Origin of the sequence: Halarchaeum grantii (assembly GCF_014647455.2) — an archaeon.
In the GTDB taxonomy this organism is placed as follows: domain Archaea; phylum Halobacteriota; class Halobacteria; order Halobacteriales; family Halobacteriaceae; genus Halarchaeum; species Halarchaeum grantii.
The window spans coordinates 547,879-657,702 of sequence record NZ_BMPF01000001.1 but is presented as its reverse complement, the minus strand read 5'-3'; the positions used below and the strand labels follow the sequence as shown (position 1 = coordinate 657,702).

Annotated in this window: 121 protein-coding genes (2 of these 121 cut by a window edge); 77 read left to right on the top strand and 44 right to left on the bottom strand. The window is 69.5% G+C overall.

Features of this window, described 5'->3' with window-relative positions:
- On the bottom strand, positions 1-230 hold the 5' portion of the coding sequence (locus IEY12_RS03460; RefSeq protein WP_188878876.1) for a restriction endonuclease. The gene continues 901 nt to the left of window position 1, outside the view; the window shows 230 of its 1,131 coding nt (coding positions 1-230); it begins with the start codon at positions 228-230; the stop codon falls past the left edge of the window.
- A 269-nt stretch (positions 231-499) separates the two neighbouring features.
- Between IEY12_RS03460 and IEY12_RS03455 the strand changes: the two genes are divergently transcribed.
- Positions 500-760 (top strand): DUF7692 domain-containing protein, encoded by a 261-nt coding sequence (locus IEY12_RS03455; RefSeq protein WP_188880374.1) that lies wholly within the window; start codon positions 500-502, stop codon positions 758-760.
- 20 nt (positions 761-780) lie between these two features.
- Here the strand turns inward: IEY12_RS03455 and IEY12_RS03450 are convergent, their stop codons facing one another.
- From IEY12_RS03450 to IEY12_RS03395, 12 genes are all read right to left on the bottom strand, one after another.
- Positions 781-1,608 carry a hypothetical protein gene (locus tag IEY12_RS03450; RefSeq protein ID WP_193718046.1) on the bottom strand — a complete coding sequence of 276 codons (828 nt, stop codon included), beginning with the start codon at positions 1,606-1,608 and terminating at the stop codon, positions 781-783.
- Between the two features lie 58 nt (positions 1,609-1,666).
- Positions 1,667-2,062: a PD-(D/E)XK family putative nuclease gene (locus IEY12_RS03445; protein WP_188878872.1), complete on the bottom strand. Its 396-nt coding sequence runs from the start codon at positions 2,060-2,062 to the stop codon at positions 1,667-1,669.
- A gap of 185 nt (positions 2,063-2,247) precedes the next feature.
- Entirely contained in the window at positions 2,248-3,420 is a 1,173-nt protein-coding gene (locus tag IEY12_RS03440; RefSeq protein ID WP_229870896.1) for an ATP-binding protein, read from the bottom strand.
- Positions 3,413-4,201, bottom strand: coding sequence for a hypothetical protein (locus tag IEY12_RS03435; RefSeq protein ID WP_188878859.1), 789 nt, complete (start codon positions 4,199-4,201; stop codon positions 3,413-3,415). The genes IEY12_RS03440 and IEY12_RS03435 overlap by 8 nt, the downstream gene beginning before the upstream one ends.
- Positions 4,202-4,203: 2 nt before the next feature.
- Positions 4,204-4,743, bottom strand: a complete 540-nt coding sequence (locus tag IEY12_RS03430; RefSeq protein ID WP_188878851.1) for a DUF8063 family protein — start codon at positions 4,741-4,743, stop codon at positions 4,204-4,206.
- 62 nt (positions 4,744-4,805) lie between these two features.
- A complete protein-coding gene (locus IEY12_RS03425) occupies positions 4,806-5,024 on the bottom strand; it encodes a hypothetical protein (protein WP_188878845.1) in 219 nt (72 codons plus the stop codon).
- Between the two features lie 2 nt (positions 5,025-5,026).
- Positions 5,027-6,481, bottom strand: a complete 1,455-nt coding sequence (locus IEY12_RS03420; protein ID WP_188878837.1) for an Env/VP5 family phage fusion protein — start codon at positions 6,479-6,481, stop codon at positions 5,027-5,029.
- Between the two features lie 74 nt (positions 6,482-6,555).
- On the bottom strand, positions 6,556-6,789 hold the full coding sequence (locus tag IEY12_RS03415) for a hypothetical protein (protein ID WP_188878832.1): 234 nt from the start codon (positions 6,787-6,789) through the stop codon (positions 6,556-6,558).
- 109 nt (positions 6,790-6,898) lie between these two features.
- Positions 6,899-7,303, bottom strand: a complete 405-nt coding sequence (locus tag IEY12_RS03410; protein ID WP_188878830.1) for a DUF8023 family protein — start codon at positions 7,301-7,303, stop codon at positions 6,899-6,901.
- Positions 7,304-7,365: 62 nt separating this feature from the next.
- A complete protein-coding gene (locus IEY12_RS03405) occupies positions 7,366-7,866 on the bottom strand; it encodes a hypothetical protein (RefSeq protein WP_188878828.1) in 501 nt (166 codons plus the stop codon).
- Positions 7,867-7,913: 47 nt separating this feature from the next.
- A complete protein-coding gene (locus tag IEY12_RS03400) occupies positions 7,914-8,240 on the bottom strand; it encodes a hypothetical protein (RefSeq protein WP_188878826.1) in 327 nt (108 codons plus the stop codon).
- A 3-nt stretch (positions 8,241-8,243) separates the two neighbouring features.
- Positions 8,244-8,573, bottom strand: a complete 330-nt coding sequence (locus tag IEY12_RS03395; protein ID WP_188878823.1) for a phage repressor protein — start codon at positions 8,571-8,573, stop codon at positions 8,244-8,246.
- A 188-nt stretch (positions 8,574-8,761) separates the two neighbouring features.
- Between IEY12_RS03395 and IEY12_RS03390 the strand changes: the two genes are divergently transcribed.
- The 5 genes from IEY12_RS03390 (at position 8,762) to IEY12_RS03375 (ending at position 12,285) form a co-directional block, all read left to right on the top strand.
- Positions 8,762-8,938, top strand: coding sequence for a hypothetical protein (locus tag IEY12_RS03390; RefSeq protein ID WP_188878821.1), 177 nt, complete (start codon positions 8,762-8,764; stop codon positions 8,936-8,938).
- Positions 8,935-9,150 carry a hypothetical protein gene (locus IEY12_RS03385; RefSeq protein WP_188878819.1) on the top strand — a complete coding sequence of 72 codons (216 nt, stop codon included), beginning with the start codon at positions 8,935-8,937 and terminating at the stop codon, positions 9,148-9,150. The genes IEY12_RS03390 and IEY12_RS03385 overlap by 4 nt, the downstream gene beginning before the upstream one ends.
- Entirely contained in the window at positions 9,147-9,269 is a 123-nt protein-coding gene (locus IEY12_RS15825; RefSeq protein WP_268245994.1) for a hypothetical protein, read from the top strand. The genes IEY12_RS03385 and IEY12_RS15825 overlap by 4 nt, the downstream gene beginning before the upstream one ends.
- Positions 9,266-10,363: a tyrosine-type recombinase/integrase gene (locus IEY12_RS03380; protein WP_229870891.1), complete on the top strand. Its 1,098-nt coding sequence runs from the start codon at positions 9,266-9,268 to the stop codon at positions 10,361-10,363. Before IEY12_RS15825 ends, IEY12_RS03380 begins: the two co-directional genes overlap by 4 nt.
- Before the next feature lie 704 nt (positions 10,364-11,067).
- Positions 11,068-12,285, top strand: coding sequence for an MFS transporter (locus IEY12_RS03375; RefSeq protein WP_229870889.1), 1,218 nt, complete (start codon positions 11,068-11,070; stop codon positions 12,283-12,285).
- Positions 12,286-12,295: 10 nt separating this feature from the next.
- Here the strand turns inward: IEY12_RS03375 and ilvD are convergent, their stop codons facing one another.
- On the bottom strand, positions 12,296-14,062 hold the full coding sequence (ilvD, locus tag IEY12_RS03370) for a dihydroxy-acid dehydratase (protein WP_188878817.1): 1,767 nt from the start codon (positions 14,060-14,062) through the stop codon (positions 12,296-12,298).
- Positions 14,063-14,170: 108 nt separating this feature from the next.
- On the opposite strand from ilvD, the gene IEY12_RS03365 reads away from it, so the two are divergent.
- The 6 genes from IEY12_RS03365 (at position 14,171) to IEY12_RS03340 (ending at position 18,946) form a co-directional block, all read left to right on the top strand.
- Positions 14,171-15,109, top strand: coding sequence for a glycosyltransferase (locus tag IEY12_RS03365; RefSeq protein ID WP_188878814.1), 939 nt, complete (start codon positions 14,171-14,173; stop codon positions 15,107-15,109).
- A gap of 105 nt (positions 15,110-15,214) precedes the next feature.
- A complete protein-coding gene (locus IEY12_RS03360) occupies positions 15,215-16,186 on the top strand; it encodes a beta-ribofuranosylaminobenzene 5'-phosphate synthase family protein (RefSeq protein ID WP_188878812.1) in 972 nt (323 codons plus the stop codon).
- A gap of 54 nt (positions 16,187-16,240) precedes the next feature.
- Positions 16,241-17,077, top strand: coding sequence for an RAD55 family ATPase (locus IEY12_RS03355; protein WP_188878810.1), 837 nt, complete (start codon positions 16,241-16,243; stop codon positions 17,075-17,077).
- A 79-nt stretch (positions 17,078-17,156) separates the two neighbouring features.
- On the top strand, positions 17,157-17,699 hold the full coding sequence (locus IEY12_RS03350; RefSeq protein ID WP_188878808.1) for a DUF8135 domain-containing protein: 543 nt from the start codon (positions 17,157-17,159) through the stop codon (positions 17,697-17,699).
- A 62-nt stretch (positions 17,700-17,761) separates the two neighbouring features.
- Complete coding sequence (locus IEY12_RS03345; protein ID WP_123075506.1) at positions 17,762-18,082, top strand: transcription factor S; 321 nt, start codon at positions 17,762-17,764, stop codon at positions 18,080-18,082.
- Positions 18,083-18,544: 462 nt separating this feature from the next.
- Entirely contained in the window at positions 18,545-18,946 is a 402-nt protein-coding gene (locus IEY12_RS03340; protein ID WP_188878805.1) for a hypothetical protein, read from the top strand.
- 306 nt (positions 18,947-19,252) lie between these two features.
- Here IEY12_RS03340 and pdxS read toward each other — a convergent pair whose 3' ends face one another.
- Positions 19,253-20,158 (bottom strand): pyridoxal 5'-phosphate synthase lyase subunit PdxS, encoded by a 906-nt coding sequence (gene pdxS, locus IEY12_RS03335; RefSeq protein WP_123075510.1) that lies wholly within the window; start codon positions 20,156-20,158, stop codon positions 19,253-19,255.
- Between the two features lie 182 nt (positions 20,159-20,340).
- Here pdxS and IEY12_RS03330 point away from each other — a divergent pair, with 182 nt between their 5' ends.
- From IEY12_RS03330 to IEY12_RS03320, 3 genes are read left to right on the top strand one after another with little or no spacing between them, the layout of a single operon-like run.
- Positions 20,341-21,078, top strand: a complete 738-nt coding sequence (locus tag IEY12_RS03330; RefSeq protein WP_188878803.1) for a DUF1405 domain-containing protein — start codon at positions 20,341-20,343, stop codon at positions 21,076-21,078.
- A 33-nt stretch (positions 21,079-21,111) separates the two neighbouring features.
- Positions 21,112-22,152: an enolase-like domain-containing protein gene (locus IEY12_RS03325; protein ID WP_188878801.1), complete on the top strand. Its 1,041-nt coding sequence runs from the start codon at positions 21,112-21,114 to the stop codon at positions 22,150-22,152.
- Between the two features lie 31 nt (positions 22,153-22,183).
- Positions 22,184-22,387, top strand: coding sequence for a hypothetical protein (locus tag IEY12_RS03320; protein WP_188878796.1), 204 nt, complete (start codon positions 22,184-22,186; stop codon positions 22,385-22,387).
- Here the strand turns inward: IEY12_RS03320 and IEY12_RS03315 are convergent, their stop codons facing one another.
- Positions 22,388-23,281, bottom strand: coding sequence for an HFX_2341 family transcriptional regulator (locus IEY12_RS03315; protein WP_188878793.1), 894 nt, complete (start codon positions 23,279-23,281; stop codon positions 22,388-22,390).
- Positions 23,282-23,409: 128 nt separating this feature from the next.
- Between IEY12_RS03315 and IEY12_RS03310 the strand changes: the two genes are divergently transcribed.
- The 3 genes from IEY12_RS03310 (at position 23,410) to IEY12_RS03300 (ending at position 27,442) form a co-directional block, all read left to right on the top strand.
- Entirely contained in the window at positions 23,410-24,828 is a 1,419-nt protein-coding gene (locus tag IEY12_RS03310) for an MFS transporter (RefSeq protein ID WP_188878791.1), read from the top strand.
- Positions 24,829-24,890: 62 nt separating this feature from the next.
- Positions 24,891-26,204, top strand: coding sequence for a DNA primase DnaG (gene dnaG, locus IEY12_RS03305; RefSeq protein ID WP_188878789.1), 1,314 nt, complete (start codon positions 24,891-24,893; stop codon positions 26,202-26,204).
- 80 nt (positions 26,205-26,284) lie between these two features.
- A complete protein-coding gene (locus tag IEY12_RS03300; RefSeq protein WP_229870887.1) occupies positions 26,285-27,442 on the top strand; it encodes a sensor histidine kinase in 1,158 nt (385 codons plus the stop codon).
- A 4-nt stretch (positions 27,443-27,446) separates the two neighbouring features.
- Here the strand turns inward: IEY12_RS03300 and IEY12_RS03295 are convergent, their stop codons facing one another.
- On the bottom strand, positions 27,447-28,742 hold the full coding sequence (locus IEY12_RS03295; protein ID WP_188878787.1) for a DUF92 domain-containing protein: 1,296 nt from the start codon (positions 28,740-28,742) through the stop codon (positions 27,447-27,449).
- Between the two features lie 92 nt (positions 28,743-28,834).
- Here IEY12_RS03295 and IEY12_RS03290 point away from each other — a divergent pair, with 92 nt between their 5' ends.
- Positions 28,835-29,443 carry an undecaprenyl diphosphate synthase family protein gene (locus IEY12_RS03290; RefSeq protein WP_188878785.1) on the top strand — a complete coding sequence of 203 codons (609 nt, stop codon included), beginning with the start codon at positions 28,835-28,837 and terminating at the stop codon, positions 29,441-29,443.
- A 119-nt stretch (positions 29,444-29,562) separates the two neighbouring features.
- Here IEY12_RS03290 and uppS read toward each other — a convergent pair whose 3' ends face one another.
- Together uppS and IEY12_RS03280 are read right to left on the bottom strand one after the other, a co-directional pair.
- Complete coding sequence (gene uppS / locus IEY12_RS03285) at positions 29,563-30,483, bottom strand: polyprenyl diphosphate synthase (protein WP_188878782.1); 921 nt, start codon at positions 30,481-30,483, stop codon at positions 29,563-29,565.
- A 129-nt stretch (positions 30,484-30,612) separates the two neighbouring features.
- Positions 30,613-31,032, bottom strand: a complete 420-nt coding sequence (locus IEY12_RS03280; RefSeq protein ID WP_188878780.1) for a DUF5778 family protein — start codon at positions 31,030-31,032, stop codon at positions 30,613-30,615.
- A gap of 219 nt (positions 31,033-31,251) precedes the next feature.
- Between IEY12_RS03280 and ahbB the strand changes: the two genes are divergently transcribed.
- The 6 genes from ahbB to IEY12_RS03250 all read left to right on the top strand — a co-directional run bounded on the left by ahbB (position 31,252) and on the right by IEY12_RS03250 (position 35,851).
- Positions 31,252-32,334, top strand: coding sequence for a siroheme decarboxylase subunit beta (ahbB, locus tag IEY12_RS03275; protein WP_188878777.1), 1,083 nt, complete (start codon positions 31,252-31,254; stop codon positions 32,332-32,334).
- Positions 32,331-33,050 (top strand): precorrin-2 dehydrogenase/sirohydrochlorin ferrochelatase family protein, encoded by a 720-nt coding sequence (locus IEY12_RS03270; protein WP_188878775.1) that lies wholly within the window; start codon positions 32,331-32,333, stop codon positions 33,048-33,050. The genes ahbB and IEY12_RS03270 overlap by 4 nt, the downstream gene beginning before the upstream one ends.
- Entirely contained in the window at positions 33,047-34,369 is a 1,323-nt protein-coding gene (gene hemA / locus IEY12_RS03265; RefSeq protein ID WP_188878773.1) for a glutamyl-tRNA reductase, read from the top strand. Before IEY12_RS03270 ends, hemA begins: the two co-directional genes overlap by 4 nt.
- A 51-nt stretch (positions 34,370-34,420) precedes the next feature.
- Entirely contained in the window at positions 34,421-34,696 is a 276-nt protein-coding gene (locus IEY12_RS03260; RefSeq protein WP_188878764.1) for a 4a-hydroxytetrahydrobiopterin dehydratase, read from the top strand.
- Positions 34,697-35,080, top strand: a complete 384-nt coding sequence (lwrS, locus tag IEY12_RS03255; protein ID WP_188878761.1) for an LWR-salt protein — start codon at positions 34,697-34,699, stop codon at positions 35,078-35,080. It begins immediately after the preceding gene.
- A gap of 120 nt (positions 35,081-35,200) precedes the next feature.
- Complete coding sequence (locus IEY12_RS03250) at positions 35,201-35,851, top strand: HAD family hydrolase (protein WP_188878758.1); 651 nt, start codon at positions 35,201-35,203, stop codon at positions 35,849-35,851.
- A 64-nt stretch (positions 35,852-35,915) separates the two neighbouring features.
- Here the strand turns inward: IEY12_RS03250 and IEY12_RS03245 are convergent, their stop codons facing one another.
- The 3 genes from IEY12_RS03245 to IEY12_RS03235 are packed head-to-tail and all read right to left on the bottom strand — an operon-like array spanning position 35,916 to position 39,150.
- Entirely contained in the window at positions 35,916-37,775 is a 1,860-nt protein-coding gene (locus IEY12_RS03245; RefSeq protein WP_188878755.1) for a molybdopterin biosynthesis protein, read from the bottom strand.
- Positions 37,772-37,933, bottom strand: coding sequence for a hypothetical protein (locus tag IEY12_RS03240; RefSeq protein ID WP_188878753.1), 162 nt, complete (start codon positions 37,931-37,933; stop codon positions 37,772-37,774). Before IEY12_RS03240 ends, IEY12_RS03245 begins: the two co-directional genes overlap by 4 nt.
- Positions 37,930-39,150: a molybdopterin molybdotransferase MoeA gene (locus IEY12_RS03235; RefSeq protein ID WP_188878746.1), complete on the bottom strand. Its 1,221-nt coding sequence runs from the start codon at positions 39,148-39,150 to the stop codon at positions 37,930-37,932. Before IEY12_RS03235 ends, IEY12_RS03240 begins: the two co-directional genes overlap by 4 nt.
- A 156-nt stretch (positions 39,151-39,306) precedes the next feature.
- Here IEY12_RS03235 and IEY12_RS03230 point away from each other — a divergent pair, with 156 nt between their 5' ends.
- The 10 genes from IEY12_RS03230 (at position 39,307) to IEY12_RS03185 (ending at position 47,911) form a co-directional block, all read left to right on the top strand.
- The gene (locus IEY12_RS03230; RefSeq protein ID WP_188878744.1) at positions 39,307-40,080 is read left to right on the top strand and encodes a hypothetical protein; all 774 of its coding nucleotides are present in this window, start codon (positions 39,307-39,309) and stop codon (positions 40,078-40,080) included.
- Positions 40,081-40,086: 6 nt separating this feature from the next.
- Entirely contained in the window at positions 40,087-40,437 is a 351-nt protein-coding gene (locus IEY12_RS03225) for a hypothetical protein (RefSeq protein ID WP_188878742.1), read from the top strand.
- 48 nt (positions 40,438-40,485) lie between these two features.
- A complete protein-coding gene (locus IEY12_RS03220; RefSeq protein WP_188878740.1) occupies positions 40,486-40,833 on the top strand; it encodes an Hsp20/alpha crystallin family protein in 348 nt (115 codons plus the stop codon).
- A gap of 3 nt (positions 40,834-40,836) precedes the next feature.
- The gene (locus IEY12_RS03215; RefSeq protein ID WP_188878736.1) at positions 40,837-42,486 is read left to right on the top strand and encodes an ABC1 kinase family protein; all 1,650 of its coding nucleotides are present in this window, start codon (positions 40,837-40,839) and stop codon (positions 42,484-42,486) included.
- Positions 42,487-42,633: 147 nt separating this feature from the next.
- Entirely contained in the window at positions 42,634-43,014 is a 381-nt protein-coding gene (locus tag IEY12_RS03210) for a translation initiation factor IF-5A (RefSeq protein ID WP_188878734.1), read from the top strand.
- Between the two features lie 4 nt (positions 43,015-43,018).
- A complete protein-coding gene (gene speB, locus IEY12_RS03205; RefSeq protein ID WP_188878732.1) occupies positions 43,019-43,840 on the top strand; it encodes an agmatinase in 822 nt (273 codons plus the stop codon).
- A 180-nt stretch (positions 43,841-44,020) separates the two neighbouring features.
- Positions 44,021-44,785 carry a Nif3-like dinuclear metal center hexameric protein gene (locus tag IEY12_RS03200; protein ID WP_188878719.1) on the top strand — a complete coding sequence of 255 codons (765 nt, stop codon included), beginning with the start codon at positions 44,021-44,023 and terminating at the stop codon, positions 44,783-44,785.
- A 47-nt stretch (positions 44,786-44,832) separates the two neighbouring features.
- On the top strand, positions 44,833-45,879 hold the full coding sequence (locus IEY12_RS03195; protein WP_188878709.1) for a deoxyhypusine synthase: 1,047 nt from the start codon (positions 44,833-44,835) through the stop codon (positions 45,877-45,879).
- A 235-nt stretch (positions 45,880-46,114) separates the two neighbouring features.
- Positions 46,115-46,309: a cold-shock protein gene (locus IEY12_RS03190; RefSeq protein WP_123075564.1), complete on the top strand. Its 195-nt coding sequence runs from the start codon at positions 46,115-46,117 to the stop codon at positions 46,307-46,309.
- 237 nt (positions 46,310-46,546) lie between these two features.
- Positions 46,547-47,911 carry an FAD-dependent oxidoreductase gene (locus IEY12_RS03185; protein WP_188878708.1) on the top strand — a complete coding sequence of 455 codons (1,365 nt, stop codon included), beginning with the start codon at positions 46,547-46,549 and terminating at the stop codon, positions 47,909-47,911.
- A gap of 3 nt (positions 47,912-47,914) precedes the next feature.
- Here IEY12_RS03185 and IEY12_RS03180 read toward each other — a convergent pair whose 3' ends face one another.
- The gene (locus IEY12_RS03180; RefSeq protein ID WP_188878706.1) at positions 47,915-49,147 is read right to left on the bottom strand and encodes an ornithine cyclodeaminase, nickel-pincer nucleotide-dependent; all 1,233 of its coding nucleotides are present in this window, start codon (positions 49,145-49,147) and stop codon (positions 47,915-47,917) included.
- A 251-nt stretch (positions 49,148-49,398) separates the two neighbouring features.
- On the opposite strand from IEY12_RS03180, the gene IEY12_RS03175 reads away from it, so the two are divergent.
- The 4 genes from IEY12_RS03175 (at position 49,399) to IEY12_RS03160 (ending at position 53,522) form a co-directional block, all read left to right on the top strand.
- A complete protein-coding gene (locus tag IEY12_RS03175) occupies positions 49,399-50,460 on the top strand; it encodes a hypothetical protein (RefSeq protein WP_188878701.1) in 1,062 nt (353 codons plus the stop codon).
- Positions 50,461-51,031: 571 nt separating this feature from the next.
- The gene (locus tag IEY12_RS03170; protein WP_188878699.1) at positions 51,032-51,283 is read left to right on the top strand and encodes a hypothetical protein; all 252 of its coding nucleotides are present in this window, start codon (positions 51,032-51,034) and stop codon (positions 51,281-51,283) included.
- Entirely contained in the window at positions 51,280-51,753 is a 474-nt protein-coding gene (locus IEY12_RS03165; RefSeq protein ID WP_188878696.1) for a PIN domain-containing protein, read from the top strand. The genes IEY12_RS03170 and IEY12_RS03165 overlap by 4 nt, the downstream gene beginning before the upstream one ends.
- A gap of 122 nt (positions 51,754-51,875) precedes the next feature.
- Positions 51,876-53,522 (top strand): receiver/sensor box histidine kinase, encoded by a 1,647-nt coding sequence (locus IEY12_RS03160; RefSeq protein WP_188878690.1) that lies wholly within the window; start codon positions 51,876-51,878, stop codon positions 53,520-53,522.
- On the opposite strand, the gene IEY12_RS03155 is transcribed toward IEY12_RS03160, so the two are convergent.
- Positions 53,502-54,710 (bottom strand): MFS transporter, encoded by a 1,209-nt coding sequence (locus tag IEY12_RS03155; RefSeq protein WP_229870884.1) that lies wholly within the window; start codon positions 54,708-54,710, stop codon positions 53,502-53,504. The genes IEY12_RS03160 and IEY12_RS03155 overlap by 21 nt on opposite strands.
- A gap of 71 nt (positions 54,711-54,781) precedes the next feature.
- Positions 54,782-55,222: a pyridoxamine 5'-phosphate oxidase family protein gene (locus tag IEY12_RS03150; RefSeq protein ID WP_188878684.1), complete on the bottom strand. Its 441-nt coding sequence runs from the start codon at positions 55,220-55,222 to the stop codon at positions 54,782-54,784.
- 244 nt (positions 55,223-55,466) lie between these two features.
- On the opposite strand from IEY12_RS03150, the gene hpt reads away from it, so the two are divergent.
- A complete protein-coding gene (gene hpt, locus IEY12_RS03145) occupies positions 55,467-56,015 on the top strand; it encodes a hypoxanthine/guanine phosphoribosyltransferase (protein WP_123075610.1) in 549 nt (182 codons plus the stop codon).
- Between the two features lie 91 nt (positions 56,016-56,106).
- Positions 56,107-57,504, top strand: a complete 1,398-nt coding sequence (locus tag IEY12_RS03140) for a uracil-xanthine permease family protein (protein WP_123075612.1) — start codon at positions 56,107-56,109, stop codon at positions 57,502-57,504.
- A 79-nt stretch (positions 57,505-57,583) separates the two neighbouring features.
- On the opposite strand, the gene IEY12_RS03135 is transcribed toward IEY12_RS03140, so the two are convergent.
- Positions 57,584-58,327 carry a sugar phosphate isomerase/epimerase family protein gene (locus IEY12_RS03135; RefSeq protein ID WP_188878680.1) on the bottom strand — a complete coding sequence of 248 codons (744 nt, stop codon included), beginning with the start codon at positions 58,325-58,327 and terminating at the stop codon, positions 57,584-57,586.
- A gap of 102 nt (positions 58,328-58,429) precedes the next feature.
- Here IEY12_RS03135 and IEY12_RS03130 point away from each other — a divergent pair, with 102 nt between their 5' ends.
- The 4 genes from IEY12_RS03130 to IEY12_RS03115 all read left to right on the top strand — a co-directional run bounded on the left by IEY12_RS03130 (position 58,430) and on the right by IEY12_RS03115 (position 60,544).
- A complete protein-coding gene (locus tag IEY12_RS03130; protein WP_188878677.1) occupies positions 58,430-59,038 on the top strand; it encodes a translation initiation factor IF-2 subunit beta in 609 nt (202 codons plus the stop codon).
- A gap of 199 nt (positions 59,039-59,237) precedes the next feature.
- Complete coding sequence (locus IEY12_RS03125) at positions 59,238-59,558, top strand: hypothetical protein (protein ID WP_188878676.1); 321 nt, start codon at positions 59,238-59,240, stop codon at positions 59,556-59,558.
- A gap of 44 nt (positions 59,559-59,602) precedes the next feature.
- Positions 59,603-59,950, top strand: a complete 348-nt coding sequence (locus tag IEY12_RS03120; RefSeq protein ID WP_188878674.1) for a DUF5518 domain-containing protein — start codon at positions 59,603-59,605, stop codon at positions 59,948-59,950.
- 120 nt (positions 59,951-60,070) lie between these two features.
- Complete coding sequence (locus tag IEY12_RS03115; RefSeq protein WP_188878671.1) at positions 60,071-60,544, top strand: NUDIX domain-containing protein; 474 nt, start codon at positions 60,071-60,073, stop codon at positions 60,542-60,544.
- A 132-nt stretch (positions 60,545-60,676) separates the two neighbouring features.
- On the opposite strand, the gene IEY12_RS03110 is transcribed toward IEY12_RS03115, so the two are convergent.
- Together IEY12_RS03110 and IEY12_RS03105 are read right to left on the bottom strand one after the other, a co-directional pair.
- Positions 60,677-61,861: a redox-regulated ATPase YchF gene (locus tag IEY12_RS03110; protein ID WP_188878668.1), complete on the bottom strand. Its 1,185-nt coding sequence runs from the start codon at positions 61,859-61,861 to the stop codon at positions 60,677-60,679.
- Positions 61,862-61,931: 70 nt separating this feature from the next.
- Positions 61,932-62,696: an aldo/keto reductase gene (locus tag IEY12_RS03105; protein WP_188878665.1), complete on the bottom strand. Its 765-nt coding sequence runs from the start codon at positions 62,694-62,696 to the stop codon at positions 61,932-61,934.
- Between the two features lie 115 nt (positions 62,697-62,811).
- On the opposite strand from IEY12_RS03105, the gene IEY12_RS03100 reads away from it, so the two are divergent.
- From IEY12_RS03100 to IEY12_RS03085, 4 genes are all read left to right on the top strand, one after another.
- Positions 62,812-63,189, top strand: a complete 378-nt coding sequence (locus tag IEY12_RS03100) for a cupin domain-containing protein (protein ID WP_188878664.1) — start codon at positions 62,812-62,814, stop codon at positions 63,187-63,189.
- Positions 63,190-63,392: 203 nt separating this feature from the next.
- Positions 63,393-64,241 (top strand): rhodanese-like domain-containing protein, encoded by an 849-nt coding sequence (locus IEY12_RS03095; RefSeq protein ID WP_188878662.1) that lies wholly within the window; start codon positions 63,393-63,395, stop codon positions 64,239-64,241.
- A 174-nt stretch (positions 64,242-64,415) separates the two neighbouring features.
- Positions 64,416-65,333, top strand: coding sequence for a sodium:calcium antiporter (locus tag IEY12_RS03090; protein ID WP_188878660.1), 918 nt, complete (start codon positions 64,416-64,418; stop codon positions 65,331-65,333).
- A 43-nt stretch (positions 65,334-65,376) separates the two neighbouring features.
- Positions 65,377-66,708 carry a GTPase gene (locus tag IEY12_RS03085; protein WP_188878658.1) on the top strand — a complete coding sequence of 444 codons (1,332 nt, stop codon included), beginning with the start codon at positions 65,377-65,379 and terminating at the stop codon, positions 66,706-66,708.
- 90 nt (positions 66,709-66,798) lie between these two features.
- Here IEY12_RS03085 and IEY12_RS03080 read toward each other — a convergent pair whose 3' ends face one another.
- Positions 66,799-67,488, bottom strand: coding sequence for a YqjF family protein (locus tag IEY12_RS03080; RefSeq protein ID WP_188878654.1), 690 nt, complete (start codon positions 67,486-67,488; stop codon positions 66,799-66,801).
- 91 nt (positions 67,489-67,579) lie between these two features.
- On the opposite strand from IEY12_RS03080, the gene IEY12_RS03075 reads away from it, so the two are divergent.
- From IEY12_RS03075 to IEY12_RS03040, 8 genes are all read left to right on the top strand, one after another.
- A complete protein-coding gene (locus IEY12_RS03075; protein WP_188878641.1) occupies positions 67,580-68,446 on the top strand; it encodes a ZIP family metal transporter in 867 nt (288 codons plus the stop codon).
- 272 nt (positions 68,447-68,718) lie between these two features.
- The gene (locus tag IEY12_RS03070) at positions 68,719-69,921 is read left to right on the top strand and encodes a LeuA family protein (protein ID WP_229870881.1); all 1,203 of its coding nucleotides are present in this window, start codon (positions 68,719-68,721) and stop codon (positions 69,919-69,921) included.
- A 235-nt stretch (positions 69,922-70,156) separates the two neighbouring features.
- Positions 70,157-71,887 (top strand): biosynthetic-type acetolactate synthase large subunit, encoded by a 1,731-nt coding sequence (gene ilvB / locus IEY12_RS03065; RefSeq protein ID WP_188878635.1) that lies wholly within the window; start codon positions 70,157-70,159, stop codon positions 71,885-71,887.
- Positions 71,888-71,924: 37 nt separating this feature from the next.
- Positions 71,925-72,536, top strand: coding sequence for an acetolactate synthase small subunit (gene ilvN / locus IEY12_RS03060; protein ID WP_188878628.1), 612 nt, complete (start codon positions 71,925-71,927; stop codon positions 72,534-72,536).
- Positions 72,529-73,584, top strand: a complete 1,056-nt coding sequence (ilvC, locus tag IEY12_RS03055; RefSeq protein ID WP_188877974.1) for a ketol-acid reductoisomerase — start codon at positions 72,529-72,531, stop codon at positions 73,582-73,584. Before ilvN ends, ilvC begins: the two co-directional genes overlap by 8 nt.
- A gap of 33 nt (positions 73,585-73,617) precedes the next feature.
- Positions 73,618-75,039 carry a 3-isopropylmalate dehydratase large subunit gene (gene leuC / locus IEY12_RS03050; protein ID WP_188878619.1) on the top strand — a complete coding sequence of 474 codons (1,422 nt, stop codon included), beginning with the start codon at positions 73,618-73,620 and terminating at the stop codon, positions 75,037-75,039.
- A complete protein-coding gene (gene leuD, locus IEY12_RS03045; RefSeq protein ID WP_188878616.1) occupies positions 75,036-75,686 on the top strand; it encodes a 3-isopropylmalate dehydratase small subunit in 651 nt (216 codons plus the stop codon). The genes leuC and leuD overlap by 4 nt, the downstream gene beginning before the upstream one ends.
- A complete protein-coding gene (locus IEY12_RS03040) occupies positions 75,679-76,647 on the top strand; it encodes an isocitrate/isopropylmalate dehydrogenase family protein (RefSeq protein ID WP_188878614.1) in 969 nt (322 codons plus the stop codon). Before leuD ends, IEY12_RS03040 begins: the two co-directional genes overlap by 8 nt.
- Positions 76,648-76,743: 96 nt before the next feature.
- Here the strand turns inward: IEY12_RS03040 and IEY12_RS03035 are convergent, their stop codons facing one another.
- A complete protein-coding gene (locus tag IEY12_RS03035) occupies positions 76,744-77,625 on the bottom strand; it encodes a homoserine kinase (protein ID WP_188878604.1) in 882 nt (293 codons plus the stop codon).
- 104 nt (positions 77,626-77,729) lie between these two features.
- Here IEY12_RS03035 and IEY12_RS03030 point away from each other — a divergent pair, with 104 nt between their 5' ends.
- Together IEY12_RS03030 and IEY12_RS03025 are read left to right on the top strand one after the other, a co-directional pair.
- Positions 77,730-79,046 carry an NAD(P)/FAD-dependent oxidoreductase gene (locus IEY12_RS03030; protein WP_188878602.1) on the top strand — a complete coding sequence of 439 codons (1,317 nt, stop codon included), beginning with the start codon at positions 77,730-77,732 and terminating at the stop codon, positions 79,044-79,046.
- Positions 79,046-79,708, top strand: coding sequence for an MBL fold metallo-hydrolase (locus IEY12_RS03025; protein ID WP_188878601.1), 663 nt, complete (start codon positions 79,046-79,048; stop codon positions 79,706-79,708). Before IEY12_RS03030 ends, IEY12_RS03025 begins: the two co-directional genes overlap by 1 nt.
- A 7-nt stretch (positions 79,709-79,715) precedes the next feature.
- Here IEY12_RS03025 and IEY12_RS03020 read toward each other — a convergent pair whose 3' ends face one another.
- Complete coding sequence (locus IEY12_RS03020; RefSeq protein WP_188878599.1) at positions 79,716-80,291, bottom strand: DUF6149 family protein; 576 nt, start codon at positions 80,289-80,291, stop codon at positions 79,716-79,718.
- A gap of 128 nt (positions 80,292-80,419) precedes the next feature.
- On the opposite strand from IEY12_RS03020, the gene IEY12_RS03015 reads away from it, so the two are divergent.
- The 7 genes from IEY12_RS03015 to IEY12_RS02985 all read left to right on the top strand — a co-directional run bounded on the left by IEY12_RS03015 (position 80,420) and on the right by IEY12_RS02985 (position 87,584).
- Positions 80,420-81,664, top strand: coding sequence for an NAD(P)/FAD-dependent oxidoreductase (locus IEY12_RS03015; protein ID WP_188878597.1), 1,245 nt, complete (start codon positions 80,420-80,422; stop codon positions 81,662-81,664).
- Positions 81,665-81,917: 253 nt separating this feature from the next.
- Positions 81,918-82,331, top strand: coding sequence for a DUF7124 domain-containing protein (locus tag IEY12_RS03010; protein ID WP_188880340.1), 414 nt, complete (start codon positions 81,918-81,920; stop codon positions 82,329-82,331).
- Between the two features lie 2 nt (positions 82,332-82,333).
- Positions 82,334-82,891, top strand: a complete 558-nt coding sequence (locus IEY12_RS03005) for a DUF5815 family protein (RefSeq protein WP_188878595.1) — start codon at positions 82,334-82,336, stop codon at positions 82,889-82,891.
- Positions 82,892-83,065: 174 nt separating this feature from the next.
- Positions 83,066-86,314: a carbamoyl-phosphate synthase large subunit gene (carB, locus tag IEY12_RS03000; RefSeq protein WP_188878587.1), complete on the top strand. Its 3,249-nt coding sequence runs from the start codon at positions 83,066-83,068 to the stop codon at positions 86,312-86,314.
- 70 nt (positions 86,315-86,384) lie between these two features.
- Positions 86,385-86,699, top strand: a complete 315-nt coding sequence (locus IEY12_RS02995; RefSeq protein WP_188878580.1) for a hypothetical protein — start codon at positions 86,385-86,387, stop codon at positions 86,697-86,699.
- Entirely contained in the window at positions 86,696-87,052 is a 357-nt protein-coding gene (locus tag IEY12_RS02990) for a hypothetical protein (protein WP_188878572.1), read from the top strand. Before IEY12_RS02995 ends, IEY12_RS02990 begins: the two co-directional genes overlap by 4 nt.
- Positions 87,042-87,584: a DUF7504 family protein gene (locus IEY12_RS02985; protein WP_188878564.1), complete on the top strand. Its 543-nt coding sequence runs from the start codon at positions 87,042-87,044 to the stop codon at positions 87,582-87,584. The genes IEY12_RS02990 and IEY12_RS02985 overlap by 11 nt, the downstream gene beginning before the upstream one ends.
- Here IEY12_RS02985 and carA read toward each other — a convergent pair.
- Positions 87,581-88,639, bottom strand: a complete 1,059-nt coding sequence (gene carA, locus IEY12_RS02980; protein ID WP_188878561.1) for a glutamine-hydrolyzing carbamoyl-phosphate synthase small subunit — start codon at positions 88,637-88,639, stop codon at positions 87,581-87,583. The two genes, IEY12_RS02985 and carA, sit on opposite strands and share 4 nt — an antisense overlap.
- A gap of 97 nt (positions 88,640-88,736) precedes the next feature.
- Between carA and IEY12_RS02975 the strand changes: the two genes are divergently transcribed.
- On the top strand, positions 88,737-89,147 hold the full coding sequence (locus tag IEY12_RS02975; RefSeq protein WP_123075676.1) for an Lrp/AsnC family transcriptional regulator: 411 nt from the start codon (positions 88,737-88,739) through the stop codon (positions 89,145-89,147).
- 6 nt (positions 89,148-89,153) lie between these two features.
- Here the strand turns inward: IEY12_RS02975 and IEY12_RS02970 are convergent, their stop codons facing one another.
- From IEY12_RS02970 to IEY12_RS02955, 4 genes are all read right to left on the bottom strand, one after another.
- Entirely contained in the window at positions 89,154-91,100 is a 1,947-nt protein-coding gene (locus tag IEY12_RS02970; protein WP_188878554.1) for a PAS domain S-box protein, read from the bottom strand.
- Positions 91,101-91,181: 81 nt separating this feature from the next.
- Positions 91,182-92,648: a replication factor C large subunit gene (locus IEY12_RS02965; RefSeq protein WP_188878549.1), complete on the bottom strand. Its 1,467-nt coding sequence runs from the start codon at positions 92,646-92,648 to the stop codon at positions 91,182-91,184.
- A gap of 43 nt (positions 92,649-92,691) precedes the next feature.
- On the bottom strand, positions 92,692-93,153 hold the full coding sequence (locus IEY12_RS02960) for a universal stress protein (RefSeq protein WP_188878546.1): 462 nt from the start codon (positions 93,151-93,153) through the stop codon (positions 92,692-92,694).
- A gap of 42 nt (positions 93,154-93,195) precedes the next feature.
- The gene (locus IEY12_RS02955; protein WP_188878544.1) at positions 93,196-94,200 is read right to left on the bottom strand and encodes a PQQ-like beta-propeller repeat protein; all 1,005 of its coding nucleotides are present in this window, start codon (positions 94,198-94,200) and stop codon (positions 93,196-93,198) included.
- Positions 94,201-94,299: 99 nt separating this feature from the next.
- Here IEY12_RS02955 and IEY12_RS02950 point away from each other — a divergent pair, with 99 nt between their 5' ends.
- Positions 94,300-94,869, top strand: coding sequence for a DUF7978 family protein (locus IEY12_RS02950; protein ID WP_188878541.1), 570 nt, complete (start codon positions 94,300-94,302; stop codon positions 94,867-94,869).
- Between the two features lie 87 nt (positions 94,870-94,956).
- The gene (locus IEY12_RS02945) at positions 94,957-95,667 is read left to right on the top strand and encodes a helix-turn-helix domain-containing protein (RefSeq protein ID WP_188878533.1); all 711 of its coding nucleotides are present in this window, start codon (positions 94,957-94,959) and stop codon (positions 95,665-95,667) included.
- Positions 95,668-95,785: 118 nt separating this feature from the next.
- Here the strand turns inward: IEY12_RS02945 and hmgB are convergent, their stop codons facing one another.
- From hmgB to IEY12_RS02915, 6 genes are all read right to left on the bottom strand, one after another.
- Complete coding sequence (hmgB, locus tag IEY12_RS02940) at positions 95,786-97,123, bottom strand: hydroxymethylglutaryl-CoA synthase (RefSeq protein WP_188878531.1); 1,338 nt, start codon at positions 97,121-97,123, stop codon at positions 95,786-95,788.
- 68 nt (positions 97,124-97,191) lie between these two features.
- Positions 97,192-98,829: an Ig-like domain-containing protein gene (locus IEY12_RS02935; protein ID WP_188878529.1), complete on the bottom strand. Its 1,638-nt coding sequence runs from the start codon at positions 98,827-98,829 to the stop codon at positions 97,192-97,194.
- A gap of 55 nt (positions 98,830-98,884) precedes the next feature.
- On the bottom strand, positions 98,885-99,466 hold the full coding sequence (locus IEY12_RS02930) for a DUF2150 family protein (RefSeq protein ID WP_188878527.1): 582 nt from the start codon (positions 99,464-99,466) through the stop codon (positions 98,885-98,887).
- An 86-nt stretch (positions 99,467-99,552) separates the two neighbouring features.
- Entirely contained in the window at positions 99,553-100,398 is an 846-nt protein-coding gene (locus tag IEY12_RS02925; protein ID WP_188878525.1) for a TatD family hydrolase, read from the bottom strand.
- Positions 100,399-100,455: 57 nt separating this feature from the next.
- Positions 100,456-100,914, bottom strand: a complete 459-nt coding sequence (locus IEY12_RS02920; protein WP_188878523.1) for an NYN domain-containing protein — start codon at positions 100,912-100,914, stop codon at positions 100,456-100,458.
- A gap of 72 nt (positions 100,915-100,986) precedes the next feature.
- Positions 100,987-101,703 carry an ArsR/SmtB family transcription factor gene (locus tag IEY12_RS02915; RefSeq protein ID WP_188880339.1) on the bottom strand — a complete coding sequence of 239 codons (717 nt, stop codon included), beginning with the start codon at positions 101,701-101,703 and terminating at the stop codon, positions 100,987-100,989.
- A 154-nt stretch (positions 101,704-101,857) separates the two neighbouring features.
- Here IEY12_RS02915 and gcvT point away from each other — a divergent pair, with 154 nt between their 5' ends.
- The 6 genes from gcvT (at position 101,858) to IEY12_RS02885 (ending at position 108,679) form a co-directional block, all read left to right on the top strand.
- The gene (gene gcvT / locus IEY12_RS02910; protein ID WP_188878521.1) at positions 101,858-102,955 is read left to right on the top strand and encodes a glycine cleavage system aminomethyltransferase GcvT; all 1,098 of its coding nucleotides are present in this window, start codon (positions 101,858-101,860) and stop codon (positions 102,953-102,955) included.
- Positions 102,952-103,329, top strand: a complete 378-nt coding sequence (gene gcvH, locus IEY12_RS02905; protein ID WP_188878519.1) for a glycine cleavage system protein GcvH — start codon at positions 102,952-102,954, stop codon at positions 103,327-103,329. The genes gcvT and gcvH overlap by 4 nt, the downstream gene beginning before the upstream one ends.
- 284 nt (positions 103,330-103,613) lie before the next feature.
- Positions 103,614-104,933, top strand: coding sequence for an aminomethyl-transferring glycine dehydrogenase subunit GcvPA (gcvPA, locus tag IEY12_RS02900; protein WP_188878516.1), 1,320 nt, complete (start codon positions 103,614-103,616; stop codon positions 104,931-104,933).
- Positions 104,933-106,366: an aminomethyl-transferring glycine dehydrogenase subunit GcvPB gene (gene gcvPB / locus IEY12_RS02895; protein WP_188878513.1), complete on the top strand. Its 1,434-nt coding sequence runs from the start codon at positions 104,933-104,935 to the stop codon at positions 106,364-106,366. Before gcvPA ends, gcvPB begins: the two co-directional genes overlap by 1 nt.
- A gap of 68 nt (positions 106,367-106,434) precedes the next feature.
- On the top strand, positions 106,435-108,102 hold the full coding sequence (locus IEY12_RS02890) for a hypothetical protein (RefSeq protein WP_188878511.1): 1,668 nt from the start codon (positions 106,435-106,437) through the stop codon (positions 108,100-108,102).
- Positions 108,103-108,295: 193 nt separating this feature from the next.
- On the top strand, positions 108,296-108,679 hold the full coding sequence (locus IEY12_RS02885) for a DoxX family protein (protein WP_188878504.1): 384 nt from the start codon (positions 108,296-108,298) through the stop codon (positions 108,677-108,679).
- Between the two features lie 14 nt (positions 108,680-108,693).
- Here IEY12_RS02885 and IEY12_RS02880 read toward each other — a convergent pair whose 3' ends face one another.
- Positions 108,694-108,861: a DUF7838 family putative zinc beta-ribbon protein gene (locus IEY12_RS02880; RefSeq protein ID WP_176969822.1), complete on the bottom strand. Its 168-nt coding sequence runs from the start codon at positions 108,859-108,861 to the stop codon at positions 108,694-108,696.
- A gap of 96 nt (positions 108,862-108,957) precedes the next feature.
- Between IEY12_RS02880 and IEY12_RS02875 the strand changes: the two genes are divergently transcribed.
- Both IEY12_RS02875 and IEY12_RS02870 read left to right on the top strand, forming a co-directional pair.
- On the top strand, positions 108,958-109,206 hold the full coding sequence (locus IEY12_RS02875; protein WP_188878499.1) for a glutaredoxin family protein: 249 nt from the start codon (positions 108,958-108,960) through the stop codon (positions 109,204-109,206).
- Complete coding sequence (locus IEY12_RS02870; RefSeq protein ID WP_188878490.1) at positions 109,203-109,736, top strand: cob(I)yrinic acid a,c-diamide adenosyltransferase; 534 nt, start codon at positions 109,203-109,205, stop codon at positions 109,734-109,736. The genes IEY12_RS02875 and IEY12_RS02870 overlap by 4 nt, the downstream gene beginning before the upstream one ends.
- Here the strand turns inward: IEY12_RS02870 and IEY12_RS02865 are convergent.
- Positions 109,730-109,824 carry the 3' portion of an adenine deaminase C-terminal domain-containing protein gene (locus IEY12_RS02865; RefSeq protein WP_229870877.1) on the bottom strand. 1,717 nt of this gene lie beyond the right edge of the window, so only the last 95 of its 1,812 coding nucleotides appear in the window; the start codon falls outside the window, past its right edge; it ends in the stop codon at positions 109,730-109,732. The genes IEY12_RS02870 and IEY12_RS02865 overlap by 7 nt on opposite strands.

The window sequence follows — 109,824 nt, the reverse complement described above, 5'->3', positions numbered from 1 at the left end:
GGTGATGTGACGTCTTGCTTGATGGCGGCATTTACCCAGCGGACGAAGCCAGAGTCGCGCTCGGGTTCGTAAGTAACATCAAAAAACAACTTATCTCTGTCATACCCTAGTGACTCGATTAGACCTGGTATCGCCCGGTTAAAGTCTGGCTGGCTACGGCTAGAACCACTTCTATCTGTGATTTCAGCGATTTCATCAAAATGCTCCCGCAGTTCTTCTGCCGACGCCATGACTGTTATTCACTACTCACAACTCACTTCTCATGAAACTATCTCTCACATTGATTCTCCCCACGGACTCACGCGTCCGGAATCCCGTTCTTCCGAATATGCACACGAGCCCTGCGTGTTCGGCGGTGATCGTGTGCACGACGACCCGGGTTACGGGCAGCTTCTCGCGGCACCACCCCGCGAGCGGTACCGAGGCCCAGCGCACTACTTATACTCAGAACGTTCGAGTCACCGCAGATATCTAGGTTCTGCGCGTCGTGTGTACGAGCATGCGAATCCGAACGGACGGCGACTACGCACACCGCAAGGACGTCATTGAGGACGCCGCCGACTTCTGGGGAGTGAACAAGACCGACGCCGTCGTGAAATCGTGCGACCTCGCTGGCCGTCTGGTGCCGCAGTTAGAGAATGCGCTCGCCGAGGCCGACATCCCACCGAGTGAAGCTGAGAAGATCGCCGAAAAGGTAAGCATTCGAAATATTAACGTCGAATTTCAACGGGCGACAGCTTCAGTCTGTGAAACGGAGTAAATGGGCTATTGTACTCCAAATTAGCCTGTATATCCTTCTGGAACGAAACGCTCCATTAGAAATCCAACCGGGAATGGATTTCCCGTCTCATAGCCTAGATGCCCGACCAGTTCTAATGTGCTGAATACCATATCAGAGGCCAATTGTTCGCTCTCTGCTAATTGGTTTGAATCGAGAAAGAGACGGCCATCCAATTGATGAACCAAGACGTTTCTTATCTGACTCAATCGATGTATCTCCCCTGCAGTCTCATCACTTAGAACACCTGAGTAGCGGAGTAACTGACAGCGCTGGTCATGGGATAAGCTACTATTAACCCATTTCGTGGTGGATTCTCGCTCACCCTCCGCTGGACCAATCAATTCTTGAACAACTAACCTCTCGCAGTGCCCCTTAAGCAATTCCTCAGATAATGTGTAGAAAGCGAGGAGATCATTACCGCCGTCTACTGAGATGTCCAACCTAGAGTGGTTCTCCTCCTCTACACCGAAATATTCCAATATCCCTAGTCCCTCCACATCCGGATTGTTGATAGCGAGAACGTCTATCGCGGTCCTTAGAAGAGAAATGTGTCCAGAAAGCACAGACAAATCACTAGAATAGCAAATCTCTAGCTCACTTTGCCGTGCCAGTTTGCAGAGGTAGTCCATCATATCAAACTGATTTATCAGAAGTGATCCTTGACCATCAACTGTATCAGAAATGTTCATCCCATCGAGACGGCCCTCTCTATATCCTTCTTCTAGTGACTCAATTAACTCATCGGCAAGTTCGTAGAGCTCTAAGACTGTTTCCTCGTCATTTTGGCTCTCTTTGCCAATCTGTTTCTTTGTGATGAATTGGTCCATAGGCATCTGTCTCTTGAGTAACTGTATCCGATAGTAAATAGTCCCTCCGCCGGGATCTCTATATAACCTCCTGAGGCGCAATTTTAGTGTGGTCGTGCTCGTCGCCGTCCTCGCTCGCGCCGTACCACGCGGAGACGGGGAGGCGCGCGGCCGGGAGTGCCCGGTAGCGAAGGACGCGAATCCCGCGCCCGACGCGGCGGTAGACGGCGAAGCCGTACCAGCCACCGGCGTCGAGGAGCTGGTCGTGAGCGTGCTCGCGGACACGGAAGCGACCGGGCCGACCACTCGCGGTTTCGACGACCGCCGCCTTCAGCTCCCACGGCGTCCCATCCGCGTCGATGGCGTCCCGCCAGTAGGTGTGGACGCCGTCGCGTTGGAGACGCCATTTCTCGGCCATCCGTTTCTCGGCGAGCGTCCCATACCGGTTCGCGCGCTTCGAGTTTTTCGAGCCCATCGCTTATTCTGTCCTTATAGAAGCCACGCGTTCGCGTCGCGCGCGTCTTATATATAAACCGGGCCGGCCGCCGAGCGCGTGGGGTGGTGGCTCGCGTCGCTCGCCAGAGTGACGCGACACGTGGCAGGACCCCACTATAGTAAAGGGGGGACGGCGGACGTGGACAGGTGGACACCACGACGCCATCATGCGATTATGGCATCTACGGTGTCCACCCAATCAGCCTTTTCGCCGCCGTCGTCGATGTCGTCGAGCCAGTTCCCGACGGTAGACTTCCCATACGGCACGTACTCGGCGATTTGGCGGGTGGACAGACCGGCATTCCGGCACGTGACCATCGTCCATGCCGCGACCTGTTTCACGTCGGTTTCATCGAGGCCAGAACCGTCATCTTCGGCTTCCTCGTTCTGCCAGTACCAATCGGTCTCCTCCTTGTCGTCGTAGCGCCAGTCGGTCGGCGGGATACCCTCGACCTCGAAGCGTTTGCCCTTCGGTCGTCCGTTGACGATGCGGTCGTAGACGACGGCCTTCTTCTTCGAGGTCTTCTTGATGACGAGGCCGAGCCGTGTCAGGAGCGGGTGGATGGATGCCTCGTCGTGGGCGATGACGATGAGCGCGCCGCCGAACTTGCGAACCTTGAAGACGAGTGGGCCCATGTACTTGCGGGTGAGTTGGCCGGCTTTCCCGCTCCCGCCGGCGTGCGAGGAGAGTTCATCGAGGAGGCCGAGCTTCGGGGTCTGTTCGTTCCGCGTCGGGTTGCCTTCGTGGCGGAGCCACTCTTTGAACTCGGGGAAGCCACCGGTCCAGCCGTCGCGTTCGTTCCCCTTCTTGTCGGTCCAGCCGGTCGTTTCGCGGAGTGTGCGGACGTTACTGGCGACGAGCGTCCCGGGATTGTCGTCGACGAAGCGCTGGGCGAGCATGCACGCGAAGTTCGTCTTGCCAGCGCCGGGCTCGCCGATGATGACGAGGATGGGCGCGGGACCGTTGATGAGTTGGTCGATCTTTCCGATGGCCTTCATTCCGCTCACGTCGGCGCGCTGGTCCTGCTGGCCGGTGAGGTGCTTGAGCGTCTGCATATCGCCGTCGGCGAGTGCCTCACGGTGGCGTTCGGTCGCGGAGACGGCGGCGATTCGGCGGACTTCCTCGAGCTGCTCGGCGCGGCCAGGAAGGACATCGGGGCGCTCGGCGGTGGTGGGGTCGTAGACGTTCTGGAGGACGGCGAGATAGCGGTCAACCAGTTGGTCTTCGACGATGGCGCTGTTCGGATGGGCGAGTGGGTCGCGGATGCCGTAGCCGTCGAGGTGCTCGCGGGACTGCGCGGGCGTGTAGAGGTCTTGGGTAGCGTTTTCGTCACTCATGGTCGGGGGTTTCGTCGGTGTCGTCGGTGTCGGCTTCGGCGGTGTCGATGTAGTCGTCGATCTCGGGGAGATCGTCGAGGTCGGCGAGTTCGTCGACGTCCTCGGTGGCGTCCTCCCAAGCGTCCTTGGTGGCGTCGGCGTCGAGCATCTGGCCGCGCTCACGGGCTTCGGCGCTCGCGTTCACCGTCGCTTCTTGGACGTCGGCGGCCATCTTGCTCGTACGGTCGCGGGCGCGGGAGAGCGCGCGGTGGCGGTCGAGAAGGTCGTTGTAGATGTCCTCGACGTAGTTCTCCCAGGTGAACATGCGGTCGTCGTTGACGGCCGGGAGCGGCGTGCCCTCGACGAACAGCGTCCCGGTATCCTCATCCCAGTCGAATTCGCGGACTTGCCACGCGGCGCCGCCGTTGATGGGTGTGGGCGTCCACCGGCCGATTTCCTTCTCGCTCCATAGCTCGGGCGGGACGTAGAACTTCTCCTGTGCCGGACCGTCGTTCGTGGCGTGATTCTCGGCGTTGCAGAGGTAGACGGTGACCTGACGGCGGCGACGAAGCCACCGGGCGAGCGCGTAGGCGCTCGGAATTGTGATTGGAGTGAGGACGAGACTGCCACCGATGAGCGACCAGCCCCACGCGGGCACATCGACGCCGCCGGCGGTGAAGAGCCACGCGGTAGCGCCGATGGCGGCGAGTGCGATCGCGAGGACGAACGCGAAGAGGAGGGGACTCTTGGAGGCGAGGAAGGTGAGACGGTCGCGCCAGTCCTGGAAGGTCGCGCGCACCATCGTTAGGCGACCTCCGGCTCCTCGGTGCCACGGCGGAGCGTCCACCAGCCGATGCCGAAGCAGGAGGCGAGCGCGACACCGGCGCCGCCGAGCCAGCCGACTTCGGAGCCGCCAGTGAGCCACGGCCCCGTGTTGTCGTCGGAGTAGATCGTCGGACACGACCCGCTCGCGATGCAGGCGCCAGTCGTCACGGAGACAGAGGCGGCCCCATCGACGCGGTCAGCCGGGAGGGAGACGGTCGTGGTGTCGCCGCGTTGGAGAACGACCTGCCGGTAGGCGGCCTGTGCGACCCGTCCGTTCGCTTCTGCGGAGGCAGCGAGGGTGACGCTCTTGTACTGTGAGGCGCGGAGGGTGACGTTCATCCGCCCGTCTTCGTACTCCCAGCCGGTGACGGAGAGGACGCCGTCGACGGCGACGGGATGGCCGCCGTCGGCGACCGGCGTCGCGGTCGTGGAGTTGTTCCCGGCTGCGCTCGCGACGCCGGCGCCGCCGACCGCGACGGTCGCGACGAGGAGCACAGCGAGGAGGGTACGACGATTCATAGAGAGCCGCCCGCCGGAGTCGAACCGGCGCGGGTGCCGACCACGGGACGGCTACCGGTGGGTTAGACCGGATTAAGGGCGTTCGCGAGTTCGTCGATGAACCACTGCACGGCGCCCTCGACGGTCGAGACGACGGCGTCAAGCAGGCCGCCGAGCGTCTGCACGACAGCGTCGCTGAGGATGGCGCCGATGTCGAACCAGCCGGTGTACATCCCGAGAGCCGCCGCGCCGAGACCGACCGCGACGAGCGCGAGCACGATGGAGAGAAGCGGCCGGGCCATCGTCAGTCCCTCTGCAAGACGATGACGATACCAAGCGCGAGTACAGCCAGGCCGCCGACGACCGCGATAGAGCCGCCGCCCCCGCCACCGGAGCCGGAGCCACCACCGCCGCCGGCCGCCTGCCGTGCTTCGGCCTGCGCGATGAGTCGCTGAGTGTCGTTGATTTGCTCGAGGAGTGTGGTGACGTTCGTCGTCTGATACTGCGCCCGCGTGGCGTTCACCGAGTTGAGAGAGCCGCCGTTCTGGTTAGAGATCGCGCCGACGCGGAACTCCCCAGTGAGGTGGACCGTCTCGCCGGTGGTGGTGGCGAGGAGCGCCGAGTCGTCGAGCGGCGGGGCGCTCCCGTTATAGGTGGTGTTGGCGGTCCACGTGCCGTTTGGCACCTGCGGTGCGAGGAGGAGGCCGTGATACTGCCGGTTCTCGTAGTAGACGGTCATGGTGCCCGTGCCGTTCAGGTTCGGTGTCGCGAGGCCGAGTTGGGCGAGCGCGGCGACCGAGTCGTAGAGCGACCCGGAGTCGGCGGCCTGCGTCCCCAGGTTGAACATCCGGGTTTCGGTTGAGAGGACCTGCGAGGCGTTCAGGCGGCCGTCCTCGATGGCCGGATAGGTGTTGTTGGCGTAAGTGGAGAACTCGCCTTTCAGGTCCGACGCGAGGGCGCTGTATCTGTTCCACGTCGTCGAGTACGCCGTCGTGTTGAAGTACGTGAACTGGTTGATGTCGGAGCCGCTCGGCGAGTTCACGACGATTCTGGTGTATTTACCTTGGCTACTCGGGACCCCGTCAGAGCCGTCGATCGAGCGAACGACGGTCGGGTACTTGATGGGGTTGCTGCCGCCGGAGTCGTACTGGTCGACACCCCCGAAGCTGTAGAGGGCCGTCGTGGAGCCGTTCAGGTAGGTGACGTTCGTGGTGAGGTTCCACTTGGGCGGGCCAGTCTGGGGCGAGTAGGCGTCACTCACCGGGTCGCCGAGCGGCCGAATCGTCACGAGATCGTCGGCAACGCCAGATTCGTTGACGGCGCGCTGATGGAGGGCGTAGGCGGCGTGCGCCTGCACCTCCCAGTGCTGTGCGAGGGTCATCTGGCGCTGAGTGTAGTAGTCCTCGATGGCACGCATGGCCTTCTCGCGAGCGACCTCCTTGACCGAGCCGTTCTGGATAGCCTTGTAGTAGGCAATCTCAGCGCGACTCCACGCGGCGTGTCGGGTGTCGTTGGCGTAGTTAGCGCCTTGCGCGAGGAACTGGTCGTCAGCGGCGGCCTGTGCACTTGCGGCCTGATAGAGTTGGAGTGCAGTCTGGTTGTCCTCGGCGTTTGTGACGGCTTCGACGTCGTCAGTGGTCGAGCCGGCCAAGCAGCCGGAGGCGGCAGCGATGCCGCCCGCAGGGTTCCCGGTCGCGTAAGCGACGATTGCGGAGAGCGGAGAGCACTCCCCGGAGTCGGAGTCAGTCGCACCGGCCACGGGCGCGGCGACACTCGAGGAAACGAGCAGCACAACGAGTGCGACCGCCGCCAGCCGGCGCGGAAGCGACCGCGTCACAGGCCATCACCCACCTCGGCGGCGGTGAGGCCGCCGATGTCGTGACGGCCGCTGTCCGCGCGGACGTCTTCGTGGGTGGTGCGGCCGTGGTCGGCGCGGACCCAGGCGACGCAGGCGATGGGGAGGAGCGCGACGCCCTCGGGCTCGCCGACGATGGCGACGACGACGAGAAGCACGCCGCTGGCGAGTGCGCCCTCCCACAGCGTCGGGTCCGGGTCGGTGTCGGTCACAGCCCCACCCCCGGAAGCGTGGAGATCGCGACGCCCGCGAGCGTCGCGAGCGACCCAGCGGCGAACATCAGGCGACCGTCGAGTTCGTTGGTGTGGTCGGCCTGCATGGTTAGCCCTCCCAGCTGAGCAGCGGGCCGAACCCGGCCTGAATGATGGCGACGACGAGCGCGATCGCGCCGTAATCGCTGAAGAGCGTTTGAACGGCGGGAACGATGGCGTAGACGGGGACGATGCCGAGCGCGACGACGATAGCGGCAGTATGGTAGATTTCGAGGTCGTCGATATCCCAGTCTCCCGCGAGGAAGTTCGCGACGACGATCCACCCGACGCCAGCGAGCGCGAGGACGGTGGCGTAGGTGACTTCGATGCCGCTTCCCGACCAGAGGATGTCGGTGAAGCTGAAGCCGCCGAAGACGGTGATTCTGAACGAGACAACGCCGATGGCCATCGGCCCGAAGACGGCCACCAGGGCCATGCCGGCGAGGTCGATGGGGTCAATCGAATTGCTTGCCATGCGCCCAGACAGACGTGTTGGGCGCTCTAGAGTCGGTCTAAATCTTCAATAATTTTGTGAGCCTATCGCTCGGCCACCTGCTGGGAGACCGTTTCGGGGAAGTAGTCGCTGAGTTCGTAGGTTTCGGTGAGTTCGTCGCTCGGCGTCCGAATTCGTAGATCTACGTGTCCATCCTCTGTGGTCATCCCGCTCGCCGCGATCAGTAGACCGACGACGAATAGTATCACCCCGAATACGGCTACGACTGCGATGTCTATTCCTCCAATTCGGTCCGCGTACCCGATAAAACCGAATCCTAGCAGTCCAAGGATTCCTCCTACCACGAGCATCCCGTAGTCGGGCTCCTCGTCGGGGTGGCGCTCGACGTGCACGCTCGTGACTGCATCGAGGCTTACCGAGTCCACAATCTGGGGATCCGTGCTTCTGCCTCGTGAGACCCGATAGAAACGCCGCCCCGAAACTGCCGAGGTCGTTGACCTGCTCGTCGTCGCTGCCTGTATCTTCTCCCCCTCGCCCGCGTGTCGTTCTAACGCGTCTTGGTGGGAGTCCGGTAAGTCATCCATCGAACGTGTCTCGATGACGAGCGGTCTTAAGATTCCTGTCCAGTTCGTTAGCCGAGCGTGTAGCAGGGCCGTTCGTGTTTCTGCGGTGGCGGCCCGACGCGTACCGGACCCGGGGCCGGCACGTCGTGTGCGTTCAGTTCGCCGTCAAGATACAGCTGCCCGCTCGTAGTTATCTCGTACATCCGCGAGTGGGGCCATAGCGGACCGATGAGTCCCGCCTCGGAGAGACGTCGACACCGGGCCCAGACGGTGGCACGCGAATCCGTGCCGGTGAACGCAGTCGTCATCGTGTCCGGTGCTGCCCACGAGTGACTTGCGAGGTGTTCGAGGATGCGCTCGTCGAGTTGTACCATCCACGGGGCGGACTGTCGCATCGGCTATCCCTCCTGCTCGCTCGTCTCGCCGTTCGATTCCTCGACCCCGGCGCTTGCTGATTCGCTTCCGTCGTTGATATACTTCCAGTTCTGTGTGTCGAGACGCCCCTCAAGATACGCCTCGCCGTCGTCTGTGAGGACGTAGACGCCGTTCCCGAGGTGATTCAGGAGTCCCTTCTCGGTGAGCGTCTTACAACGGGTGTGGATGTGCGGACGGGAGTAGTGAATCGGTCCCTCTTTCCGCATCTTCTCCGGAGAACCCGATCCGTTCTCCCGGATGTACTCAAGGATGCGGTCGTCTGCGAGTGACATCCAGTCTCCGGAGTGTCTCACACAGCTCTATTAGAAACTATCCGCTGAAATACTACGGATTGGTTGGTGTGCAAACCTCCGTTAGCTATATTTACTCGGAGTTTGTTGTTCCAGGTGCGAAGCCGTCGCTGGTCGAAGATGACTCTTGTTGGTCGATGAAGAGCGGGGCGCGTTGCAGCGCGCCCCGAGGACGGTTTCGAGGCACCACCATGCCCGAAACCACGTACGGGGGCCTTAACGCCCCCATTGTCGGTACGGTATCGCTAGCGATTAAACCCGCCGTCTCGCGGTGCGCGGTCTGCGGCGATGTCGCGGACGGGTACGACGCCGAGTTGGAGCGCGCCGTCTGTCGGCGCTGTGCGGAACTCCGGGAGGGGTCGGTATGATGGCGGACTCGGCGGACCGTGGGTCCTACGAGCGTCGCGCGCCCGACCTACCGCGCCGGTACTCGGTGACTGACGACGCCCGGCCGAAGATCGTTCTCTGCACGCCCGTTGTGGATGCGCTTGACGCCGAGCCGGGCGACGAGGTAGCGGTTCGTCGGAACGACGCCGGTGAAATCGTCATCGAAGCCGCCGACACGGAGGGCGAGCGATGACCGAGACGTGCGTCGAGTGCGACGCCGACACGAAGGTCGTCGCCGGTCCGCTCGGCCCGCTTTGCCGCGACTGTGCGCCCGCCGTCATCGCCGCCTACTACGGGGGTGACGGCAAGTGAGCGACCTCGAAGCTCTCGACCCGCACGAAGCGATGGAGATGTGGCTCGACCACCAGCGGACGAACCGCTCGGAGGCGACGATCCAGTCCTACACGTACCGCGTCGGGATCTTCGTCGAGTGGTGCGAGTCGGAGGGAATCACCGACCTGAACGACCTCACCGGGCGCGACCTCCACCGCTTCGACGCCGAGCGCCGTAGTGAGGGGTTGTCCGTTTCGACGGTGAACAATCAGATGGGCACGCTCCGGCTCTTCCTCCGGTTCTGCGAGACCATCGACGGCGTGCGCGACGGGCTCGCCGAGACCGTCGACCCGCCGAGCGTTCGAAAGGCGGAACGCGCGGATTCCGAGAAGCTCGAACCCGAGCGTGCTCAAACGATCTTCGACCAGCTGCACCGCTTCGAGTACGGGAGCTTCGACCACGCGCTGTTCGCGCTCGCGTGGCACACGGGGATGCGCCTCGGTGGCCTGCGTGCGCTCGACGTCGAAGACTGCTACCTCGAAGCCGACGATCTTGACCGTCTCCCCCAGCGGGTCCCGGTCTCCGATGAAGTCCTCGGCGACGTCGAACCGCCGTTCGTCTGGGTGCCCCATCACGAGGGGACGACGGCGTTGAAGAACCAGCGCGACGGCGAGCGCGCGGTCGCGCTTCTCGACGACTACGCGGACGTGCTACGCGCCTACATCAACGTGAACCGGCCGTCTATCACCGACGAGAACGACCGCCGGCCGCTCTTCTGCACGTCGAAGGGCGACGGGCGAGCGTCGAAGGGGACGCTCCGGCGGCACATCTACAAGATCACCCAGCCGTGTCGCTTCGGTGACTGTCCGCATGGCCGCGACCCCGAGGAGTGCGTCGCTCGCGAGCACGGTCGGGAGTCGCGGTGTCCGAGTGTTCGGAAGCCGCACGCGATTCGGACGGGCGCGATCACGCACCATCTCGACCGTGGGTGGTCGAAGACGGACCTCGGATCGAGGGTGAACGCGACGGCGGACACCATCGACACACACTACGACTGGCCGGACAAGCTCCGGCGGATGCAGTCGCGGCGGTCGCTTCTCGACACGCTCGACGAGGACGGTGATGAGCAATGAGCCGCGATACGCGTCCGCTCGGCCACCTCAACGGTCCCACTTCTCACACTCCTGAACCCGAACACCTCGGGTTTTAGGCGTCCAATCGACGAATTTCCACATAAGTGGAAGTGCATACAACCCCTCTTTCAAGTGGGGTCGTCTCCTGACGTGACGGGTTGAAGCGCTTTTCGGGATGCCTACCGCTGCCTGATGGGCGCCCGGTCGCCGGTTAGAGTACCGCTCCGTTCGCGCCGTGTCCCCGGCCGTGGTTCTCGGTGTCACTCACGGCTGTGATAGATGTGCTTTACTTCGCTGAGGCAGTAATGCCGTCGAACCGGAGACGAGGCTCCGGTTCACTGGCCGCGACCAGTTGTTCCGATGGGTGTCAACTCCCCCCTTGAAGCTGCCATCGTGGCCGGATTTCGACCACTGGGTTCTCTCCCCGCGCGGGGAGACCCGGTGGTCACGCCTCCAGCCGTGGGCGTTCGAGTGCAAGCGGCGGACACGTAATGCAGTTTCGGCTCCTTAGCTGTCCTGTTTTCTCCTTTCTACCGTTAGCCGCGGAAATATCGTCCGTGGCACGCCGGTGACGGCGGCTCGTCCGCGGTGTCGTGGTCCGGTTGTCGTGATGACGGCCGTTTCGCTCGCGGTGTCGCGCGGGCGAGTGGGTCGCGTTCGCCGCAATCCGGCCGGTTAACCGTTCGTCCCCGCATCCCTGTGGTGTGCTCTCGACGTCGCGCACTCGCACGCTTCTCCTCGCGCTCGGCACGCTCGCGTACGCGTCGCTGATGTTCGTCTGGTTCTCGGTGCCGGCGTACTTGGACGCTATCGTCGCGGACTTCGCGCTCTCGAGCACGCAGGCCGGGGTGTTGACGGGCGCGATTCCGCTCACGTACGTGCCGGTCGCGCTCTTCTCGGGCGTGGTGACGGACCGCGTCGGCCCGTATCGCGCCATCGGCGTCGGCGTCCCGCTGTTCGGCGCCGCGCAACTCGGGCGCTCGTTCGCCGAGTCGTTTCCCGTCCTGCTCGCGCTCACGGTCGTGGTGGGGGTCGGCGCGACGACCATCACGTTCGGCCTGCCGAAGCTCGTCTCCGACCTCTACCCGCCGGCTGCGTCCGGAACGCCCTCGTCGGTGTACGTCGTCGGGTCGCTCGCGGGGACGGCGGCGGCGTTCAGCCTCGGGCGCGGCGTGCTCGGCCCGGCGCTCGGCGGGTGGCGCGCGCTCTTCGCCGCGACGGGCGTCGCCGTGCTCGGCTACGCGCTCTGCTGGTGGGCGGTCGTTCGGACGGTCCCGATTGAAACGATCCGGTACGCGGACGACCCGGCGGCCGACGACGCGTCGCTCTCGCTTGCGGCGCTCCGTCGCGACGTCGGGCGCGTGTTCGCGAACCGCTCGATGCGCCTCCTCGTGGTCGTCGGCGTCGTCTACCTGCTCGTCACGCACGGCGTCCAGAACTGGCTGGCGACCGTGCTCCAGTCCCACGGCGTCGCCGCCCCGCTCGCGGCGACGTTCGTCAGCGGGTTCGTCGCCGCGCAAGCCGTCGGCACGCTCGCCGTCCCCGCGCTCTCCGACCGACTGGGTGAGCGCGGCGCGGTCATCGCGGGCTGTCTCGCGTTCTGTGCGCTCGGGACGCTCGCGTTCCTCCCGGCGGGCGTCCCGCTGGCCGGCCTCCTCGCCGGCGCGCTCCTCGTCGGCCTCGGCGCCGGCGGCGTCTCCCCGCTCGTCCGCATGGTCCCCGCCGAACTCGACGGCGTCGGACCCACCCTCACCGGCACGGCGGTCGGCCTCGTCTTCGCGGTCGGCGAACTCGGCGGCTTCCTCGGGCCGTTCCTGATCGGCGCGCTCTACGACCTCACGGGCACGTACGCGACCGGCCTCGCCGTCATCGCGCTCGCGTGCGCTCTCGCCGTCGAGGCGGGACGCCGACTCCCGGCGTAGGGCGCCGTCGCTAGTCGTCGCGCTTGACGGCGGGGTTCGTCACCGCACCGTTGGCGGCGGAGTCGAACATGTCGCCGTACTTGCGGAGGAAGCCGCCCTCGTACTGGATCTCGGGGCGCTCGTAGTCATCGAGGCGCGCTTCGAGTTCCTCCTCGGAGACGTCGACGGACAGTTCGCGCTCGCGGACGTCGACGGTCACCGTATCGCCGTCTTCGAGGGCGGCGATTGGGCCGCCGACGACGGACTCGGGGGCGACGTGCCCGATCATCGGGCCTCGAGTCGCGCCGCTGAAGCGGCCGTCGGTGAGGAGCGCGACGTCGTCCTCGTGGCCTTGGCCGACGACGGCGGCGGTGACGCCGAGCATCTCGCGCATGCCGGGGCCGCCGCGCGGGCCCTCGTTGCGGATGACGATGACGTCGCCGGACTCGATCTCGCCGCCCTGCACGTACGCCATCGCGTCCTCTTCCTTGTCGAAGACGCGCGCAGGGCCCTCGTGGTGGAAGCCCTCCTCGCCCGTCACCTTGAGGACGCCGCCGTCCGGCGCGAGGTTCCCGGTGAGGATCTTGATGGCGCCCTCCTCGCTGTAGGGCTCGTCGACCGTGTAGAGGAAGTCCGCGTCGATGTCCTCGTCGTCCGGGAGGTCGAGCGTCTCGAGCTCCTCGGCGATGGTGTTGCCGGTGACGGTCATCGCGTCGCCGTGGATGTAGCCGCCCTCGAGGAGGCGGCGGATGACGACGGGGACGCCGCCGACCTCGTGGAGGTCCTTCATGACGCGCGAGCCGCCGGGCTGGAGGTTCGCGATCTTCGGCGTGCGCGCGCTGATCTCGTCGAACTCCTCGATAGAGAGGTCGACGCCGGCCTCGGCGGCGAGCGCGAGCACGTGCAGCACGGCGTTCGTCGACCCGCCCATCGCGACCTGCACGGCGATGGCGTTCTCGAAGGACTCCTTCGAGAGGATGTCGCTCGGGCGCCGGTCGTTCTCGACGGCGTCGAGGACGACCTTCCCGGCTTCGCGCGCGACCTCGGTGCGCTCCTCGCTCTCGGCGAGCGGGGAGGCCGACCCGAGCGGGGCGAGGCCGAGCGTCTCGCTGATGGAGGCCATCGTGTTCGCGGTGAACATCCCCCCGCAGGAGCCCGCGCCGGGGCAGGCCTCGTGCTCCATCTCGTAGAGCTCCTCCTCGTCCATGTCGCCGGAGGCGACGCTGCCGACGCCCTCGAAGACGTTCTGGACGGTTATCTCGCGGCCGTCGTGGTGGCCGGGCATGATGGAGCCACCGTAGAGGAACACGCTGGGCAGGTCGGTGCGGATGGCGGCCATCATCATGCCGGGGAGGTTCTTGTCGCAGCCGCCGATGGTGACGAGCGCGTCCATGCGCTCGGCGAAGGAGACGAGTTCGACGGAGTCCGCGATGACTTCCCGACTGATGAGCGAGGCCTTCATCCCCTCCGTCCCCATCGAGATGGCGTCGCTGACGGTGACGGTGCCGAACTCGATGGGCATCCCGCCCTCCTCGTCGATGCCGACGGTCGCGGCGTCCGCGAGGTCGTCGAGGTGGACGTTACACGGCGTGATGTCGGCGGCGGGGTTCGCGACGCCGACCATCGGCGAGGAGAGGTCCTTGTCGTCGTAGCCCATCGCGCGGAACATCGCGCGGTGGGGCGCGCGGTCCGGGCCCTCGGTGACCTCGGTGCTGCGCAGGTCGGGGTCCTTCTCGGGTTTCTCCTCCGGGACGGACGGGGTCGCTTCCTCCGTGGTAGACTCCGGCTTGCCACTCATTACCGGTAGGATGCCGACGCTCGGTCATAAACCCAGCGCGATTTGTGCGACATTCGGGACGCCCGCACGACCGGAAGCTACTCGGGCGTCCCGGCCGCGAGCGCACGTATGCACGTCGCGGTCGCACACTACCCGGAGGGCGCCGGCCACGCCACGCGGATGCTCGCAATCGCGCGCGAACTCGAGGCGCGCGGCGCGTCGGTGTCGCTCGCGGGCGGCGGCCCCGGGAAGCGCTTCGTCGACCTGCTCGGCTACGAGGAGTACGTCCCGACGCCCGTCGACTTCATCGGCGACTACCAGGAGTCGGGCGGACTCTCAGACACGCTCACGGGGAGCGTGCCGGCGAGCGCGTGCCGCGTCCGCGACATCTACCGGTGGCTCCGGCGCGAGGACCCGGACCACCTCCTCACGGACGACATGTTCGCGGCGATGGCGGCGCCGCTCGCGGGCGTCCCGCTCTCCGTCTGCACGCACAACGCGCCCGGCCTCTACGACGACGCCGTCGAGCGCGCGGGCGCGTGGGCGCTCACCGAGTACCAGCTCCGGGCGGCGCGCGAGTTCTACTTCCCGACCGTGTGGCCGCACGGCGACGCGGACCCCGACGGTGTCACCCGTGTCGGGCCGCTCGCGCTCGACGTCGAGGCCCCCGTCGTCGGCGACCCGGACGTCGTCGTCGTCCCATCCACCTACTCGACGGCCCTGAACGAGAGCGTCGAGCGGCTGCGAGCGGACGGCCGCGACGCGACGGTCGTCGGCGGCGACGACTGGGAGCCGGTGGCGTCGATGCTCCCGACGCTCCGGGCGGCCGACCTCGTGCTCTGCCCCGGCTACTCGACGGTGATGGAGGCCGCCGTCGCTGGGACGCCGTGTCTCGTCTACCCGTTCACGTCCGAGCAGCGCGGCGTCGCGCGCCTCGCCTCCCACGCGACCGGCTTCCGGACCGTCACGTCGCCCGACGAGGTGGCGCGCGCCGCCCGCGACCCGCCCGCCGACCCCGTCTACGAGAACGGCGCGGGCCGCGTCGCCGCCGCCGTGCTGTCGCGATAGCGCGCGCTCGACAGCCCCCGACACCGGAGCGTCGCCGCCCGTGCGGCCGCGTCCGGTCTTGCCACCGCCGAAACCACGAACCACCCGGAGGACACAGGTGCGAGTATGACCGTCCGCGTCAGCGCCGGCGCCCGCCTCCACTTCGGCTTCTGTAACCTCTCGCTCGCCACCGACCGTCTCTACGGCAGCCTCGGCGTCGCGCTCGATGACCCCCGCGTCGTCGTCGACGCGGACCCGGCCGACGCGGTGCGCTGTGAGGACGCGGCCGCCCGCGAGGCCGCCGAACGCGCCTGCGACGTCCTCGGCGTCGACGGCGCCGCCGTCGCCGTCCGCGACTCCCTCCCGCGCCACGTCGGCTTCGGGAGCGGCACGCAACTCGCGCTCGCCGTCTACGCCGCCGTCGCGCGCGCCCACGACCGCGACCCCCGCGTCCGCGAGCACGCTCCCGCGCTCGGGCGCGGCGGCCGGAGCGGCGTCGGCGTCGCCGCCTTCGAGTCCGGCGGGTTCGTCCTCGACGCCGGCCATCCGACCGAGCGCTTCACGACCGAGCGCCCCCCGGACGGGTCGTGGACCGTCCCCGGCGTCAGCGCGCGCCACCGCATCCCCGACTCGTGGCGCTTCGTCCTCGCCGTCCCCGACGTCGAACCCGGGAAGTCGGGCGCCGACGAGGACGCGAGCATGCGCGACGTCGTCGAGCGCGCCGACTCCAGTGTCGCCGACCGCATCGCGGGCGTCGTCCTCCGGCGCGTCCTCCCCGGCGTCGTCGACGGCGACCTCGCGGCGTTCGGCGACGGGATCGCCGAGGTCGGCCGCCTCAACGGCCGCTGGTACGCCGACGAACAGGGCGGCGTCTATCGGCCGCCGGCGGGCGCGCTCGTCGAGACGCTGCGCGAGCACGCCGCCGTCGCGGGCGCCGGCCAGTCCTCGTGGGGGCCGGCCGTCTACGCGCTCACCGACGCCGCGCACGCGACCGAGGTGCGCGCCGCCGCGAGCGACGCGCTCGGCGAGGCGGGCACCGGCGGGGACGTCCGCGTCGTCCGCGCGGCGAGCGACGGCGCGCGCGTGAGCGAGGTGTAGAGTCGGGGTGCGTGAGGCACAACTGGTAAGCGAGCGCGCGGAGATGTATCGGGCATGATGCGAATCCCGTTCGGCGTCTCGCGCTTCGACAGCCAGATCGGGGGTGGCGCCCCGGAGGGAAGCGTGGTGTTGCTCGCGGGTAGCGCCGGCGCCGGCGCGCGCGAGTTCCTCTACACGAGCGCCGTCTTCAACGGCCTGCTCCAGAACGACCTCGACCTCTTCGACCTCCACTACGGGAGCCTCTCCCGCGAGGCCGAACCGCCGTCGGAGGTCCACTACGTCTCCTTCTCGTCGAGTCGCGCGGACGTCCGCCGCGAGATCTCCTTCTCGATGGAGGAGGAGATCGTCGACGCCGGCCTCGGCGGCGTCACCTTCCACGACCTCTCCGCCGAGTACTTCCAGCTGAGTCCGGTCCCGCGCGAGTGGTACGTCGACGGGCCGCGCTCGCTCTCCGACCTCGGCGCGCAGGACGAGCGCCGAACCGTCATTCAGGCGTTCGCGGACTACCTCGACGAGCACGCGACCGACAGCCTCGTCGTCGTCGACTCGCTCACCGACCTCCTCGGCGACGAACAGCACGAGCGGCCGTGGTCGGACGTCGTCTACCTCCTGAAGGGCCTCCGGAAGGCCGCCCGCGAGTGGGGCGGCCTCGTCCTCCTTCACCTCTCGCGCGACGCCGTCACCGAGACGGAGTTCGGGGAGCTGATGAGCAGCGTCGACGGCACCATCCAGTTCGGCTGGGAGACCGGCGGCAACGAGCGCGTGCGCTCGATGTTCGTTCAGGAGTTCCGCGGCGTCCTCAGCCAGCTCGAAGAGGAGGACATCGTCCGCTTCGAGACGGAGATTCACGAGGCCGGCTTCGACGTCTCGAACGTCCGGAAGATCCGATGACGCCCCCCCGGCCTTATGGTTCGTCGCGCCGACGTGACGCACGGATGGGACCGCTACGCCACACCGGAGGTCGGTCGCGGTGAGTGACGGCGAGGACGACGCCGCCGACGACGAACCCGCCGGTCCGGACGACCGCGACGAACCCACCGAGCGCGACCGGTCCGCCGGCCCGGACGAGCGTGCGGACGTCGAGACGCCGTCCGGCCGCCCGTCACCGGAGGTGCCCGCGTCGGGCGACGACGCGGCGGAGGGTATCGACGACGCCGACCTCGGTGCCCCCCTCGCGGACGACGCCGACGAACCCGTCGAAGGGAGCCCCTTCGAGGAGATGGACGTCGACGCGGACGCCGTCGAGGCCGCCGACGTCTTCGCGGCCGCCGAAGAGACGGCCGATATGGACGTCGCGCCCGACACCGCCGACGCGTCCGCGTCGGGCGCCGAGGGCGACGTCCGCGTCATCTCCGACCGGACCTGCCACAGCTGCGAGTTCTTCGCGGACCCGCCCGACCTCGCCTGCACGCACGAGGGCACCGAGATCAGACGCGTCGTCGACACCGACCACTACGAGGTCGTGAACTGCCCGATGGTGCTCGACGACGTCGACATCGTCGAGGAGTTCTGACACCGCTTCGACGCCCGCCCGCGAACTCGGGGTTTTTGCGTGCCCACCCGCTAGGCCCACGTATGCAGTTCTGCGACGAATGCGGCTCCATGATGCACGCCACCGACGGCGTGATGGTCTGCTCGAGCTGCGGCCACGAGCAGGGCCGCGACGACGAGCGCGCCGCCGACTTCGTCTCCACCGACGCACAGGACGACAGCGACGTCATCGAGACCACCGAGGACGCCGACGACGAAGGCAAACCCACCGCCGACGTCGTCTGCGAGGAGTGCGAGAACGACGAAGCGTGGTACACCATCAAACAGACCGGCGCCGCCGACGAACCGCCGACGCGCTTCTTCAAGTGCACCGAGTGCGGCCACCGGTGGCGCGACTATAACTAACCATCTTTTTCCGGGTCGGGTGCGCTTCGCGCACCCGTCCCCGCAAAAACATGGGTGAAAAAGGCCGGTCGCCGTAGGCGACCGGTGAATCGCCTCGCTCGGGTCTTCCAGACCGCTCGATCAGCGAACGCTACTCACGTGACATGGTCAACCGGGTGAAGACGTACGACTACGGGGGAGCATCGCCGGAGCTCTGTAAGGGATCAATCTCCATCCCCAGTCGACTCTCGTGCACCAGCCGTTAGGTAGGTCTGCAAACCCACCGCCGAGGGTTCTGCCAGATATCATTGGTGTTCTCGGGAGCGTGCTGAATACAGAGGATGTACTTAGTGACGTATCAGAGATAGCAGTGAACGTCACGATGGACAGTCTGGTCGGTAACGTAGGGTAGAACCAATCTGGATGGCCGGGATTCGGTCACGTCGAGAAGATTCATCTCCTCGTCGTCCGTAACCGCAATCTGTGCCCCAACAGCCCTCCAATATTAAACCATCTCTCGGACTGGTCGTCCAGACGATCTTTGTTCTCGCGGCGGTAATCGCCTTCTCCACCGCGTTTCTGTTTGGTGGGCAGATCCGCTCTCTCGCCCTTGCGGCTGTAGGCGTCCTGCTACTCGTGGGCTTTCTCGTGGTTGGTTACCGTCACGCACGCCGAAGGAAGTCCCTTCACCAGCACGTCGCCTTCTTGGCTGTGTGGTTCGGCGGTGTCGCCTTGGCGAGCCTTCTTGCCCGCGTGGCGAGCAGCCACTTTCCGGAGCCGGGTCCCGACCTCATAGCGGTGGGCGTCATCCTCGGTGCGCTGTGGCTCGGTTCGAGACTCGCCTACGGTGGCGAACTCACCAAAGCGCTGTTTGGGTCAGACTGAGATTTCACGATAGGTGTGTAGGTCGGTCGAGACGGGATCACTCGCATCGTAATCGCTCCGTGCCGTATTCGCGCCCTGTATTCAGCACGCCAGTCCTTTCAACCTCTAAGTAGATTGGTTTTGACGCGATAGAGCGTTCGTCTCTATTTAACGCTCTCTGTGGATCGCATTCGCGCGAACGAGCGGTCCGTCAGGACCCGGTAGTTCGCGCGATTCACCGAGCGCGACGCGCTCGGCCTTTTTCTCCCGTGTTTTTGCGGTACGGGGGTTGCTACGCGACCCCCTGACGGAAAAAGACGGTCGTTCCTAGTTCCCGCGACCCTGCATCTTCTCCTCTTCGGGGAGCGAGACGTTGGCTTCGCCCTTCATGCCGGCGCCGATGTTGGAGGCGATTTCGGCGAGGCGCTCGGGGTCGTCGTGGTTGTTGACGGCGTCGACGATGGCGCGCCCCATCTTCTCGGGGTCCTCGGCGCCGAAGATGCCGGAGCCGACGAAGATGCCGTCGCACTCGTGATACATCATGAGCGCGGCGTCGGCGGGCGTCGCGATGCCGCCGGCGGCGAAGTTGACGACGGGGAGACGCCCCATTTCGGCCGTCTCGTGGACGAGCTCGGCGGGGGCTTCGTTCTCGCGCGCCCACATCTGGCGCTCCTCGTAGTTCATGCCCTCGAGCTTTCGGATGGCGCTCTTGATGGTGCGCTGGTGGTGGACGGCCTGGTTGACGTCGCCGGTGCCGGCCTCGCCCTTCGTGCGGATCATCGCGGCGCCCTCGTCGATTCGCCGGAGAGCCTCACCGAGGTTGCGCGCGCCGCAGACGAACGGCGCGGTGAAGTCGCGCTTGTCGATGTGGTACGTCTCGTCGGCGGGGGTGAGGACTTCGGACTCGTCGATCATGTCCGCGCCCGCGACCTCCATGATTTCGGCCTCCTTCCGGTGACCGATGCGGACCTTCCCCATCACGGGGATGGAGACTTCGTCGATGACCTCCTGGATGCCGCTCGGGTCCGCCATCCGCGCGACGCCGCCGCGCTTGCGGATGTCGGCGGGCACGGCCTCGAGGTGCATGACGGCGACGGCGCCCGCGTCCTCGGCGATTCGGGCCTGCTCTGCGTTCACGACGTCCATGATGACGCCGCCCTTCTGCATGCGTGCGAAGCCGCGCTTGACGAGGTCCGTCCCGCGCTTGAGGTCCTCGATGTCGGTCTCGGTCATGCGTCGCGGTAGCGGCGGGACCGTCAAAGGAATGCCGGTTGCGGTGGCGCCCCCGGTCGGAACGGGCCATCCGTCATCCCCCGTCGCGCGTCGTGCCTCGCCGCCACGGCCCGCCCCGTCGCGTTCCGTCCCGCCGTCGGGGAACGCCAACACCTAAGCGATGCGCGGGCGTCGCCTCGCGCATGTCGTCGCTCCCGTCGTGGCTCCGCCGCCCGCGCGAGACGCTCCCGGACCCGGAGGGCCTCCCGTGGTACGTCGCGCCGCTCCCGACGCGCCTCGAGGACCTCGGGCTCCGCTTCGTCTGGCCGGTCGTCCTCGCGAACGTCCTCGGCACGCTCTTCGGCTTCTGGTACTACGTCCCGCAGTTCTCCGTCGAACCGCTCGCGCTCTGGGCGTTCGTCCCCGACTCGCCGATGGCGACGCTCTTCGTCGGCGCGTCGCTCGCGCTCTGGGCGACCGGTCGCGGGCGCGAGTGGGTGCACGCCCTCGGCTTCTACGGCTGTCTCGTCCTCGGGCTCTGGACGCCGTACACGCTCCTCGTCTTCCGCGACGGCTTCAGCTATCTCCCGTGGTACATGTACGCCTTCCTCTTCTGCTCGCATCTCGCGATGGCCGTCGAGGCGTTCGTCATCCAGCGCTACGCCGACTTCACGGTGCGCGCCGTCGCCGTCGCGTTCGCGTGGTACACCGCCAACCTCGTCCTCGACTACTTCGTCCCGCTCGTCGGCACGCCACACCACACGTTCGTCCCCGCCGAATCCGTCGGCGCGGTCACCGGGACGTTCCTCGGCCAGTCCCTGCTCTCCGGGCCGGTCGTCCACGACCCGGGCGCACACGCCCTCGCGGCGGCGGGCGCGGTGGTGCTCACGCTCCTCGCGACGTTCCTCGCGCTCGCCACCCGCGTCGCGAAGCTACGGTAACGCTTTTTCCGCCGTCACCACCACGGCCAACGTATGGCACTCTACGACGCGCTCGCCGACCTCCCGCTCGAAATCGAGGGGACGGACCGCGAGCGGAACGCGCGAGACACGTCCAGCGGCTTCGAACGCGTCACGACGACGTTCTCCCTCCGGGGGCGCGGCGTCGCCGGGCGCGGCGAGGACGTCATCTACGACGCGGACGCGCACGACGCCCTCGAGACGTCCTTCCCCGACCTCGCGGGCGAGTGGACGTTCGACGGCTTCTCCGCGCATCTCGCGACGCGCGACCTCTTCCCGGACGCCGACCCCGAGCGCGAGGACTTCCGACACTACCGCCGGTGGGCGCTCGAGTCCGCCGCGCTCGACCTCGCGCTCAAGCAGTCGAAGACGTCGCTCGCGGGCGTCCTCGATCGTGAGACGTCGCCCGTCCGCTTCGTCGCCTCCACCCGCCTCCCCGAGGGCGACACCGCGCGCGTCGAGCGTTTTCGCGAACTTGACTCGACGCTCGAGTTCAAACTCGACCCGACCGAGGAGTGGAGCGAGGCGACCTTCCGGACGCTCCGCGAGACCGAGGCCGTCAGAGTGCTCGACCTGAAGGGGTACTACGAGGGGACCGACGTCGACCAGGACCCCGACGTCGACCTCTACGAGCGCGTCTTCGACCTCCCGGGCGCCGTCGTCGAGGACCCCGCGCTGACCGAGGAGACGGAGGCGCTCGTCCGCTCGAACCGGGGGCGCGTCTCCTTCGACGCGCCCGTCACGGGCGTGGCGAGCATCGACGAGTTGCCCTTCGAGCCCGCGTGGCTGAACGTCAAGCCCTCGCGTTTCGGGAGCGTCGAGTCCCTCCTCGAAACCATCGAGTGGGCGGAGGCGAACGGCGTGGAGTGCTACGGCGGCGGCCAGTTCGAACTCGACGTCGGGCGCACGCACGTCCAACTCCTCGCCTCGCTCTTCTACCCGGACGGTCCGAACGACGTCGCACCCCCGATGTACAACGACCCCGAGATTCCCGAGCACCTCCCCGGCAGCCCGCTCTCCGCGCCCGCGAACACCGCCGGCCTCAACTGGGGGTAGGTTTTTTCCGGTGCCCGCCGTCCGACGACCCGTGTCCCCCCTCGACGACGCGAGTGCGCGCCGCGCCCTCCGACGCAACGGCATCCGAACCCTCGTGCTCCTCCTCGCCGTCGCCGTCCTCGCGTACGGCCCGTCGCCGCTCCGCGTGGACGCGACGCGGAGCGAGGTCGTCGTCGCCGTCGCGGCCCTCGTCGCGTTCGGCGTCGCGGCGACGCTGTACGACTACACGCGCTGATTAGTCCTCGTTCTGGTGGGCGCGCACCCAGAGCTCGCCGATGCGCGAGAGGTACGTGCGGTGGGCGTTCCCGTGGGCGTCCTGCTCGACGTACCCCTTCCCGTTCGGGCCGAGTCGGTCGACGTTGTAGATGACCTTCGAGCGGAAGCTATCGGTGTACTCCTCGCCGAGTTCGCCGGCGAGCGTCTTCGCGAGCTCGCTCACGCTCTCGAACTCGCCGTGGTCGCCGAGCGTGTAGAGGATGAGCTCCTCGAAGGGCTTGACGTTCGAGAAGGAGGCGACGGGGAACTCGATGATGTGCCCGCCCTCGAGTTCCTTCGCGCCGATAGTGGTGCCGCGCTCGTCGAACTCGCCGAGGAGCTCGCGCGCGGACCGGGCGCGCTCGGTGGCGGCCTCGGCCTCCACCTCGTCCTCGGCGGCGTCCTCGAGGAGGTCGACGGCTGCGCGGAGCTCCTCGGCGAGTTCGGTCTCGAGGTACTTCTCGGGCGCCGTGTAGTAGGTGTGGACGCGGTCCCGGTCGTCGTCGCGCTCGATGACGACGGAGTCGGCGGCGGTCGCGAACGCGAAGCTCACGGTGCGGGGCATCGAGGAGATGTTCACCCAGACGTCGCCCTCGCCCCGGTCGAGCTCGTCGCTGATGAGGTCGAAGGCCTGCTCGAAGGCGGCGTCGTAGTCGTAGACGTCCGCGACGTCGCGGCGCTCGGTCTCCGCGCCGAGCAGGTTCTCGAAGTCCCGCGAGAGCTTCTCCGCGAGGTTCCGCGAGTACTCGACGTTAGCCTCGCTCCCGACCGCGCCCTCGAGGAGGACGACGCGGTCGACGGAGAGGCGCTCGCGGACGAGCGGGGCGATGAGCCGGTCGTAGTCGAAGCCGACCGGCACGACGTGCGTAGCCATGTTCACGTAGAGGGGTCGAACGACGGATAAGCGTTACCGACCCTTCCCGAAGAGATTTTTTCTTCGATGCGGCAACCCGTTCACCTATCCTCCACTATTATGTGGTCCTGTGTCCCACGACGTTGTACATGACCGAGACGAACGCGACGGGCGTCGCGGGCGCACTCGACCGTATTCCGGTCGGCTCGTTCCACCGGCGCCTGCTCGCCATCTGTGGTACCGCGTGGGCCTTCGACGGCATGGAGGTCATCCTCATCAGCTTCACCCTCCCCGTCCTCCTCGACGCGTGGGCACTCAGCGGCCTCTCCGCGGGCCTCCTCGGTTCCGCGAGCCTCATGGGGATGATCGCCGGCAACTGGGGGTGGGGGTACGTCGCCGACCAGTACGGCCGCAAACCCGCCTTCCAGTGGACCGTCCTCACCTACGCGCTCTTCGCCGGCCTCACCGCGCTCGCCGTCGGTTTTTATAGTGGGTTCGCCCTCCGCTTCCTCACCGGCGTCGGATTGGGGGGTGCGCTCGCCGTCGACACCTCCTACCTCTCCGAGCACCTCCCCACGAACCGCCGGGGCCGGTATCTCGTCTATCTCGACGCCTTCTGGCCGCTCGGCTACGGCTTCGCCGTCGTGCTCGCGTGGTTCTTCCTCTCCTACCTCCCCGGCGGCGGCCTCGTCTCCGTCCCCGTCTTCGGCGCCGTCGAGAGCTGGCGGCTCCTCTTCGTCGCCTCCGCGATTCCCGGCCTCCTCGTCTTCGTCATCCGCTACGGCCTCTCCGAGACGCCGTACTACCTCGCGCGCGTCGGGAAGGTCGAGGCCGCCAACGAGCGCCTGCGCGCCATGGCCGCCGAATCCGGCGGCGACTACACCCCGATCGACCCCGACGACATCGAACCGCACGACTCCGCGAGCGTCCGCGAACTCTTCGCCGACGGCCTCCGTGGCCGCACCGCCACCATCGCGTTCGCGTGGTTCGCCATCAACTTCGGCTACTACGGCGTGTTCATCTGGCTCCCGCAGACGTTCGGCGCGAGCGGCACCGTCCCCGCCCTCTCGTTCGGCGGCATCACCGTCGGCGGGGTGTACAGTTACTTCCTCCTCATCGCCCTCGTGCAGTTCCCCGGCTACGCGAGCGCCGCCTACCTCGTCGAGAAGGTGGGCCGTAAACTCACGCTCGGGACGTATCTGCTCGCCTCCGGCCTCTTCACGTTCGTCTTCGCGAGCGCGATGCCGGGCGCCGGCTTCGGCCTCGGCATCGAGGGCTTCTGGGCGTTCTTCCTCGCCCTGCTCGCCTCCTCCTTCTTCACGCTCGGCGCGTGGGGCGCTATCTACGCCTACACGCCCGAACTCTTCCCGACGCACCTGCGCGCCACCGGCAACGGCTTCGCGGGCGGCGTCGGCAAGATCGCCGCCGTCATCGGTCCCATCCTCGCCGGCGCGCTCGTCCCGGTCGGCTACGTCGCCGCGCTCCTTCCCCTCGCCGTCGCGTTCGCCCTCGGCGGCGTCGTCGTCCTCGCATTCGGCGTCGAGACCATGGGGAAACCGCTTCAGTAGGCGCGCCCCGACAGTTATTTCCGTCGTACGGGCGTATTCTGAACGGACTCCGAGTGGTCCCTATGGAAGACACGGCCAAATACCTCATTCACGCCGACCTCGTCGCCGACGGCATCGTCGAACGCAGCGACGTCGTCGGTGCGCTGTTCGGCCAGACCGAAGGACTGCTCGGCGACGACCTCGACATCCACGCCCTCCAGGACGCCTCGAAGCTCGGCCGCCTCGACGTCACCGTCGAGACCGAGGGCGGGCAGTCCTTCGGGCACGTCACGCTCGCCTCCAGCCTCGACAAGGTGGAAACCGCCGTCCTCGGGGCGGCGCTCGAAGCCATCGAGCGCGTCGGCCCCTGCCGGGCGGACGTCGAAGTCGCACGCATCGAGGACCTCCGCGCCGCCAAACGCCGCGAGGTCACCGAGCGCGCGAAGGAACTCCTCGCGACGTCCTTCGACGAGGGCGCCATCGACAGCGACGACATCCTCGCCGACGTCCGCGAATCCGTCCGCGTCGGCGACGTCACCGAGTACGAGGGCCTCCCCGCCGGCCCGAACGTCGCCTCCAGCGACGCCGTCGTCGTCGTCGAGGGCCGCGCCGACGTCCTCACCCTCCTCAAGTACGGCGTGAAGAACGCCATCGCCGTCGAGGGGACGAACGTCCCCGACGCCGTCGCCGACCTCACCTGCGAGCGCACCACCACCGCGTTCTTCGATGGCGACCGCGGCGGCGACCTCATCCGCCGCGAGCTCGAGCAGGTGGGTGACGTCGACTACGTCGCGTTCGCGCCCGGCGAGAAGTCGGTCGAGGACCTCTCGCGTGCCGAAGTCGACGCCGCGCTCCGCGAGAAGTCCCGCGCCGACGCCAGCCCCGAGGCCGCAGTCGAGGACGCGCACCCCGCCGACGCCGCCGACGCCATCGCCGCCACCGACGGCAGCGCCGTCCCCTCCCCGCCGTCCGCCCCCGAATCCCCCGGCGCGCCCGATACTCTGACGCCAGCCGACGGCGACGCCGAGCATCCGGTCGACGACACCGAGCACGCGACCGCCGCCACCGAGGCCCGCGACGGCGAGACCGACGAGGGTGACGAGGAGGACGGCCCGACGTCCACGCCGGCCGCCGCCGACGCCGTCGCCGGGACGGAGCGCTGTCACCTCTACGGCGCGGGTTTCACCCTCGTCTCCGACGTTCCGGCCGACGACGCCTTCGAGGCGCTCCGCGACGCCGACGAACCCCCCGAGGTCGTCGTCCGCGACGGCCCGGTCACACAGCGCCTCCTCGACGTCGCCGCCCAGCGCGGCACGGGGGCGCTCGTCGGCACCGAACGCTCGGACGTCGTGAAGGAACCCGCGTCCGTCGCCGTCCACCGCTTCGACGACCTCTGAGCGCACGCGGCGTCGCGCCGACGCCTCGACGGTCAGCGATCCCCGAATTTATTGCGTATTAGGCCCATAGCGATACTACTGTGTCAAACCGGGGCGTCCCGTACGCGCTGAGCGGGGTCGGTGTGCTCCTCTGCGCCGTCATGCTCTGTGGGTTCGCCTACTTCCTCTCCCGCGGGACGCTCGACGCCGTAGCGCTCGTCACGCACGCCAGTAGCCTCCCGTTCGCCGCTCTCCTCGCCTACGGGGGGTACTGGCTCTCGCACGGCGACGTCTCGCCCGCTCGCCATCGGCGCGTCGCCCTCTGGGTCGCGGCCGGGGTGGGGTTCTTCGTGGCGCTGTTCGCCGTCATCGCCTTCACCACGCAGAGCGACTGGGTGGCTCGGGTCGTCATCCTCGGCTGGGCCGCCTCCACCGGCGGCGGCACGGGGTTCCTCATCGGCGCCTTCGAGGCGCGCGCCGTCGAGCGCGCCGTCGCCGCCGAGCGCGTTCGCGTCCGCAACGAGGAACTCCGCCGACAGAACGAGCGCCTCGACGACCTCGCGAGCGTCATCTCCCACGACCTCCGCAACCCGCTCACGGTCGCGCGCGGCTACGTCGACCTCCTCCGCGAGGACGGCGACGCGGACGACGAGCGCCTCGCCGCAGTCCAGCGCTCGCTCGACCGGATGGACCGCATCGTCGGGGAGACGCTCACGCTCGCGCGAAGCGGGCGCGTCATCGACGACCCCGAGCCGGTCGACCTCGGGGAGTACGCGCGGCACTGCTGGGCGAACGTCTCCACGGGGAGTGCGACGCTGACCGTCGACACCTCGGCCGTCATCGTCGCCGACCCGGGCCGACTCGAACACCTCCTCGAGAACCTCTTTCGGAACGCCGTCGAGCACGGCTCGACTGGCTCTCCGTCACATACTCCGGAGAACGCGGTCGAGCACGGCGGTTCGGACGTCCACGTTCGCGTCGGCACGCTCGACGGCGGCTTCTACGTCGCGGACGACGGCCGGGGCATCCCGGAGGCGGACCGTGACGACGTCTTCGAGCCCGGCTACACGACCACCGAGGGCGGGAACGGCTTCGGCCTCGCCATCGTCGAGCAGATCGTCGACGCTCACGGCTGGGAGATCCGACTCGCCGAAGCCGACGGTGGCGGCGCGCGCTTCGAGATAACGGGCGTCGAGACGCGCCCGACGCTCGGCACGGCCGTCGCCGAGACCGACGTGACGCTCGCGGGTGCGGGCTGACGCCTCAGAGCGCGGCGAGACCGACGGCGAGCGCGAGCAGGCCGCTCGCGAGCGCGCCCCCGAGCGTCGCGAGGAAGTTCACCGTCTGGTTCCCGACGCCACGCCCCTCGATGGTCGCACCGGCGACGCTGTCGACCGTCATACCGACGACGCCGCCCGCGACGACGAGGAGCGCGCCGAGCGCGGAGAGGCCGAGGAGGGCGAACGCGAGGGCGGCGATGAGCGCCGCGCCGAGGACGCCCGCGAGCTCGCCCTGCCACGTGACCGCGCCGTCCGTCCCGGGTGGCACCTCCTCGAACGTCGTGAGGAGGCGCGGCGGCCCGTAGAGCGTCCCGATCTCCGAGGAGAGCGTGTCCGCGAGCGCGGTCGCGACGCTCCCCGCGAACGCGAAGACGAAGACCCCCGCGTGCACGTCGAGCATCGGGCTCGCGGTGTACCCGAGCAGGGCGAAGAGCGCGGCGAGCGAGTTCCCGAGGACGTTCCCGCTGCCGCGTGCGCCCTCGTTCTCCTCCGCGACGCCGATGTCGGTCTTCTCCTCGTAGCGGAACTTCGTCGAGAGGCCGCCGACGCCGAAGAACGTCACGAGCACCGCGAACCAGCCGTAGCCCCCGAGGACGACCGCGAGGACGCCGAGGAAGACGCCGGTGAGCATCCCGGTGACGGACGCCGCACCGAGCCCGTAGGAGAGGCCGCCGAAGACGACCGTGAGGACGAGCGCGACGCCGATCCGCGCCCACGACGGCGAGACCGCGAGCGCGGTGAACAGCCAGCACAGCAAGGCGACGGTGAGGACGACGTAGGGGTAGTCGCGCTCCGTGAACACCTCGCGCATGAGGGCGGCGAGGAGGCTCGCGCTCGCCGCGATGAACGCCATCGCGGGCGTGACCGCCGCCGCGACCACCACCTGCCCGAGGAACGTCCCGGCGAACGCGAACACGACGAAGCCGACGCTCCCCGCGACCGCTCGCTCGACGTACTCGAGGGCGAAGCGCCGCCCGAAGTCCCCGTAGCCGACCGCGAGCACCGCCGCCGCGAACACGCCCACGGGGAGGTCGAAGGCGGGGACGAGCACGCCGAGGCCCGTCGCGGCGAGCGCGAACCCGAGGAGCGTCCAGAGGCGGTCCTGCACGTCGTCCCACGGATACGCGAAGAGGCGGAACGCCGGCCCGTCCGTGACGACGAACGCGAACGCGGCGACGACGACGAACGGCGCCGCCGTGAACCGACCGAGCAGTGGCGCGGCGAGCGCGAGCGTCGAAACCAGCGCGTACGCGGCGGCCCGACGGAGCGGGAGAGTCACTATCGGCGGGTATCACCGCCGGCGTACTTAACAATCCCGAACGACCGAGCGCGTGCGAGGGGTTTAGGGTCGCTCGGCTCCCCCTGTCGGTCGTGGGCCTCTACGACCGCTACCTCGATTGGGTCGTCCGCCGCGACGACGCCGCCACGCCCGCGCACGTCGCGCTCGTCATCACCGAACGCGACCTGCTCGAGAACGGCGCGTACGACACCCTCGAGCGCTTCCTCGCGCTCGCCTTCGAGCACGGCGCCGAGCGGGTCACGGTCTACGTCAGCGTCCTCGACCGCGCGGTCGTCCCGACGCTCGAACGCGAACTCGCCGCGCTCGACGCGCCCCACCCCATCGCCCTTCGCGGCCCCGGTGACACCGAACGCGCCGACGCGCCCGTGCAGGTCAGCGTCGGCCTCGGCGGCAAACACGAGTTCGCCGAGGCCGTCCGCGCCATCGCCGACGCCGTCGAGGCCGGCGACGCGGACCCCGAGACCGTCGACGAGGCCGCCGTCGAGGAGCACCTCGTCTTCCCCGCCGACCCCGACCTCGTCATCAAGACCGGCGCCGAGCGCCTCAGCGACTTCATGATCTGGCAGTCCGTCTACAGCGAACTCTACTTCACGGACGTCAACTGGCGGGACTTCCGCGCGAGGGACTACCTCCGCGCGCTCCGCGACTATCAGGACCGCCAGCGGCGGTTCGGACGGTGAGCGAGCGCCAGTGAGCGAACCGTCCAAACCCAGCGGGACGTCCGTCCCGCGATGGGTCGGAAGATGAGCGGTAGCGAATCTTCCGAGCGCCGGCGAGCGTGCCGTCCGCCCGACGCGCCCTACTCCGCGCTCGCGCTCTCCTCGCCCTCGACGTCGACGTCCACGCCGTCCGGGACGTACTCGCGGAGGCGCGAGAGGACGGCGCGCGCTTCGCGGACCTCGACGCTCCCGAACGCGCGGACGAGCGCGAGCGCGCGCTCGGCCTTCGCGCGCTGCCACGACGCCTCGCGGGACTCGTAGGTGCGGATGGCGCGCAGGAAGTCGACCTTCGAGAACTCCGGCCAGTAGGGCGTGCAGAAGAAGACGGCGGCCTCGTTGCCGTTCGCGTGCCACGGCAGGAAGTTCGAGGTGCGTTCGTCGCCGCCGGTGCGGACGATGAGGTCGACGTCCCGAACGCGGTCGTCGTGGAGGCGGCGCTCGATCGTCGCGACGTCCACGTCCTCGGCGGAGAGGTCGCCGGACTCGACGGCCCGCGCGACGTCGCGGGCGGCGCCGAGGAGTTCCGCGCGCCCGCCGTACGCGAGCGCGATGTTCAGCGTGAACCCGTCGTAGCTGTCGGTCCGGCGCTCCGCGTAGTCGACCGCGTCGCGGACGCGCTCGGGGAGGCGCGACGTCTCGCCGATGGCGCGGATGCGCACCTCCTGGTCGTGGACGCGCTCGGCGTCCGCGAACTCCGTGAGCTTGCGCTCGAGGAGGTCGAAGAGACGCTCGCGCTCCTCGGGCGGCCGGTCGAAGTTCTCGGTGGAGAACGCGTAGAGAGTGAGCTCCTCGACGCCGAGTTCCGCACACCAGTCGAGGACGTCCTCGGTGGTCTGCGCGCCCGCGCGGTGGCCGTCGCTCGGGTCGTCGCCGCGCTCCCGGGCGTAGCGCCGGTTCCCGTCCTGAATCACGGCGACGTGCTCCGGCGCGCCCGAGAGCTCGTGGCGGAGGACGTGCTCGTAGGCGGCGTCGAACTGCGCCCTGACCCACCCTCGAAGCATACGTGTCGGTTGCGCGCCGGACGCCATGAGCCTTGCCCTCCGCTCGGTCAGCGACGCACGCTAGACTCGCGTCCGCTCACGGGTCGTTCCTCCCCGTTCGCGGCGTTCGCGGTTCCTACGGAACTGCGTTCACTCCCACCCGTCCTCGGTGATCCCGACGACGGACTCGGCGCCGTCGAGTGCTTCGAGGGCCGAAACGACCGTTTCGAGGTCGTCGCCGGCCTCCCAGTAGAGCACGAGGTCGTAGGTCGTCTCGCGCATGAGCTGCTGGCACTCCCAGACGAACTCGTCGCCGTCGACGGTGAGCCCCTGGTGCTGGTTGACGCCGAAGCGCTCGTCGTCGTTCCCGGAGTAGACGTAGGTGTCCGTCGCCTCGATGCCCGCGTGCTCCGCGACGACGTCGCCGGCCTCGAGGGTGAGCTGGTGGAGGAGGCTCTCCTCCTCGCCGTCGAGGTCGGTGTGGACGACCGCGCCGTGAAGCGTGATGTCGCCCGGTTTCAGGAGTTCGACAGTGCGCCGATAGAGGTCCGCGTTCGCCGTCTCCGTCATACTCGCGGAGAGGCGAGTGTGGGCTAAAGGGCTCACGGTCCCGTCCGGCCCTCGCTGGCGCTCGGCCCGGACGAACGAGTGAGCGGGGAGCGTGCGACCCGCGAGCCACGTCTCGCGACGCGCGGCCAACCGATGCAGCCGGAGAGCCCCCGCTCTCCGTGTGTTAAACTAGCACGCCCGAACTCAACCCTTATACTGTGTGAGTCCCCACTACGGGCCATGACCGACGCGGACCTCGACGACACGGACCGCGCCATCGTGAACGCCTTCCAGGGGGGGTTTCCGGTGGTGCAGCGGCCGTTCGAACCGGCCGCCCACGCGCTCCGCTCACAGGGCATCGACGTCGATGCGCCGACGCTCGTCGAGCGCGTTCGTCGCATGGTCGAGGCGGGGACGCTCTCGCGCTTCGGCGCGCTCATCAACGCCGAGGAGATCGGCGGGCACGCGACGCTCGTCGCGATGCACGCGCCCGAAGAGCGCTTCGAGGCGGTCGCGGAGACGGTGAACGCCCACCGGGAGGTCGCGCACAACTACGAGCGCGCGCACCCGCATCTCAACATGTGGTTCGTGGTGTCCGTCGCGGAGCGAGAGCGCGCCCCCGACGTGCTCGACGAGATCGAGGCGGAGACGGGGCAGCCGACCTACGACCTCCCGAAACAGCAGGAGTTCCGCGTCGAGGCGAAGTTCCCCGTCGAGGGCCCGCTCGAGGGCGTCGACATCGACCTCTCGCACCTCGGGCCGAATCCGAGCCCGACGGACGCGACGACGCTGACGCCCGCCCAGCGCGACCTCGTCGTGGAGATTCAGGGCGGTCTCCCGGTCTCGGAGACGCCGTATCGGGACGTCGCCGAGGCCATCGGCGCCGACCCCGAGTGGGTGGTGGAGACGATCCGACAGTTCAACGTCGAGGGGAAGGTCCGACGCGTCGGCGTCGTCCCGAACCACTACGCGCTCGGCTACTCGGAGAACGGCATGACGGTGTGGGACGTCCCGGACGACGCCGTCTCGGAGGTCGGGCCCGCCGTCGCGTCGCTCGACTTCGTGACGCACTGCTACGAGCGCCCGCGACACGACGGCGTCTGGCCGTACAACTTCTTCGCGATGACGCACGGCCGCAGCGAGGCCGAGAGCGAGGCGCGCGTCGAGCAGGTCCGCGACGTGATGGCGGAGCACTGGGACGTCGGCGCGGAGGACTGGGACACGCTGTTCTCGACGCGCATCCTGAAGAAGACGGGTATCCGAATCGCCGAGCGCGCGGACGCGAACACCGCGCAAGCCGACGAGACCGAACAGCACGCGTGATACCGCTCGCCCTCGACTTCTCCGAGGAGGCGGTGCTGGTCGTCGGCGGCGGCCCCGTCGGGGCGCGCAAGGCCCGCCGGTTCGCCCGCGAAGCCCGCGTCATCGTCCTCAGCCCCGCGTTCGCGGACGCCGACTTCGGCGACGCCGAACTCGTGCGGACGGCGGCGGACGCCGACGCCCTCGACGACTGGGTGGGGCGCCTCGACCCGGCGCTCGTCGTCGCGGCGACCGACGACGCCGACGTGAACGACGCGGCCGTCGAAGCCGCCCGCTCGGCGGGCGCGCTCGTGAACCGCGCGGACCACGCGGGCGACCGGGCGTTCGACGACGTCGCCGTCCCCGCGACGGTGCGCGACGACCCGGTGACCGTCGCCGTCTCGACGGGCGGGTCGAGTCCGGCGCTCGCGAAGCACCTTCGCGAGCGAATCGAGGACGCCGTGACGGGCGCGGGGGCGATGGCAGAGCTGACCGCCGCGCTCCGCGAGTCGCTGCAGGACGCGGCCGTCCCGCCCCGCCGACGGCGCGACGCCGTCCGCGCTGTCGTGCGCTCGGAACCGGTTTGGAAGGCTTTACGTAGCGCAGACACCAAGGACGACCAAGAGGTCGACGACGCCGTGCGGCGGGTGGTCGCGGACGTCGCCGGGGACGCCGTCTCCGGCGGGCCACGCGAGGACGAAACTCTCGCGGACGTCGTCGACGAGGAACACATACCGTGAATCGGAATACGAGCGTCGTCTCGGGGGTTCGGGTCGCGCACCCGGAGGCGACCGTCCACGACATCGAGGCCGCCCGCGCGGAGAGCGTCGCGGCGCTACTGGACACGCTACGCGCCGAATCGGGCGTCGAGGAGGCGTACGCGCTCCAGACCTGCAACCGCGTCGAGGCGTACGTCGTCACCGCCGACCCCGAGACGGGGCGGCGCGCGCTCGCCGCCACCGGCCTCGCCGAGCACGCCGCGAGCGTCGAGACCGGCCACGAGGAGAGCCTCCGCCATCTGATGCGCGTCGCGGCGGGCGTCGAGTCGCTCGTCCTCGGGGAGGACCAGATTCTCGGGCAGGTCCGCTCGGCCTACGAGAGCGCGGTCGACGCCGGCGCCATCGGCCCCGTCCTCGAGGAGGGGGTCACGAAGGCGATCCGCGTCGGCGAGCGCGCGCGCAACGAGACGGCCATCAACGAGGGCGTGGTCAGCCTCGGGAGCGCCGCCGTCAACCTCGCGGAGCGCGAACTCGACGTCGCGGACGCGGCCGCCGCCGTCATCGGTGCGGGCGAGATGGGGTCGCTCGCCGCGAGGGCGTTCGACGCCGCCGGCGTCGCCGAAGTCGTCATCGCGAACCGGACGCCCGAGCACGGCGAGTGGATCGTCTCGGATCTGGACGCACCGGGGCGTGCGGTCGGCCTCGACGCGCTCCCGGAGACGCTCACCGAGGCCGACGTCGTCGTCGCGGCCACGGGGAGCGACGACCCCGTCGTCACGCCCGACGTGGCCACCGGCGCCGGGGAGACCTTCTACGTCGACCTCGGCCAGCCACGCGACGTCGCGCCCGCCGTCGCCGAGCACGAGGCGGCGTCCGTCCGCGACCTCGACGACCTCGAGGACGTCACGGACGAGACGCGAGAGCGCCGTTCGAGCGCCGCGCTCGCCGTCGAATCCATCATCGACGAGGAGTTCGACCGCCTCCTCTCGCAGTACAAGCGCAAGCGCGCGGACGCGGTCATCGCGCGGATGTACGAGAGCGCGGAGCGCGTGAAGGACCGCGAGGTCGCGACGGCGCTCTCGCGGCTCGAATCGCACGGCGACGGCGGCGTGGACGACGCCGAGCGCGAGGTCGTCGAGTCGCTCGCGGACGCGCTCGTCTCCCAGATGCTCGCCGCGCCGACCCAGAGCCTCCGGGACGCCGCCGCCGAGGACGACTGGGAGACGATCGCGACGGCGATCCGGCTCTTCGACCCCGACATCGAGGACGCGGACCCCATCCGTCTCGGCGACGAGCGCCCGCCCGCACGGTTCGCGGCCGCCGAGACCGAGGACGACTGAGGCGCCGAGGCGGACAGTACGGTTTTGGGGCTGGGCGGCGACCCCACACGTATGGCAGAGACACTGAGCGACGAGGAGGTCGAGGACCGTCTCCCGCCGGCGTGGGAACTCGAAGACGACGAAATCGTCCGCACCTACGGCTTCGACGACTACCTCGCGGGCGTCGCGTTCGCGAGCGAGGTCGGCGAACTCGCCGACGAGGCGTTCCACCATCCGACGATCGTCATCGAGTACGACACGGTCGAAGTCCGCTTCACGAGCCACGAGGCGGGCGGCGTCACGGAGCAGGACCTCGAACTCGCCGCGGAGTGCGACGCGCTCCGGTAGATGGAGGCGCGGTACGTCTTCGCCCTCCGCGTCCGCCTCGACCCGTCGACGCGCGGCGTCACCGTCGACCCGACCGAGTTCGAGACGCGGCTCTACCGGGAGGCCGAGACGCCCGGCGAGGACGGCTGGCTGTTCTTCCGAAACCACCTCTGGCGCGGCGAGTTGGCCGACGACGCGCACTTCCGCGAGCTCGCCGAGGACGCCCTCGACGTCACGGTGGCGGACGCCGAGTACCGGGCGTTCGAGATGGACGACGCCTACCGGACGGCGTTCCGGGAGGCGGTCGCGGCGGAACTGGCGGCGTTCCGCGCCGACAGCGTCGACGAGGTCGTGAACAAGTACCTCGGGAGTTCGCTGGAGGTGCGGGCGTCATCGGACGAGTAGGACGCTGCCCCCGCCCGAACGGGGTAGCCACGCGTCGGCGGCCCCGGCCGACGTCGTGCGCGCGGCGCCGAGCGCCCTCCGCGTAACCCCTTTACTGTCCCGTGGCGTACCCTCGAGTAGATGACCGAACCGGGCTACGACTACTGGTTGCTCGACCTCGACGGGACGCTCGTGGACACGGAGTGGTCGTACACGCGCGAGGTGTTCGACCGCGTGGAGGCCGAACTCGGCGTCTCCTTTACGGACTACGAGGCCGAGGTGCTCTGGCACGGCCTCGGCGGCGACCGGGACGACCTCCTCCGCGAGTGGGGGTACGACCCCGTGGCGTTCTGGGAGGTGTTCGACGCGCTCGACGACCCCGTGGAGCGCGCGGAGGCGACGTACCTCTACGAGGACGCGTCGTTCGTCGCGGACCTCGACACGCCCGTCGGGTTGGTGACGCACTGTCCGGCGCCCGCGACCGACGCCGTCCTCGACCGCCTCGACGTCCGGGACTGGTTCGACGTCGTCGTGGCGTGCGACGACGAGACGGGCTACAAGCCCTCGGCGCGACCGCTCGACCTCGCGCGCGGCGACCTCGGCGTCGCGCCCACGGCGCGCGGCGTCTACGCGGGCGACGGCGCGAGCGACGTCGGCGCGGCGGCGAACGCCGGCCTCGACTCCATCCACGTCGAGCGCCACGACCCCCATCGACGCGGCGTCTGCGTGCTCGGCGACCGCCGCGTCGAGTCGTTCGCCGACCTCGGTGTGACGCACGCCGCCGACGACTGAGGCGGACGACGCGCCGCGACGAGCGCGATGGACGAGCCGAGACGGTCGCGTTCGACGGAGAGGCCTAGACGCCGTAGCCGGGGAGGTCAGCTATCACGGCTTCGATCCCGTCGAGCGCGCGAACGAGTTCTCTCACGCCGTCTTTTTCGGTGCGCTCCGGGTTCGCGAGGACGCGCACAGCCTCCTCGCCGACGGGGACGAAGCCGAGGCCGAGCTTGGCGGCGCTCGCGCGGAGGCCGAGTCCGGCGTCGACGTCGCCCGACTGCACCTTCCGCGCGGGCGACTCGTGAGCGCGGACGGTGCGCTCGTAGCCGTGGACGCGCTCGGCGTCCACGCCGGCGTCGGCGAGGGCGGCGTCGAACGTGGCGCGGAGGCCGCTCGCGGTCGTCCGGTTCACGAACGAGACGTCCGCCGCGGCGAGGTCCGCGACGCCCTCGATGCCGGCGGGATTCCCCCGAGGAACGACGAGGCCCCACTCGCGCGTCCACGACGCGAGCGCGTCCGTCTCCTCGTCGGCCTCGAGCGGGCCGCTCGCGACGACGACGTCCGGGAGGCCGTCGCGGAGGCGGCGATAGCCCGAGCGGGTGCCCTCGGCGAGATACCGTGGCCCGCGGACGCCGTCGAGGGCGCGCGCGAACGCGGGGTCGTCCTCGCCGACGGCGAGCACCGCCGGCGGGCGGACGTCCGGGGAGAAGAGCTCGACGGTCACCGACTCGCCCGCAGCGAGGTAGTCCGTGTCGGCGTCGACCTCGACGACGCCGTCGGCCTCGACGAGCGACGTGGTGGCGCCGCTGCCCTTGTCGACGGGGTAGACGAGCGTCTCGCCGGCTTCGTCCGTGAGGAGGCCGGCGGGCATGAGGCGCGTGCGGCCCTGCGCGTAGCGTTCGCGGACGGCCATCCGCCCCTCGACGGTGGCGCGCTCGCCCTCTGGTTTTCCGGCGGCGTCGCGGATCGCGGGCGCGACGAACGTCCGGAAGATGGTGAGCGCCGACACGGGATAGCCCGGGAGACCGACGTACGCGCTCTCGCCGACGCGCCCGACGAGCATCGGCTTCCCGGGCTTGATGGCGACGCCGTGCAGGAGCAACTCGCCGGTCTCCTCGATAACGCGATAGACGACGTCGACGGCGGACGCGGACGTCGACCCGGAGGTGAGGACGAGGTCGCACTCGGCGGCGGCTTCGCGGAGCTGGCGCTCCATCTCGTCGTAGTCGTCGCCGGCGTGCGGGTAGAGGACGGCCTCGCCGCCGGCCTCCTCGACCGCGGCGGCGACCGTGTAGGAGTTCACGTCGTGGATCTGGCCGGCGCGATGGTCGAGTTCGCCGCCCGGGCGGACGAGCTCGTCGCCCGTCGAGACGACGCCCACCGTCGGCGTCCCCCTCACCGGCACCTCGTCGACGCCGAGCGCCGACAGGAGGCCGATCTCGCGCGGCGTGAGTTCGGTGCCGGGGCCGAGCGCGCGTTCGCCGGCGGCGACGTCCGCGCCCGCCGCCATCACGCTGTCGCCGGGCGCGACCGCCGTGTCGAACGCGACCCCGTCCTCGACGTCGTGAGTGCGCTCGACGGGGACGACGGCGTCTGCGCCCGGCGGCATCACGGCGCCCGTCGAGATCTCGACGCACTCGCCCGCTCCGACGTCGACGGCGGGTTCCTCGCCCGCGTGGACGACGCCGACCTGCGGGAGGACGACGGGGTCGGCCTCGTCGGCGCCGAAGGTGTCGCGCGCGCGGAGCGCGTAGCCGTCCATCGACGCCCGATCGAAGCCCGGGACGTCGATGCCGGCGTCGACGCGCTCCGCGAGGACGCGCCCGCGCGACTCCCGCAGGGGCACCGTCTCGGGCGCGGGTTCGATGTCGAGGCTCGCGACGGCCTCGTGGGCCTCCTCGGGGGATGCGAGGTCGCGGAACTCCTTTCGGTCCGTCACGGCGACACCTCCGCGTGTCGCCGGACGGACGACGGCCGTCGCAGCGCCGTCTCCGTGCGCGCGTCGTCGGCCGGAAGTCCCGCGAGCGAGTCGGACCGGCAGCGTGGTCGGTCGACGTCCGACCCGCCGCCGGTGAGACGAGCGAGTGGGAAGCTCATGGCCGGACCTCCCACTGCTCGACGCGGACCGTCTCGCCGGCGGCGATGCCCTCCGCCGACTCCGGGACCACCACCCAGCCGTCCGCGAGCGCGACGCTCGACAGCACGCCCGACCCGCTCGTGTGGACCGGCTCTGCGGTGTACCCCCCGTCACGTTCGTCGAGCGAGACGCGCGCGTACGTCCGGACGCCGGGTTCGCTCCGGAGCTTCCCCGAGAGCTCGGCGTCGACGGCGGGGAACGCGGGGACGGGCATCCCGCCCGCCGCTTTGAGGGCGGGTCGGACGAACTGGACGGCGTTGACGATGCACGCCACGGGGTAGCCCGGGAGACAGACGACGGGCGTGTCATCGACGACGCCGGCGGCGACCGGGTGGCCGGGCTTGAGCGCGACGCCGTGGAAGCAGAGGCGGCCGAGCTCCGCGACGACGTCCGGCGTCAGGTCGCGTTCGCCGACGCTCGACCCGCCCGTGGTGACGACGACGTCCGCGTCGAGGTCGCGCTCGATGGCCGCGCGGAGCGCGTCGGCGTCGTCGGTCACGACGTCCCGATAGCGCGCCCGCCCGCCCCATCCCTCGACGAGGCGCGAGACGGTGAGGCCGTTCGTCTCCACCATCTCGCCGGGTCCGGGGTCCGCTTGGACGAGCTCCTCGCCCGTGGGTATCACGGCGACCTCGGGGTGGTCGGCCACCGTGACGTCGCGGACGCCGCTCGCCTTCAGGAGGCCGAGGTCGGAGGGCCGCAGGCGGTGGCCGGCGTCGTGGAGGTGCTGGCCGGCGGCGACGTCCTCATCTTTCGCGCCGACGTTCTCGCCGACCGCGACGGAATCGAGCACTTCGACGTCGGGGCCGACCGCTTCGACTCGCTCAACCATCACGACGGCGTCCGCGCCCTCCGGGAGTTCGCTCCCCGTGTGGACGCGGACCGCCGTCTCGGGCGCCATCGACTCGTCCGCGCGGAGCACGGCGGGGTCGCGTTCGCTCGCGCCGAAGGTGTCGGCGGCACGCACCGCGTAGCCGTCCATCGCCGCGCGCTCGTAGCCGGGGACGTCTCGCGCGGCCGCGACGGGTGCGGCGAGCGTCCGGCCGGCCGCGTCCGCCACCGCGACCGACTCGCTGCGGTCGTGTGGCGCGACGGCGTCGAGGAGTCGCGCCCGCGCCTCGGCGACCCGGGTGCGCTCCTTGAACCCCGCGCGCCGGCGGTCGTGGGTTCCGGTCATACCTCTCCTTCGTGGGCCCCGCCGAAAAACGCCCGGTCGCCCGCGAGTCGAACCGTTAACCCGAGTTAATTGGGCTTAATCGGGCCTCAAACCGCCGGGAACGGTCTCCCCCGTTCAATACCCATCGGGCCATGGACCTCGGGTGGAGGCAGACAGATGAAGCTCACTCAACTCGGTATCGTGGCGCTCGCCGCCCTGCTCGTGACCGCGGGCGGCGCGTCCGCGATGAACGTCAGCACAGACTCCGGTGTCAGCGTCGACGGCACCGTGACCACCGACGGCGACGCCGCCACCGCCTCGGGCAACGCGTCCGCGGACACCGCCGCGTCCGCGAACACCACCGACGGCGACGACGCGGACGGTGACGCGAACGCGTCCGCGGACGGCGATGCCGACGGTGACGCCGCCGTCGAGGCCGGCGCCTCCGAGGACGGCGCCGAAGCGGACGTGAACGAGACCGCGAGCGGCTCCACCGACGCGGCGGCCGACGCGAACGCCTCGGCCGGCCCGCCGACGGACATGCCCGACAACGTCCCCGAGCACGTGACCGAGATCCACTCGTCCATCGGCGCGTTCCTGAACGGTGAGATCGATGACCTCGGCGCCGCCGTCAGCGGAATCGTCGGCGGCTCCGCCGACGCGAACGGACAGGCCGACGCGAACGCCACGGCTGACGCGAGCGCCGACGCTCGCGCGAACGGAAGCGCACAGGCTGACGGCACCGCGTCCGACGACGCCGAGACGCGCGGCGACGCCGCCGCGACCGCCGATGCCGACGTGAGTGCGTCCGCGAGCGCCGCTGCGGGCGCGTCCGCGCAGGGCGGCGTCGCGTCGGCCGTCCAGAGCGAGCTCGCGAACCTCGGCGCGGCCATCGACGGCTTCGTCGGCGCTGACACCGAGGCGAGTGCGGCCGCGAACGCCGACGCCTAACGCCCGATGATACCCCCTGCCGGCGGTGATGCGGTCGCGCTCGCCGTCGGCCTCCTGCTCGGCGGCGCCGCGCTCGCGTTCGCCGCCCGAACGCTCTCGCGACCGTTCGGCTACGACCACGCGGTCGTGACCGCGCTCTGCGGTGCGGTCGCGTCCGCGCTGGCCGGTGCGGTCCCCGTCTTCGGCCCTCCGTTGGCGCTCCTCGCGTGGGTCGCCGTCGTCAAGTGGCGCTACCCCCTCCGTTGGCCGGGTGCCGCCGCCGTCTGCGGCTTCGCGTGGGTCGTCACCGCCCTCGCCGTCGCCGCGCTCGGCGTCCTCGGCCTGCACGTCGACCCGCTCGGCGTGCCCGTGCGCTGAGCCGCCGCGACCACCGCCTTTTTCGAGCGCGCGCCCGAACGACCGCCTATGTCTCGGCTCCGCGACGCGCTCCGCGAACTCCCCGACGCCGTCTTCGCCGACCTCGCAGAGAGCGACGACGCCTACCGGCTCGTCTTCGACCTGCCGGGCGTCACCGCCGACACCGTCGACGTCGACGTCCGCGAGGGGACCCTCCACGTGGACGCCTACCGCGACAAGGACGTCCCCGACGGCTTCGACTACCGGCGTGAGGAGCGCGCCGTCTTCCTCGAGTTCGAGGTGCCGCTCCCGCCGGACGCCGCCGGCGCGGACGCCGCCGCGACGCTCGACGCCGGCGTCCTCGAGGTCACCGTCCCGAAGGCCGACGGCGGCGTTCGCGTGCCCGTCGAGGGGTAGCGCGTGGCGTCACTGCGTGCGTACTGGCGCTTCGCCGTCGTCGCGTGGCAGTTCCTCCCGCTCGTCTGGTCGTACGCCCGCGACCGGCGGCGCTTCCTCCTCGTCGGCGGCCGTCGCTCGGTCTCCAGCGAACGCCGCACGCGCCGCGCCGAGCGCCTCCTGTCGAGTCTCCTCACGCTCGGGCCGACGTTCATCAAACTCGGCCAGTTGCTCTCGACGCGCCCGGACGTCCTCCCGCCCGAGTACGTCGAGGAGCTCTCGGAGCTACAGGACCAGGTACCGCCGGCGGAGTGGGAAGCGGCCCGGGAGGTACTGGAGGCGGAGGTTGGGCCGGTCGGGGAGGCGTTCGACGAGTTCGACACGGAGGCGATCAGCGGCGCGAGCCTCGGGCAGGTCTACACCGCCCGCCTCGACGGCGAGCGCGTCGCCGTGAAGGTTCGCCGCCCCGGCATCGAACCGCTCGTGAACGCGGACCTGCGCGTCGTCTCGTGGGCGCTCCCGCTCCTCCTCTTCTTCGTCGACGACGCGCGGGCGTTCAGCCTCGAGAACCTCGCCGAGGAGTTCGACAAGACGCTGCGCGAGGAGATGGATTACTCGCGGGAGGCCACGATGCTCGGCGAGATCCGCGCGAACTTCGCCGACGACGACGGCGTCGCGATCCCCGACGTCTACGACTCGCGCTCGGGCGAGCGCGTCCTCACCATGGAGTACGTCGAGGGGACGAAGATCTCGGACGTCGAGTCGCTGGACCGACTCGGCGTCGACAGACACGCCGTCGCCGAGACTCTGGAGCGCGCCTACCTCCAGATGATCATCGAGGACGGCGTCTTCCACGCCGACCCCCACCCGGGGAACCTCGCCGTCCGCGAGGACGGCACCATCGTCTTCTACGACTTCGGGATGAGCGGCCGCGTCGACGAGTCCGTTCAGGACCGCATCGTCGACTTCTACGTCGCCGTCGCGAACCAGGACATCGAGGCCATCCTCGACACGCTCGTCGCGATGGGGACGCTGAGCCCGGAGGCCGACCGCGCGACCATGGCCGAAGTGATGGAGCTCGCCATCGCGGACGCGCGCGGCGAGTCCGTCGACCAGTACCGCGTCCAGCAGATCGTCTCGAAGGTCGAGGACACCATCTACGAGTTCCCCCTGCGTCTCCCCTCGAACCTCGCGCTCGTCCTCCGCGTCGCCACCGTCGTCGAGGGCGTCTGTCTCACCCTCGACCCCGACTTCGACTTCGTCACCGTCGCCACCGACTACCTCGGCGAACGGGGCTACTACGAGCGCGGCGCCCGCGAGTTCATCACGGAGACCGGCGACCGGCTCTCGGAGTCCGCGCGCGCCTCGCTGCGCCTCGCGCCGAAGCTCGAGCGCGCGCTCGACCGCGTCGACCGCGACGACTTCTACGTTCGCGCCGCCGTCGAGGACTCCGGCGGCTACGTCGACGCGCTCGCGAGGCGTCTCGTCACCGGCCTCCTCTTCGGTGCGGGCGTCGTCTCCACCGGCCTGCTCTACGCGGAGGCCGCCACCCGACTCGCCGCCGTCGCCGCCGGCGGCACGCTCGTCGTCGGCCTGCTCTGCTGGCGCTCCTTCCGACGCCGACGCGGGCCGTCGAGCGCGAACGCGCCCGCGACCGGCCGCGACCGCCGGTAACGCCGTCCACTCACGGTCCTCCGTCGTCCCGCCCATCGCGGAGGCCGGGCCGTCGCGGGGCGTCCGCGACGCCGTGCCTATCGCCGTCAGCGGCCGCTCACTGGTACGTTCCAAACGGTTTATACCCGACAGGCGAGAATCGCGGGTATGGCGAAAGAGCAGAAGGAAGTTCGGGACCTCCAGGAAGGGAACTACGTCATCGTCGAGGACGCCGCGTGTAAGATCGACGGCTACTCGACGGCAAAGCCCGGCAAGCACGGCAGCGCGAAGGCCCGCATCGAGGCGCGCGGCGTCTTCGACGGCAAGCGCCGCTCGCTCAGCCAGCCGGTCGACGCGAAGATCTGGGTCCCGATAATCAACCGCAAGGGCGGCCAGATCGTCTCCAAGGAGTCCGACACCGTCGTGCAGGTCATGGACCTCGAGACCTTCGAGACGGTGACGATGGAGATCCCCGAGGACGTCGATGTCGACCCCGACGACGAGATCGAGTACCTCGAGTGGGAAGGCAAGCGCAAGGTCCTCCAGTAATCGGATGTTCCCCGGCGCGACGGCGGACCGCTCTGCTTCGTCTTACGTGGTCGTCGGCGCGCCGCTCGACGTCTCTACGTCCTTCCAGCCGGGGACGCGCTTCGGGCCGGATCGCGTCCGTCGGTTCGCGGGGACGTTCGAGGACTACGACCGCGCCGCCGACCGTTTGTTTTCCGAATCGGGCGTCGCCGACGCCGGCGACGTCCACGCGTGGAACGACGCCGCAGAGTACGTCGACTACCTCGCGAGCGTCTGCCGCGACGTCGTCCGCGACGACGCGATACCCCTCACCATCGGCGGCGAGCACACCGTCTCCGTGGCACCGGTGCGCGCCGTCGACCCCGACGTCTTCGTCGTCTGTGACGCCCACCTCGACCTGCGCGAGGCGTACGACGGCGACCCGTGGAGCCACTCGACGGTCACCGGACACGCGCTCGACGTCGCCGACGAGGCGGTGATCCTCGGCGCGCGCTCCGGGTCCGAGGCGGAGTGGGAGCGCGCCGCCGAAGGGGACGTCACCGTCGTCGCCCCCGAGGACGTCGCGGCGTGGGCGCCGCCGGCCGAGTTCGCCGAGCGCGATGTCTACCTCTCGGTTGACGTGGACGCCGCCGACCCGGCGTACGCTCCGGGGACGGGCACGCCGGAGCCGTTCGGCCTCACGTCGCGCGAACTCCGCGACGTCGTGCGCGCGGTCGCGCCGCACGCCTCGGGCTTCGACGTCGTGGAGGTGAACGACCGCGACGACGGGCAGGCGGCGGTGCTCGCGGCGAAGCTCCTCCGCGCGTTCGTCTTCGCGCACGCGGACGCGACGGCCGTCGACGGCTGAGCGCGAGCGGGTGCGCCGGGAACGAGGGCGGACGGGTGGCGCGTCGCTTCCCGTCGGGGCCGCGCCACCGGTTTCGCGGTGGCCGCCGACGGGCGTTCGGTCAGAGCACGCCCCGTGGTGGCCGCGGCCTCCCACGTGAACTCCCGCATCCTTCTTGTCGCCGGAGGTCCGCGTTCCCGTATGCGACTCTCCGAACTCGTCTCGCGCTACGACGAGCGACTCCGCACCGAGGACTTCGCGGACGTGGACGCGTCGGCGAACGGCCTCCAAGTCGGCCCCGACGAGAAGCACGTCGAGCACGTCGCGTTCGCGGTGGACGCCGTCGCGGAGACGGCCGAGCGCGCGGCCGAGGCGGACGCCGACGTCCTCGTCACGCACCACGGCCTCTCGTGGGGCGGCATCGAGCGGGTCACCGACCGGCAGTACGGCCGCATCGCGCCGCTCATCGAGAACGACGTCGCGCTCTACGTCTCGCACCTCCCGCTCGACGGCCACCCCGAGCTGGGGAACGCGGCGGGCGTCGCGGACGTGCTCGGCCTCGCGAACACCGAGGGCATCGGGCACGTCGGCGCGGAGACCATCGGCCTTCGCGGGGACGCGGGCGCGCTCGCGCGCTCGGCCGTCCACGAGCGCCTCGAGACCGAGCTCGACCACGGCGGGACGGGCGTGCGCGCGCTCGAGTTCGGCCCCGAGACCGTCTCCGACGTCGCGGTCGTGACGGGCGCGGGCGCGGACTTCCTCGACGAGGCCGTCGCGGCGGGCGTCGACACGGTCGTGACGGGCGAGCCGAAGGGGAAGACCTACCACGAGGCGAAGGAGGCCGGCATCAACGTCTTCTGCGGGACGCACTACGGGACGGAGACGTTCGGCGTGCGCTCGCTGATGGACCTCACGGAGCGCTGGGGGCCCGACGTGACGTACCTCGACGTGCCGACCGGTCTGTAGGGGGCGAATCCGCGCCCTTCAAGCGGCCCGCCGGCCCACGTGTGCGTATGAGCGACGACCACGACGAGTACGAGGAGCCGGCGCGCGAGGAGTTCGACCACGACCCCCTCGGACACGCCGAGGTGCATGCGGGGATGACGGTCGGCGAGCTCGTCGAGCAGTACGGCCACGCGGGCATCGGCGCGGCGGACGTCTCGCACGCCGTCGACGTCTACGCGGAGATGCTCGGCGACGACGACGTGACGAACTTCTTCGGGCTCGCCGGCGCGATGGTCCCGACGGGGATGCGTCAGGTGGTCGTCGAACTCATCCGGGACGGTCACATCGACGCGCTCGTGACGACGGGTGCGAACCTGACGCACGACGCCATCGAGGCCGTGGGCGGGAAGCACCACCACGGCCACGCGGGCCCGCACGACCACCGGATGAGCGCGGACGACGAGCACGCGGGGATGGATCCGACGGCGTACGACGAGACGCTTCGGGAGGAAGAAGTGGACCGCATCTACAACGTCTACCTCCCGCAGGAGCACTTCGCGCTCTTCGAGGCCCACCTCCGCGAGAACGTCTTCCCGGAGGTCGAGCGCACCGTCTCCATCCAGGAGCTCACCGAGGCGCTCGGGAAGGCGAACCTCGAGGTGAACGAGGAAGACGACGTCGCGGAGGACGCCGGCATCGCCGCCGCCGCGTACGAGCACGATGTCCCGGTGTACGTGCCGGCGATTCAGGACTGCGTGCTCGGCCTGCAGGCGTGGATGTACTCGCAGACGAGCGACTTCACGCTCGACGCGCTCGCGGACATGACGCACATCACGGACCTCGCGTTCGACGCGGAGAAGGCGGGCGCGATGGTCGTGGGCGGCGGCGTCCCGAAGAACTACGTCCTCCAGACGATGCTCGTCGTCCCCGAGGCGTACGACTACGCGGTCCAGTTGACGATGGACCCCGAGCACACGGGCGGGCTCTCGGGGGCGACGCTCGACGAGGCGCGCTCGTGGGGGAAGCTGAAGCCCACGGCGGAGAACGCGACGGTCGTCGGTGATGCCACAATCACGCTCCCGCTCGTCGTCGCGGCGACGCGCGAGCGCCTGTAGGCGGGACCACCATCGTCGGTGTGGGCCGCGGACTCACCAGTAGAACCGGGCGGTGTCGATACGGTCGACCGACCGCCCGAATCGCGACGTTCCGTCGGATTCCGACGCCGAAGCAACCGAAGTGGTCGGCCGAATGCGAGATACGGGATAAATCGGCCATTCGTAAACCAGTGGTCGGGCCAGGGGAAACAAATACGGTGTCCTTATCCGTGTACGGAGCGTTCGTCTATTTGCAATGGCATCCGGTAAGGTTGACTTCTTCAACGACACGGGCGGTTACGGTTTCATCACGACTGAGGACTCTGAGGAGGACGTTTTCTTCCACATGGAGGACGTCGGCGGTGAGGACCTGACTGAAGGTACTGATATCGAATTCGACATCGAAGACGCCCCCAAGGGCCCGCGCGCGACGAACGTCGTTCGCGCGTAATTCGACGTACTACTGTCGCCGTTCGGCGACACGAGCGTTACTGCGGTTTTTCTCACACTCGCGAGCGACCGGTGTACGGTCGTCGAGTCCGGCCGGTGTTCGTTTTGCCGACCGCCGACCGAATATCACAAACGTCGAACCCACACACCGACGGTCGTCGGCCGCTGGCGCCGCGATAAAACATGAGTTAAGCGGGTGGAGCGAGAGGGTCGAGATAGCCTTCCCCACACTCTAACCATGTCCGGAGAGTACGACCTAGTCATCGTCGGCGGCGGCATCAGCGGCGCATCGCTCCTCTACACGGTCGCGAAGTTCACCGACGTCGAGTCGGTCGCGCTCGTCGAGAAGGAAGCGGAGATCGCGCAGATCAACTCCCACCACACGAACAACTCCCAGACCCTCCACTTCGGCGACATCGAGACGAACTACACGCTCGAGAAAGCCGAGGAAGTGAAGGAGGGCGCCGAGCTCCTCGCCGGCTACCTCGAGAACCACGACCCGGAGCGCGAGATGCACTCGAAGCGCTCGAAGATGGTTCTGGGTGTGGGTGACGAGGAAGTCGCCTCCCTCGAAGAGCGCTACCACGAGGAGGGCTTCGGCGACCTCTACCCGAAGCTCCGCCCCATCGAGCGCGAGGAGATCGCCGAACTCGAACCGAAGGTCGTCGAGGGCCGCGACCCCGAGAAGGACCTCCTCGCGCTTCAGACGCCGGACGGCTACGTCGTCGACTACGGCGCGACCGCCCAGTCCTTCGTCGAGCAGGCGAAAGCGGAGACGGGCGTCGACGTCTACACCGGCACGGAAGTCACCGACATCACGGAGACGACGCGCGGCTACACGCTCACGACCGACGAGGGGCCGTTCGACTGCGACGTCGCCGTCGTCGCCGCCGGGTCGCACAGCCTCCAGATCGCGAAGGAGATGGGCTACGGCGAGGACAAGGTCCTCCTCCCCGTCGCCGGGAGCTTCTTCCTCGCGGACGACGGCCCGCTGAACGGAAAGGTCTACACGCTCCAGATGAAGAAGCTCCCGTTCGCCGCCGTCCACGGCGACGCGGACGTCCACGACGGCTCTATCACGCGCTTCGGGCCGACCGCGAAGCTCGTCCCGGCGCTCGAACGCGGCCGGCTCAACACCGTCAGCGACTTCCTCGACGTCTTCGGGCTCAACGTCGCCTCCTTCCTCAGCTACGCGAACATCCTCTCCGACCGCATCCTCCTCCCCTACGTCCTCCGCAACCTCGTCTACGACGTCCCCGAGGTCGGCCGGCGCTCCTTCCTGCCGGAGGTCCAGAAGGTCGTCCCGACGATGGAGCTCGAGGACATCGAGCGCGCGAAGGGCTACGGCGGCGTCCGCCCGCAGATCGTGGACACGAAGAACAAGAGCCTCGACATGGGCGAGGCGAAGATCGTCGGCGACGACATCATCTTCAACATCACGCCCTCGCCCGGCGCCTCGACGTGCCTGAAGAACGCGATGCGCGACACGCACACCCTCATCGACTTCTTCGACGACGACTACGAGTTCGACGAGGACGCCTTCCGCGCCGACACCATCGGCGAGTTCCCGCGCCTCGACGACGCGGACGGCGACGAGGAGTAATCCTTACTCCGACTCGCGGAGTTCGTCCGCGAGCGTCGGCACGAACGTCCCGACGTCCGTCACGAGCCCCACGGCCTGCGCGCTCCCGCGGTCGAGCAACTGGGTGACCGTCGCGGGGTTGATGTCGACGCAGACGACGCGCGTCGAGGAGGGGAGACAGTTCCCGACCGCGACCGAGTGGAGCAGCGTCGAGAGCATCACCACCATGTCCGCGTCGTGGGCCTGTCGGCGGATCGCCTCTTGGGCCTCGATCGTGTCCGTGATCGTGTCCGGGAGCGGCCCGTCGTCGCGGATGGAGCCCGCGAGCACGTAGTCGACGTCGTTCTCGACGCACTCGTACATCACCCCCTCCGTGACGAGGCCGTCGTCGACCGCGTTCTCGATGCCGCCCGCGCGGACGATCTCGCTGATCGTGTAGATGTGGTGCTTGTGGCCCTTTCGGGGGTGCTCGAGGGTCTCGATGTTCATGCCGAGGCTCGTCCCGTAGAGGCCGCGCTCGATGTCGTGGGTCGCGAAGCCGTTCCCGGCCGAGAGCCCGTCCACGTATCCCTCGCGGACGAGCTCGGCGAGCGCGTCGCCAGCCCCGGAGTGGATGACGGCGGGGCCGGCGACGACGAGGACGTTCCCGCCCGCGCACTTCACCTCGCGCAGCGCGTCCGCGACCTCGCGGATGAGCGACTTAGAGGGGCGTTCGGCGGAGACGCCGCCGCGCATGAAGCCGAAGGGCCCCGAGGAATCCCGGGGGCGCTCGGGCGGTCGCACCCGAATCCCCGCCTCGCCCGTCACCACGAGGTCCTCCGCCTCGATGCCGTTCAGCACCTGCGTGCGCGCCGTCGGCTCGCCGTCCGGGTCCTCGACGACGATGGCGCAGTCCATCTCGATGTCCTCGACCGGCACCCACGTCCCGTTCACGCGGACCTCCGTCGGGTGGTTCGTCGTCGAGTAGAACCCCTGCGGGACGACGCGATCCGCGGGTGCGGGCGTCAGCGTCGCGTCCTCCGGGTCGATGGGGTTCACGCCCGACTGGTGGAGCTCGTGGACGATGGACTGCAGGGTGTCCGCGTCCGGCGCGAGCACGCGCAACCGCGCGTAGGACTCCTCGTCCTTCGCCCGCCCGACGTCGAACTGCTCGACGTCGAAGTCCCCGCCGAGGTCCATGATGACCTCGAAGCAGCGCTGCATCGTCCCCGAGTCGATGATGTGGCCCTCCAGCTCGACGGTCCGCGAAACGGTCATACTCGGGCGTCGTCGCCGGACGCAATCAGGGTTGCGCCGCGACGGCGGTGGCGTTTTACGCGACGGCGCGATACGTCACGGTGGCCGATGACGAAGCCACCGGGCCGAGCCCGGGGTGGCTCCCGGGCGATGCGGAGCCCTATGAGTGCCGAGGCCGCATACTCACCGTTCGTCGCGCCGGACGCTTCATTCTCGCTGGGCGATAGCTATAACGTCTTACGTCAAGAAGTTGTACTTACGAGACTATCCCCGTGGACATCGTACACAAAATTCTGGCCGATGGAGACAGCACCGGATATACTCTCAAGAGGCGGAGATTCCTCACGGGCACCGCCGCCCTCGGCGTAGCCATGACAGCCGGCTGCTCCCAGAATACCGGCTCACGGCAAACAACGACTGAAGAACACACAACGACTACGACCCAACACACCGACGAAACCACGACCACCACCGAGGAGCAATTCGGAATCGAAGAGGCGAAACAGAAACGAGCGAACCTCACTGAAACGGAAAAACGAGACCACTACCAGTCTGGTTTGCCTTTGCAACAGGGTTATGATTTGGATTATGAGAGGGTTCGACGGGAGAATGATTCGCGTCGTGAGCAGTTAATTGATATTACGGCGACTGTCGGCGATCAATACGGTGGTCAAGTGATAAAAGGCACTCATGCGGTGGCCGATGCCATCAGTAACCTGGATTGGATGGGCTGGGACCAAGACAATATTATCAACTTTGTCACCCGGTACAACAGCCGTCCCGGCCAAGAAGTCACAGTAAACTACAGTACAGAAGACAGCGAGGGTCGGAACCTCGACGGCACCATCGCCAGAGACGACGGATCCGGACCACAAACATACATCAAAGACATACCCAACAGCGAACTAACAGACGGAGACGAGGGAAACTTCCTTGCAACTGATATAGATGGGTTTAATACGCTTAGAAAGAATGCAAAAGAAAACGGCAATACTTTTGATGAGGACGATTGGAGGGGCATAAAGTTGAGTTTACAGTCAATTGTTCCCGGTATAAATGGCCCTACTATTAATGATGATGGTCAGTCTGTTGCAGATAGAAACATTATTTTTGATGGTGATGCGATGAATTATATTGGTGAGGCGTATGATGAGTCTGCTGAGGCTGTAAACGAGTTATCGGAGGAGGCTTTGGAGATTGATATGGCTACTGTCCCGATCAGAACTTCGGAAAGGTACGTCGGTGTTACCGCCGGAGAAGACGGCCTCGAAGTAGATTCGGTCTACTCACAGGAAGAAGGAGAGAAAAAGATGCGGGAACCTGTCGAACTCTAACAGGCATTTGGGAATTGTATATTACAGTAATATCCGAGAGGGTTCCATCTTCTTCCTCCATCCCCAAGTGAACTTGATCTTTCGTATGGGAAGTTTTTCCATGGTTGGGTTCCTTGGGTCAGGTTTTGTGTTTGGCTGGCGTATTTTTGTAGTTGTGTCCATGTTTTTGCCAGTTGTGGTTTTGTGAATACGTTGATGGGTGAGTTTGCTGAGTTGGTTCCGGCCATGAAGTAGTAGTCTGTGGAGACTGAGACAAGGTTATCGTTGCCTGGGAATTCCGAGGCGTGTTGTTTCATTCCGAACAGGCAGGTATAGATCCCGGAGTCGGCACTTGGCCGTGGCGGTAACGGAGATGCAATCCGAACCGCATCACCGTCTGTACTGATTTTTCCAAGAGTATGGGAGTGTGGTCTGTATTATTCCGACAGACACGTGGAAAACACTGGAATCAACATCAGGCCGGGCATTCCCCGGTTCCGCATTCGATTGATGAAGCCGGTCAGTGTGGCACGAACGGCCCTCGACGAGTGGGCGGACACGGATTTATCACCGTTGCCGGACAAGCACACGTATGGCCGCCGAAATTTCCGACCGAGTTCGAGAGATCGCGGAGGCACGTGGCCTCCCCGAGTCCGAGGTGTTCGAGCGGGCGCTCGAACGCGGTCTCGAGGACCTGTGGGAGGACCTCGTGCTCGCCCGGTACCTCGACGGCGAACTCGACCGCGAGGACGCCATCGAGCGCGTCGGTCGGACGAAAGTCGAACGGGTTGAGCGAGAGCGTGAGGTCGTTGAAGAGGACGTCGACTGGGGCCTGAACGCGTGACGCTCGCGGCTGTCTCCGACGCGGGGCCGCTCATTCACCTCGCCGAAATCGGGTCGCTCAAACTGCTCGAGACGTTCGATACGCTTCTCGTTCCGGAGACGGTGTACGAGGAACTCGCTGCAGGTGGCGTTCCGGACGCGCTATCCGACCTCCCGCACCGACTCGTCGACGCCGACGTGGACTCGGCACGGCCCCCCGGAGACTTGGACGCGGGAGAACGCGCCGCGATTGCCGCTGCCGAAGAGCGCGGCATCGTTCTTCTGACCGACGACCTCGCCGCCCGAGAGGCAGCATCTGACGTGGGTGTCGACGTACACGGATCCATCGGCGTCATCGCGCTCGGTCACGGCCGCGGATTGCTCGACAGAGACGACGCGGCGTCCCGTATGCGGGCGCTCCAGCGCGAGACGAGCCTCTTCGTGACCGAGGCGGTGGTGGAGCGTGGCATCCGGATGCTGGACGAGCAGTAACGGTTCGAGCGAGTTCGATAGCCCGTGTATGGATCGATCTCGAGTCGTGAGTGCCGAGGCCGCTTTTCAGATCGGGGCACGGTACCGGGTATCATTATCCCCGAACCCCTATCGCCGCGTAGATGTCGCGACTCTCCCCACGAGTGGGCGGTGCGCTGATCGCCGCGTTCGGTGCGGCGCTCGTCGTCTTCCACCTCAACGGCGTGCTCCTCCTGCACGAGACTGTGACGCTCGCCGCGCTCAGCGCCGTCCCGCTCGCCATCTCGGTGGTCGTCGTCGCGGCCGGCGTCGCGGTCGCGCGCGGACGCCTCGTCCCGGCCGGGTTCGCGGACCGCGCGCTCGCGTGGACGGCCACGGGGGTCGTCGCGATCGCGGCGCTGGACGCGTGGGTCTTCGCGGGCGTCGTCGCGTACGGCTTCGACCTGCCCGCGACGGTCCTGGTCTTCGGCGTCGCCCTGCCGGGCGTCCTCGCGCCGTTCTCCGGTGTCGCGCCGTTCGGTGTGCTCGTCGGCCTCCTCGTCGGCGTCTACGACGCGCGCCGACTCGCCCAACAGCGCGCCATCGCCCAACTGAGCCGGATCAACGACACGCTCCGCATCACGACACAGGAGATGGTCGAGGAGGACGACCGCGACGCGCTCGAACGGGCGGTCTGCGAGCGCCTCGCCGAATCGGAGCCTTACGACGCGATCTGGATCGGCCGATACGATCCCGAGGAGAGCGTCGTCCGACCGGTGGCGTGGGCGGGCCTCCCGGACGAGTACGTCGCGGAGATCTCCGTGACGGTCGACGAGACGGCGACCGGCGGCGGCGCGGGCGGCCGAGCGATCCGGACGGGCGAGATACAGACCGTCCCGGACGTCTACGCGGACCCGACGATGGAGCCGTGGCACGAGCAGTTCGCGCGCTACGGCGTCGAGTCGCTCGCCGCCGTCCCCATCGTTCACGAGGACACCGTCTACGGGTTCTTCAGCGTCTACGCGAGTCGGCAGAACGTCTTCGACGAGCGCGAGAGCGAGGTGCTGGCGGAGGTCGGCGAGTCGCTCGGCCACGCCATCGCGTCGATCGAGATGGTCGACCTCCTCGCGGCCCGCGAGCGCGAGCTCGCGCGGCAGAACGAGCGCCTCGAGGAGTTCGCGGCGGTCGTCTCCCACGACCTCCGCAACCCGCTGAACGTCGCGGACGGCTACCTCGATATGGCGCGCGAGAGCGGCGACGACGAGCACTTCGACCGCGTTCGCGACGCGCTCGACCGGATGAACGCCCTCATCGACGACCTCCTGACGCTCGCGCGACAGGGCGCGACCGTCGACGAGCTCGAGACCGCGTCCCTCGAGTCGGTCGCCGCGGACGCGTGGGAGGTCGCGGGCGGCGAGTCGGCGACGCTCGCCCTCGGGGACGACCTCGGGACGGTGGCGTGCGACCGGAGCCGCCTTCGTCAGCTCCTCGAGAACCTCTTTCGGAACGCGAGACAGCACGGCGGCGCGGACGTGACGGTGACGGTCGGTCGCCTCGAGGACGGGTTCTACGTCGCGGACGACGGCCCGGGCGTCCCCGAGGGCGAGCGCGCGGACGTCTTCGACGTCGGGTACACGACGCACGAGTCCGGGACGGGCTTCGGGCTGAACATCGTGCGCGGCATCGCGTCCGCACACGGGTGGGACGTCACGCTCACGGAGAGCGCCGACGGCGGTGCGCGCTTCGAGTTTCGCGGGGTGGCGCGCGACGCGCCGCGAGACGCCGACCACTCACTCTCGGCGGTCGATTGAGGCGGCGTCCGTCGGGAGCCGCCCGTCGACGTAGAGCGCCGCGAGGACGGTGACGACGCCCGCGAGGACGAGTGCGTACGTTCGGAAGACGTCGCCGTAGCTGACGCCGTACTCGACGAGGACGCCGACGGCGAGGCTTCCGGGCGCCTGCATCAGCATCATCACCGCGCTGTACGCGGAGTACGCGCTCGCGCGGCTGTCGTCCGGGAGCGTTCCGAGGAGGAAGGCGTCCATCGTCGGGAAGAGGCTGTGGATGACGTAGCCGAGGACGGCGGAGACGGCGGCGACGGCGATGACGCCCTCGGCGGCGGTGAGCGCGAGGAGACAGCAGACGAACGCCGCGAGGATAACGAGGACGAGCGGGACGCGCCGGACGCGGTCGGCGAGGCGCCCGGAGAGGAAGAACGCGGGGACGCCGGCGGCGAACACGACGGTGAGGAGGGTGCGCGCCGTCCCGTCGCCGAAGCCGCGCCCCGTGAGATAGGGGATGTAGAAGTTGAAGAGGCCCTGCCAGGCGAAGCCGGTGACGCCGACGACGGCGATGCCGGTGAGGACGAGCCGCCACTGCTCGCGGACGGCGCCGAGCAGGTCGCGGTCCGCGACGCCCGCGCTCGGCATCGTCGCGTGCCGGCTCGTGAGCGCGAAGACGGCGGTGAGGAGGACGCCGACGGCGGCGACGCCGACGAAGACGCCGCGCCACCCGAACGCGAGGACGAGCGCGCCGACGAGGAGCGGGGCGCTGACGGCGGCGAGCTGCGAGCTCCCGCCGCGGATGCCGACCGCCCAGCCGACGCGCTCCGGGTAGAGCTCGGTGACGAGCGGGTTCGCGGCGATGTAGAAGACGCCGGTCGCACAGCCGATCAGGAGCGCGCCGGCCGCGACGACGGTGATGGTCGGCGCGAGCGCGGTGAATCCGGCGGCGACGACGAGCAGGAGGCCGGTGCCGAGGATGGCGTGGCGGCGCGCGACGCGCGTCAGGAGGTAGCCGGTCGGGAGGCGCGTGAGCGCGCTCCCCAGCCACACCATCGTCGCGACGAGCCCCGCCGTCCCGGGCTGGACGCCGAAGACGTCCATGAACGTGTCGACGAGCGGCGCGAACCCGACGCGGCTGAAGTTGACGAGGTAGGCGAAACAGCAGACGCTCGCGAACACCGCGCCCCGCCCGTACAGGCTGCCGTCGTCGCTCACGGCCCGTCGTACCGGGGAGGGAGGGACAACGCTTGCGTTTCCGGTACCCGGGCCGCGGCGTCGGGGCGGCGCTAGCCCATTCGCTCGGTGTAGTCCCAGCTGTAGACGTCCTCGGGGTGGATTTCGATGCGGGCCTCCTCGCGGTCGTCCGCGAGCAGCGAGCGGGCGAGCTCGGAGTCCGTCCCGCCGAGGTAGCGCTCGAGCAGCGAGCGGAGGAGCGACTTCCCGACGTCGCGTTCGACCGTCGCGACGCCGCTCCCGCGCACGCCACGGTAGGGCGGGTCGTTCACGGAGACGTCGAAGGCGACGCGATCGTCCGCGCGGAGGAAGGAGACGACGTCCGCGTCCGCGCCGGTCGCGCACGCGATCGTCCCGTCCTCGTAGCGGTACCAGAGCGCGACCGTCCACAGCGTCTCGTCCGGCCGGTGGGTCGTGAGGCGCATCGGGACCGCCGTCTCCGCGAGGAAGTCCGCGACCCCCTCGGCGTCCCCCGCGCCGCGATACTCGGTCATGCGCGCCCTTCGCACCCCGGGTGGAAAAACCCCACTCCGAGACCCGCGCGTCGGACCGCCGCCCCGCCGGTGTCACCCGGATATGTGCCGCCGTCGGCATCGCGGCGTTCCCCCCCTCGCCACCGCCATGCTCGACGACACCGTCGCAGTCCCCGTCCTCGTCGGCGGCGTCGCGACCACCGCTCGCGCTCGGCGCGCGAACCGGGAACGAACGGTTTTTCCCGCGTTTAGCTGAATACGCGACATGGACCGCCTCCGCGAGTCGCTCCACGACGCCCCGATCATCGACAAGGACGGCTACCAGTACCTCGTCCACCCGATCAGCAACGGCGTGCCGATGCTCGAACCCGCGCTCCTGCGCGAGGTCGTCGTCGGCGTGACGCGCGCCGCCTCCCTCGACGTCGACAAGATCGTCGCCCCCGAAGCGATGGGCATCCACATCGCGACCGCCGTCTCGCTCCAGACGGACGTTCCCCTCGTCGTCATCCGCAAGCGCGAGTACGGTCTCGAGGGCGAGGTCGACCTCCACCAGACGACCGGCTACTCGGAGTCCGAGATGTACATCAACGACGTCGAGGCGGGCGACCGCGTTCTCATCGTGGACGACCTGCTCTCGACGGGCGGGACGCTCGCCGCCATCGTGAACGCGCTGGACGACATCGGCGCGGAGGTCACGGACATCGTCGTCGCCCTCCGGAAGGTCGGCCCCTCCGCGCTCGACGACACCGACTACGAGGCCACCAGCCTCCTCGACATCACGGTCGACGAGGACGGCGTCACAATCCACGACTAAGCACAGTCGTGCATATCTCGTGTCTGTAGAGCGGTGAAATAGGCGCGGACACGGAACCTTTATCGGGGCGAGCGGGTTCGTGGTGGACAAGATGGCGTCCGAGACGGACACCGAAATCGACCTCGAATACGGACTCGACGACCGCCCGCCGTGGCTGAAGGCGATACTGCTCGGCCTCCAGCACGTCGCCGTCATGATCGTGCCCGCGACCGCCGTCGCGTACATCGTCGCCGGCGCCGTCGGACTCGACGCCGCCACGACCGCGTACATCGTCCAGATGGTCCTGCTCTTCTCCGGCCTCGCCACCGTCGTGCAGGCCTACACGGTCGGCCCGGTCGGCGCGAAACTCCCCGTCGTCATGGGGACGAGTTTCACCTTCGTCGGCGCCGCCGCCACCATCGGCGTGAACTACGGCCTCGGCGCCGTCTTCGGCGCCATCCTCGTCACCGGCTGGCTCGTCGAGGGTCTCATCGGCTGGCAGTTCAAGCGCATTCAAAAATATTTCCCGCCGCTCGTCACCGGCCTCGTCGTCGTCATCATCGGCCTCTACCTCGTCCCGGCCGCGATGGACAACGCCGCCGGCGGCGCCGGCACCGAGCACTACGGCGCGCTCTACAACCTCGCGCTCGCCGCGCTCGTCCTCGGCGTCGCCGTCGTCCTCAACATGTTCACCGACGGCGTCACCCGCCTCCTCAGCACCCTCATCGCCATCGGCGCCGGCTACGTCGGCGCCGCCGCCCTCACCGTCACGGGCGTCGCGCCCGGCCTCGTCGACTTCGGCCCCGTCGGCGCCGCCGCGTGGTTCGCGGTCCCCCAGCCCGGGCGCTTCGGCTTCTCCATCCAGCCGGTCCCCGTCATCACGTTCGCCTTCCTCTTCCTCGTCTCCGCGATGGAGACGGTCGGCGACATGTCCAGCGTCACGTCCGCCGAGGGCCGCACCCCTACCGACGAGGAGTTCCGCGGCGGCCTCTTCACGGACGGCCTCATGAGCTCGCTGGGCGGGGCGTTCGGCGCGTTCCCCGTCACGTCCTTCTCGCAGAACGCCGGCGTCATCAACTTCACCGGCGTGATGAGCCGCCACGTCGTCGGCATCGCCGGCGTCATGCTCGCGGTGCTGGGCCTCAGCCCGAAGGTCGGCGCCGTCGTCACCACCATCCCGAGCGCCGTCTTCGGCGGCGCCGTCCTCCTCATGGCCGGCATGGTCGCCGCCTCCGGCGCGCGCCTCATCACCCTCCACACGACGCTCGACCGACGGAACATGGTCATCCTCGCCGTCTCGCTCGGCCTCGGCCTCGGCGTCGCCACCACGCCCGAAGCCCTCTCCGGCCTCCCGCGGGCCGCCGAGACGTTCTTCGGCGAACCCGTCATCGTCACCGCGCTCTCCGCGCTCCTCCTCAACACGTTCGTCCCCGGCGAGCAGAGCCCGCTCTTCGACGACCCCGAGGTGCCCGCCGGCGACCGCGACGCCGACGCCGTCTCCACCGACTGAGCGACGCGACGACGCGACGCCCCGGGTGGTCGTCCCGTCCGGTGCCGGCGCGCTCGTTCATCCCTCCGCCCCCGCCGATTCAGGCCATCGCCGCCCGAATCCGCCCGTAGGCCTCCACGAGTTCCGCCGTGACGTCCTCGTCCAGTTCGTACTCGACGACGAGCGGTTGGGCGAGTGTGGCGTGTTCGTCGAGCAGCCCCACGAACTCGCGGAGGTCGAGGACGCCCGCGCCGGGCGCGTCCTCGATTTCGGCCTCGGAGGTGTCCTTCAGATGGACGGCGCGTATCCGCTCGCCGAGCGCCGGCACCGCCTCCTCGGGCGACTCGTCCATCACGAGGAAGTGACCGGTGTCGACGCAGACGCCGAGACGCGGGTGGTCGTGGCGCGCGAGGACGTCCCGGACGTCCGCGACCGAGGAGAACACCGCGTCGAGGTCGTCGTGGTGAACGCTCGAGTAGTTGTGGATGGCGACGTCGACGCCGTACGTCTCGCCGAGGCCGCAGAGCGCCTCGGTGATGTCGTCGCGCGCCGGCGGGTAGTTCACGGTGACGTAGTCCGCGCCGAGGCGGTCGGCGAACGCGACGTGCGCCTCGGCCTCCTCGGTCCCTTCGAGGTCCGCGACGCCGTAACCACAGATGCTCACGCCCGCCTCGGCGAGCGCGGCCTCGCCCGCTTCGATCGCGGCCTCGTCGTCGGCCGGCGAGAGGTGTGCGCCCCAGAGCTCGACCGTGTCGACCGGCGTTTCCGCGAGTTCGGCGAGTAGGCCGTCGAGGTCGTAGTCCTGGTAGACGACGGTCTGGACGGCGACGTCGTAGTCGCGCATACCCTCCACTCCGCCTCGGCGGGCAAAAAGACGCGCCCACCGGCAACCGGACGATAACACGACCCACGGAGGTGCTTTACGTCGCCCGCGTCTCAGTTCCGTATGGACTACGCCATCGCGCTGGACCGGGCGTTCGACGCCCTCCCCGAGCGCCCCGCCGAAGCCGACGCCCGCCTCACCATTCCCGACCCCGAGGGGGAGACGGACGGCGCGTTCACCCGCCTGACGAACGTCCGCGCGATCGCTACCGCGGTCTCGCGCGACCCCGAGCACCTCTTCCGGAACGTCCAGCGCGAACTCGGGACGAACGGCCAGTTCGACGGCCAGCGCGCCCGCTACAACGGCTCGTTCTCCGTCGCCGACTTCGAAGACGCGATCGACGCCTACGTCGCCGAGTTCGTCACCTGCTCGGAGTGCGGCCTCCCCGACACCCGCCTCGTCACCGAGGACGGCGTCGACCGCCTGCGCTGTACGGCCTGCGGTGCGTTCCGCCCCGTCCAGAAGAAGCCCAAGAGCACGCACACGGTCCGGGAGACCGTCGAGTCCGGCCAGACCTACGAGCTCGAGATCACCGGCACCGGCCGGAAGGGCGACGGCGTCGCCGAACGCGGCCGCTACACCATCTTCGTCCCCGGCGCCCGCGAGGGCCAGACCGTCCGCGCGTACATCAAGAACACGAGCGGCGACCTCGCGTTCGCCCGCCTCGTCTAGACGCGCCACGCGCGGCCGAGCGCGCCCCGTTCTCTACCTCCACCGCCGTTCTCCCGGCCATTCTCCGGCCGTCCGTCACGCCGGTCCGCGCCTTCGACGCTCGCCGCACGTTCCCCGCCTTTCTCGACGCCGTCCAGCGGTTCGCCCGCCGCGCGAGGAAACAGTCACAATTATACCTCCCGAATAACCATGGGTTGGTATGGCTTCCCGCGAATCGGTCGGCGCGTCACACCTCTCTCTTCCGTTCGACGCGTCGGAGGCGAACCGGCTGAGCTGGGACCTCGGAGACGAAATCACGACCCGTGCGCCCCAAACGCACACGCTTCGCGCGGACGACGTCCGCGTGACCGCGCGCGTCCATGACGTCGCCGGCCGCGCCGTCGTCGTCCTCGTTCGCACGCCCGCCGGGCGCGAACGCCACTACGAACTCCCGCACGCGGACCCGCGCGACGTCGTCGCCGCTGCCGAAACCCGTGGCTTCCGCCGCGTCGACGCCGCCCCGGAGACGGCGTCCGCCTGAATCGGGGACAAACGCTTAGGCGCTCGCGCCACCATGCGTAGCGTATGGCACAGCGAAGTCCCCTCCTCAACGCCCTCCTCGGTGCGGTCGTGTCCGTCGTCCTCTCCTTCACGCTCCTCTCGCCAGCCCTCGGTGGCGCCGTCGCCGGCTACCTCCAGGGTCCCGACGAGCGCGAGGGCCTCCGCGTCGGCGCGCTCTCCGGCGTCATCGCCTCCCTCCCCATCATCCTCCTCGTCCTCGTCGCCGCCCTCTTCGTCCCGTTCGTCCCACTTCACGTCGCCGCCGCCGGCATCGTCGCCGTCCTCGTCGTCGTCGTCTTCCTCGTCGCGTACACCATCGCCCTCGGCGCGGCCGGCGGCTGGTTCGGCGCGTACGCGAACCGCGAACTCTGAGGCGACTCGCTGCACGCCCGTCCACACGGACTACTGTCCGAGAGTGGATACCAGTACCTAGTATTGTTTTAGGTGGGTATTTGGACAGTACTATATGTCACTACTGCATGAGGATCTGATATGAGGGACGAGGACGTAACGTACGTCAAGAAGTCGTGCGCGTACATCACTCGGAACGACACGGAGCTGCTGGTCTTCGAGGGCCCCGGCCACGCGGGCTATCAGGTCCCGAAGGGGACCGTCGAGGCCGGCGAGGACCCGCGCGAGGCGCTCTTTCGGGAGGTCATCGAGGAGAGCGGACTCGCGACCTTCCAGGGCGTCCGGCACCTCACGACCGACGTCTGGCGGCGCCGCGAGGCCAGACGCTACGTGCGCAACTTCTACCACGTCCCCGTCCACGAGCACCGCGACGCGTGGACCCATACCGTCACCGGCGAGGGCGCGGAGGTCGGCGCCGAGTTCGACTACCGGTGGCTCGACCTCGCGAACGCCGACGCCGCGGCGTTCGCGCTCGACCTCGACGACTACCTCCACACGATTCCGCGCGGGCGCGACCGGCCCGCGAGCACCGCCCCGCTCGCCGTGAGCGACTGAGGTGGCAACCGAACGACGTGAGGGCGCCACCAATACGCGAGCGGGGAGCGATGCGACCCGCGAGCGACGGCGGCGACAACCGAGCGTCACCGAGGACGCCGCCAGTAGGCGAACGGCGCCAACCGTGACTGACTAGTTCGTCGTGACGACCTCGACCACGTCGTTGTGGTCGAGCACCGTGTCCTTGCCGAGCTGGCGCTTCGAGCGGCAGTCGATCCCGTGCAGGAAGCCCTCGCCGATGTCCGAGTGGATGTGGTAGGCGAAGTCCTCCGCCGTCGCGTCCTCCGGGAGGAGGAAGACGTCCGGGAACGGCCCCTGCGTCCAGTTGAGGCTCGCGTCGCCCGTGAAGATGGCCTTCAGGCCGAGCTCCTCGAAGAGCGCCGTCTCGAGGGCGTCCTGCACGCCCGTCCCGTCGAACTCGGTGACGAACTCGCGGATCTGCTCGAGGCCCTCCTCCTGCTCCTCGCTGATGTCCGCGACGATGTCGAAGTCCGAGTCGCCCGCCGTGTAGTCGACGACGCCCTGCTCGGCGGCGTTCTTCAGCGCCTTCTCCGCGTGCACGCTACACGGGACGATGGTGACGTCCTCGTACTCGGGGTCGTCGGTGATCTCCGCGTAGTTCGCCTGCCCCTCCGGGGTGTCGAGTTTGTTCGCGGCGACGACCATCGGCTTCGTGCGCTCGCGGATCGCGCGCGCGAGGTCGAGTTCGTCCGCGTCGTCCCACGTCTCCGGGTCGAGGTCGAGGCCGAGACCGAGGATGATCTGCTTGATCTCGTCCTTGTTCGTGCCGAAGGCGCTCATCTGCTCCGCGAGCTCGACCTCGAGCTCCGTCTCGGTGGTGTGCGCCGTCTCGAAGCGCTCGATGCCCTTCCGGAGGATGCCGAGGTACCACTGGTCGAGCTCCTCCTCGAGGAAGTCGATGTCCTCGCGGGGGTCGTGGCCCTCCGTGGGCTCGCCCTCGGCGTCCGTCTTCCCGGAGAAGTCGACGATATGGACGAGGACGTCCGCCTCGTTCAGGTCGGTCAGGAACTGGTTCCCGAGGCCCTTCCCCTCGTGTGCGCCCGGGATGAGGCCGGCGACGTCGACGAGCTGTGTCGGGACGAAGCGCTCGCCGTCCTCGCAGTACCCGAGGTTCGGCGAGCACTCCGAATCGAACTCGGGGGCCGCACAAGACGTGCGGACGTACGCTTCGCCGACTGCGGGGTCGATGGTCGTGAACGGATACGCCCCCTCGGGCACGTCGTTCATCGTCGCCGCGTTGAAGAAGGAGGACTTGCCCACGCTGGGCTTCCCCACGAGACCGATCTTGTAGCTCATTAGCCACTCGAAGGCTATCGCGGCCTAAATGGTCTTCTGAAGGACGCTGGCGTGGCACTCGATGGCGTACCTACTCCGGGAAGACCTCGTTCTCGCGCTCGATGGCGTCGATGCGCGCGAGTTCGTCGGCCGTCAACTCGAGGTCGGCGGCCCCGAGGTTGTCGCGCTGGTGGGCGAGCGACGACGCCTTCGGGATGACGGCGTCCGCGCGCTCGAGACACCACGCGACCGCGACCTGCGCGACCGAGGCGCCGCGCTCGCTCGCGACCGCCGCGAGGACCTCGTCGTCGAAGACGTCGCCGTTCGCGAGCGGCGAGTACCCCACGAGCGCGTAGTCGTGCTCGCGGGCGTCCCGGACGGTCTCCGCCTCCACCCAGTAGGGGTGGTGCTCGATCTGGTTCGCGAACAGCGGCGCGTCGAGGTGCTGGCGGACGAGTTCGAGGTCGCCCGGGAGGAAGTTCGAGACGCCGACGCGCGCCGCGAGGCCGTCGTCCACCACGGCGTCCATCGCCGGCAGGGTCTCCGTCGGGTCGTAGTCGCCGCGCGGCCGGTGGGCGTAGAGGAGGTCCACGGCGTCGAGGCCGAGGCGTTCGAGCGCCGCCTCGGTCGCGGGACGGACGCGCTCGCCCGCGAGGTCGTCCACCCAGAGCTTCGTCGCGACGAACAGCTCCTCGCGCGGCGTCTCCGCGCGCTCGATGCCCGCGCCGACGACGGCCTCGTTCTCGTAGATGCTCGCCGTATCCAGATGGCGGTAGCCCGCGTCGATGGCGGCGGCGACGGCGTCCGGGTCGTCGATGCCCATCGTCCCGAGGCCGACGGGCGGCAGGTCGTCCATGCACCCCGCTACCTCGGCACGCACCTTCGGCCTTCCGCTCCGCGCGCCTGCCCCGTCGATGCCCGCCGCAGGCGTCGGCCGAGGCGGTTTTCCCCGCGGGCGTCCTCGGTAACGTATGGAGTCGAAGTCGGTCGCGGAGGCGTTCGCGTCGTTCGACGAGACGTGGAGTCCGCGCGTCCTCGCGGAGCTGAACGGTCAGCACGTCAAGGTCGCGCGCCTCGAAGGGACGTTCGTCTGGCACAGTCACGCGGACGCCGACGAACTCTTCTACCTCCTCGAGGGCGACCTCACCGTCGAGTACAGACGAGACGACGGCGAGACGGACGCCGTCCACCTCGACGTCGGCGACCTCACCGTCGCGCCCGCCGGTGTCGAACACCGCCCCGTCGCGGACGGCGAAGCGAAAGTCCTCCTCTTCGAACCCGCGGGCACGCGCAACACCGGGGACGCGGCCGACGACGAACGCACCGTCACCGACCTCGAACGCCTCTGAGACGGCGAGCGGTCGGCGGCGCGTCTCCCCCCGTCTGGTTCCCTCCCTGAACGCGCTCGCCACACGCGTCTACAACCGCGCGCCCGACCCCGTCACCCTCACGGTCGCCGACGGCCGGACGTCCCGCGGCGCCGTCGCGGCCGTCGACCCCGCCTGAGTCCCCGTCCAGAAACGGTTTCCCACGCCTCCACGTAGGCCGCGACATGGACCGTCGCGACTTCATCGCCGCCCTCGGTGCCGCCGGCATCGGCGCCGCTGCCGGCTGCGGGGGCTCCCCCGGGAGTCGATTCCTCGAAAACGGCCCTCCCGACGGCTGTGGCGCCCCCGCCTCCTTCGCCGCTAATCGCGGCTCGCTCCCCGCCGACGACACCCCGACCGACGGCATCCCTCCAGCGGTCTCCCGGACGCCGACCACGCGCGACGTGGACCCCGAATCCTTCGACACCTACACCGCCGACGGCGTCGAGGTGCCGCTCGTTCCCGTCGACGTCGCACACTACTGGTGGCTCCGTGGTGCCGCGCGCTTCGCCGACGCCCGCGACCCCGCACTCTACGACCGCTCGCACGTCTACGGCGCCGTCCGCAGCCCCGCGCCCGGCATCACCTACGACGGCTGCGACCCCGTGGACTACTGGCCGGAGGGCGACCGCGTCATCTGCTACTGCGGCTGCCCCCACCACCTCTCCTCGCTGCGCGCCGCCGCGCTCATCGACGCCGGCTACGACGACGTCTACGCCATCGACGAGGGGTACTGGGAGTGGCACCGCCGCGACTACCCCGTCGCCGGCGAGCGCCCCGGGTGGACGCCGACTCGGGAGTACGTCGTCGAGGGCACGACGAGCGCGCAGTACGCGAACGCGACCGCGTGGATTCGCGTCGCCGGCGCGAACCAGAGCGAGGCGACGAAGATCGACTCGGCGGGGAACTTCACGCTCGAACCGACGTTCTCCGGTGTCACCGCCGACACCCCGGTCGTCGTCGAGACCCCCGCGTACACCGTGCACACGACGCTCGAAAACGCAACCGGAGGCGTCGTCGACGCGTCGACGTAGCGCCCGCGAGACTTTTCCGCCCCCCACTCGCACGTCACGCCGTGAACGGCCATCGACGACCGGCGGGTCGGTACGAGGCGCGACGCGACGAGGCGGCCGACGAGACCGGCGACAGCGACGCTCCCAGCGCGCGACACGCCGGGCGCCCGGCCGCGCCGCGCTCCGCGTAACGCGATGCTCGCCTCGCTCGCCCTCCTCGCGGTCGGCCTCGTCACCCTCGTCTACGGCGCGGACCGCGTCGTCGCCGCCGCGAGCGGCCTCGCGGACCACGTCGGCGTCAGCGCGCTCTTCGTCGGCGTCACCGTCGTCGCGGTCGGCTCCAGCGTCCCCGAGATCGCCACCACCGCGTACGCCTCTGTCTACGGCGCCGGCACGCTCGCCGTCGGCCACGTCGTCGGCTCCGCGACCTCCCAGATAACGCTGGGCGTGGGGCTCGTCGCCGCCGTCTCCACGCTCACCATCCCGCGCGAGCGCCTCCCCGCCTACGGCGGCGGGATGCTCGTCGCCATGGCCGTGATGCTCGTCGCCGCCGCCTCCGGCACCGTCGGGCGCGTCGAGGGCGCGCTCATGTGCGCGCTCTACCTCGGTTTCCTCGCGGTCGTCGCCGAGCGCGCTGACTTCGCCGACCGCGCGAGCGACCACGACGGCATCCACGACCCCCGGAGGGCCGCGCTCTGGCTCGTCTGCGGCCTCGTGCTCGTCCTCGCGGGCGGCCACCTCCTCGTCACCGAGGGCCGCGCGTTCGCGCTCGCCGTCGGCGTCCCGCCGTATCTGGTGGGTGTCGTCACCGGTCTCGGCACCACCGTCCCCGAGATAACCGTCGCCCTCCAAGCGGTGCGCGCCGACGAGGACGGCATCGCCGTCGGCACCCTCTTCGGGTCGAACGTCACCGACCCGCTGTTCAGCCTCGGCTTCGGCGCCACCGTCGGCACGCTCCACGTCGCACACGTCTCCCGCGTCCTCCTCGCCGGCGGCTACATGCTCGCTGTCTCCGCCGCCGTCGTCGCCTACTTCGCGCTCCGCCCGACGATGGGGCGACGGGTCGGCCTCCTCGTGGCCGCGCTCTACCTCCCCGCGTTCCTCATCGTGTAGGTCGGCGAGTACGCTTTTCGCGCGCCCGCCGCTACCCCCACGTATGACCGAACGTGTCGTCGTGATGGGCGCCGCCGGACGGGACTTCCACGACTACTTCGTCGAACTCCGCGACGACCCCGACCGCGAGGTCGTCGCGTTCACGCGCGCGCCCGGGCAGAACCTCGGCGAGACCGACGCGGCGGGCATCGCGGACTTCCCCGCCGAACTCACCCCGGAGGGGCGGGGCGCCATCCCCGTCGTCCCCGAGGCCGACCTCGCCGACCTCGTCGCGGAGCGCGACGTCGACACCGTCTACTTCTCCTACTCGGACGTCACCCACGAGCACGTGATGCACGCGGCGTCGCGCGCGCTCGCCGCCGGCGCGGACTTCGAGATACTCGGCCCCCGGAGCGTGCAGGTGGACGTGGACGCCCCGGTCGTCGCCGTGAACGCCGTCCGCACCGGCTGTGGGAAGTCGCAGGTGGCGGGCGCGTTCGCCGACGAACTCGACGCGCGCGGGCTCGACGTCGCCGTCGTCCGCGAGCCGATGCCGTACGGCGACCTCGTCGAGAAGCGCGTCGAGCGCTTCGCGGACGAAACCGACCTCGCGGGGCTCACCGTGGAGGAACGCGAGGAGTACGAACAGCACGTCGCGGCGGGCCGCGTCGTCTACGCGGGCGTCGACTACCGCGCGGTGTTCGACCGGGCGAGCGAGGCGGCCGACGTCGTGCTCTGGGACGGCGGGAACAACGAACTCGCGTTCGCCCGCCCCGACTACCACGTCGTGCTCGTCGACGCCCTCCGGCCGGACCACGGCGAGCGCTATCACCCCGGCGAGACGAACCTCCGGCGCGCCGACGCCGCCCTCGTCACGAAGGAGAACGCCGCGACCGACGACCAGATCGCCGAGGCGACGGACGTCGCTGCGCGCCTCGCGCCCGACGACGCCCCCGTGCACCACGCCGACTCGGTGGTCTCCGTCGCCGAGGCCGAGCGCGAACGGATCGCGGGCGCGGACGCCCTCGTCGTCGAGGACGGCCCGACGCTCACGCACGGCGGCGCGCCCCACGGCGCGGGCTACGTCGCCGCCGACCGGTACGGCGCGGCGTCGCTCGTGGACCCGGCGCCGCACGCCGTCGGCGAACTCGCGGCCGTCCTCGAGGAGTACGACCACCTCAACCGCGTGCTCCCCGCGATGGGGTACAGCGACGCGCAGGTCGCCGACCTCGAAGCCACCATCGACGCCGCCGACCCGGACGTCGTCGTCGCCGGGACGCCCATCGACCTCGCCGCCGTCGTCGACGTCGACGCGCCCGTCGTCCGCGCGCACTACGACGTCGAGTTCCGCGACACCGACGCGGGGGCGCTCCTCGAGGCGGGCCTCGATCTCTGAGTGTCTCGGGGGCGTTCGCAGCGGGTGCGAAGTAGGGGCGCGGGATGAGTTCGCCGACGCTCCGCCGAACGCACGGCCAGCGAGCGCCGGCTATCGCTCCGCGCGTGTCGGCGCGTGCGCCGCCACCTCGACGCCCGGGCTGTAGACGACGTGCGGCTCGCCGTCGGGCGTCTCGAAGCCGTTGACGTCGAAGAGGTCGTTCGTCCGGGCGTCGTAGTCGGCCGCCCGGAGCTCCCACGGGCCGTGCTCGACCTCGCCTCGGAGGAGCGTGTCGCGCCCCTCGACGTAGAAGCGATAGCGCTCGAGGAGGAACTCGCTCAGGCTCCCGGACTCGGCGGGTCGGAGGTCGCCGCGCGACGTGTAGTCGGCGTCGAACTCGCAGGGCGGAACGCCCGAGTGGGTGCGCTCGCTCTCGAACTCGACCGTCTCGCCGCGCCGGACGACCCGCTGGCTCGCGTTGTAGTAGGGGAGGCGGTAGGTCGCGCGGGCGATGGCGACGCCGAGGCGGTCGGTGGCGTCGAGGTTGTAGAAGTAGATGCCGGGCCCGCCGTCCCCGGTGACGTACGTGCGGAGGTTCAACTCGCCGAACGTCGGGCCCACGCGTCGCGGGAACCCGTAGGGACGAACGTCGCCCATGACGAAGGGGACCACGGAGAGGTAGGCGTCACCCTCGTAGGTGTCGACCGTCACGCCCTCGGGGAGCGTCTCCGCGACGACGGCCGGGTCGACGGCGTAAGAGGCGACGCAGACGTCCCGCCAGTCCATCGAGATGACGCGCATACCGGTTCTTCACCGCCTGCGCCCTTCCGTGTGCCGGCCGGTGTCGCGGACACCGACAGCGTTAATAACTGCACTATATGTTTTACTAACAGTGGGACAAGAACCATCCTTCGTTTACGAACGACGCGGCGAGACGGTCATCGGCCTCGCCGCCGTCGCCCTCCTCGTCGCGCTCTCCGCGTACGCGCTCACCGTCGGGCGCGCCGGCAAAGTCGTCGGTATCGGCTGGGTCGCCTTCGCCGCCATGGCGTTCGGGACCCTCTTCGGCGTCCGCGCCGACGCCGACGCCGCGCGCGGTCTCGTCTGGGGCTACGGGCTCGCCAGCGGGGCGATGGTCACCAGCGCCGCCGTCTTCCTCGTTCCGCAAGCCGTCGGCTACCAGCCGAAACTCGCCGGCTTCGGGCTCGCCGCCGGCGTCCTCACCGGCTTCGGCGCGCACACCATCGGCCACCGGCTCTCCCACCTCGACCTCCCGATGGACCGCACCACCGCACAGATCACCGCACACGCGCTCTCCGCCGGACTCATCATCGGCGCCGTCTACGCCGCGATGCCCGAACTCGGCGCCGTCCTCGGCCTCGCCATCGTCTCGCACAAGGGTCCGGCGGGATACGCCGCCGCGCGCCGCCTCCGCCTCGCCGACCGCTCCGTCCTCCCGCTCCTCCTGCCCGCCGCCGGCGTCGGCATCGCCGCCGTCGCCGTCGGCCTCCTGCGCATCCCGGCCGACCCCGCCGTCGACGCCGTCGTCTTCGGGTTCGCCGCCGGCGTCTTCCTCCACGTCGCCATGGACTTCCTCCCGGACTGCGAGGTCGGCGGCGAGATACACGACGTCGTCACGCGCCACGCGGACGGCCACGACCACGGCCTCCTCGACCGGCTCCGCACGCAGGCCGTCGCCAGCACCGCCGTCGGCGCGCTCGCCGTCTTCGCCGCCAGCGTCGCGCTCGGCGTCGTCTGACGCACTCGGCGTTCGTCCAGAACGGCCCGCCACGTGACCGGACACCTCCACGTTCGACCACCCCCGCGGGCCGCGTGTGGTCCCCCTCACTGTCGACATATGAGGTGTGGGTATCTCCTAATACGGCCTTATTGGCTCTCCCATCGGGCGGTCTCGCGGCTCTCGGGGCCGTCCGGCGGGTTTCGGGCGGGGCAGTATCGGGACCGATGAACACTCTTATATGGCTGGCAGGTCTGGACGAACGTACACGATGTCATCCAACGACATTCCCGGTGCGAGTCCGGGGGAACGGGTTCTTCCAGGGCACTTTAGCCCACAATAACGACGAGATCGACGACGCACGGATCTTCGACACGACGCTCCGAGACGGCGAGCAGACGCCACGCACGTCGTTCGACTACGACGACAAGCGCGAGATAGCCGCGCTGCTCGACCAGATGGGGGTCCACGTCATCGAGGCGGGCTTCCCCGCGAACTCCGAGGCGGAGTTCGAGGCCGTCCAGGACATCGCGGCCGACACGAGCGCCACGACCTGCGGGCTGGCGCGCGTCGTCGAGTCCGACATCGACGCCGCACTCGACGCCGGCGTCGACCTGGTGCACGTCTTCGCGTCCACCAGCGACGTCCAGATCGAGGACTCGATGCACGCCACGCGCGAGGAGGTCGTCGAGCGCTCCGTCGCCGCCGTCGAGCAGGTGACGGACGCGGGCGTCGAAGTCATGTACTCCCCGATGGACGCCACCCGGACGGACCCCGAGTACCTTCAGGAGATACTCGAGGCCGTCGACGAGGTCGGCGTCAACTGGGTGAACATCCCCGACACCGTCGGCGTCGCGACGCCGAGTCGGTTCGCGGACCTCGTGCGCTTCGTCCGCGAGCACACCGACGCGCGCGTGGACGTCCACGCCCACGACGACTTCGGGATGGCGACGGCGAACGCCGTCGAGGGGTTCGTCGCCGGCGCCCATCAGGCGCAGGTGAGCGTGAACGGCATCGGCGAGCGCGCCGGGAACGCCGCCCTCGAGGAGGTCGTGATGGCGGTCGAGAGCCTCTTCGGCGTCGACACCGGCATCGACACGACCTACATCGCCGAGCTCTCGCGGATCGTCTCCGAGAAGGCCGACGTGCCGGTGCCCGCGAACAAGCCCGTGGTGGGCGACAACGCCTTCAGCCACGAGTCGGGCATCCACGCGGCGGGCGTCATCGAGAACGCCGAGACCTTCGAGCCCGGCGTGATGACGCCGGAGATGATCGGCGCCGAGCGCTCCATCGTCCTCGGGAAGCACACCGGGACGAACGCGGTCCGCCAGCACCTGGAGGAGGCCGGCTACGAGCCGACCGACGACGAGGTGGTGGCGGTCACCAAGCGCGTGAAGGAGCACGCTTCGCAGAAGCGGCGCGTCACGACCGACGACCTCCACGAGTTCGCGGAGGACGTCGGCATCGAGCGCGCGTCCACCGAAGTGAGGGCCTGAGAATGCCCTCGTTCGGCAACGTTTGCACGGCCGGAAAGCTTCAAATAGATGCATCGCGTGTCTCCGACAACGATGCGACCAGCACCCACGCAGTCTCTCCGACGTCGCGTGAGTGTCATCGCCGCGGTACGCACGCCCATCGTAGGGGCGTAAGCCCCCACTCTCCTCCTTCCAACCGGCCGTCCGTATCGTCCGCCGAACCGACAAGCAACGCAGCCACACACACGCACACACAATGAGCGAGAGCGAAACCGAACGAACCACGGAGAAGGGCGACGACACGCTCCCCACCGGAGCGGCGTCCGTCGTCGCCGCGCTCGAGGACGCCGGCGTCGAGGCCGCCTTCGGCGTCCAGGGCGGGGCGATCATGCCGATCTACGACGCGCTCTACCAGAGCGATATCGAGCACATCACGATGGCGCACGAGCAGGGCGCCGCGCACGCCGCAGACGCCTACGGCGCCGTCACCGGCGACCCCGGCGTCTGCCTCGCGACCTCCGGTCCGGGCGCGACCAACCTCGTGACCGGCATCGCGGACGCCGACATGGACTCCGAGCCGATGTTGGCGCTCACCGGGCAGGTCGCGACCGACATGGTCGGCAACGACGCCTTCCAGGAGGCCGACACCACCGGCATCACGCGCCCCGTCACGAAGGCGAGTTACTTCGCGAGCGACCCCGACACCGTCGGCGACACCGTCGGCGAGGCGTTCGCGCTCGCTCGCGACGGCCGGCAGGGTCCGACGCTCGTCGACCTGCCGAAGGACGTCTCGAACACGGAGGACGTCGCCCGTCCCGGCCCCGCCGAGGGCCCGGAGACGCACGTCGTCCCCGACGAGGCCGACCCCGACGAGGTGAGTCGTGCCGCGCACGCGCTCGCGAACGCCGAGCGGCCGGTCATCCTCGCGGGCGGCGGCGTCATCAAGGGCGACGCGACCGAGGAGCTCCGGCAGTTCGCCGTCGACCACGGGGTTCCCGTCGTCACGACGATGCCGGGCGTCGGCGCGTTCGACGAGACCCACGACCTCGCCATGGAGATGGCGGGCATGCACGGCACCGGTTACGCGAACATGGCGATCACGCACTGCGACGTCATGCTCGCCGTCGGCACGCGCTTCGACGACCGCCTCACGGGCGGCGTCGACACGTTCGCGCCCGAGGCCGAGATCGCGCACGTCGACATCGACGCCTCCGAGATCTCGAAGAACGTCCACGCGGACTACCCGCTCGTCGGCGACGCCAGCACGGTCCTGCGCCAGCTCGACGACGCGCTGCCGCGCGCGCCGGACGCCGAGGGGTGGCGCGACCGCTGTCTCCACTGGAAGGAGGAGTACCCGATGGACTACGACGCCCCCGAGGACGACCCGCTCAAGCCGCAGTTCGTCGTCGAGGCGTTCAGCGAGGCGACCGACGACGACACCATCGTCACGACGGGCGTCGGCCAGCACCAGATGTGGGCCGTCCAGTACTGGACGTTCACCGAGCCCCGAACGTGGATCTCGAGTCACGGCCTCGGGACGATGGGCTACGGCCTCCCCGCCGCCATCGGCGCGAAGGTCGCCGCCCCCGAGCAGGAGGTCGTCTGCTTCGACGGCGACGGCTCCTTCCTGATGACCGTCCAGGGGCTCTCCGTCGCCGTCCGCGAGAACCTCGACCTCACGGTCTGCGTGCTGAACAACGAGGCCGTCGGGATGGTCCGCCAGTGGCAGGACGCCTTCTTCGAGGGCCGCCGGATGGCCTCCGAGTACCCGTGGGGGCCGGACTTCGCGACGCTTGCCGAGGCGTTCGGCGCGAAGGGCTTCACGCTCGACGACTACGACGAGGTCGCGGACACCATTCAGGCCGCCCGCGACTACGACGGCCCGAGCGTCATCGACTGTCACATCGACCCCCGCGAAGACGTCTATCCGATGGTCGCAAGCGGCGGTGCGAACGGCCTCTTCGCGCTTCAGGAGGAGCACCTATGAGCACGACGTACACCGACTCGACCGGAGGTGTCGCGCGATGACCGGCGAACTCCCCGGCCCCGCGCCCGAGGAGCGCCCGCATCCGTCGGGCCGCCGGAACAAGCAGGGCATCCGCATCGACCCCGAGGCGGAGTCCGAACCCGAGGTCCGACGCGAGGTGCTCTCGGCGCTCGTCGACCACGAGCCCGGCGTCCTCGCCGAGGTCTCGGGGCTGTTCGCGCGCCGGCAGTTCAACATCGAGAGCCTCACGGTCGGCCCGACGGCCGCCGAGGGGCTCGCGCGCATGACCATCGTCGTCGAGGAGACCGACCCCGGCGTCGAGCAGGTCAAGCGCCAGCTGCGAAAGCTCGTCCCCGTCCACGCGGTCCGCGAGCTCGATGCCGCGACCGAGCGCGAGCTCGCGCTCATCAAGGTCGGCGACGACGACCCGGCGGGCGTCGCGGCCGTCGCGGAGATGTACGGCGGCGAGGCCGTCGAGGCCGGCCCCGAGGTCGTGACGGTCGAGCTGACCGGCACGGAAGCAGAGATCGACGCCGCGGTCGAGGCGTTCGAACGGTTCGGCGTTCGCGAGGTCGCCCGCACGGGCACCGCCGCGCTCGCCGGCGGCACCGAGTTCACCGCATACGACGACACTACTACCGATGACTGACGACACAGAGTTCACCCAGCCCGTATATCACGAAGAAGACACGAACGCGGAGTACATCGCGGACAAGACCGTCGCCGTCCTCGGCTACGGCAGTCAGGGCCACGCCCACGCCCAGAACCTCCACGAGTCCGGCGTCGACGTCGTCGTCGGCCTCCGCGAGGGCTCCGCCTCCCGGAGCGCCGCCGAGGATGACGGCCTGCGCGTCGCGACGCCGGTCGAGGCCGCCGCCGAGGCCGACGTCGTGAGTATCCTCGTCCCCGACACCGTCCAGCCCGCCGTCTACGACCAGATCGAGGACGAACTCGAGGCCGGCGACACCCTCCAGTTCGCGCACGGCTTCAACATCCACTACGGCCAGATCGAACCGAAAGGAGGCATCGACGTGACGATGGTCGCGCCGAAGTCCCCGGGCCACCTCGTCCGCCGGAACTACGAGGCCGGCGAAGGCACGCCCGGCCTCGTCGCCGTCTACCAGGACGAGACGGGCGACGCGAAGGGGGAAGCGCTCGCGTACGCGAGCGCCATCGGCTGCGCGCGCGCCGGTGTCATCGAGACGACGTTCCGCGAGGAGACCGAGACCGACCTCTTCGGCGAGCAGGCCGTCCTCTGCGGGGGGGCGACCGCGCTCGTCAAGCAGGGCTACGAGGTCCTCGTTGACGCGGGCTACAGCCCCGAGATGGCGTACTTCGAGGTGCTGAACGAGCTGAAGCTCATCGTCGACCTGATGTACGAGGGCGGGCTGACGGAGATGTGGGACTCCGTCTCCGACACCGCCGAGTACGGCGGGCTGACGCAGGGCCCCGTCGTCGTCGACGAGACGGCTCGCGAGAACATGGAGGAGGTCCTCGAGCAGGTCCAGAACGGCGAGTTCGCCCAGGAGTGGATCACCGAGAACCAGGCCAACCGGCCGAAGTACAAGCAGCTTCGCGCCCGCGAGGAGAACCACGACATCGAGGAGGTCGGCGAACGCCTCCGCGAGCTCTTCGCGTGGGCCGAGGAGGAGTCCGAGGACGAAGAGGAGGTCGCCGAGGTGTCCGCGGATGACTGAGGCCGCGACGGCCGTCCCGACGGAGGGGCGCGTATGAGCGAGGGCACGCTCTACGACAAGGTCTGGGACGAGCACACCGTCACGACGCTCCCGACGGGCCAGACCCAGCTCTTCGTCGGCCTCCACCTCATCCACGAGGTGACGAGCCCGCAGGCGTTCGGGATGCTGCGCGAGCGCGACATCGACGTCGCCTACCCCGAGCTGACGCACGCGACCGTCGACCACATCGTCCCGACGGACGACCGCTCGCGGCCGTTCAAGAACGACGCCGCCGAGCGGATGATGGAGGAACTCGAGGAGAACGTCCGGGACGCCGGCATCGAGTTCGACGACCCGACGACGGGCAATCAGGGTATCGTCCACGTCATCGGGCCGGAGCAGGGTATCACGACGCCCGGCAAGACCATCGTCTGTGGCGACTCGCACACGGCGACGCACGGCGCGTTCGGCGCCGTCGCGTTCGGCATCGGCACCTCGCAGATTCGGGACGTCCTCGCGACGCAGTGTATCGCGATGGAGAAGCAGAAGGTCCGACGCATCGAGGTCGAGGGCGAACTCGGCCCCGGCGTCGAGGCGAAGGACATCATCCTCGAGATCATCCGCCGACTCGGAACCGACGGCGGTGTCGGCTACGTCTACGAGTACGGCGGCGAGGCCATCGAGAACCTCGGGATGGAGGGCCGCATGTCCATCTGCAACATGTCCATCGAGGGCGGCGCGCGCGCCGGCTACGTCAACCCCGACGAGACCACCTACGAGTGGCTCGCGGAGACCGACGAGTACGCCGACGACCCCGAGAAGTTCGAGCGCCACAAGGAGTACTGGGAGTCCATCCGCACGGACGACGATGCGGAGTACGACGACGTCGTCACCATCGACGCCTCCGACCTCGAACCGGTCGTCACGTGGGGGACCACGCCCGGGCAGGGAATCGGCATCACGGACCCCATCCCGGACCCCGAGGAGATGGATTCCGGCGACGCGGATGTCGCGCGACGCGCACAGGACCACATGCGCGTCGAACCCGGCGAGACGATGGAGGGCTACGACATCGACGTCGCCTTCCTCGGCTCCTGTACGAACGCCCGCCTGCCGGACCTGCGCGCCGCCGCGCGGGTCGTCGAGGGCCGGGAGGTCGCGGACGGCGTGCGCGCGTTCGTCGTCCCCGGTAGCCAGCGCGTGAAGGCCGCTGCCGAGGCCGAGGGCCTCGACGAGGTCTTCACCGAGGCCGGCTTCGATTGGCGCGACGCCGGCTGTTCGATGTGTCTCGGGATGAACGACGACCAACTGGAGGGCGACGAGGCGTGTGCGTCCTCCTCGAACCGGAACTTCATCGGCCGACAGGGCTCGAAGGACGGCCGCACCGTCCTGATGAACCCGCGCATGGTCGCCGCCGCCGCCATCACCGGGGAAGTGACTGACGTGCGCGACCTGAAGGAGGTGAGCCTCGCATGAGTGACCTCTCGGAGGGGCCGGCCGAGACCATCGAGGAAGTGACCGGGAGCGGCATCCCGATTCGCGGGAACGACATCGACACCGACCAGATCATCCCCGCGCGCTTCATGAAGGTCGTCACGTTCGACGGCCTCGGCGAGTACGCGTTCTTCGACCAGCGTTTCGACGACGAGGACAACCAGAAGGACCACCCGTTCAACGAGGCGCGCTTCCAGGACGCGAACGTCCTCGTGGTGAACTCGAACTTCGGCTGTGGCTCCTCGCGCGAGCACGCCCCGCAGGCGCTGATGCGCTGGGGGATCGACGCGATCATCGGCGAGTCCTTCGCGGAGATCTTCGCGGGCAACTGCCTCGCGCTCGGCATCCCGACGCTCACGGCGGACCACGAGTCCATCAACGCCCTCCAGCAGTGGGTGGACGACCACCCGGACGAGGAACTGCACGTCGACGTCGTGCGCGAAGTCGTCGAGTACGACGGCACGGAGATGAGCGCGAACGTCGACAAGGCACAGCACAAGGCGCTCGTGGAGGGCGTCTGGGACACGACCGCGCTGATGGAGGCGAACGCGGCGGCGACGCGCGACGTGGCCGAGTCACTCCCGTACGTCGAGTCCGACTCGCTCCCGGGGGCCGAGGCCGATGACTGAGGAGATCGTCGTCATCCCCGGCGACGGTATCGGCCAAGAGGTCGTCCCTGCGGCGGTCGACGTCCTGCAGGCCACGGGCATCGGCTTCGAGTTCGTGGAGGCGACGGCCGGCGACCACGTCGCCGCCGAGGGCGGCGACCCGCTCCCCGAGGAGACGCGCGCGCTCGTCGCGGACGCGGACGCGACGCTGTTCGGCGCGGCGGGCGAGAGCGCGGCGGACGTCATCCTCCCGCTTCGCGACGCCGTCGGCTCCTTCGTGAACGTCCGGCCCGCGCGCACGTACCCGGGCGTGGACGCCGTGAAGCCCGACATGGACATCGTCTTCCTCCGTGAGAACACGGAGGGGGTCTACGCCGGCCACGAGTCGCGGCTCACGGACGACGTCTCGACGCTGACGCGCGTCGTCTCGAAGTCCGCGAGCGAGCGCCTCGCCGAGTACGCCTGCGACTACGCCCCGGACGGGTTCACGGTCGCCCACAAGGCGAACGTGATGCGCGAGACGGACGGGCTCTTCCGCGACACCGTGCAGTCGGTCGCCGAGGAGAACGGCGTCGAGACGGACGCCGCGCTGATGGACGCGCTCGCGATGCACCTCTGTCTGCGCCCCGAGGAGTACGAGGTCGTCGTCTGCCCGAACCTCGCGGGCGACGTCCTCTCCGACCTCGCCGCCGGCCTCGTGGGGGGGCTCGGCCTCCTCCCCTCCGCCAACATCGGCGAGGAGCGCGCGCTCTTCGAGCCCGTGCACGGCACCGCACCGGACATCGCCGGGCAGGGCGTCGCGAACCCCTGCGCGACGGTGCTCTCGGCGGCGATGCTCCTCGACTACCTCGGCTACGAGGAGGAGGGCGACGCGGTGCGTGACGCCGTCGAGGACGGCCTCGCGCACGGCCCGCGAACGCCCGACCTCGGCGGTGACGCGTCCACCGCCGACGTGACGAACGACATCATCGAGCGGCTCTAAGCGCCGCACCCGTTCGGTTTCTACTCGTTCTCCCGCGCACCGAGCGACGCGTCTCTCCGTCGACGTATCGAGCGAGGAAACACGCGCTCGGGCGGCTTACTCGCCGAGTATCTCCGCGCCCGACCCGACCGTCGAGCGGTAGGCGCGCGCGTCCACGCCGGCGTCCTCGAACGCCTCGACCATCGCGGCGGCGACGGCGCGTTGGCGGGCGGGATAGCAGGCGGCGATGATGGCGGGGCCGGCGCCGCTGACGGTGACGCCGGTCGCGCCGGCGTCCGTCGCGGCCGCACAGACGTCGTCGTAGCCGTCGATGAGTTTCGCGCGGGCGGGCGTGACGACGCGCTCGTCCATCCCGCGCCCGACGAGCGCCGGGTCGTCGCGCTGCATCCCTGCCGTGAGGGTGGCGGCGCTCCCGACGGTGTGGACGACGTCGTCCATCGCCGCGCTCTCGGGAACGACGCCGCGCGCGTCGCGCGTCGAGACGGCGATATCGGGGAGGCACGCCACGAGGGGGACGTCCGCGTCGACGCTGAAGACGCCGTCGTCCCGGACGACGGTGAAGCCGCCGAGGATCGAGGGCGCGACGTTGTCGGCGTGCGCTTCGCCGGAGACGGCGGCTTCGCCCTCGGCGGCGACGCGGACGAGTTCGTCGCCGGTGAGATTGCGCTCGTAGAGCGCGTCGAGCGCGACGGCGGTGGCGGCGGCGGAGGCGGCGCTGGAGCCCAGCCCCGAGGACGGGCGCACCCCCTTGTCGATGCGGATGTGCGCGGGCGCGTCGAGTTCACGGGCGACCACGCCGGCGGTGTTCTTCCGGGGGTCTTCGGGGATGTACTGCGCGCCCGCGCCCGAGACCTCGATGGTGGTCTCGTCGGCGCGTTCGACGCTGACGACGTCGGCGGGCCGGTCGAGCGCGACGCCGAAGACGTCGAACCCGCTCCCGAGGTTCGCACTCGTCGCGGGGGCACGGACCGTGAGCATGCGCGCCCGTACCGTACCGTGGGGGAAAAGGGTAGCGAACGCGCGGCGCGGCCGGAACGCCGCCGACCGTAACGCTAACCCGGACCGGCGACGCACTCTGTGCCATGATTGGCATCGTCGGCGGCGGGATCGCAGGGCTGGCGGCGGCCCGGCGTCTCCAGCGCGCCGGCCACGAGGTGACGGTGTTCGAGGCGTCCGAGCAGATCGGGGGGCTCGCGGCGACGTACGAGACGGCGGGCGACCCGCTGGAGAAGTTCTATCACCACCTCTCGGGCTCTGAGGGGACCATCGTCGACCTCATCGAGGAACTCGGCCTCGGCGACGACGTGGAGTGGCCCATCGGGAAGAACGCCTACTACATCGACGGGACGATCCACCCGATGGACAAGCCGTGGGAGATCCTCGCGTTCCCCTACTGGAGCCTCTACGACACGTTCCGCTTGGGGATGCTCGTCCTCGACGTCGACGTTCGCGGCGGCGTCCCGTCGTTCGACTCCTACGAGGACCTCGAGGACTACGAGGACGTCCCCGTGAAGGAGTTCTGCGTCGAGCACACCACCGAGAACGTCTACGAGACGTTCTTCGAGCCGCTCCTGGAGGCGAAGTTCGGCGAGCGCGCGGAGGACGTCTCGGCGGCGTGGCTCCTCGGGCGCATCAAGTTCCGGGGCGAGCGCGACCTGCTGAAGGGCGAACCGCTGGGCTACCTGAAGGGCGGGTTCGGCCGCCTCCTCGACGAACTCCTCGACGACGTCGGGAGCGACACCGTGGAGACGAGCACGCGCGTGACGGACGTCACCTACGGCGAGTCCGGCGTCGAGTCGCTGACGGCGCAGGGACCCGACGGCGCGGCCGAGGCGCATGACGTGGACGCGGTCGTCGTCGCGGCGATGCCGACCGTCCTCGAGGAGCTCACCGGCTACGAGTGTGACATCGAGTTCCAAGGGACGGTCTGCTCGGTGATCTCGATGGAGGAGTCGCTGACGGACACCTACTGGCTGAACGTCGCGGACGACGCGCCGTTCGGCGCGCTCATCGAGCACACGAACTTCATCCACCAGTCGAACTACGGCGGCGAGCACCTCCTCTACGTCCCGAAGTACATCCAGAGCCCGGAGGACCCGGTCTGGCAGATGGACGACGAGGCGGTCGCGGAGACGTGGCTCGACGGCATCGAGGGCCTCTTCCCCGACTTCGATCGCGAGTCGGTGAACTGGGTGCAGACGGCGCGCAACCCCCGGACGGCGCCGATCTACGAGCGCGGCTACCTCGACATGGTGGTGCCCTACGACCTCTCCGAGGCCGTCGCGGACGGCGTCTACTACGCGGGGATGGCGAGCGAGGCCCAGTACCCCGAGCGCTCGCTGAACGGCGGTATCGTCGCTGGCTACGAGGTCGCCGACAGGATCGTCGAGGAGTACTGATGGCCGAGGAACTCGTCGCCGGTTGCTGGTGGCTCGACCTCGGCGGAACGAACGCCTACCTCGTCGAGGATGGCGACGACCTCGTGCTCGTGGACGCGGGGATGCCGTGGCACGCCGACGACGTCCGCGCGGGCGTCCGCGATGCCGGCTACGGCCTCGCGGACGTGACGCGGGTGTTCGTGACGCATTACGACATCGACCACGTCGGCGGCCTCCGCTCGCTCGACCTCGACGCGCCGGTCCACGTCGGCGCGAAGGACGCCGACTTCCTGACCGGGCGACGCCGGCCGCCGCTCTCGAACCGGAAGGGGTTCTTTCAGCGCGTCACCGGGCTGTTCGCGCCGACGCTCACGGACGTCGCGTACGTCGCGGACGGCGACCAACTCGGGAGCTTCACCGCGTTCGCGACGCCCGGGCACACGCCGGGGCACGTCGCCTACGTCTCGCGAGAGCGGGGCGTCGCCTTCCTCGGCGACCTCGTTCGCGAGGCCGACGGCGCGCTCGAACCGTCGCCGTGGGCGTTGAGCTACGACACCGGCGACGTCCGCGAGAGCATCGGCTCCCTCGTGCGCGAGTCCCCCGCGTTCGACGTGGCGTGCGTCGGCCACGGGACGCCGCTCGTCACCGGCGGGAAGAAGGCGCTCGCCGGCGCGCTCGGGTAGTCGGCCGTCAGTTCGCGCCGGGGGCGTCCTCGACGTCGACGTGCTCCGGTTCCTCGGCGCTTCCTTGGTGTGTCTCGCCGTCGTCGCCCTCGACGTAGACGTCGTCCGCGAAGCCGCCTTCGGCGTGCGGGAACTCGCCGTCGTCGAGGCGTTCGGGCGTCGCCGGCGCGTCGGGGAGGCCGCCTTCGGGCGCGAACTCGCCGAGGGGGTCCTCGACGGTGATGTCGTGCGCCTCGAAGAACTCGCGGTGGCGCTCGTAGTGGGCGTCGACTTCCTCGGGGGGGAACTCCATCATCTCCGCCCAGCCGTGGTTGTAGAAGTCGAAGGTGGCGACGATGTGCGTCATCTCGCGCGCGACGGCCTCCTCGTAGCCCGCCTGGAGCGCGGCGAGGTACATCTCCGTGGAGGCGTCGAAGAACGCCTCGAGGTGCGGGATGCGCTCGTCGGTGTGCTCGTCGTCCGCCCAGCCGCCGAAGACGGAGACGTGAACGTCGACGAGTTTCTCGTGGACCATCTCACCGACGCCCGGCATCTCCAGCGCCTTCCGCGCCGCGAAGTGCGTGACGTTCTGGCGTAGTTTCATGTCCGGTGATTCGGCCGCGATATACAAAGTCCTACCCGTGTCGGCGGATTCGTGCCACACTCCGGTAACGTGTGCCGGGACCATAGACGGATAGCAATCCACTTTAACCCGGAACGCACAGTGCCAGTATGAGCGAGTCGTTCGTGATAATCGGCGACGGGGTCGCCGGCAGTTCCGCTGCGGAGACCATCCGCGAACGCGCCCCCGAGGCCGACGTCACCGTCGTCACAGACGAGGGCGAAGCCCTGTACAATCGCATCCTCATCAAGGAGTTCGCGAAGGGGAAGCTCCCCGAAGCGCCCATCTCCATCCACGACGAGTCGTGGTACGATGAGCGCGACATCGACCTCCAGCTGAACACGCTCGTCACGGGCGTGGACGTGGACGGACACGTCGTCCACACGCACGAGGGCGACGACCTCGAGTACGACAAACTCCTCGTCGCGACGGGCGGGACGCCCACCCAACTCCCCGTCGAGAACAGTGATTCCGAGGGCATTCACCACTTCTGGACGTTCGAGGACGCCCGCCACATCCGCGAGCACGCCGAGGACGCCGACGAAGGCGCCATCGTCGGCGCGGGCCTGCTCGGTATCGACCTCGCCGCGATCTGTGCCGCCCAAGACATCGACGCGAAGTACCTGATGCGCGGGGACCGCTGGTGGCGCTACGCCCTCAGCGAGGACGGCGCGGAGATCATCCACGACGCGCTCGCGGAGAAGGGCATCGAGCCGGTCTTCGACTCCGGCGCGTCGCGCTTCGAGACCGACGACGACGGGCACGTCGTCGCGACTATCGGCGGCAACGGCGAGCGCTACGAGTCCGACTTCGTCGGCGTCGCCATCGGCCTGAACTTCAACGTCGAGTTCCTCCAGGACACCGACGTCGAGATGGACGACGGCATCGTCGTCGACGAGTACATGCGCACGGGCGCCGAGGACGTCTTCGCGGCCGGCGACATCACCCAGTTCTACGACACCATCCGCGACACACGCGCGCAGAACGGCTCGTGGGGCTCCGCGAAACAGCAGGGCTCCGTCGCCGGGCACGCGATGGTCGCCGACGACGTCGAGGACAGCGTTGACGAGTTCCGCTGGGTGTCCTCCTACTCCATCACGCACTTCGACTTCCCGTTCCTCTCCTTCGGCTTCCCGACGGACGGCGACGAGCACGTCGAGCGCAAGTACTCGGAGACCGAGTGGCGTCGGCTCGCCTTCGAAGACGGGAAGCTCATCGGCGGCGTCCTCATCGGCAACCTCGCGCCGCAGTCGAAGTACAAGCAGCTCATCCGCGGCGAGGCCGACGTCGCGGACCAGTCGGACGTCCTCCTGCAGGAGAACTTCGAGCTCGAAGAGCTCGACGTCGACCTGTAGGGCTCCGAGACCGCGTCACCTCCCACCAGCAACCGGCTTCACGCCCGCTCTCGTTTCCGAACACCCCGTTTGTCGATCGCGCTCGTAGGTCCCCCACGAGTACGCCGCTCGGCACCGACCCCGTGCGTCGCGTGAGCGCCGAGGCACGCGTTCCCGTCACGACCTAGACCCGCACGCCGGGCGTCGTCGCGGCCCCCTATCGCCCCGACCGAAGCCGTTTTCCACGCGAGCGGCCCATCCCCTAGGTATGAGCATGAGCGGCGGGAGCACGGACATGACGCTCGCCTTCGAGTTGTCCGCGCTCAAGCGACTCGCGAAGCCCGGGACGGCGTTCGCCGACGCCCGGCAGTGGACGGAGTACGTCGGCGTCGTGAGCGACGAACCGACGTACGTCGTGACGAACTTCACGCGCAAGCGCCGCATCAGGCAGGACTTCTTCTCCGGTCCGAAGTCGAAGCGCGAGAGCCTCGAGAACGTGAAGTCGCAGTTCGAGACGGACCGCCACGTCTTCGTCGGCACTGGCGAGGCCGACGAGGAACTCGCGGCGGAGACGGGCTGGGAGTACCTCGCGATCGAGGACGCGGCGGCGGCCGCGGACTGGGAGCTCGGCGAGGACGACGAGGACGCGACGGCGGCCGGGGAGCCGGAGCGCGACGACTGGCCCTGACGATGGCGGGGCCGCGCGTTCCCGACGCCGGCGACGGCGCCGACGGCGGTGAGGGATCCGACGACGGCACCGTCACGCTCCCGTGTGGCGAGTCGGTCCACCGGGGCGAGTTCGACCTCGGGATGCGCGAGTACGAGTGCGCGTGCGGGGAGCGCCACGCGGTCGTGATGGACATGCATCCGCCCTCGCGCTTCGTCCCGGAGGACGTCGTCGAGGTGTTGCGCGCGAGCGTGACGCCGAGCGAGGACGACGCCTTCGAGGAGTTCGGCACGCCACACCTCATGGGGAGCGTCATGGAGGAGTTCCCCGAGGAGGTGGTGGTCGTCGACGCGAGCGAGGACGGCACCGTGGGATACGCGCTCCTCTGGGTGGCCGCGTTCGACGCCCGCACGCTCCACGAGCACGTCGTCGAGCTCGTCGTCGAGCTGATGGAGCACGCGGTGAGCCACACGCGCGACGACGGCGCGCAGGGCGAGTTCGAGACGCAGATGCTCGACTTCGACGTCGAAGGGTTCGTGGACGCCTATCGGAGCGAACGCGAGTGGGAGCGCGAGCGGTAGGCGCTCTCCCGCGTTCCCCGTTCGGGTTCTTTGTCGCCGTCGATAGCCCGTAGCGCGCTCGCCGCGCGTACTCGCGGACGTCCACCGGCTGCGTTACGATTTTCGTAATCCGATTACGAGATTTGCACTCTTTCGTTTCGCTTATTACGATGTACGCATTCGACCTAGCTACACATGAGTGACGACCGGACCGTCCTCCTCATCGGGAGCGGCCCGATACAGATCGGCCAGGCGGCAGAGTTCGACTACTCCGGCGCGCAGGCGTGTCGCGCCCTCCAAGAGGAGGGTGCCCGAGTCGTCCTCGTCAACTCCAACCCCGCCACCATCATGACGGACCCCGAGATGGCGGACGAGGTCTACATCGAACCCATCACCGTCGAGGCCATCGCGGAGGTCATCGCGAAGGAGAACCCCGACGGCGTCATCGCCGGCCTCGGCGGGCAAACAGGGCTAAACGTCACCGCCGAACTCGCCGAGGAGGGGGTCCTCGACGAGTACGACGTCGAGATCATGGGGACGCCGCTCGACACCATCTACGCGACCGAGGACCGCGACCTCTTCCGCAAGCGCATGGAGAACCTCGGCCAGCCCGTCCCGCGCTCGACCACCATCTCGCTCGACGAGGGCGAGTCCGTCCAAGCGCTCGACGAGGACGACATCGCCGAGCGCGTCGAGGACGCCGTCGACGCGGTCGGCGGCCTCCCCGTCATCTCCCGCACGACGTACACGCTCGGGGGGTCGGGCTCCGGCGTCGTCGAGGAGATGGACGAGCTGAAGTCGCGCGTCCGCAAGGGCCTGCGCCTCTCGCGGAACTCGGAAGTGCTCATCACGGAGTCCATCTCCGGCTGGGTCGAACTCGAGTACGAGGTGATGCGCGACGCCGGCGACTCCACCGTCATCATCTGCAACATGGAGAACATCGACCCGATGGGCATCCACACCGGCGAGAGCACGGTCGTGACGCCCAGTCAGGTCATCCCCGACGACGGCCACCAGGAGATGCGCGACGCCGCGCTCGAAGTCATCCGCGACCTCGGAATCGAGGGCGGCTGTAACATCCAGTTCGCGTGGCACGACGACGGCACCCCGGGCGGCGAATACAGAGTGGTGGAGGTGAACCCGCGCGTCTCGCGTTCCTCCGCGCTCGCCTCGAAGGCCACGGGCTACCCCATCGCGCGCGTCACCGCGAAGGTCGCGCTCGGCAAGCGCCTCCACGAGATCACGAACGAGATCACGGGCGAGACCACCGCCGCCTTCGAGCCCGCCATCGACTACGTCGTCACGAAGGTGCCGCGCTGGCCCAAGGACAAGTTCGACGACGTCGACTTCACGCTCGGCACCGCGATGAAAAGCACGGGGGAGGCGATGGCCATCGGGCGCACCTTCGAGGAGTCGCTCCTGAAGGCGATGCGCTCCAGCGAGTACGAGCCCGACGTCGACTGGGCGGGCCTCAGCGACGCGGAGCTCGAGGAGCGCTACGTCGCGCGCCCGAGCCCCGACCGCCCGTACGCGCTCTTCGAGGCGTTCGACCGTGGCTACTCCGTCGACGAGATCGTCGAGCTGACGGGCATCGAGGAGTGGTACGTCGAGCGCTTCGCGCGGGTCGCCGACGCCGCCGACGGCGCGAAGCACGGCGAGTTCACGGACGCCGCCATCGAGGGCTTCACGAACCACGAGATCACGGCGCTCGCGGGCGGCGAGTTCGCGGACACCCACGAGTCGTGGCTGCCCGCCGACGTCGACCACGGCCCCGACGAGGACGAGCCGGAGGCGCGCCCGGACGGCGCGGGCGTCACCATCGACGACGTCGAGGCCGACGTCCCGGGCCGCACCTACAAGCAGGTCGACACCTGCGCGGGCGAGTTCGAGGCGCGCACGCCGTACTACTATTCCTCGCGCGCACCCGAGTGGTTCAGCGGCCCCTTCGAGGGCGAAGCCGCGGGCGGCGAGCTCCGAGTGAACCACGACACCGATTCCGTCGTCGTCGTCGGCGGCGGCCCCATCCGCATCGGGCAGGGCGTCGAGTTCGACTACTGCTCCGTCCACGCGGTGCGCGCGCTCCGGGAGGAGGGCGTCGAGGCCCACGTCGTCAACAACAACCCCGAGACGGTCAGCACCGACTACGACACCTCTGATGGGCTGTTCTTCGAACCCATCACCGCCGAGGAGGTCGCGGACGTCGTCGAGGCGACGGGCGCGGACGGCGTGATGGTCCAGTTCGGCGGCCAGACGTCCGTCAACGTCGCGGACGAACTCGAGGCCGAGATCGACCGTCGCGGCCTCGACGCCTCCATCCTCGGCACGAGCGTCGAGGCGATGGACTTGGCGGAGGACCGCGACCGCTTCAACGTCCTCATGGACTCCCTCGGAATCAGCCAACCCGACGGCGGGACGGCGTTCAGCGAGTCCGAGGCGCTCGACCTCGCACACGACCTCGGCTATCCCGTGCTCGTCCGGCCGTCCTACGTCCTCGGCGGGCGCGCGATGGAGGTCGTCCACAGCGACGCCGAGCTGACGGAGTACATCGAGGAGGCCGTCCGCGTCTCCCCGGACAAGCCCATCCTCGTCGACGAGTTCCTCGCCGATGCCGTCGAGCTCGACGTCGACGCCGTCTCGGACGGCGAGGACGTCCTCATCGGTGGCGTGATGGAGCACGTCGAGGCCGCCGGCGTCCACTCCGGGGACTCCGCGTGCGTCATCCCGCCGCGCAACCTCGACGAGGAGACGCTCGGCCGCGTCCGCGACGTCGTCGAGGAGATCGCGCGCGCCCTCGAAACCGTCGGCCTCCTCAACGTCCAGCTCGCCGTGAAGGACGGCGAAGTGTACGTGCTGGAGGCGAACCCGCGTAGCTCGCGTACCGTGCCGTTCGTCTCGAAGGCGACCGGCGTCCCCATCGCGAAGCTCGCCGCGAAGGTCATGGCCGGCCAGTCCCTCGCCGACCTCGACGTCGCGGAGGGCATCCCCGAGGAGTACAGCGTGAAGGAGGTCGTCCTGCCGTTCGACCGCCTCGAGGGCGCCGACCCGCGCCTCGGCCCCGAGATGAAGTCCACGGGCGAGGTCATGGGCACCGCCCGCACTTTCGGGAAGGCCTACGAGAAGGCCCAGTCCGCGGCCGGTAACGACCTCCCCGAGGGCGGCGTCGCGGTCGTCGACTTCGACATCGAGGGCTTCGAGGAGTACTACGACGTCGAGGCCTTCGACGACGTCCCCGAGGCCATCCGCACGGACAAAATCGACCTCTACGTCGGTGACGACGTCGACGCGCTCCGGACCGCCGTCGAGGAGGACTTCCCCTACATCTCCACGGTCGCGAGCGCGACGGCGAGCCTCGAGGCGCTCGCCCACCGCGACGACGACCTCGACGTCGAATCCGTCAGCTCGCGCCCCATCACGAACGCGAAGTGGGGCGGCCGCGACGAGTAAGCGCGCCCGCCCCGGTCGCGTCCCCGGAGCGGGGACGAACCTTTAGTGACCCGCACGCGAGACGGGGGATATGCCGCTCGAATCGTGGGCGACCGAGGCCACGTTCGCGCTCAACCTCTTCACGCTCCTCGCGACCACGGTCGCCTCCGTCTTCTCGACCATCGCCGCGCTCGGCTTTCGCGGGACGCCGTGGGGGCGGACGCTCGCGCCGCTCCCCGTCGTCTTCGTCGCGCTGACCGTCTCGACGACCGTCACAATCCATCCCACGACGCCGCCACACGGCGGCTGGGCCGCCTCCGTCTGTTGGCTCGTGGCCGTCGCCGCCATCGCGGTGACGTGCTGGCGGTTCGTCTCGCTCACCGCCGAACTAGAGGTGGCGGCGTGACGCCCGAAATCGCCCTCTGGGGGGTGGCCGTCGTCGCCCTCGTGGCGCTCTGCGTCGCCTTCGCGTATCCGCTCCTCACGTACTCGCACAACGTCCTCTACCGCGAGGGCGTCCTCCTCTTCACCGTCGCGCTCGCCTGCCTGAGCGCGGGCGCCCTCCTCGAACTCCTCGTCGACGTCCGCGTGTTCGACGTGACGCTGCGCGTCCTCGCGTACGTCTTCTACGCGGCGAGCGGCGCCGTCAGCGTCGCCGCGACGTGGCGCTTCGCGCGCGAGTTCATCGACTTCGGGGGCGACGCACACGTCGACGTCGAGAGCGACGAGTACGTCGGGGGGTTCGAAAATGAACGCTGACCGGGTCGACGACGGCGCGGCTCTCGCGGACCTCTCGGCGGGTGCGGTCGCGCTCTACACGCTCCCGTCCGGTGAGCGCCCGCTATCCGCGATTCCGCGCGCGGGCTTCGAGAACCTGCTCGTGCTCTCGACGTCCGCCGACCTCGAGCGCCTCGAACGCGCGGTCGCGGCGCGCGGCGGCGACCCCGCGCACGTCGGCGTCGTCCCGATCACGGGGACGACCGTGGACTACGACGGGCCGCTGTGGACGACCGAGCGCGCGAACCCGAGCGACCTCACGGGCATCAGCATCCGGTTCTCGGAGGCGTTCGCGCACGTCCGCCCGGGGGTCGGCTGGGTCGTCGTCGACAACCTCGGCGTCCTCTCGATGTACGTCTCCGAGGAGCGACTGGTCCGCTTCGTCGAGTCGATAACGAGTGCGACCCGCGAGCGGAACGCCCACTGCGTGCTCGCGGCGACCGAGGGCGTCCTCGGGGAGCGCACGCTCGCGCGTCTCGAGGGGCTGACGGACAGGACGGTGTCCGCGCGCTAGTTGACGGTCAGCGCCGCGCGGTCCTCGGCGAGCGCGAGCACGTCGTCGAAGAAGTCGAGGGTGTCGTGCGGGCCGGGGTTCGCCTCGGGGTGGTACTGGCGGGTGAGGACGCCGTACTCCTCGCTGTCGATGCCTTCCGGCGTGTCGTCGTTGACGTTCACTTGCGTGACGGTGAGGTCACCGGGTTCGTCGACGGTGTAGCCGTGGTTCTGCGTCGTCATGACGACGCGCCCGGACTCGTGGTCGAGGACGGGCTGGTTGACGCCGCGATGGCCGAAGGTCATCTTCTCGGTGGTGCCGCCGAACGCGCGGGCGACGACCTGCTGGCCGAGGCAGATGCCGGCGATGGGGAGGTCGCCCTTGAAGTGGGTGACGAGGGCCTCGGTGGCCTCGAAGTTCGCGGGGTCGCCGGGGCCGTTCGAGATGAAGAGGACGTCCGGGTCGAGGTCCGCGACCGTCTCGGCCGAGACGTCGTAGGGCAGGACGTGGACGTCGGCGTTGCGCGCGGTGAGCGAGTCGACGATGGAGCCCTTCGCCCCGCAGTCGACGAGCGCGACGCGCGGGCCGGAGCCCGCGTGGTGGACGGGTTCGTCCACGCTGACGCGCTCGCCGATGTCCGTGATGTCGCTCATGTGCGGGCAGCTCTCGAGTTGCGCCTTCGCCTCCTCGGGGGAGGCCTCGGGGCCGGCGGAGACGCCGACCTTCATGGCGCCACGGTCGCGGATGTCCGTCACGAGGTCGCGGGTGTCGACGTGGTCGACGCCGGGGACGCCCTCGGCCTCCAGCCACTCGGCGACGTCGTCCGTCATCTCGCGTGCGACGACGGCGTGCGGGTGGACGCGGTCGGACTCGAAGCGCTCCTCTCGGACGCCGTAGTTCCCGATGAGGGGGTACGCGAAGGTGAGCACTTGCGCTTCGTAGGACGGGTCAGTGAGGCTCTCCTCGTAGCCCGTGTACGCGGTCGTGAACACGAGTTCGCCCTGGGCGGCGCCCGGGGCGCGTGCGCGCGCTTCGACTACGTCCCCCGTTTCGAGGGCGAGATAGGCGTCCGACATTACGAGAAACGAACGAACGGGCCGAATATAAGGCTTGCTTTCGTAGCATCGTTACGAATTTCGTAACTCCTTTCGTCGCCGCTCCCTAGGTCGCGATATGGACGACCTCGACCGGCAGATCCTCGACGTCCTCCGACGAGACGCGCGGACGCCGTACACCGAAATCGGCGACGAGCTCGGCGTCAGCGAGGGGACGATACGGAACCGCATCGAGCGCCTGCAGGAGGAGGGCACCATCGAGCGCTTCACGGTCTCCACCAGCACCGGCAACGTCAAGGCCATGATCGAGGTGGACGTCGCCGTGGACGTCGACACGCACGCCGTCGGCGACCAGATCGCCGAATGGAGCGAGGTCGACTTCGTCTGGCAGGTCTCCGGCGAGCTCGACATCGTCGTCGTCGTCGACGCCAAGGACACCACGCGCGTCAACGAACTCATCACCAAGACCCGCGAACTCGACGACGTCACCACTACGAAGACCCGCCTCATCCTCGACGAGACCCTCTAACGGCGCTCAGAAGAAGAGCACCGTCGGCCCCCGCTCGGCGTCCGCGACGGCCTCTCCCGCGCCGATAGCCGGCAGTCGGACGGTCGCGGTCGTCCCGCCGCCGTCGTCCGCCGCGATCTGGAACGACCCGCCGTATCGGGTGACGATCCAGTTCACCAGCCACAGCCCGAGCCCGGAGCCGTGCATCAGCGCCGTCTCCTCCCCGGTCGCGACGACCTCCGCCTCCACCGAGTCGATACCCGGTCCCTCGTCCGACACGACGAGTTCCACCCAGTCGCCCGCGTCGAACACGGACACCGACACCTGCGGGTCGTCCGACGGGTCGTGCTTCAGTCCGTTCGCCACGAGCTCCGCGAGCGCCTCCCGGAGCTCCGCGCCCGCGCAGATGTCCCGCTCGGCCGCCACGCGCACCTCGATGTCGCCGTTCGGGAAGCGCTCGCGGTGCGTCTCGCGGACCGCCTCGCAGAGCGCGCGCGGGTCGATGCGCTGGGGGTCGCGGTCGCGGCGCGCGTACTGCTCCAACTCCCGCGCGTGCTCGCCGAGCGCCGACAGCTCCCGGGCGGCGCGCTCGATGCGCTCGCCGATCTCGCGCGGGTCGTCGACGTCCCCGTGTCGGAGCCCGCTCCCCCACGCGAGGAAGAGCGTCATGTCGTTTCGGAGGTTGTGTCTGAGGACGCGATTCAGGAGCGCGATCAGGCGCTCGGTCCGCTTGCGCTCCGTGACGTCGTCCTGGAACCCGAGGTAGTGCGAGAGGTCGCCGCGCTCGTCGTAGACGGGGTTGACCCGGAGGCGGTTCCAGAACGGCGTCCCGTCACGCCGGTAGTTGACGAGTTCGACGACCGCCGACTCCTCGGCGTCGATCGCGTTCCCGAGGCGCTCGACCGACGCGTCGTCCGTGCGCTCGCCCTGTAGGAACCGGCAGTTTCGACCGAGGACCTCCGCGGTGTCGTAGCCCGTGATGCGCTCGAACCCGTCGTTGACGTAGACGAGCGGCGTGTCGGGCTCGTTGGGGTCGGCGATGGAGATTCCGATGTCCGCCTCGTCCATCGCGCGGTTCTTCACGCGCAACTCGCGCTGGCGCTCCTTGCGCGCGGTGACGTCCCGGCCGACGCCCTGAATGCCGGTGATCGTCCCGCCGTCGGCTATCGGCGTCGCGTTCACCGCGATGACGACGATGTCGCCGTCGCGCGCGCGGAAATCGAGTTCGAGGTTCTCCACGGACTCGCCCGCGAGCAGGCGCTCGTGGGCCGCCACCGCGTCCTCGGCCGACTCCTCGGTCATGAACTCCGTGAAGTACTCGCCCGTCAGCGCCTCGGGCCGATAGCCGAGGATGCGCTCGACCGCCGCCGAGACGTACGTGAAGCGCGCGTCGAGGCCGACCCGAAAGAGGACGTCGAAGCTGGTCTCCGCGATTCCCTCGAAGCGGCGCTTCTCGCGCTCGAGGCGCTCCGTGCGCTCCCTGAGGTCGCGCTCGTACGCGCGACGCTCGAGGGCGTTCCCCACGAGGGTCGCCAGCAGCTCCAGAAACAGCTCCTCGGACTCCGAGAACGCGGCGTCGCGGCGCTCCCGGCTCGCGAAGCAGACCGTCCCGTACACCTCGCCATCGACCACGACCTTCGTGCCGATGTAGGCGCCGAGGCCGAACGCGTCGATCGCCCGCTGGTCGATCGGCGAGACCGCCGCCTCCTGTACCGCGAGCAGCCCGTCGGATTCGAGCGTGTGCCGACAGTAGCTCTCGCGTAGCGGGCAGGTCTCACCGGGCTGCACCCGGTCGTGCCCCCCGATCGCGTGAACGATCCGCTGCGTGTCGTCCTCGACACGGGTGACGAACCCGATCGGGAGGCCGAGGTGCGCCGCCCCCACGTCGAGCGCGCGGTCGATCTTCTCCTCGACGTCGAGCTCCGCGTCGGCGAAGACGGCGTAGAGACGCTCCCGTGGTGACGTCGCGTCCATATCCAACGGTAGTCATACCATCTGTTAAAGCCAGAGGGGCGGGAGCAGTTGGCGCCCGGGGGGGGACGACCGCCGACTCGCCTAGAAGAACTCGTCGAGGCCGCTCTGCATGTCGTCGTCCTCGGCGTCGTCGCTCTTGGTGCTCTCCTCCTCGTCGACGAAGACGTCCGCCTCCTCCTCGTCCTGCTCGTCCTCGTCGGCGCTCGCGGCCGCCCCCTCGACGTCGTCGACGCTCGACTGCCCCTCGAAGGCGCCGCCGGAGTGCTCGACGGCGGCCTCCGCCTTCGCGGCCTCGGCGTCGGCGACGATGTCCTGCACCTTGTTGGTGTCCTCCCCGCTCCCGGTGACGAACGCGACGTGCTCGGCCTCGAGGTCGTACGTCGCGGCCATCGCCACCGTGAGCGCCCGGGGCTTGCAGTGATGCGTCATCGCGGCGAGGAACGGCATCACCTCGCGGCGCGCGCTCGCCATCGAGCACCCGGAGGCCTCGGCGATCTTGCGCGCGACGTAGTCGCGGGTGTTTCTGGTGCCCTTCGTCCGCCCGAGCTTCGACCAGAAGGACGGCGGCCCGTAGCGCGTCCACCCGCCCTTCGGCTCGCTCCGGGCGGCCGCCGTGCCGGCGGCGACGTTGTCCGTCGCGTAGCGCCAGTAGGAGTAGTCCTGCGTCGCGCGAACGCGGCCGAGCCACTTGTCGGCGTTCGCGAGGAACTCGTAGGCGTCCGCCAACTCCGCGCCCGCGTAGTCCTTCGGGACGTTGTCCTCCACCCAGTTGAGGAGGTCGTCCGGCGTCTCATCCACGTCGTAGGCGGCGTAGAGCGACTCCTGTGCGCCCTTCTCCTTGAAGACGTCGTCGAGGAAGTCGAAGATGCCCTCCGTGGTGTCGCGGTCCCCGGTGACGATGTCGTCCTCCGTGAGGACCTCGGTCTCCTCGGCGAGCGCCTGCAGGTCGTTGATCGCCGAGCGGAGGTCGCCCGAGTTCTTCTGCGCGAGCGCGTCGAGCGCGGCGTCCTCGTACTCGATGCCCTCGCGCCGGCAGACGTCGCGGAGAACGGGCACGATACTGCGCTTCGAGACGTCGCGGAACTCGATCTCCTGACAGGCGTTCCGGAGGGCGTTCGACATCTCGTAGTAGTCGTTCGCGATGAGCACCATCGGCTGCGTCGCCTCCTTCACGAGGCGCGTGACGGCGCGCGCGCCGCCGCGGTCGGCGTTCCCGTGGATGTTGTCCGCCTCGTCCATCACGACGAGCTTCCGCCCGCCGGAGCCGCCGACGAGCGTCCCCGACTTCGCCGCCTCGCCCGCGACCCGCTCGATGACGTCCTTCGTCCGGGTGTCGCTCGCGTTCAACTCGATGACCTCCCAGCCCATGTCGTTCGCGAGCGCGTGCGCCGCCGACGTCTTCCCGACGCCCGGACTCCCGTGGACGATGACCGCCTCGCGGTGGTCCTCCCACGTCTCCGCCCACTCCTTCAGGGCGTCGCGGGCCTTGTTGTTCCCGCGAACCTCGGAGAGCGTGCTCGGGCGGTACTTCTCCGTCCAGTCAACCATTAGCGGATGAGAGGCGCGAGACGCGTTTAGTGGTTCCGTTCGGTCACTCCTCGACGGCGACGTACGTCACCGGACAGGACGCGTCGAGGATGACGGACTGGGCGGTGGAGCCGAAGACGGCCTTCCCGGTCGGCGAGCGCGGCCGCCCGGAGACGATGACGCGCCCCGCCGTGACGTCGTCGGCGATGGCGACGACTTCCTCGGCGACCTTCCCGACGGCGCCGCGCACGGCGTAGGTGATGCCGTGGTCGGCGAGCGTCGCGCCGAGCCGCTCGACGGTCTCGTGGTCGGCGAGCACGTCGTCGACGTCCTCGCGGCTCGCGTCCGGATGGCCGAGGCGCTTCGCGGCGTCGATGAACTGCTCGCCGGAGAAGACGTACGCGAGGACGACCGTCGCGTCGGTGGGACCGGCGACCTGCATCGCGGTCTCGACGAGCCGGTCCGCGGCGGCGTCGCTGACGTCCGGTCCGAGTGCGATGACGACCGTGTCGAGGTCGGTGTCCATACGCCCCACTAGGGCGGGACGCGAGTTAACGATACGGTCCGCTCACGCCTCGACGACGGTGCCGCTCGCGCCGACCGCGACGTGCGGGTCGCCGAGCGTGACGCCCCGCAAGTCCGCCTCGACGGGATGCGTCTCCTCCCAGAGGCCGAGCCACCGCGCGACGGTCACGCCACCGGGGAGGTCGTGGCCGGGGCGATGCAGTACCGTGCCGCTCGCGCCGACGGCGTGGATGCACCCACAGGACCCCATCGCGATGTCGTAGAGCGTCCGCTCGGTCGGGTCGGTGGCGTCCCACGCGTCGTCGCCCTCACGGTAGAGCGTCCCACCGGCGACGCGGGCCCGCCCGCCGACGACCGTGGCGTCGTAGAGGCCGGCGTCGGCGTCCTCGATACCGATGCGCGCCCACGCCCCCTCACTCCCCCGTGCGAAGACGTCGCCGTTCGCGTCGACCGCGACGACGCGGCCGCCGTCGCCGCGTGCGAGCGCGCGGATCGCCGCCCCGCTCCCGGGCGTCGCGTGCGTCCACGTTCGCTCACCCGGTTCGCTGCGCTCCGTCCCCGTCGAGACGTGGACGTGCCCGGAGCTGTCGGCGACGAACACGGTCGCGTCGTCGCCCGACCCGGCGACGACGAGGCTCGTGAACTGGTCGGTCACGTCGTCGGGGGCGCTATGTGACGCGACCGTGTTCGTCTCCACGTCGAGTTCGGCGAGCGCGCCGCTCGCGCCCGCGACCCAGAGGCGCACGCCGTCGGCGGTCGGGGCGCACGCGTGGAGGTTGGAGCCGTTTCCGTCCGGCCCGGTTGTCGTCAGGGTGTGCCACTCCGCGCCGTCGTCCGTCCCGCTCCCGCGACGCTCGAGGACGACACCGCCGCCGCCGACGGCGTAGGCCCCGCTCGCGGTGTGTGCGACGTCCGCGAGGTCGCTATCGGTCGGGGACGCGACGGCGTGCCACCCGCCGTCGGCGCTCACACTACCCGCGCTCGCGGTACCGGCCGCGAGGCCGACACCGACGGTCCGCAGAACGTCGCGACGTGAGAGTTCGGGCATCGTCCCCGAGAGATGTGCGGCGTGGCGTTTCAGGATGGTGGCCGCTCGTCCCGCGTGCCGCCACAAGCGATTTGCACCCGACACGCGAACCGGACCCATATGTCCGAATCGAGTACGGGCCGCGACGTCCCCTGGGTCCCCGCCGCCGTCGTCGGTATCGCCGCCTACGTCCTCCAATATCTCGTCGTCTACCTCTGGCAGGCCAACCGGGTGCGTGAGCAGCTCGCCGGGCTGAACGCCGTCATCCAGTTCCTCGGCGGGCAGGCCATCCCCGCGTGGCAGGCCGTCGGCTGGCTCTTCTACAACGCCCACTTCGTCTCCTTCACCTACCCGTCGCTCGGCGGCGGGCGGACGGCGACGAACCTCATCGCGAGCGGGAACGCCCCCCAGTTGCTCTACGTCCTCCCGCCGCTCTTCCTCCTCGTCGGAGGCTACCTCCTCGTGCGCTCCGTGAGCCTCGTCGACCCCACCGAGGGCGCGCTCTGCGGGACCGTCCTCTCGCTCGGCTACGCCATCCCCGCGTGGGTCGGCGTCTTCGCCTTCCGCATCACCGCCGAGAGCAACTGGCTCGGGCCCGACCTCGTCACCGGTATCGTCCTCGCCGGCGTCGTCTACCCCGTCGTCTTCGGCGCCGTTGGTGGCGCAGTCGCCGCCGCCACGGGCGACTGACCGCCACTCGCACCGCGTCCGCACGCGACGGCTCCCCGACCTCGGGGCTTCGATACGCCTTAGGCCCCGCGGCGGATGGGGGTGGGTATGGACTCGGACGCGCGCGCCGGCCTCGCCGAACGCATCGCCGGCGAGATCACGCTCAGCGACGACCCCGGCGCCACCCTCCGCAAGTGGCGCACCGACTTCGACGTCTCGCAGACCGAGCTCGCCGACCAACTCGACGTCTCCTCCTCGGTCATCTCCGACTACGAGAGCGGCCGCCGCGAGAGCCCCGGCATCGGCCTCGTCTCCCGACTCGTCACCGGCCTCCTCGACATCGACGAGCGCCGCGGCGGCGACCGCATCCGGCAGTACGCCCGCGTCCTCTCCGCGGGCTTCGAGAGCGACATCGTCCTCGACCTCCGCGAGTACCCGACCGCCGTCCCCCTCCAGGACGTCTACGACGCCATCGACGCCACCGAAGTCGTCGAGGGCGACCGCGACCGCGTCAGCGGCCACACCATCATCGACAGCATCCGCGCCATCTCCCGCCTCTCCAGCGACGAGTTCTACCGCCTCTACGGCCAGTCCACGAACCGCGTCCTCGGCTTCACCGGGGTTTCCCGCGGTGAGTCCCCGCTCGTCGCGCTCCGCGTCGTCAACCCCACGCCGAACGCCGTCCTCCTCCACGGTCTCGAGGAGGAGGACCTCTGGGAGCACGCCCCCGCGCTCGCCCAGCGCGACGGCTTCTCGCTCGCCATCTGCAACACGCCCATCGACGAGATGCTCGCCGCGCTCCAAGCGCTCGCAGAATAATCCGCTCGCGCGAAAACGCGCCCGGCGCTCCGGACTAGTCGTTCCGCACCGTCGCCAACCCGCGGGTCGCGTGCGCCCCGCTCGGCGTGTGGCGGGCCCACCCGCCGGTCGACCCCACCTACTCCACGTACCGGTACTTCCGCTCGTTCATCGGCCCCCAGCCGTCGAAGACGAACTCGTCCTCGGGCGTCGTGAACGGCTCGAGCTCGGACTGCTTCTCGTGGTTGTGCCGGTCGTGAACCTGCTCGTACTCCTCGAAGGAGAGGTCGTAGCGCTCCGCGATTCGGTCGAAGATCGAGAGCGCGTCGAGCTCCTCGCGCCACCCGTCCTGAACGGTCTCCGCGTGGATCTCCGCCTGCGCGCCGGAGCCGTAGGAGCCGACGAGCAGTTTCTCGCCCGCGAGGTCGCGGTCGGCCTCGGCCGCGTGGTACAGCGCCGCCATCCGCGCGAGGTGGACGGAGCCCGTGTACCAGTTACCGACGCGCTCGCTCACCGCGAGCGTCGGCTCGATGTGGGTGTCGTACCACTCGTGGTACGCGGGTTGCTCCTTCAGGTCGTCCATGTAGTCGCGGATCGCCGCGTCGAACGCCTCCTCGTCCGCGAAGTCCGCACGGCGGGGCTGGCGGCCGATCTCGTCCGCGAGCGCGTCCTCGACCTCGGTGCCCCGGATCGTGTGCCGGTAGGCGAGGAGCGCGGCCTTCCGGACCATCCCCGGGTAGGGCGTGTGGAACGGCGCGTACGCGTAGTCCTCGGGACCGACTTTGCCCGCGACGCTCTCGAAGTCCACGAGCGCCTCGCGCATCCGCGCGAGATACACCTGAATGGAGCGCTTGCCGTCCACGCTCGGGAACTGCTGGTTTGGCTTCAGGAAGTCCGTCTCGTCCGCGCTCCCGTAGCCCTGCTCCGTCGAGAGCTCGACGAGACTCGGGTCCTCCGTCACCCACATCGCCACCGCGCCCGCGCCCTGCGTCGCCTCGCCGGCGTCACCGCGCGCGTAGAGCGCCGTGTCGCTCGCGATGACGAGCGCGCCCCGGCCCCGATTGCGGCCGGCGCGGATCCAGTTGCAGGCGTCGTCGAGGCTCTGCGTCCCAGCGATGCAGGCGAACTTCCGCTCGCCCTTGTTCGCGTGGTGGAAGTCGTCGTCGTAGACCTCCTCGAGACAGCCCGCGATGTAGGTGGAGACGGGCTTCGAGTTGTCGAAGGCGGACTCCGTCGCGACGTCGATGCGGCCGACGTCCTCCGGGTCGAGGTCCTTCCGCTCCATCAGGCGATAGGCGGCGTTCGCGCCCATCGTCACGATGTCCTCGTAGGCGTCGGGGAACGAACTCTCGTAGAGGCCGAGGCCCTTCGTGTACTTCTCGGGGTCGTCGCCCTTCCGCGGGGCGAACGTCTCGGCGAGGTCGAGCGCGAGCTTTCCGGTCCAGATCTCGACCGCGTCGATACCGACGGCTGTCATGCCGTCTCCTTCACGAAACGCGCATATGGGTTTGTCGATGAGCCGATTCGACGGCTGACGAACGCCGGCTAGTTCGGAATCGTGATCTCGTAGGTGTTCGGCGAGCCGTCGACGTAGAGCGTGACGTAGACCGTCTCACCACGCATGTTGGCCCGCTGGTTCTTGTTTTGCCAGAACGCGCCAATGTAGACCGTCGCGTTCGTCTGGCCGTTCAGTGTCGCGTCCTCGGTCATGGGCTCCCTGCTTCCGATCGGGAGCTCGGTCCCGGAATCCTCGGAATACGGGGTTCCGTCCATCTCGAGGACGCCCTGCTCCGCTGCGTCGATATACACCTCGTGCTGGCCCCGAGCGTACGACCCCGTTTGGCTCTCCCAGATGCCGTCGACCTTCGAGTTGGTGGTGTTCTCGACGCGGACCGCCGTGACGTCCACGGGCCCGCTCCCCGTGTTTCGGACGTCGAACTGGATGCCGTTCCAGAACGTTCCTTCGGACCCACGCACCAGCGTCACCTGTCGGTCGCTGTTTCCGCCACCGCCTCCACTACTGCCACCCGACGTGACGGTGAGGTCGAACGTCGTCCGCTCGAGCGTGCCGGCCGCGCTCGCGTTCGACGCGCCGAACCAGACGGTCACACCGACGGCCTCGCTCCCGCTGACCGTTCCCGGCGCGGTGTAGGTGAACGACGCGCCACCGTCCGATCCGGTCGTGGCCGGCCCCGAGACGGACCCCGGCCCGCGTGTCACCGTCGCGTTCACCGTCTGGCCCGCGAACGGGTTGTTGAATCGGTCGCGGACCGCGACGTCGAGGGTGTGCGACTCGCCGGGGTTCAGGGTCGCGCCGTCGCCGCCGTCCCGCACGAGGTAGTGCGGGCCGGGGTCCTCGACCCCCGAGCCGACGCCGACGCGCGAGAGCTGGAGGACGTACGTGCCGGGTTCGAGGCGGACGTCGACGGTGCCGTTGTCGCCGGGGGTGACGTCGAGCACGCGTCCGCTCGATATCTGCTCGGCGAGGAGGTCCTCCCACGTCGAGTCCGGGAGCGTCGTCGGGAGCGAGAGGACGAGCGGCCCGTTGCTCTCGTTCGTCACCGTCACCTCGTGATAGGGCGCGCTCGACGGGTGCGGGTCGACGGACGCCGACCTGATGCCGGACTCCTCGTAGTCGCCCGCGAGCGTCACGAGCGTCAGGCGGTTCCCCGACAGCATCGACTGCCCGGTCAGCGTCAGGTTCGCGCCGTTGTCGAACTGGTTGTAGAGGACGCCGTTCTCGTAGACCGTTCGCGGCGCGTTCCGATACTCGTGGTAGTCGCCGCTGTAGACGAGTCGCGACGTCGAGTAAGAGAGCGTGCCGGAGACGTAGTCGGCGGTTTCGGCGTTCGTCGCCTCGACGTTCCGTATCGTGACGTTCGACGCGAACGAGTCGGTGCGAAGGGTTCCGGTGACCGGCGGTGGGTTCACCGCCGCGACGCGCGTCGGATAACGCAGTCCGAGCGACACCGAGACCGGCTGGGAGTTCCCCGACCCGGCCGTCCGCAGGACGGCGTTTCGGACGTCCGTCAACTGGTCGTGGATGCGCTCGTTGTGCTGGAACTCGAGTTGCTCGTTCTCAGCGGGCACGACCTGCGCCTGATAGATCGAGAGCGAGATAACGAGGATACCGAAGAGTAAGACGGCTCCGACGACGCCGGCGACGGCCCTCCTGTCCCTCATCGTTCGCAGACGACCCCCGCCACTCTCCTAAAACCGATGGCCGGCACACGCGGCGTTACTCCTCGTCGTCTTCGATGACTTCCGGGTCGGCGAGCGCGCTCTGGAGGCTGTCGAGGCCGCTCAGCCAGTCGGTCAGCGGGCCGTACTCGAGCTCTTCGGTGATTCCGAGGTCGATCTCGGCGCCGTCGAAGAGCTGCGAGCCGGCGCACGCCGCGAGTTCGAGCGCGCGGTCGAACTCCTCCTCGCGCTCGGCCGAGGCCGCCGCCTCGACGTACTCTTGGACGCTCGCGTCCTCCGCAGGCCCGTTCGAGATGTAGACGTCGGCGGAGTAGAAGACCGCGACGAGGCTCGTCTGGACGCCCTCGACGAGCATCTTCTTGTCCTGGTCGTCGAACTCGGGCTCGGCGAGGACGACCTCGCGGATGGACGCGAGTTCGTCGAGCGCCTCCTCCTCCTCGAGCTCGTCGCTCTGGTGGGCGGAGACGATCTTCGCGACCGCGATCGCGACGTCGTCCTGCAGGTTGTACAGGAGGCGCGCGGAGTCCTCGTCCTCGGGGTCGAGTTCCTCGTCGCGGAGCCTGTCGAGCCAGTTCTGCCAGCGCTCATCGGAGTAGAACTCCTCCTCGATATCACTCATACCCCATACGACCGGAGCGCGGGACAAATGCCTTTCCTATCCGCCGGCGCCTGCGAGGCGCACGCACGCCCCGATTCATCGGCGTGCTACTCGAGCGTCCCGACGGTGTCGATCCCGTAGACGGCGTCGGGGCTCTCGACGTGCGCTCGCTCCACCGCCGCCTCGTGGCCGTTCTCGAGGAGCCAGTTCACCCGTCGCGGGACGGTCTTCGGGCCCATCACCGCGCCGGGACGCTCCGGGTCGTCCACGTAGTCCGTCTCCATCAGGAACGGGGCGTCCGACGCGACCGCGTCCTCGAGGTAGTCTTTCTCGCACATCACCGACGGCGTCACGCCCGCGCACTCGCCGCTCGCGTAGTGTTTCACGACGCGCTCCGGGGGGATTCCGGCGTCCTCCGCCCACGCCGCGACGTCCGTGAGGTCCTCGGTGGCTTCCGTGTGGAGCTGGAGCGCGACGCCGGTCTCGGCCGCGCGCTCGAGGGCGTGCCGGAGGACGCGATTCGAGGCGTCCCACACCGCCTCGCTCACGTCGTAATGCGGCCGGCCGGACTTCAGCGCCACCGCCTCGCCGTCGGCGGCGTACTCGGCGGCGACGTCGAGGCCCGCGCACATCAACTCCGCCGCCTCGTCGGCGTCGAAGCCCCGCTCGTCGACGAGGCGGGAGACGAGTCCGGGATGCACCCCGAGGACGGGCCACGCGCGCCCGCGCAACTCCTCGCTCGCGTCCGCGACGACGTCGAGCGTCTCCTCGAAGACCGCGCGGAAGTCCTCGCCGACGTCGGCCTCGACGCCGAGGTGCCACGACGGCTTGTTCACGACGAGCAGATGCGTTCCGCCCGAGCGCGCGAAGTCCGTCACCGCATCGATGCCACGGGCGTGGCGCGGGTCGAGGTGCAGGTGGTCGTCCAGTACGGGCGTGCCCAAGTCGCGCATACTCGACCCCACGCGCGCCCGGCGTGAAAAAGGACCGTTCCGTCCGTCGCGCCCCGGCTACTCCTCGGGGTCCGCGAGGACGAGCGCGTCGTCGGCGGCGTTCCGAAGGGCGTCCGAGCGGCCGTGCTCGCCGGGCGCGATGGCGAGCGTCGCGACGCCGTTCTCCGCGGCCTTCTCCAGCACGGGCTTGAAGTCGGTGTCCCGGGAGGCGACGGCGAGCAGGTCGACGTGCTCGCTCAACACGAGTTCGGTCGCGTCCACCGCGAGCTTCACGTCCACGTCGCCGCTCGTCACCCGCACGTCGTAGCCGCGTGCCTCGCCCGCCTGAATGAGGCCGGGCGTCGCGTGCTCGTCGAGGTAGAGTCGCGAGACGACGAGGCGGCCCTCCTCGCGTGCGGCCGCGAGCACGTCGTCGAGGTCGACGTCGAACTCGTCGCGGAGGACGTTCGGGCCGTCCACGAAGAGCGCGACCCCGGGGTCGTCGCCGCCCGCGAGGGCGTCACGGAGCCGTTCCATACCATCCGTGGGGGGTGGCCGGGTAAAGCCGTGGCGAATCGGCCGAGCCCCGCCGACGACGGCCGCCACCGGTCAGCGCGTGACGCGGACGCGCCCGCCGCGATACGCGGCGGCGTACCAGCGCGCGAACAGCGCGAGGAGGACGAGCGTCCCGACGAGGAACGTCACGCCGCCCGGCGAGCCGAGCAGCGCGAGGGCCGCGTCGGCGACGCTTTGGAGGGCGGCGACGGCCGCGTCGAGGAGCGACGGGTCGCCCGCCGGTTCGGCGCGGGCGGTGGAGACCGCGTACCCACCGCCCGCCCCGGCGTCGCCCCCGATTCCCGGCCCGCTCGTGGTCGACGCGAGGACCCCGGCGAGGCCGTTCACGAGCGCGCCGAGGAGCGCGACGACGCCCACCGCGCCGAAGAGTTTCGCGAGCGCCGCCGACAGCGGTTCGTCCGCCTCGCCCTCGCGCGCGCCGGCGTAGACGACGAGCGGGCCGTTCGTCGGCGCGTACACCTTCATCTCGCGGCCCTGCGCGGAGTACCACGTCTCCGAGACGTCGACGAGGCCGGCGTCCCGGAGCTTGTTCACGTGATAGGTGGCGTTCTGGAGGCTCGTGTCCACCTCCTCCGCGATGTCCGAGGCCGTCAGCGGCTCCTCGTAGAGCGCGTCGAGGACGGCGCGCGCCGTCCCCGAGGAGAGCGCCGCGAACACGGACTCGGCCTCCGCCTCCCCGATTCCGACGAGTTTGGGGTCGCGTTCGCGCTCGCCCTCGGACGCGGGCTTGAGCGGGAACAGCTCCTTCATGCTCACACGGGACAGTTCGTCGCCATCGCGTATAAGCTATCGCGAGGGTTCAACGGCGCTTGTAGTCCCGAAACGGGGGGTACAGCGCCGACTGTCGTCTCTCCCTCCCCCGGTCCGGGGAAAGCGTTAGGTCGTCGGCGTCCGCGCGTTCCGTATGGCCTCCCGGACGACGCCGCTGCACGACCGGCACGCCGAGGCGGGCGCGACGTTCACCGACTTCGGCGGGTGGGAGATGCCCGTCGAGTTCGACGGTATCCGCGACGAGCACGCGGCCGTCCGCGAGGGCGTCGGCGTCTTCGACGTCTCGCACATGGGCGAAGTCGAGGTGTCGGGTCCCGAGGCGCTCGAACTCGTCTCCCGCATGACGACGAACGACGCGTCGCACCTCGACCCCGGCGACGCCCAGTACGCCCTCCAGACCGACGAGGAGGGGGTCATCGTCGACGACACGCTCGTTTACCTGCTCCCGGACGGCGAGACCTATCTCTTCGTGCCGAACGCCGGCCACGACGCCGAGGCCGTCGCGCGCTGGCGCGACCACCGCGACGCGTGGGGGCTCGACGCCGCCGTGGAGAACGTGAGCGACGAGCGCGGGATGCTCGCGGTGCAGGGCCCCGACGCCGTCTCTGCTGTCGCCGACGAGACGACCGCCGACGTCGAGGCGCTCGGGCGCTTCGAGGCCGCGAACGCGACCGTGGCGGGCGTCGACTGCCTCGTCTCGCGGACGGGCTACACGGGCGAGGACGGCGTCGAACTCGTCTTCGAGACCGGCGACGGCGCGACGCTGTGGGACGCCTTCGTCCCGGCCTATCGCCCCTGCGGGCTCGGCGCGCGCGACACCCTCCGCACGGAGATGGGGTTCCTGCTCTCCGGGCAGGACTTTCACCACGAGGAGAACCCCCGAACGCCCTTCGAGGCGGGCGTCGGCTTCGCGGTCGACCTCGACCACGCGTTCGTCGGGCGCGACGCCCTCGTCGCGCAGGCGGCGGGCGAACTCGCCGAGCGCTTCACTGGCCTCGTCCTCGAGGAGCGCGGCGTCCCCCGACACGGCTACGCCGTTACGGCGGACGCCGACGCGGCGGACCGAATCGGCGAGCTGACGAGCGGGACGATGAGTCCGACGCGCGGCGAACCCATCGGCCTCGGCTACCTCGACGCCGCCTACGCGGACCCCGGAACGACCGTCTACGTCGTCATTCGCGGCGAGGCGAAACGCGCAACTATCACCGAACCCCCCTTCATAGACAGATGAGCTTCGACGTACCCGACGACTGCTACTATCTCGAGTCGCACGAGTGGTATCGCCCCGCCGACGGCCGCGTCGGCATCACCGACTTCGCGCAGGACGAGCTCGGTGACGTCGTCTTCGTGGACCTCCCCGTGGTCGGCGAGTCGGTGACGGCCGGCGAGCAGTTCGGCGTCGTCGAGTCGATCAAGGCCGTCAGCGACCTCTACGCGCCCGTCTCGGGCACGGTCGCCGCCGTCAACGACGACCTCGAGAACGCGCCCGAACTCGTCAATGACGAGCCGTTCGCGGGCGGGTGGCTCCTCGAACTCGAGGACGTGCCCGAGGGCGACGTCGACGACCTGCTGGCGCCCGACGGCTACCGCGAGCGGACCGAGTGAGCCCGCTCACGGCCGGCGTGTCACAGCGCTAAACTCGCGTCGGTGAGGACGGCGAGTCCGCACACGGACGCGGACGTTTCGGGGCGACCGGGGGTATCTTGGTCCTCCCGCTCGCAGACCCCGGCATGCTTCCGCGGACGCACGCGGCGACGGGGAGTGATTCGACGTGACCGCCGGACGCCCGGCGACTCGACTTGCTGACCGCCACTCACTCACAGAGGGATTCGCGTGAGTAGCGCCGAACGGCGTCCGGCTTACCCACGCTCACCCTCGAGGGGATTCGCGTGAGCGGGACGCCGTACGCCCCCCACACCGACGCGGACGTCGAGGCGATGCTCGACGTCGTCGGCGCGGACTCCATCGACGACCTCTTCGACATCCCCGAATCGGTCTGGTTCGACGGCGCGTTCGGTATCGACGAGCACACCGAGCGCGAGGCGCGCCGCGAGGTGGAGGGGACGCTCGCGCGCAACGCCGACCTGACCGAGTTCCTCGGACGCGGCCACTACGCCCACTACGTCCCCTCGGTCGTCGACGACCTCTCCGGGCGCTCGGAGTTCCTCACCTCCTACACGCAGTACCAACCCGAGGTCACGCAGGGCTTCCTGCAGGCGCTCTTCGAGTACCAGTCCCTCCTCGTCGAGCTCACCGGCCTCGGCGTCGCGAACTGCTCGATGTACGACGCGGCGACGGCGCTCGGTGAGGCGGCGCTGCTCGCCGCGCGCGTCCGCGAGACGACCGGCGACACCGTCGTCGTCCCGGACGGCCTCCGGGCGGAGCGCGAGAGCGTCCTCCGCAACTACGTTGCGGGCGCCGACCTCGATGTCGAGTCGGTGCCGATGGCCGACGGGACGCTCGACGTCCCCGCGCTCCGCGAGCTCGTGGACGACGACACCGTGTTGGTGTACGCGGAGTCGCCGACCACGCGCGGGGCGATCGAGGCGTCGCTCGCGGAAATAGCCGACGTCGCCCACGAGCACGACGCGCTCTTCTGCCTCGGCTCCGACCCAGTCGCGCTCTCCCTCCTCCAGCGGCCCGCCGACGTCGGCGCGGACGTCGTCGTCGGGGACGCGAGCGTGCTCGGCCTCGGCACCGCGTACGGGATGGGGCTCGGGCTCTTCGCGTGCCGCGAGGCCTACGTCCGACAGGTGCCCGGGCGACTCGTCGGCGCGAGCACGGACGCGGCGGGCAAGCGCGCGTACACGCTCACCCTGCAGACGCGCGAACAGCACATCCGCCGCGAGCGCGCGACGAGCAACATCTGCACGAATCAGGCGTGGCTCGCGCTCCGCGCGGCGATCCACGCGGCGTGGCTCGGCCCCGACGGGCTGGTGGACCTCGCCGAGCGGATGGTCGAGCTCCCGCGCGACCTCGCCTCGCGACTCGACGCCATCACCGGGGTCCGCGCGCCCGTCCACGACCGCCACCACTTCCGCGAGTTCGTCGCGCACACCGACCAGCCTGCGGGTGCCGTCGCGGAGGCCCTCGAAGCCGAGGGGTTCGCGGTCCACGTCGTCGGCGGGCACGAGGTACAGGTCTGCGTCACGGACGCGAACGACGCGCACGTCGAGGAGTTCGTCGCCGCCTTCGAGGAGGCCGCGTGATGGACGAGTACGACCAGGCCCGCTACGCGGGCGAGGACGCCCACGAACCACTCCTCTCCGAGAAAGGTGAGACGACCGTCGCGGTCGAGGACACGCCTCTCCCGGAGGAGCTGACGCGCGACTCGGTGACGCTGCCGTCGCCCTCGGAGCCCGAGATCGCCGAGCACTACGTCCGGCTCTCGCAGATGAACTACGGCGTCGACACCGGCCCGTACCCGCTCGGCTCCTGCACGATGAAGTACAACCCGCGCTTCACCGAGGACGTCGCCGCACACCCGGACGCGGCCGTCCACCCGGACCGCTCGGACGAGAGCGTGCAGGGGACGCTCGCGCTTCTGCACGCCCTGCAGGACTCCCTCGCGCGGATCGGCGGGATGGACGCGGTGACGCTCCAGCCGCCGGCGGGCGCCGCCGGCGAGTTCGCCGGCATCGCGATCGCGAAGGCCTACCACGAGGCGAACGGCGAAGGCCAGCGCCACGAGGTCGTCGTCCCGGACAGCGCGCACGGCACGAACTTCGCGACGGCGGCGATGGCGGGCTACGACGTCGTCTCGCTCCCCTCGGGCGAGGACGGCCGCGTCGACCTCGACGCCCTCGAGGCGGCGGTCGGCGAGGAGACGGCGGCGCTGATGCTCACGAACCCGAACACGCTCGGGCTCTTCGAGCGCGACATCGAGGCGGTCGCGGACGTCGTCCACGATTCGGGGGGATTGCTCTACTACGACGGTGCGAACCTGAACGCGCTCCTCGGGCGCGCGCGACCGGGCGACATGGGCTTCGACGTGATGCACTTCAACGTCCACAAGACGTTCGCGACGCCGCACGGCGGCGGCGGCCCCGGCGCGGGCCCGGTCGGCGTCACCGCGGACCTCGCCGACTTCCTCCCGAGCCCGCAGGTCCGAGAGGGTGAGGACGGCGACTACGAGCGCGTCACGCCCGCGAACTCCATCGGGAAGGTCCACGGACAGTTGGGGAACTGGCTGGTGCTCGTGAAGGCCTACGCCTACCTCCTCCGCCTCGGCGACGCGGGGCTCCGCGACGCCTCCGGGAAGGCGGTGTTGAACGCGAACTACCTCGCCGAGCAGGTCCCCTACGACGTCCCCTACGGGCCGTTCCACCACGAATTCGTGGCGAGCGCGGGCGAGCAGGACGCCGCCGACGTCGCGAAGCGGATGCTCGACTACGCGGTGCATCCGCCCACCACCAAGTGGCCGGAGACGGTCGAGGAGGCGCTGATGACCGAACCCACCGAAGCCGAGGGCCTGCGCGGACTCGACCAGCTCGCGGCGGCGTTCGAGCGCGCCGCCGCCGACGACGACGCCGCGCTCGCGAACGCCCCCGAGAAGACGGCGGCGCGACGCATCGACCAGACGAGCGCCGCGCGCGACCTCCGACTCTCGTGGCACGCGCTCGACGACGACTCGGACGCGTAGCCGCACGCGACGGGCGCACCGGCACCGAACCCGCACGCTGAAACGCCTCCACCGCCTTCGAGGTGGTAATGGCGCATCGATTCCGCTGGACGCACGCGCTCCCCGACGACCGCGAGTGCACCGTCTCGCGCGTCGCCGGCGACCACGAGGACGGCCCCGACGCCCACCGACGCTACGACGTCCGCCTCCCCGGGTCGCTCGCGCTCGCGTCGCCCGACGGCGTGGCGCTCGAACGCGACGGCGAGCGCGTCACCGTCCGCGTCCCCGACGGCGTCGGCGTCGCGCGCGTCCGCCTCACAACCGACGCCGGCACCGACCGTCTCCCCCTCCTCGACCCGTCACTCGGCACCGCGCTCACGGACGCGCTCCGTGGCAATGACGCGGCGGCGCGCACGCTCGCGACCGCACGCGGCTCCGCCGTCGCCGCCGTACACGCCTGTGCGCCCGCGCTCGACGTCGAGGGGGTCGTCGCGCTCGTCGACGCGCTCGCGGGCGCCGACGGCGACGCCTCGGACGACCTGCACGCCCGGCGCTACGCGCTCACTCGCGCCGCCGCCCGCGCCCGGAACGGCCTCGCCGTCCACACCGCCGAGGAATTCGAGCGTCTCGCTGACGGCCTCGACGACGTGACCGAGGTCGGCGACGTCGACGCGCTCGACGCGCTCGGCGACCTCGTCGCGGTCCACGGCCTCGCCCCCGTCCGGGATCTGGGCTACGACCTCGTGCGCCTCGCGCACCGCGACGACGGCCGCTTCGAGGCGTACTGGCTCGCCGGCGTCGCCCGCGAGGACGGCCTCGACGCCGCACGGGACGTCGCGAGCGCCGGCCGCGCCGACGGCGAGTACGCCCGCCTGAAGGACCGCGCCTCCGAGGCGCCCTATCACGAGCGCGGCGCGGCGTGGCGCGCGCTCTGCGGGCCCGCGAGTCGGCGCTCGCGCGCCGAGTTCGCGTACGTCCTCGCGAACGCGTGCTACTGGACGGGCGAGGTGAGCCGCGCGGACGCCCGCGTGGACGAGCTCTGCTACGACGGCGCGCTCGTCGCCGCCCGCGAGGACGGCGTCGAGTGGCTCATCGCGCACGCGCGATACGAGCGCGCTCGCGCCGTCGGCCACCGCCACCGGAGCGCGACGAACCACGCCCTCGCCGTCGCGGCGTTCGAGCGCGCCCGCGGGATCGCCGAGGAGTACGACTACGACGCGCTCACGCCGTGGGACCCGCTCTACAGTCGCACCGTCGTCGCGTCGAACGCCGCCTCGGCGCGCGGCGACCACGAGACCGCCGTCCGCATCCTCGAAACGGGCCGCGAGGAGATCGCGGCGCTCGACCCGCCCGAGGAGCGTTTCGACGAAATACGCCACCACCTCGACGGCCAGCGCCACGAGCGGCTCGCGCTCCTCGCCCGCGAGGACGCCGAGGGAGCCGTCGAGACGCATCTCGAGGCCGCGCGCGAGCACTACGCGGCCGTCGGCTTCGAGCGCTCGCGCGACCGCGTCGACGCGAAACTCGACGACGCCCGAACCGAGGACGCCGACGACCGGGCCGAGCGCGCGGCGCGCGCGAGCGGACACGCCGGGCCGAACCCGCGCCCGCCGACGGAGACGCGCGGGCCGTCCCTCGACGATATCCCCGACCTCCACGACCACCTCACGGAGAGCGACCCGCACGCCGTCGGGAGCGCCGACCCCGGCGTCGTCGAGCGCGACCCGTGGGACGACCCGCTCGACGGCCGATACTGACCGGCCGCCCCGACTCACCCGCCTCTCGCCGATAGCCGCGTCGCTACCCGACCAGCCATCGCGCCGGCGATTCGACGCTGGTCCCTCGAAGCGACGGATTTCGTATCGCCGAATGCGGTGTACGGATTGTCGGAAGCGGTGGCTGCCGCCGAGAAGGGCGCCCTCTTGTTTCCCGCGCCGTTTACACCGAAAGATGGCAGACACAGACGCGACCGGTGCGCCGTCCCGACTCGGGCGGCTGCTTTTCGCGGGCGGACTCACCGTCCTCGCCGCACTGAACCTCAAGAACCTCGATGGGCGAATCGCCTACGCGGACGCGAAGGGCGTCCCCGCCGCGACGAAACTCGTCCCGGCCGCGAGCGCTCTCCTGCTCGGCGGGAGCCTCGGCATCGCCTCCTGGACGCGCCCGAAGCTCTCCGCGGGAAGTATCGCCACGTTCTTCGTCGGCGTCACGCCGCTGATGCACGACTTCTGGAACGTCGAGGACGGCGTCGAAGACGAACTCATGTCTTTCCTCCAGAATATCGCGGTGCTCGGTGCCGCCGTCTCCTTCTTCCGCCGCGCGAGCCGGGACTAACCGGCCGAGACTCCTTACGCCGTCGAGCTGTCGATGTCGCCGTTCACGCGGACGAAGCCGTAGCCGCAGTCCGGGCAGTACCACTTCGTTTTCAGTCCGAGATGGAGGTTCGTCGCCGCCGCGCGGTAGAACGTCTGCTCGTCGTCGCAGTCGGGACAGGTGCGTTCGAGTTCGGTGGCCATACGCGGGTGTCGAACGGGAAGGGTGTTTAACGTGTCGGGACGCGCACTCCCGGCCCTCGGGGAACACCTATGGGCGCGGCGCCCCATCACTCGACCATGGGTATCACGCTCTACGCGCTCGAGGGCTGTCCGTACTGCGAGAAGGTCCACGACGCCCTGCAGGAGCACGGCATCGACTACGAGACGGAGTGGACGGCGGCGCTCCACTCCGAGCGCAACGAGGTGAAGCGCGTCAGCGGCTCGCGGACCGTGCCCGTCATCGTCGACGAGGAGCGCGGCGTCACCATGTCGGAGTCCGCGAACATCCTCGACTACGTGGAGAAGACGCTCGCGGCCGAGTCGTGACGATCTACACCGGTCGCGGCGACGAGGGCCGCACCGACCTCCGGGGCGCGGACCGCGTCTCGAAGACGAACGCCCGCATCGAGGCGTACGGCACCGTCGACGAGGTGAACTCGCTACTCGGCGTCGTCGCGCCGACGGGCTACGACGACGTCGATTCGGCGCTCGCGAGCGCGCAGAACCACCTGCACGTCGTGCAGGCCGACCTCGCGAACCCGGAGCCGGACGCGGACGACCCGCGCGTGCGCGAGTCGCACGTCGAGGCGGTCGAGGGCTGGATCGACGACGCCGACGACGAACTCGACCCGCTCACGAACTTCGTCCTCCCCGGGGGGAGCGAGGCCGGCGCGCGCCTCCATCACGCCCGCTCCGTCGCGCGTCGCGCGGAGCGTCGCGCCGTCGAACTCGCCGAGTCGGAAGCGATCAACGAGACGGTCGTCGTCTACCTGAACCGCCTCTCGGACGCGCTGTTCACGCTCGCGCGCCTCGTGAACGCCCGCGAGGGCGTCACCGAGGACGCTCCCTCCTACTGAGGCGCGAGCCCGACGACCGCTCGCTCGCGGATCTCGGCGTACCCCCCGAACGTGAGCTTGCGCGCCGGGACGCCGGTGAAGGTGAGCG

Excerpts from the sequence above, each read along its gene's own strand:
- IEY12_RS03015 (WP_188878597.1), top strand. The coding sequence starts at position 80,420 with ATGAGCGAGTCGTTCGTGATAATCGGCGACGGGGTCGCCGGCAGTTCC.
- leuD (WP_188878616.1), top strand. The coding sequence starts at position 75,036 with ATGAGTGACCTCTCGGAGGGGCCGGCCGAGACCATCGAGGAAGTGACC.
- IEY12_RS03080 (WP_188878654.1), bottom strand. The coding sequence starts at position 67,488 with ATGCGCGTCATCTCGATGGACTGGCGGGACGTCTGCGTCGCCTCTTAC.
- IEY12_RS03435 (WP_188878859.1), bottom strand. The coding sequence starts at position 4,201 with ATGGTGCGCGCGACCTTCCAGGACTGGCGCGACCGTCTCACCTTCCTC.
- IEY12_RS03130 (WP_188878677.1), top strand. The coding sequence starts at position 58,430 with ATGGACTACGCCATCGCGCTGGACCGGGCGTTCGACGCCCTCCCCGAG.
- IEY12_RS02950 (WP_188878541.1), top strand. The coding sequence starts at position 94,300 with ATGTCCGAATCGAGTACGGGCCGCGACGTCCCCTGGGTCCCCGCCGCC.
- IEY12_RS02920 (WP_188878523.1), bottom strand. The coding sequence starts at position 100,914 with ATGGAACGGCTCCGTGACGCCCTCGCGGGCGGCGACGACCCCGGGGTC.
- IEY12_RS02880 (WP_176969822.1), bottom strand. The coding sequence starts at position 108,861 with ATGGCCACCGAACTCGAACGCACCTGTCCCGACTGCGACGACGAGCAG.
- carA (WP_188878561.1), bottom strand. The coding sequence starts at position 88,639 with ATGTCGGACGCCTATCTCGCCCTCGAAACGGGGGACGTAGTCGAAGCG.
- IEY12_RS03150 (WP_188878684.1), bottom strand. The coding sequence starts at position 55,222 with ATGACCGAGTATCGCGGCGCGGGGGACGCCGAGGGGGTCGCGGACTTC.
- IEY12_RS03445 (WP_188878872.1), bottom strand. The coding sequence starts at position 2,062 with ATGGGCTCGAAAAACTCGAAGCGCGCGAACCGGTATGGGACGCTCGCC.
- hpt (WP_123075610.1), top strand. The coding sequence starts at position 55,467 with ATGGACCGCCTCCGCGAGTCGCTCCACGACGCCCCGATCATCGACAAG.
- IEY12_RS03355 (WP_188878810.1), top strand. The coding sequence starts at position 16,241 with ATGATGCGAATCCCGTTCGGCGTCTCGCGCTTCGACAGCCAGATCGGG.
- IEY12_RS03120 (WP_188878674.1), top strand. The coding sequence starts at position 59,603 with ATGGCACAGCGAAGTCCCCTCCTCAACGCCCTCCTCGGTGCGGTCGTG.
- IEY12_RS03115 (WP_188878671.1), top strand. The coding sequence starts at position 60,071 with ATGAGGGACGAGGACGTAACGTACGTCAAGAAGTCGTGCGCGTACATC.
- IEY12_RS03125 (WP_188878676.1), top strand. The coding sequence starts at position 59,238 with ATGGCTTCCCGCGAATCGGTCGGCGCGTCACACCTCTCTCTTCCGTTC.
- IEY12_RS15825 (WP_268245994.1), top strand. The coding sequence starts at position 9,147 with ATGACCGAGACGTGCGTCGAGTGCGACGCCGACACGAAGGTCGTCGCC.
- IEY12_RS03190 (WP_123075564.1), top strand. The coding sequence starts at position 46,115 with ATGGCATCCGGTAAGGTTGACTTCTTCAACGACACGGGCGGTTACGGT.
- IEY12_RS03085 (WP_188878658.1), top strand. The coding sequence starts at position 65,377 with ATGACCGAACGTGTCGTCGTGATGGGCGCCGCCGGACGGGACTTCCAC.
- IEY12_RS03110 (WP_188878668.1), bottom strand. The coding sequence starts at position 61,861 with ATGAGCTACAAGATCGGTCTCGTGGGGAAGCCCAGCGTGGGCAAGTCC.
- carB (WP_188878587.1), top strand. The coding sequence starts at position 83,066 with ATGAGTGACGACCGGACCGTCCTCCTCATCGGGAGCGGCCCGATACAG.
- IEY12_RS03365 (WP_188878814.1), top strand. The coding sequence starts at position 14,171 with ATGCACGTCGCGGTCGCACACTACCCGGAGGGCGCCGGCCACGCCACG.
- IEY12_RS02970 (WP_188878554.1), bottom strand. The coding sequence starts at position 91,100 with ATGGACGCGACGTCACCACGGGAGCGTCTCTACGCCGTCTTCGCCGAC.
- IEY12_RS03185 (WP_188878708.1), top strand. The coding sequence starts at position 46,547 with ATGTCCGGAGAGTACGACCTAGTCATCGTCGGCGGCGGCATCAGCGGC.
- IEY12_RS02955 (WP_188878544.1), bottom strand. The coding sequence starts at position 94,200 with ATGCCCGAACTCTCACGTCGCGACGTTCTGCGGACCGTCGGTGTCGGC.
- leuC (WP_188878619.1), top strand. The coding sequence starts at position 73,618 with ATGAGCGAGGGCACGCTCTACGACAAGGTCTGGGACGAGCACACCGTC.
- IEY12_RS03250 (WP_188878758.1), top strand. The coding sequence starts at position 35,201 with ATGACCGAACCGGGCTACGACTACTGGTTGCTCGACCTCGACGGGACG.
- IEY12_RS03100 (WP_188878664.1), top strand. The coding sequence starts at position 62,812 with ATGGAGTCGAAGTCGGTCGCGGAGGCGTTCGCGTCGTTCGACGAGACG.
- IEY12_RS02935 (WP_188878529.1), bottom strand. The coding sequence starts at position 98,829 with ATGAGGGACAGGAGGGCCGTCGCCGGCGTCGTCGGAGCCGTCTTACTC.
- IEY12_RS03140 (WP_123075612.1), top strand. The coding sequence starts at position 56,107 with ATGGCGTCCGAGACGGACACCGAAATCGACCTCGAATACGGACTCGAC.
- IEY12_RS03390 (WP_188878821.1), top strand. The coding sequence starts at position 8,762 with ATGCCCGAAACCACGTACGGGGGCCTTAACGCCCCCATTGTCGGTACG.
- speB (WP_188878732.1), top strand. The coding sequence starts at position 43,019 with ATGTTCCCCGGCGCGACGGCGGACCGCTCTGCTTCGTCTTACGTGGTC.
- IEY12_RS03040 (WP_188878614.1), top strand. The coding sequence starts at position 75,679 with ATGACTGAGGAGATCGTCGTCATCCCCGGCGACGGTATCGGCCAAGAG.
- gcvH (WP_188878519.1), top strand. The coding sequence starts at position 102,952 with ATGAGCTTCGACGTACCCGACGACTGCTACTATCTCGAGTCGCACGAG.
- IEY12_RS03090 (WP_188878660.1), top strand. The coding sequence starts at position 64,416 with ATGCTCGCCTCGCTCGCCCTCCTCGCGGTCGGCCTCGTCACCCTCGTC.
- IEY12_RS03180 (WP_188878706.1), bottom strand. The coding sequence starts at position 49,147 with ATGACCGTTTCGCGGACCGTCGAGCTGGAGGGCCACATCATCGACTCG.
- ahbB (WP_188878777.1), top strand. The coding sequence starts at position 31,252 with ATGACCGACGCGGACCTCGACGACACGGACCGCGCCATCGTGAACGCC.
- IEY12_RS03010 (WP_188880340.1), top strand. The coding sequence starts at position 81,918 with ATGAGCGGCGGGAGCACGGACATGACGCTCGCCTTCGAGTTGTCCGCG.
- IEY12_RS03020 (WP_188878599.1), bottom strand. The coding sequence starts at position 80,291 with ATGAAACTACGCCAGAACGTCACGCACTTCGCGGCGCGGAAGGCGCTG.
- IEY12_RS02925 (WP_188878525.1), bottom strand. The coding sequence starts at position 100,398 with ATGCGCGACTTGGGCACGCCCGTACTGGACGACCACCTGCACCTCGAC.
- IEY12_RS03260 (WP_188878764.1), top strand. The coding sequence starts at position 34,421 with ATGGCAGAGACACTGAGCGACGAGGAGGTCGAGGACCGTCTCCCGCCG.
- gcvPB (WP_188878513.1), top strand. The coding sequence starts at position 104,933 with ATGGACGAGTACGACCAGGCCCGCTACGCGGGCGAGGACGCCCACGAA.
- IEY12_RS03330 (WP_188878803.1), top strand. The coding sequence starts at position 20,341 with ATGTCGTCGCTCCCGTCGTGGCTCCGCCGCCCGCGCGAGACGCTCCCG.
- IEY12_RS02985 (WP_188878564.1), top strand. The coding sequence starts at position 87,042 with ATGAACGCTGACCGGGTCGACGACGGCGCGGCTCTCGCGGACCTCTCG.
- IEY12_RS02945 (WP_188878533.1), top strand. The coding sequence starts at position 94,957 with ATGGACTCGGACGCGCGCGCCGGCCTCGCCGAACGCATCGCCGGCGAG.
- IEY12_RS02965 (WP_188878549.1), bottom strand. The coding sequence starts at position 92,648 with ATGGTTGACTGGACGGAGAAGTACCGCCCGAGCACGCTCTCCGAGGTT.
- dnaG (WP_188878789.1), top strand. The coding sequence starts at position 24,891 with ATGGAAGACACGGCCAAATACCTCATTCACGCCGACCTCGTCGCCGAC.
- IEY12_RS03405 (WP_188878828.1), bottom strand. The coding sequence starts at position 7,866 with ATGGATGACTTACCGGACTCCCACCAAGACGCGTTAGAACGACACGCG.
- IEY12_RS03170 (WP_188878699.1), top strand. The coding sequence starts at position 51,032 with ATGGCCGCCGAAATTTCCGACCGAGTTCGAGAGATCGCGGAGGCACGT.
- IEY12_RS02930 (WP_188878527.1), bottom strand. The coding sequence starts at position 99,466 with ATGAGTGATATCGAGGAGGAGTTCTACTCCGATGAGCGCTGGCAGAAC.
- IEY12_RS02875 (WP_188878499.1), top strand. The coding sequence starts at position 108,958 with ATGGGTATCACGCTCTACGCGCTCGAGGGCTGTCCGTACTGCGAGAAG.
- IEY12_RS03200 (WP_188878719.1), top strand. The coding sequence starts at position 44,021 with ATGCGACTCTCCGAACTCGTCTCGCGCTACGACGAGCGACTCCGCACC.
- ilvC (WP_188877974.1), top strand. The coding sequence starts at position 72,529 with ATGACTGACGACACAGAGTTCACCCAGCCCGTATATCACGAAGAAGAC.
- IEY12_RS03430 (WP_188878851.1), bottom strand. The coding sequence starts at position 4,743 with ATGAATCGTCGTACCCTCCTCGCTGTGCTCCTCGTCGCGACCGTCGCG.
- IEY12_RS03025 (WP_188878601.1), top strand. The coding sequence starts at position 79,046 with ATGGCCGAGGAACTCGTCGCCGGTTGCTGGTGGCTCGACCTCGGCGGA.
- ilvD (WP_188878817.1), bottom strand. The coding sequence starts at position 14,062 with ATGAGTGGCAAGCCGGAGTCTACCACGGAGGAAGCGACCCCGTCCGTC.
- ilvN (WP_188878628.1), top strand. The coding sequence starts at position 71,925 with ATGACCGGCGAACTCCCCGGCCCCGCGCCCGAGGAGCGCCCGCATCCG.
- IEY12_RS02915 (WP_188880339.1), bottom strand. The coding sequence starts at position 101,703 with ATGAAGGAGCTGTTCCCGCTCAAGCCCGCGTCCGAGGGCGAGCGCGAA.
- IEY12_RS03385 (WP_188878819.1), top strand. The coding sequence starts at position 8,935 with ATGATGGCGGACTCGGCGGACCGTGGGTCCTACGAGCGTCGCGCGCCC.
- IEY12_RS03455 (WP_188880374.1), top strand. The coding sequence starts at position 500 with ATGCGAATCCGAACGGACGGCGACTACGCACACCGCAAGGACGTCATT.
- IEY12_RS03230 (WP_188878744.1), top strand. The coding sequence starts at position 39,307 with ATGAAGCTCACTCAACTCGGTATCGTGGCGCTCGCCGCCCTGCTCGTG.
- IEY12_RS03095 (WP_188878662.1), top strand. The coding sequence starts at position 63,393 with ATGGACCGTCGCGACTTCATCGCCGCCCTCGGTGCCGCCGGCATCGGC.
- uppS (WP_188878782.1), bottom strand. The coding sequence starts at position 30,483 with ATGCTTCGAGGGTGGGTCAGGGCGCAGTTCGACGCCGCCTACGAGCAC.
- IEY12_RS03035 (WP_188878604.1), bottom strand. The coding sequence starts at position 77,625 with ATGCTCACGGTCCGTGCCCCCGCGACGAGTGCGAACCTCGGGAGCGGG.
- IEY12_RS03345 (WP_123075506.1), top strand. The coding sequence starts at position 17,762 with ATGCAGTTCTGCGACGAATGCGGCTCCATGATGCACGCCACCGACGGC.
- IEY12_RS03440 (WP_229870896.1), bottom strand. The coding sequence starts at position 3,420 with ATGAGTGACGAAAACGCTACCCAAGACCTCTACACGCCCGCGCAGTCC.
- gcvT (WP_188878521.1), top strand. The coding sequence starts at position 101,858 with ATGGCCTCCCGGACGACGCCGCTGCACGACCGGCACGCCGAGGCGGGC.
- IEY12_RS02885 (WP_188878504.1), top strand. The coding sequence starts at position 108,296 with ATGGCAGACACAGACGCGACCGGTGCGCCGTCCCGACTCGGGCGGCTG.
- IEY12_RS02890 (WP_188878511.1), top strand. The coding sequence starts at position 106,435 with ATGGCGCATCGATTCCGCTGGACGCACGCGCTCCCCGACGACCGCGAG.
- IEY12_RS03315 (WP_188878793.1), bottom strand. The coding sequence starts at position 23,281 with ATGGCTACGCACGTCGTGCCGGTCGGCTTCGACTACGACCGGCTCATC.
- IEY12_RS03360 (WP_188878812.1), top strand. The coding sequence starts at position 15,215 with ATGACCGTCCGCGTCAGCGCCGGCGCCCGCCTCCACTTCGGCTTCTGT.
- hmgB (WP_188878531.1), bottom strand. The coding sequence starts at position 97,123 with ATGACAGCCGTCGGTATCGACGCGGTCGAGATCTGGACCGGAAAGCTC.
- IEY12_RS03195 (WP_188878709.1), top strand. The coding sequence starts at position 44,833 with ATGAGCGACGACCACGACGAGTACGAGGAGCCGGCGCGCGAGGAGTTC.
- IEY12_RS03030 (WP_188878602.1), top strand. The coding sequence starts at position 77,730 with ATGATTGGCATCGTCGGCGGCGGGATCGCAGGGCTGGCGGCGGCCCGG.
- pdxS (WP_123075510.1), bottom strand. The coding sequence starts at position 20,158 with ATGACCGAGACCGACATCGAGGACCTCAAGCGCGGGACGGACCTCGTC.
- IEY12_RS03410 (WP_188878830.1), bottom strand. The coding sequence starts at position 7,303 with ATGGCAAGCAATTCGATTGACCCCATCGACCTCGCCGGCATGGCCCTG.
- IEY12_RS03235 (WP_188878746.1), bottom strand. The coding sequence starts at position 39,150 with ATGACCGGAACCCACGACCGCCGGCGCGCGGGGTTCAAGGAGCGCACC.
- IEY12_RS03425 (WP_188878845.1), bottom strand. The coding sequence starts at position 5,024 with ATGGCCCGGCCGCTTCTCTCCATCGTGCTCGCGCTCGTCGCGGTCGGT.
- IEY12_RS03280 (WP_188878780.1), bottom strand. The coding sequence starts at position 31,032 with ATGACGGAGACGGCGAACGCGGACCTCTATCGGCGCACTGTCGAACTC.
- lwrS (WP_188878761.1), top strand. The coding sequence starts at position 34,697 with ATGGAGGCGCGGTACGTCTTCGCCCTCCGCGTCCGCCTCGACCCGTCG.
- IEY12_RS03135 (WP_188878680.1), bottom strand. The coding sequence starts at position 58,327 with ATGCGCGACTACGACGTCGCCGTCCAGACCGTCGTCTACCAGGACTAC.
- IEY12_RS03005 (WP_188878595.1), top strand. The coding sequence starts at position 82,334 with ATGGCGGGGCCGCGCGTTCCCGACGCCGGCGACGGCGCCGACGGCGGT.
- IEY12_RS03325 (WP_188878801.1), top strand. The coding sequence starts at position 21,112 with ATGGCACTCTACGACGCGCTCGCCGACCTCCCGCTCGAAATCGAGGGG.
- IEY12_RS03210 (WP_188878734.1), top strand. The coding sequence starts at position 42,634 with ATGGCGAAAGAGCAGAAGGAAGTTCGGGACCTCCAGGAAGGGAACTAC.
- ilvB (WP_188878635.1), top strand. The coding sequence starts at position 70,157 with ATGAGCGAGAGCGAAACCGAACGAACCACGGAGAAGGGCGACGACACG.
- IEY12_RS03400 (WP_188878826.1), bottom strand. The coding sequence starts at position 8,240 with ATGCGACAGTCCGCCCCGTGGATGGTACAACTCGACGAGCGCATCCTC.
- IEY12_RS03105 (WP_188878665.1), bottom strand. The coding sequence starts at position 62,696 with ATGGACGACCTGCCGCCCGTCGGCCTCGGGACGATGGGCATCGACGAC.
- IEY12_RS03160 (WP_188878690.1), top strand. The coding sequence starts at position 51,876 with ATGTCGCGACTCTCCCCACGAGTGGGCGGTGCGCTGATCGCCGCGTTC.
- IEY12_RS03240 (WP_188878753.1), bottom strand. The coding sequence starts at position 37,933 with ATGAGCTTCCCACTCGCTCGTCTCACCGGCGGCGGGTCGGACGTCGAC.
- IEY12_RS02975 (WP_123075676.1), top strand. The coding sequence starts at position 88,737 with ATGGACGACCTCGACCGGCAGATCCTCGACGTCCTCCGACGAGACGCG.
- IEY12_RS03220 (WP_188878740.1), top strand. The coding sequence starts at position 40,486 with ATGTCTCGGCTCCGCGACGCGCTCCGCGAACTCCCCGACGCCGTCTTC.
- IEY12_RS02995 (WP_188878580.1), top strand. The coding sequence starts at position 86,385 with ATGCCGCTCGAATCGTGGGCGACCGAGGCCACGTTCGCGCTCAACCTC.
- IEY12_RS02960 (WP_188878546.1), bottom strand. The coding sequence starts at position 93,153 with ATGGACACCGACCTCGACACGGTCGTCATCGCACTCGGACCGGACGTC.
- IEY12_RS03310 (WP_188878791.1), top strand. The coding sequence starts at position 23,410 with ATGACCGAGACGAACGCGACGGGCGTCGCGGGCGCACTCGACCGTATT.
- IEY12_RS03450 (WP_193718046.1), bottom strand. The coding sequence starts at position 1,608 with ATGGACCAATTCATCACAAAGAAACAGATTGGCAAAGAGAGCCAAAAT.
- IEY12_RS03225 (WP_188878742.1), top strand. The coding sequence starts at position 40,087 with ATGATACCCCCTGCCGGCGGTGATGCGGTCGCGCTCGCCGTCGGCCTC.